Source organism: Parapontixanthobacter aurantiacus (genome assembly GCF_009827635.1).
In the GTDB taxonomy this organism is placed as follows: Bacteria; Pseudomonadota; Alphaproteobacteria; order Sphingomonadales; family Sphingomonadaceae; genus Parapontixanthobacter; species Parapontixanthobacter aurantiacus.
In genome coordinates this window covers 1-113,376 of the sequence record NZ_WTYW01000004.1, presented here as the reverse complement: position 1 = coordinate 113,376, position 113,376 = coordinate 1, and the positions used below count along the sequence as shown (strand labels likewise).

Sequence of the window (113,376 nt, the reverse complement as noted above, 5' to 3'; positions counted from 1 at the left end):
CCGAGGGGACGGCGCTGACCAAGAACGGCAACAAGGCCCTGGCCGAACTCGCCAAGCGTAACGTGACCGCAGTCCTGTCGGGCCATGTCCATGACGCGTTCGATCTGACGCAGGAAACGGTCCACGGCCCGGTGCGGATGATCGGGGCGGGGACGTTATCGAAGCGGACCCGTTCGACTCCGCCGAGCTTCAATGAACTGCATTTCGAGAATGGCGAACTCAAGGTCGAGGTACGCAACCTCGAAAGCGTGCCCAGCGAAGCGATGCGGATCGACGATGTGCCGGAGGATGCGACACCGCCGCGCAAGCCGGGCGAGCCGGTCGCCCCTGTCGGCGACGTTCCAAGGACCGATCCCCCGGTCCGCTAAGCTGATTGGAATGCGCAATGAAAAAGGGCGGCCCGCAAGGACCGCCCTTTTCGCATGGGATGACAGTTTTCGAAGTCGATCAGCGCTTCGAGAACTGGAAGCTGCGACGAGCCTTCGCCCGGCCGTACTTCTTACGCTCGACCACGCGGCTGTCGCGGGTGAGGAAGCCTGCGGCCTTGACCGTGGAGCGCAGTTCCGGCTCGAACTTGGACAATGCCTGGCTGATGCCGTGCTTCACTGCCCCGGCCTGTCCCGAGAGACCGCCGCCGCGAACGGTTGCGATGACGTCGTACTGGCCTTCGCGGCTGGTGATGCCGAAGGGCTGGTTGATGATAAGGCGCAGCGTCGGGCGTGCGAAATACTGTTCCTGGTCACGACCGTTGATGGTAATCTTGCCCTTGCCCGGCTTGATCCAGACGCGCGCGGTGGCGTCCTTGCGGCGGCCGGTGGCATAGGCGCGGCCCTGTGCGTCGAGCTCCTGCTCGCGCAGCGGGGCGGAAGGCGACTGCGCAATGGCAGCGGCGTCGGCATCGGGCGCATCGCCAGCAATGTCCTTGAGATCGCCGAGATCGGAAACGCTCTTCGTGTCCGTCTTCTCTTCGGCTTTCTCGTCGGCCTTGGCGTCCGCCTTCGTCGCGGTTTCGTCCTTGCCTTCGGTCGCTGCCGTATCGGCAGTCGCGGCGTTCGTTTCCTCCGCCTTGTTCTCGGCGGCGTTGTCGGTGTTCTTCTCGTCGGCCATTATGCGGAGACCTTGTTCTTGCGGTTCATCGAAGCGACATCGAGCGTTTCGGGGTTCTGCCCGCCATGCGGATGATCGGTTCCGTTATAGAGGTGAAGGGCGCGCATCTGGTCGCGACCCAGCGGCCCGCGCGGGATCATCCGCTGCACGGCCTTTTCGAGGACGCGCTCCGGGAAGCGGCCTTCCAAGACCTTCGCCGGAGTGGTTTCCTTGATGCCGCCGACATGGCCGGTATGCTTGTAATAGACCTTCGTCTGCGCCTTGTTGCCGGTGAACTTCACCTTGTCGGCATTGATGACGATCACGTGGTCGCCGCAATCGACATGCGGGGTGTAGCTCGGCTTGTGCTTGCCGCGCAGGATGTTGGCGATGATCGCGGCGAGGCGGCCGACGACCAGTCCCTCGGCATCGATGATGTGCCATTTCTTCTCGACTTCGGCCGGCTTGATCGACCGCGTCACCTTGCTGATAGCCTTCATGGGCTCGTATCTCTCTATCGACGTTCGGATGGGATCTGCCGTGATCCGGGCCGTACGGGAATCGATGATGATCCCGGACGGACGGCGGCAAAGCTGGCGCGCATTTGGGCGCAATCGGCTGCCAAGTCAAGCGTCGTGCGGCTCTCGGGAGAGGTAAAATAATACCGTATTGCCCCGCAGCGTCCCGCAGCTGGCACTCGGTAGCCCGGAGGTCAGGCGGCGGCGGGCGCCGGTATCCGGGCCGCTGTCGCTGCGCGGACCCGGCCAAGCACATGCGCGCCCCAGGCAAGGCTGGCGACCAGCAGCGCGCCGACCAGCTGATGCGCGACCGCCACCCACAATTCGACGCCGCTCAGCACGGTCCCGATGCCGAGCAGGATCATCGTGCCAAAGGCCACATGGATCGCGACCGACGCACCGCGCGCGAAGGGCTTCACCCGGCGGGCGAACAGGACGAGCGCGACGACCGCCACCCAAGCCCACCAGCGGTGAAGAAAGTGAAGGAGGAAGGGATCATGCGTCGCCGCCCACCAGAAACCGCGGCTCGTGTCGTATTCCGGCACAAGCTGTCCCTGCATCAGAGGCCAGCTGTCGCTCGCATGACCAGCATCCAATCCGGCGACCCATGCGCCGAGCAGCAACTGGACGAACACGATTGCACCCACGACTATGGTCGCACGGGTCAGGCGCGCCGGGCGAGCGCTCGGAACGGCGGCGAGGCGGCGCAGGTCGAGCGCCGTCCAGACCAGTCCCGTCAGCGTGAACAACGCGGTCAGCAAGTGGATCGACAGCCAGAAATGGCTCACGTCGGTCATCTCGCCCGACAATCCACTGCGCACCATGAACCAGCCGAACGCTCCTTGCAGACCGCCGAGTGCGAGCAGCGCCACGAGCCGAGGCTTGTAGCCGGCAGGGATCGCCCCGCGAATCCAGAACCACGCTAGCGGCAGGGCGAAGGCCAGGCCTATGACCCGGCCGAGGAACCTGTGCGCCCACTCCCAGAAATAGATGAACTTGAACGCGGCAAGATCCATCCCCGCCGGGCCGGTGACCTGCCGGTATTCGGGTATCTGCTTGTAGAGTTCGAACTCGGCGCGCCAGTCGGCTTCGCTGAGCGGCGGGATCGCCCCGGTAATCGGCTTCCACTCGGTAATCGACAGCCCGCTTTCGGTGAGGCGCGTGATGCCGCCGACGGTCACCATCACCACGACCAGCGCCGCGACGACGAACAGCCAGATCGCCAGCGCGCCCGGCCTCGTGCGTCCCATCGATCCGGGCACGGAAACGGTTGCAGACGATGAAGGAGAAAGGCTGGCCATGACGATCTTTCTAGTGGGGAAGCACGCCGCCGGACGCAAGACCGGACAGGTTGCAAATTAGGAAGCTACCATGCGGTTTTTCGCCACGCAGGGGGAACCTGTGCTTGTGAAATGTTATTGTATAACATATATGGCCCCAAGACCATGACTTCCCTGATTCCCTCCATTCGCCGCCGGCTGGACCGGGTCGGCATCGTCCTTTCCGGACTGTGCGCCGCGCATTGCCTTGCGACGATCGTGATTATTTCCTCGCTCGGCATCGGCGGCAACATCCTGCTCGACCCGTTCTGGCACCGGGCGGGCCTCGTCGTCGCGCTGATCGTCGCGGCGGTCGCGATCGGCTGGGGAGCGTTGCAGCACCGCCGTCCCGTACCCTTCGTCGTCGCGATGAGCGGCCTCAGCTTCATGGGCGGCGCCCTTGCCGTTCCGCACGGCATGCACGAGGCGGTGTTGACCATCATCGGCGTAGCGCTCGTATCGCTCGGTCACGTCCTCAATATCCGCCACACCCATTCCTCCGCTTGCACGGAGCGCTGCGGCGACTAAGTGCAGGTCGTCATGACCGCACCCATCAACGTTACCGTCAACGGCGACAGCCGCCGCACTTCCGCCTCCACCATTGCCGAGCTCGTCCGCGAACTCGAACTCGAACCGGCGAAGGTCGCGGTCGAGCACAATCGCGCGATCGCACCGCGCAGCGAGCTGGACACGATAACCCTTGCCGAGGGCGACAAGCTGGAGATCGTGCATTTCGTGGGCGGCGGAGAAGACCCGGCGTCCGGCGACGACAGCTGGACGGTCGCCGGCAGGACGTTCCGCAGCCGCCTGATCGTGGGAACCGGCAAGTACAAGGATTTCGAGCAGAACGCCGCCGCCCTCGAGGCAAGCGGCGCGGAAATCGTCACCGTGGCGGTCCGCCGCGTCAATGTCAGCGATCCGAAACAGCCGATGCTGACAGACTTCATAGATCCCAAGAAAGTGACCTATCTTCCCAATACCGCGGGCTGCTTCAATGCGGACGAGGCGATTCGCACGCTGCGCCTCGCACGCGAGGCTGGCGGCTGGGATCTCGTCAAACTCGAGGTGCTGGGAGAGGCGCGCACGCTCTATCCGGATATGCGCGAGACGCTGAAGGCGACCGAGATTCTGGCGAAGGAGGGCTTTCACCCGATGGTCTATTGCGCGGATGATCCCATCGCGGCGCAACAGCTAGAGCAGGCGGGCGCGGTCGCAATCATGCCGCTCGGCGCACCGATCGGCAGCGGGCTCGGCATCCAGAACCGGGTAACGATTCGCCTGATCGTCGAAGGGGCGAAAGTCCCCGTCCTCGTCGATGCGGGTGTCGGAACGGCGAGCGATGCGGCCATCGCCATGGAACTGGGCTGCGACGGCGCGCTGATGAACACCGCCATCGCCGAAGCGAAAGACCCGATTCGCATGGCCCGCGCAATGAAGCTGGCGGTCGAGGCCGGACGCGAAGCCTATCTGTCGGGGCGCATGGCGACCCGCAAATATGCCGACCCCTCGAGTCCGCTCGCCGGACTGATCTGAAAACCGGCTCCGGAAGCTTTCAGTAACAGAAAAATCGTCGCCCGATTACGGCGTGTTAACCATCTCGGGCGCAAACCTGTCTGCAAGGATTTGGACAGGGGTAATCACGATGACAACCGCTCGCACCGCTTCGGTCACGATCGCCGAAATGCGCGAATTCGCCAGCTTTACCGCAGCCGAACAGCGTTACATCCGGCGCAGTCTCGACATCGGTCTGGCGCGGAGCGACGCCTTCAAGCTGTGGGCCCGCGATTCGCAGGAGAACGCTTCGATCCGGCGGCAATACGTCATCTACCAGGACCTCAAGAACTTCCGGGTCGAACTGCCCGACGACGTCTCGACCGGCGCGCTCGAAGCGATGATGAGCAAGCTCATTCGCCTCGTCGCCTTCGACCTGTCGCAGGAGCGGATCGAGTCGTTCTCCGCCATCCGCTTCCTCTACGAACGCCTGCTCGGACCGGGCATCCGGCCGTGGCTGCCGAGCGCTTTCTGCGCCGCCGCCGCGCTGCCGCAGATCAGGCCCGAACGGCGCAAGAACCTGCTGCAATCCTTGAGCGAAGCAGCGGCCACGGCGCCCGGCTGGTCCGATCGCGCGCCGCGCTTCTATCCCGAGCACGTCGCGCTCGAAGTCGCTGCCTGATATCTCGCGCTTCGGGATGCTGGTCTGTCAGCGGCCCGCCATCGCCTTGACCTTCGGAAGATAGGTCCGCCCGATCCTTAGCGCCTCGCCGTCCTCCAGTTCCGCCGACCAGACGCCGAGCCCGTCGTGGCGCAGGCCGCGAATATGGTCCTTGCGCAGGATGGTCGAGCGATGGATGCGGATGAAATGCGTCGGATCGAGCCGTTCTTCCAGCCCGGCAATCGTCTGCAAGAGCAGATAGGATCGCTCGCCGACATGCAGGCGGACATAGTCACGCTCTGCATCGATGCGGCTGACATCGGACGTCTCGATCCGGATGAGTTCGCTGCGATGGGGAATCCATAATTCTTCCAGCCATTCGCTGTTGCGGCCCGTCCCCGTTCCGCGGCGGTCGAGCGCCCGGCGGATCGCGCGATCGAGCCGTTCCGCCTTCACCGGCTTCAAAACGTAATCGACCGCTTCGAGATCGAAGGCATCGACCGCATATTCGTCATGCGCGGTCACGAACACGACGGCGGGCCGTTCGGCTTTCTTCGACAGCTTGCGCGCGACCGACAACCCGTCGACCTCGGGCATCGTCATGTCGAGCAGGATGAGATCGGGCTTCAACGCATCGACGAGGCGCAGCGCCGCCGCGCCGTCGCTCGCCGTGCCGACCACGGCAAGCTGGTCGATCTTCGCGCAGATGACCTGCATCCGCTCGACCGCCAGCGGCTCGTCGTCGACGATGAGGGTCCGCAGCACGGGCGCGTCGGTTTCCTGTTCAGCCATGTGTCACCAGCGGCATCCTGATCTCCGTTTCGTATCCGTCGAGAGTTGGGCCAGAGGTCAGGCTCGCCCGGTCGCCGAAGCGCGCGGCGAGCCGGTCGCGGACATTGGCGAGCCCTATGCCGAACCCGTTCTTGGGCGACCTGTCCCCCGCTTCCGCTTCGGCACCACCGCCGACCTCCTTTACCTTGTGTCCGCCATCGTCAGAAACGCTGAGCACCAGCCGGTCGAATTCCTCGCGCGCGGCAATGGTTATGGTGGTCGGCGTCGAATTGGCGGCCACGGCATATTTGACGGAGTTCTCCACCAGTGGCTGGAGGATCATGCCGGGAACCTTGAGTTCGCCGAGTTCCTGGGGGTATTCGAACCGCGTCCGCAGGCGACTGGGGAAACGCACCGCCTCGACTTCGAGGTAATGGCGTTGCAGCGCGATCTCCTCGTCGAGCGGCACGTCCATCGTCGGCTCGTCGGTAAGCGAATGGCGATAGAAGCTCGACAGCGCCTGGATCATTTCCTCAGCAGCCTCGGTCTTGCCGGTCATGACAAGCGAGGACAGCGAGTTCAGCGTATTGAACAGGAAATGCGGATTGACCTGATATCGCAGGGAGCGCAGCTCAGCCGCCTTGGCCGCCCGGCGAAATTCGCCCTCGCGTCGCTCCGCCGCCTTGGCCTGTGCCCCGGCGAGCAGCGCGAAATAGATGGCGGACCACGCGATGAGCAGGAAATACTGGCTGAGTGCCAGTTCGATGAGGCGCGTCCACTGATCGCGCGACGTCTCTCCCGGCAGGACCACCCTGCCCTGCGACGCGGAAGTGCCCCCCGGAATCGCATCGTCGATACTGCCCTCGCCCCCGTTCGGTGTTTCGATGATGATATTGCCGTTCTCGTCCCGCCGCAGCGAAAAGCCGCGATCCTGCGCCATTTTCGATTCGAGCTCAGTTGCAAGATCGGCGAAGATGAACTGGTTCGCCTGCGCAATGAGCATAGCGGTCGGCATGGCGAGGATGATCGCGGCGGTCACCTGAATGGCGAGCGGGCGCGGGTCGAACAGCCGCAGAACCAGCCACAGGCCGAACGTCGCTCCGGCCCCGGCGAGCATGACCGCCCCGCGCCGCAGCATGAGCTCGCCTTGTACGTCGAGACCCACGACCCAGCCGCGCAGGGTGAAGATGATGAAATAGCTGACCCACAAACCGATGATTGAGGCCAGGACGATCTTCAGTGGCACACGTTCGGTCGGTTCGGCGGTGATGGACTCGCGCGACGTCTTGTTCATATGGCAGACAGCTTTACGCGACAGGCGCTTCGCTGGCCAGTACGGCGGTCGATGCCAGCCGACGCTTGGTCGAAACGCGTCGCCGACCCTTGACTGGTGCTCGACATCATTAAGGGGCGGTTAGGTGCGGTTGTAAAAGCGGCTCAGGAAACGGGCAGAAGTCCCTCGTTTCTGATGCGTTCGCGCCATTCCTGCGGTGCTACCTTGTGCACGTTGTTGCCCGCCGCATCGACGGCGACGGTGACGGGCATGTTCTCGACCGTGAACTCGTAGATCGCTTCCATGCCGAGATCCTCGAATGCGACGACTTCCGCACCCTTGATCGCCCGGCTGACGAGATAGGCCGCTCCGCCCGTTGCCATAAGGTAAGCGGTCTTGAAGCGGCTGATGACGTCCACCGCATCGGGTCCGCGCTCTGCCTTGCCGATCATCGCGAGAAGGCCGAGATCGAGCATCATTTCGGTGAACTTGTCCATCCGCGTTGCCGTGGTCGGTCCAGCGGGTCCGACGACCTCGTCCATCACCGGGTCGACGGGACCGACATAATAGATTGCCCTGCCCTTGAAATCGACGGGCAGCTCCTCGCCCCTTTCGAGCATGTCCTTGATGCGCTTGTGCGCCGCGTCGCGCCCGGTCAGCATCTTGCCGGAAAGAAGCAGCCGGTCGCCGATTTCCCAGCTCGACACTTCTTCCGGAGTGAGGTTGTCGAGATCGACGCGCTTCGCCTCTGCATCGGGCTGCCAGTTGACGTCGGGCCAGCGGTCGAGATCGGGCTGCTCGAGATAGGCCGGCCCCGATCCGTCGAGCGTTACATGCGCATGGCGGGTCGCCGCGCAGTTGGGAATCATGCCGACCGGCTTGCCCGCCGCGTGGCACGGCCATTCCAGAATCTTGACGTCGAGCACGGTGGACAGGCCGCCCAGCCCTTGCGCGCCGATTCCCATCGCATTGACCGCGTCATAAATGTCGATCCGCAATTGCTCGATGTCGGATTGCGGACCGCGCTCCTTCAACTGGGCCATGTCGATCGGGTCCATGAGCGACTGCTTCGCAAGCTTCATGCAATGTTCGGCCGTTCCGCCGATACCGATGCCGAGCATTCCCGGCGGACACCAGCCTGCGCCCATCGAGGGTATCTGTTCGACCACCCATTCGACGATGTTATCGGACGGGTTCATCATTTTGAACTTCGATTTGTTCTCGCTGCCCCCGCCCTTCGCGGCGACGTCGATCCCGACCGTATTGCCCGGAACCATCTCGACCGAGAGAACGCAGGGCGTGTTGTCGCGGGTATTGCGCCGGGTGAAAGCGGGGTCTGCGAGGATCGAGGCGCGCAGCTTGTTGTCGGGATGGGTGTAGGCGCGCCGGACGCCCTCATCGACAACCTCCTGCAAGGAGCGCGTCGATTGCAGACGGCAACTCTGCCCCCAGCGGATAAAGACGTTCACGATCCCGGTATCCTGACAGATCGGGCGATGACCTTCGGCGCACATCCGGCTGTTCGTCAGGATTTGCGCGATGGCATCCTTCGCCGCGGCGCCCTTCTCGGCTTCGTAGGCTTTGCCGAGCGCCTGGATGTAATCCATCGGATGATAGTAGCTGATGAACTGAAGCGCATCGGCGACCGTCTCGATAAGGTCGTCCTCACGAATGATGGTCTCGGTCGTGCTCGTCATGTCGTTCATCGATTTGTTCCCTTTGCCAGCCGATTGGCCATAGGCATTGTGCCGTATCCGCCCCACCGCCCTAGCTATATTTTCAACATGGCGTCAAAGACCTTGGACGCAATCGAACTTGCACATAAAGCAAACGGGATTGACGAACTGTCTTATATGTTTAACACACTAGAAATGCTGCAAGGGGCTTTGCGATGACCGCCGAAACCGCGGACCGGACCTCCAATACCGATCATATCGCTGCGCGCAGAGCGATGATCGACAGTCAGTTGCGCACCAGCGGCGTCAATGATGGGCCGGCGCTTCGCCGCATGGGCGAAGTTCCCCGCGAGGAATTCGTGCCCGACAGCTATCGCGCGCTCGCCTACATGGACCGCTCGATCCCGCTGGGCGACGGTCGCGCTCTCGCCAGCCCGCTGTTCCACGGAACGATGCTGCAGGAAGCGCGACCCCGCGAAGCCGATCGCACGCTGATCGTCGACGGCGGCAGTGGCTATCTTCCCGCTTTGGTCGAACCGATGGTCGGTTCCATGACGGTCGTCTCGCCCGAAGAGGCGGTGTCCGGCAAAGTTCCCGAAGGCGAATACGATCTCTTGCTGATCGACGGCGCCGCTGAGCAAGTGCCTCCTGCCCTCGTCGACCGGCTGACAGAAGATGGCCGCCTCGTGACCGGTCTCTTGTCCAAGGGCGTGACCCGCATCGCCGGCGGTCGCAAGACGAGGGGTCACGTCGCGCTCATGACCCTGCTCGACACGGGCATTCCCGTCCTGCACGCTTTCGACGTCAGGAAGGAATGGCGGTTCTGAACATGGCGGGGGGAAAGCGCAGACTTCTGGCCGGTGCGGCCCTCGCCTCGCTGTGGTCGACGCCCGCACATGCGGACACGCTGCGAGAGGCGCTGGCCGAGGCATATATTAATAATCCGACGCTGTTGTCGGCGCGGGCGCAACAGCGTGCCGTCGACGAGAACGTGCCGATCGAGAAGGCCGCCGGTCGGCCAAGCGTGACGGCTGACGCGCAATATATCGAGTTCGTTCAGGACAAGCCTGCGCGGGTCAACGGACCTGACCGGACGCTCGGTGCGGGCATCGATCTGGGCGTGCCCGTCTATTCCGGCGGCGCGGTCAAGAACTCCGTGCGCGCCGCAGAGGAGCGCGTGCAGGCCGGGCAAGCCGATTTGAGAGGCACGGAAAGCGCGATCTTCAGCCGGGTCGTCGCAGCTTACATGGACGTGCTGCGGTTCGAGGCGATCTACGAGTTGTCGGCCAATCAGGTCGATGTCCTGGGCGTCAATCTGCAGGCAACCAGCGACCGGTTCGAAATCGGGATTCTGACCCGGACCGATGTCGCGCAGTCGCAGGCGCGCCTCGCTCTTGCCCAGTCCGACCTGCGCGCAGCGGCGGCCAATCTCATCGCCGCGCGCGAAACCTACGTCCAGCTGGTCGGCGAAGCGCCGCAGGATCTGCAACCGCCGCCGCCGCTCCCCAATTTGCCCGACAGCGTCGGCGTCGCGGTCGCCACCGCGCTCGAGAATAATCCCGACCTCATTGCGGAGCGCGAACGTGCTCAGGCGGCAGGCTACGATATCGAAGTCGCCGGAGCCAGCAGGCTGCCGCGCGTCAGCGTCTTCACCGGCGGTTCCTACGCCAATTATCTGGGATCGCTGGACGGGTCGACCGGCGTCATCCTTGATCCAACCGATCCCGTTCCGTCTCCGGTCCAGCCGACTATCGGCCAGACCACGACTTCGGTCCAAGTCGGTGTGCAGCTTTCGCTTCCGCTGTTCCAAGGGGGCCGCCCCGCTGCCCTGCGGCGGCAGGCACAGCAGCGCGCCTTGTCGCAATACGAGTTCGTAACCGCGGTCGAGCGCGACGTCATCGCGCAGGTCCGCTCCGCCTGGGCCAACCTTGCAGCAGCAAACGCCATTATCGAGAGCAGCCAGGAAGCGATCGCCGCCGCCGAACTCAGTCTCGAAGGCGTGCGTGCCGAAAACTCGATCGGCAACCGCACAATCCTCGACGTTCTCAATGCCGAGCAGGAATTGCTGGTGGCGCGGGTCGATCTGGTTACTGCGCGACGCAACGCCTACGTTGCAGGGTTCACGCTGCTCGCCGCCATGGGTCTTGCCGAGGCCCGCGATCTGTCGCTCGACGTGACCGGTCCGCTGTACGATCCGACGATCAATTATGAGCGCGTTCGTGGCAAGTTCTTCGACTTCGACGACGACCCTGCACCCGTTCCGCAAGCGTCGCGGACGGTCGACGTTCCCCCTGCCGACATCCTCATCGGGCCCGTCGACGATGAGTTTTACGGGGCGAACGACGAATAAAACGGTTAATCCGGTTTATAGTTAGCGCGAAATCAAGCATAACGGCTGGTCAGAGAGCAAATACGTCATTCGAGGGGCCTCATGCACCAGCCGGGCGAACCATCCGTCGAGGAAATTCTCGACTCGATCAAGAAAGTGATTGCGCGCGACACGCGGGCAGCGACGATGGATCGCGAGGACGAGCGTATCGAACCGTCGGACGAGGACGAGGCTGACGAAGTTCTCGAACTTGCGGAGGACGAGATGATTTCTCCGCCCGAAGACTATTCCTTCGAAAACGAACATTCGCTGATCGAAGGAAGCGAGCAGCAGGAAGAATACGGACCGTGGTTCGAACCGCGTGCGGATGATGAAGGGCGCGATGATCGAGACAGCTATGCGCTCGACGACAGCACCGACGAAGGTCTGACAAGCGCAGAGGTTCGCAGTTCGCTGCAACAGAACTTCGCGACCCTGGCGATGTTGTCCGAGCCCGGCCAGACCGCCCACATCACGCGTTCCGGCGAGACTTCGCTCGAAGGCCTCACCCGCGAATTGCTGCGACCGATGCTGGCGCAATGGCTCGACGAGAACCTGCCGGGAATGGTTGAGAAGCTGGTCAAGGCCGAGATTGCCCGCATCGCTGGCAAAAGAGGATAACGGCGCCTCCGACGAAATGCTTGGCGCTGGCCCGGCAATTGGTTAATCGGGCCGAATGAAGAACACATTCGGGTCCGCTTCGCTTTCCCTCATTCTTGCCGCGCTTTCCGCCCCGGCCGCATCACAGGAAACCGCGCCGCCGATGACGGCGCAGGATCTCGTCACGATGCCCCGCGTCGGCGCGCCGATCGTCGCCGATGACGGCGATCAGATCGTCTATACGGTGACAAGGACGGATCCGCAGACTTACGAACGCTCGAGTACTGTTTACTGGCGCAGACTGGCCGATCTGGATGGCGAGGCTGTCGTGCTCGACCTCGGGGGCGAGGCGTCGAGCCTGTCCTTCGCGAATGACGGACATCTCTATTTCCTCGCGACGCGCGGCGAAAGCCCCACTCGTCAGCTATATCGCGTTGGGATCGACGATGGCGAGACGACGGGCGAACCGCAGCAGGTCACGTCTTTCGTTGCCCCGATCAGCGGCTATTCCGTATCCCCCGACGGCGCTCGCCTGGCCGTATGGGGCGAGATCGGGCGGAATTGCGACAGCTTCGGATGCGAAGGTGACGGTACGGCGCATCTTCCTGGCCCCGGCGATGGGCGGCTTTATGATGCAAAAGACGGCTTCTATCGCCACTGGGACGAATGGGAAACGCCGGGTACGTATAGCCGCGCATTCGTGTTCGACCTCGTCGATGGGATGGTGAGCGGCGAGCCCGTCGCCATCGATACGCCGCGCACCGGCGACCCGTTCACCGGCGATACGCCGACGAAGCCGTTCGGCGGCGGCGAGGAAATTGCCTGGAGCGCCGATGGCGAAACCGTGTTCTTTACCGCGCGCGCTGCCGACAAGGCAGAGCCGACTTCGACCAATACGGACATCTTTGCCGCGGACATCTCGGCTGGAACTTTGTCGAACCTGACGGACGAGAACGAAGCAGCCGATACGCTGCCCACGCCCTCGCCCGATGGTCGTTATCTCGCCTATCTCGCTATGGAGCGGCCCAATTACGAATCGGATCGGCTCGTCGTCCATCTGCGCAACTTGCGCAGCGGCGAAACGCGGGCATTGACCGAAGGGTTCGACCGCAGCTTCGGCTCGCTCGACTGGACGCCGGACGGACGGTATCTCATCGCTACGGCGCAGGACGTCCTCGATACGCCCGCCTTCCGCATCGACATCGCTAGCGGATCGGTTGAGCGGCTCGACCTGATGGCCGGAAACGAAGCGCATATCGCCAATATCGAGGCGCTTTCGGACAACCGCTTGCTCTTCACGCAGGATTCGATTGGCGCGCCAAGCGAAATCTATCTCTCGCGCGATTACGAACAGGCAGTTCCCGTTACGAGCATCGCCAACATGGCGGTTGGCCAGTTGGCATCGGTCGTCACCTCGCGCTTCAATTTTGCGGGCGCAAATGGCGATACGGTTTGGGGACAGATAACCAAACTGGAAAATTACGACGGGGCGATGCCCGCAATCCTCTACGTTCATGGGGGACCGCAAGGCTCGTTCAACGACGGCTGGTCGAGCCGCTGGAACCCCCGCGTTCTCGCAAGTCAGGGCTATGCTGTCATCTCCGTCGATTTCCACGGAAGCACCGGATACGGGCAGGACTTCACCGATTCCATCAATCAGGACTGGGGCGGGAAGCCATTGCAGGATCTGCAGCTCGGGCTCGAGGCTGCCCTAGCGAAGGATTCGCAGATCGACGGCTCGAAAGCGTGCGCCATGGGTGCATCCTATGGCGGTTACATGATGAACTGGATCGCCGGACGTTGGCCGGACCGCTTCGATTGTCTCGTCCAGCATGACGGTCTCTTCGATCTCAGAAGTTTCTACTACACGACCGAAGAGCTGTGGTTTCCCCGATGGGATTTCGGCGGCACTTACGCCGAACAGTCGCAGCTCTACGAGCAGTGGAACCCGGTGAACTATGTCGAGAACTGGCAGACACCGATGCTCGTCGTGACGGGCGAGCAAGATTTTCGCGTCCCCTACACGCAGGGACTGGCATCGTTCACCGCCCTTCAGGAGCGTGACATTCCCGCACAATTGCTGGTATTTCCGGGCGAGAACCACTGGGTGCTCGATCCGAAGAACTCGGTCCAGTGGCACGAGACGGTCTTTGCCTGGCTCGATCGCTGGCTGAAGCCGCAAGACGGAAGCGAATGAGCGACAAGGCGCTCGACAAGGCGCAACGTGCTTTCAGAAAAATCGGCGCTGGGCAGTTATCGCGTCACATTTTCCTTTGCGCCGTGTCGGACAAGCAGAAATGCTGCTCCCGCAAGGAGGGCGAGGAAAGCTGGAAGTTCCTGAAATCGAGGCTGAAGGACCTGGGACTGGCTTCCGGCGGCAGCGACGGGCCGGTCGTGGGTCGCACGAAAGCGGACTGTCTGCAAATCTGCGCGAAGGGTCCGATCGCCGTCGTCTGGCCCGACAATGTCTGGTATCACTCCTGCACGCCGAAGGTGCTGGAGCGGATTATCGATGAACACCTCGTCGGGGGCAGCATTGTCGAGGATTACAGGCTGCAATCGCCCGATTGACGCTTAATCCTTCCAGTGGTCGGTCTCGTCATTCGCGCGATCTTCCACCGCCTCGTCATGACCCGTTCCGTTTGACAGGAAGACGAGCCCCATCAGCGCGCCTGTCAGCAGCATGGTGAAGACGATGGCGAGCCCCACAGCGATGTAGAAATGGACGGAAACCGGCTCCCCGCCCTTGTAGATCAGGGCAAAGGCGATGAGCACGACGCCGACCGCCAGCATGAACATCAGGCGCATCAAACGCCGATAGCGGGCCCATGCGAAGGCCGCGTTTTCAGGATCGTCGAGCGGGGATTTCTTGACCATGCCAGCGTCCATGCACCCCCGCGCCTCGACTGGCAATGGCACGCGACTGGTCACTCCGGCCAATTCATGACATACTCGCGTGCAAGCAGAAGGAGGAATAGTCGATGCAGATTGCGCACCTTGTCGCGAGCCGCAATGTCGACGACATCGTTTCGTGCACCCCCGAAATGTCCGTCATCGATGCTGTCGCGAGACTTGCCGAACGACGTATTGGGGCGATGCCCGTAATCGATAACGGCACGGTCGTCGGCATATTTTCGGAGCGCGACGTAATCTACCGGCTCGCGCAGGAGGGCAAGGGCTGCATCGATACGACAGTCGGCGCAATCATGTCGACTCCGGCCATCACGGTCTCCCGCTCGACGAGCGTCGATGATGCTCTCGCCTTGATGACGCGCCGGCGCATTCGGCATCTTCCCGTGCTCAATGGCGATGCGATGTGCGGCTTCATCTCGATCGGCGATCTGGTGAAGGAACGCTATGCCGAGGTCGAACACGAAGCCCAGGCGATGCGGCAATATATCCAGACGTAAGGACGGCGAACCGCCTCACTCTCTCTTGGAACCTTCCGCGACCGATCCTACATTCGTGACATGAGCCAGACCCCGACCCTCAGCCCGGCAGCCGCAGAGCGTGTTCGCTGGATCGCACAGCGGCAGGACAAGCCTGCCATCCTGCGCCTTTCGGTCGAAGGGGGCGGATGTTCTGGTTTCCAGTACAAGTTCGATCTGGCTGACGCGCCGGACGGTGACGATACCGTCACGGAAACGGACGGCGCACGGCTCGTGATCGATCCCATCAGTCTCGACCTCGTCGCGGGCAGCACCGTCGACTTCGTCGAATCGCTGGGCGGCGCCGCTTTCCGGGTCGAGAACCCGCAAGCGGCGGCCGGTTGTGGCTGCGGTTCGAGTTTCGGGATCTAGCCCGCTCAAGGCAGTGGTCATTCCCGCGCGTCCGTCATAGAACAGCGCGGTCATGAAAATCGCTACTTTCAACATTAACGGGATAAAGGCTCGCCTGCCTCGCCTTCTCGAATGGCTCGAGGAAACGCGGCCGAGCGTCGCGTGCCTTCAGGAAATCAAGACGCAGGATGAGGGATTTCCCGCCGATGCGTTCGAGAAGATCGGCTATCACGCAATCTGGCACGGGCAGAAGAGCTTCAACGGCGTGGCGATCCTCGCCGACGGCGTTAAGCCTGTCGAAACGCAGCGCGGACTGCCGGGCGACGAGGATGACGACCAGGCCCGTTATCTCGAAGCGGATATTGCCGGGGTGCGAGTTGCATCGATCTATCTGCCCAACGGCAATCCGCAGCCGGGACCGAAGTTCGACTACAAGCTGTCGTGGATGGAACGCTTGCGCCGCCATGCGAAGAGCCTCTGGGACGCCGAAATTCCGACCGCTCTGGTGGGCGACTATAACGTTATACCCGAAGACAAGGATGTCTGGTCACCCAAGGCCATGGCAAGCGACGCGCTCATGCAACCCGCCTCGCGCGATGCCTATGGCAGGATGCTCGCCGATGGATGGGTCGACGCGATCGACACGCTCAATCCGCGCGGCGGCATCTGGACCTTCTGGGACTATCAGGCAGGCGCCTGGCAGCGCGATCACGGCTTTCGGATCGATCACCTGCTGCTGTCACCCGAACTGGCCGACCGAATGGTCGGGGCCGGCGTCGACAAGGAGTATCGGGGCAGGGAGAAATCGAGCGACCACACCCCGGTATGGGTGGAACTGCGCGACCGCAACTGAACGACAGCCCGTTATAGCTCCGGCTTACCGCCTATCAGCGATAGAAAACGTGGCTATTGATGACGGCCCGGCTCGTCTTGCGCTTCGCCCAGCGCGGGCTGACATGCTTTGCGTGGAAATAGAGGCTGTCTCCCGCCTCGCTCTCCCACAGGCCCTGATGCGCGATATGGGCGATCGCCTTGGCCTTGCGCCAGGCTGCGGACCCGGTCTTGATGCGCGGCATGGAACCGCCGCGAACGAAGGAGAACTGCGCGCGCTGATAAACCACGCCGCAATAATCGGACGGGAAGCGCCCGCTTTCGGTCCGGTTCACGATGACCTGACCCACGGCAAGCTGTCCGGCAAGGGGCTCGCCGCGCGATTCGAAATAGATCGCTCCGGCGAGGCAGTGCATATCCTCGGAAAGATCGTCGCCGATCTTCGTCGCTGCGACCAGTTCGTTGAGGCTGCCGGCAGACTCTGCGAAACCTTCAGGAGCTTCCTCGACAGGTTCGGGAATGTCCTGGACCACTTCTTTCTCCACGAATACCGGAACCAGTTCTTCCGCCTCTGCGGAGATGTCCGGTGTGGAGGCCTCGTTTGCGGTCTCGATGCCCTGATCCTGCGCGATGGCATCGGAACTTTCGGCAAAGGCAACCGTAAAGAGGCTGGCTCCGGCAATCGCCGCAGCCGTAAAGGAGTAAGTCTTTCGCTTCATCAAACCGTCAGTCTTGGCGGTGGACGGACCTGACGCAGGGGTTCGAATGTCTTGCGCCTCGTATTGAAGCGTTATCCCGTTCGAAGGTGACCTGCCGGCCGCCCCCCGTCTACGCGCTGATACCTTACGGCCCGAGGGTCGTGCGATATCGCCTGCGTCTATTGGAGGTGGGGGCCATGTAGATGGCGTCGGCTAATAGTCAACTCGGTTAACCCTGTTCGCCATGAAGCCTGCGGCGTCGTCGATTTCGACCTCAATCACCCAGAGATCGCTGTCCTGCGCACTTCGCCTTTCGATATATTCGAAAATATCTGAAGGTTTTTCAATATCTTGTTCGCGAATAATGGTGAAGAGGCGGGGGCCGTCGAGGCTCGGCATCCGCTCCCACAGCGCATACCCAGTGCCCCGCCGGGTCGTGAGCACAAGGATGGTTCCGGCGTCCTTTTCCCCCTTGGAAAGGATCGTGGCGAAACCTCCATCAGCCTGCGCCTGCCGCAGAATTGCGCCGATTTCGAGATGCGAAGGAAGACGGGCCTGTGTCATCGATGCCGCAGATTCTGCTAAAATAGTTTCATTTGCGATTAAATGAGCGTTCAATGCGACGAGCGGGGGATCGTGCTCGAAACGCTCATTCGCAATCAGACGTGATAACCATCGAGACTCGAAAGCGGAATGCGCGATCGCATGAAGGTTCCTGTTCCGCGTCCGATCTCCTCTCCTTCGCTATCGATCAGCCTGCTCTCCGCGACGAGAACCCTGCGCCGACCGCTCACCCATTTCCCTTCCGCCGTAACGGAGCCCGTGCGGACTGGCTTGGTGAAGTGCAGGTTGAACGAGGTGGTCAGGAGAAACCGGTCGGTCGCCAGCGTATTGGCGGCATAAAAGGCGGCATCGTCCAGCATCTTGAAATAGACCGTGCCATGCGCTGCGCCGGCTGCGTGATACAGGTCGTCGGTAATGCGAAACGTAATGTGCGCCCGTCCCTCCTCCGTGATCGTCAGTTCCGAGGCGAACAGCCGATTGATCGGCGCGGCACGATAAAGGTTTTCGAGCGAGCGATAATGCGACGCCGCGCCCGCGACACTGACGTCGTTTTGCTGGCTCTCAGGCTGCGTCACGATCCGACACGTTCGTGAGCAGCGCATAGACCGCGTCGGGACTTTGCGCGCTGCGCAATTGCCGCAGTCGATCGGTATCTCTCATGGTCCTCGATATGGCGGCGAGAGCGTGAAGGTGCGTCACTCCGCAATCGGACGGCGATAACAGCCCGAAGGCCATGTCGACCGGGCGGCCATCCGCGGCTTCGTACTCCACCGGGTGATCGAGCTTGACGAAGGCGGCCAGCGGCCTTTTCAAACCGTCGAAGCGCGCATGGGGAAGGGCGACGCGTCGTCCGAAACCGGTGCTGCCCAGCTGCTCGCGTTGCAGCAGCGCAGCTTCGATCGAAGGCGCATCAAGATCGTAGCTGTCCGCGAAGAGCCCGGCGATGAAGGACAACGCCTCGGCCTTTCCGGGCGCGTCGGTGAAGGCGACGGCCGAAGGGGTAAGATGAAAATTGGCGTCCATGGCGATCGAAAAACTGCTCGCTGTCAAATACCGTTCACATTCGCGACGTCCGGCAAGGATCGATGCCGGAAGCCGTGCGATGCCTAGAACCAATGTCCTGAGGCTTTCCTAATGGATTGCGATCGAATCCGGACCGCGACCGATAAGGATCAGCCCTGGCCCGAATTGTCCTGTCGCGGCTCGACCCATCCGACCGAGCCGTCGCGGCGGCGGTAAACCATATTATGCCGCCCCGTGCCAGCATTTTTGAAGAACAGCGCGCTCGTATCGCGGAGGTCGAGCATCATCACCGCATCCGCGACGCTCGCTTCGGGGATATCCGCAGTGGTCTCCGCAATGATCGGCGGAGCGTCCTCGCCGACTTCCTCGTCCTCGCTATCGGGTTCAGCCGCTGCGAAGATGCGATAGGCCGCTTCCTCTTCCTTCACCGCATGAGCCGCCTGGCTGTGCCGGTCGGTAAGGCGGCGCTTGTATCGGCGTAACTGCTTCTCGATCTTCGCGATCGCCTGATCCGCCGCCTGATGTGCATCATGCGCCTCGCTTTGCGCCTTGAGGACGAGGCCCTGCATCACATGCATCACCACATCGCAGGAAAAGGCATTGCCCGGCGCCTTGCCGAAGGTCACATTGGAAGAGATCGCGCGATTGAAGTATTTCTCGATCACTCCGTCCAAACGATCCTCGACATGCTCCTGCAGAGCGGAACCTGTTTCGACCTGGTGGCCGGATACGCGAATATCCATGTGAGCCCTTCCTTTCAGTTGGTTGTAGCCAGACAACGTACCGTATGCGCTAAAGTGCCGCTACCGCCACCCCAAAGCGTAGCGAACCGAACGAAGTTTCCAACGCTCCATCGCGTGGCGGCCTTGTGTCAGCGTCGATTCCAGAGCGGCTCGGTAATCGTTTCGAGGAAACTCGCATGAGCTGCAAGTTCCTCCGCCGTCGCGCTATGCGGACGGGGCGCGCGGCGCGGACGATCGGACTGGCGGCTCAGCCCGGTAAAAGAGCGGTCGCCTAGCGAGTCGCCCGCTGTTTCGGCAGCCAGTTCGAGGCCGATCTGCCGCCCGCCCGTCAGCTCGATATAGACCTGTGCCAGCAGTTCCGCATCCAGCAGCGCGCCGTGCTTCACGCGGTGGCTGCGGTCGATGCCATATCGCGTGCAAAGCGCGTCGAGCGACAGCTTCGCGCCCGGATGCTTTCGCCGGGCGATCGCGACGGTATCGATCATCCGTTCGAGCGAGATGATCGGCGAGCCGCACAATGTGAGTTCGTTGTTCAGAAATCCGAAGTCGAAGCCCGCATTATGCGCGACCAGCGGCGAATCCTCGAGAAAATCGAGCAATTCCTGAAAACTGTCGCGAAAACAGGGCTTGTCGGAAAGGAAAATGGCGGAGAGGCCATGCACCGCCTCCGCCCCGGCAGGCATGTCGCGTTCCGGATTGAAATAGGCGTGAAAGGTCTTTCCTGTCGGCACGCGGCCGATCATTTCGACGCAGCCAATCTCGACCATCCGGTCGCCCGTGTGTGGGTCGAGGCCAGTCGTTTCCGTATCGAAGATGATTTCCCTCATGCTTCGTTTATCGCGAGGCCGAACCGGCGACGCAAGCCTTCCGCAGCGCCGAATTCAGGAAAATCTTTTCTGCAGCACAGCGATGAGTTCGATCACCGCATCCTCCGTTTCGGAAAGCGGCAGGCCAGTATCGATGACGTAATCCGCCTTTTCCCTTTTTTCGGTATCGGGCGTCTGCAAGGAAAGGATATGTGCGAACTTGTCCGGCGTCATGCCGGGCCGGGCAAGGACGCGGCGGCGCTGAACCTCCGCAGGGGCGGACACGACAACGACCGCATCGACATTTTCCTGACCACCTTTCTCGAACAGCAACGGTATGTCGAACAGGACGAGCGGTGCATTGCCATGCTCGATGAGAAATTCCTGCCGCGCGCGGGCCACGGCAGGGTGAACGATCGCTTCCAACCGGGCGAGGGCCTCCTTGTCGCCGAAGACCATCTGCCCGAGCGCGTCTCGATCGACGCCGCCGGGACCGGTCGAACCCGGAAAGGCCGCTTCGATCGGTTCGATGAGATCGCCCCTCGGCTGCTGCAAACGTCGCACTTCGGCATCGGCATCGAACACCGGAATACCGGCGCCTTCGAACATGGCGGCGACCGTGGACTTGCCCATTCCGATGGAACCGGTGAGCGCGATGATGGCGGGCCTCTTCATCGGGTGAGCAAGTCGCGCAGTTCCGCGTCATGCTCACGCGGTGCGGGCTGCCCAAAGAACAGGGCGAAGGCAGCAGCTGCCTGACCGATGAGCATGGAAAGACCGTCTATAGTGCGGAAACCAGCATCCTTTGCCTCATTTAGAAAGTCGGTTTCGACCGGATCGGTGACGATGTCATAGGCGATCGAGCCGGGAGGAGCATGGCTCCAGTCGAAGGCCAGCGGCGGCTGACCGCGCATCCCCAATGGCGAGGCGTTGATTACGAGATCGCAGCAGCCTTCGCGATCGTCGAAGGCGAAATCGGTCGCCGCGGCAAAATGGGAGAGCGGCGGTGTATGGTGGTCTCCCTCCGGCGCGAGTTCGTCGAGCAGGGCTCGTGCCTTCGCCGGGTCACGTGCTGCAACGACCAGAGTGAAGTTCTCGGCCGCAAGCGCGTGGATGATTGCCTGCGCGGCGCCGCCAGCGCCCATTATGCGTGCCATCCGGAAAAGATGGGTCCCGCGAAGCAGCGGCAAGAGCGGTTCCAGAAAGCCGGCAGCATCGGTGTTCGTTCCGACGAGGCGTTTGTCCAACGCCCGATAGATCGTGTTGACCGCGCCAATTTCCTTTGCAGGCGTTTCAATATGTTCGAGATGTTCGCGCACCGCCAGCTTGTGCGGCATCGTCACGTTGCAGCCACGCCAATCAGGATCGTTTGTTCGCTTAGCAAGATAGTCGGCCAGTTCCGGCGGTTTGACGTGGGTGGCACGGTATTCGGCTTCGATTCCGAGCTTATTTAGCCAGAAGTTGTGGATCGCCGGGCTTTTCGACTGCGCGATGGGATCACCGATCACTTCGGCATAAGGCCTGCTCATCGTAGCAGCCCCCTGCCGCTCGCGCCGTGCTGTCGCAGTGCGACCAGTACCTCGAGCAATGGCATTCCGAGCACCGTGAACTGGTCCCCCTCGATGCTTTCAAACAGGTGGACGCCGCGCCCTTCGATCCGGAACACGCCTACGCAATGGCCGACCTCGGGCCATTCCGCGTCGAGATATGCCTCGATGAAAGCCTCGTCGAGCCTGCGCACTGCCAGTCGCGCGACCTTGCTGACCCGCCAGAGCACTTCGCCGCCCCGAACGAGGGCCGCGCCGCTGTGGAGTTCCATCGTCCTGCCGGAGAAGAACCGCAAATGTTCGACTGCCTCTTCGCGCGAGTCCGGCTTGTCGAAGCGCCGACCATCGACCACGACAAGGGAATCGCTGCCCAGCACCAGATCATCGGGATAGTCCCTCGCAACGGCCAGCGCCTTGGCGACGCTCAGGCCTTCGGCGACCTTAGCCGCGCTTTCATCGGCCAGTTTGCGCTCGATCGCCCGTTCGTCGAGGTCCGCTGGAACGGCCTCGAAGGCAATCCCGGCGGCAGTCAGCATCGCCTTGCGCGAGGCGCTTTTGGAAGCGAGGACGAGGGTCATGCCGCTCCGCCCGGACTGGTCGCCTGGACGAGGTCGCGCTCGTTATAAAGCTTGATGATGGCAGCGGCGGTTTCCTCGATCGACCGGCGCGTCACGTCGATGATCGGCCAACCCCGGTCGGCAAAGATGCGCCGGGCAAACACGACTTCCTCGCGAACCCGGTCCTGATCCGCATAGGCGGTCTCGTTCTTCTCATTGAGCGCGAGCAACCGATTCCGCCGGATTTGCACGAGCCTTTCCGGGGTGCTGGTCAGTCCGACGATGAGGGGATTCTTGAGCTGATAGAGCTTTTCGGGCGGGGGACTCTCGACCACCAGCGGAATGTTGGCAACCTTGTACCCGCGATTGGCGAGATAGATGCTGGTCGGTGTCTTGGACGAACGCGACACGCCGGCGAGAAGGATGTCGGCTTCCTCCCAGTCCTCGTGCGAAATGCCGTCGTCATGGGCGATCGTGAACTGGATTGCCTCGACCCGGTCGAAATAGGCCTTGTCCATAATGTGTTGCCGCCCTGGCTTGCTCTGCTGGGCTTCCAGCCCGAGCTTCGCCTCGAGTGCGGCGGTCACCTGATCGAGCACGGGGACCGCGGTCAGCCCGCTTTCCCGGCATCTTTCCTCGAGGCGGGCGCGTGTCTGCGGATTGATGAGTGTGAACAGAACGAGCCCGGCTTTCTCCTCGAGCGTCGGCATGATCCGGTCGAGATGCTGCCGCGAGCGGACCATCGGCCAGAAATGCCGCACGACATCGGCATCCTCGAACTGCGCGAGCGCGGCCTTGGCGAACATCTCCAGCGTTTCGCCGGTGGAATCCGATACGAGATGGAGGTGAAGTCGCGGCATGAAAAATGGCCTTCGGGCGGCTGTGGAAAGAAGCCGGCATAAACCACGGCACAAAGCTGGCGACAAGTTTCGAAGCCTTTTCCATCCTCGATACGAGTCCGTCCCACCGCTCTTTATCGCCAGCTACGGGCACTTATCGGCAGCCTGTGGGTAAGGCGAACAGCTTTCGTTTGACTCAAGCCGGTGGGCGAGTCGATTGGGCGGTGGCAACTGGCCTTGCCGGGAAAAATCGGGCAGGGCGTCGTTGTCCCCGTTCTCCACAGGGCCAACTACCTTCATCATCTTATATATAATAATTATATTGATTGGATACGCGCGCGATGCCCGGTTTGCTCCTCGACACGTTGAACGGCGCGATGCCGAGTGTACCGCCTCTCTGGCTGATGCGCCAAGCGGGCCGCTATCTCCCGGAATACCGCGAGCTTCGGGCGGAAAAGGGCGGCTTCCTCGAACTCGTTTACGATACCGATGCGGCTGCCGAGGTCACGGTTCAGCCGATCGAGCGCTTCGGTTTCGACGGCGCGATCCTGTTCTCCGATATCCTCATCGTGCCCCATGCGATGGGTCAGCATCTCGAATTTCTGGCGGGCGAGGGGCCCAAACTATCGCCGCGGCTTGTCGATAGTTCGCTCGAGGCGCTGGAGGCCGTCCCTGAGCGCCTGACACCGATCTACGAGACCGTTGCCAAGGTCCGCAGCCGCCTCGATGACGAAACGACGCTGCTGGGCTTTGCAGGAAGCCCCTGGACCGTCGCTACCTACATGATCGCGGGCGAGGGCAGCCGGGACCAGCACGAGGCTCGTGCGCTCGCCTATCGCGATCCTGCGGCGATGCAGGCGATCTGCGATGCGATCGGCGCTGTGACGGTGGACTACCTCTCCGGGCAGATCGAGGCGGGGGCGGAAGCTGTCCAGCTGTTCGACAGCTGGGCGGGTAGCCTCGCGCCCGACGAATTCGAGCGCTGGGTCATTGCCCCCAACGCGCGGATCGTCGCCGCGCTTGCCGCAAAACATCCCGATACGCCGGTCATTGGCTTTCCGAAGGGGGCAGGCGAGAAACTGCCGGCCTATGCCCGTGAAACCGGCGTGAAGGCACTGGGCGTCGATGAAACGCTCGATCCCGAATGGGTCGATCGCAAATTGCCGGAAGGCCTGCCGGTTCAGGGCAATCTCGACCCGCTTCTGCTGCTTGCCGGGACCGACCGGCTCGAGGACCGGGTACGTACCATTCGCGAGGCTTTCGCCGGACGGCCGCACGTCTTCAATCTGGGTCACGGGATCGACCGCCGCACGCCCATCGGCCATGTCGAGCGACTGATCGCGGCGGTACGGTCGGCGAATTTTTAACCGGGGCGAGGGGTGACGCCGGCCCCCGTCTTTCCTAGATAGCGGCCTATGCAGGAAGTGCTTTCGATGACCTATCTCTGGCTCAAGGCCGGCCATATCATCTTCATCATCTTCTGGATGGCGGGCCTGTTCATGCTCCCGCGCTTCTACGTCTATCATCAAGAGGCGACCGAGGGCTCTGCAGAAGCGGAGCAATGGGTCGAGCGCGAGAACAAGCTGCGCAAGATTATTCTGCTTCCCTCGATCATCATCGTCTGGGTTCTCGGCCTGCTGCTGGCCTCGACGATCGGCGCCTGGAGCCAGGGTTGGTTCCACGCAAAGCTGCTATTCGTCGTCCTCTTGTCGGCCTATCACATGTGGCTGATCGGCTATGGCAAGAAACTGGCGAGGGGCGAGCGGCCATTGAAGGGCAAGACGCTGCGCCTCCTCAACGAAGTGCCCGGCCTGACGGTCGCGATCATCGTCATTCTCGTCATCGTCAAACCGTTTTGACGGCGCGCCGCGTCGGCCAAATCCCCGATTGACGAACTGATCGGCCAGGCGTAACTGCTTCGCCAACCGGTACGAGGCGGCTCCCAAACCCGCCGTTCGATGGCCCAGCTGTCTCCCAGCCCAACGGCCCGCCGACCCTTATTCCAATCCAGCGACAGTGCATTGCGACCTGTCGTGCAATCGTGACGGACATTCCGAGATGCATCTCAAGGAACTCAAGACCAAAGCCCCTGCCGACCTCGTCAGTATGGCGGAAGAACTGGGCGTCGAAGGCGCCTCCACCATGCGGCGGCAGGACCTGATGTTCTGCATCCTGCGCGAACTTGCCGAAGACGAGGACTATAGCGAGGAAATCATGGGCATCGGCACCATCGAGGTGCTGCAGGACGGCTTCGGCTTCCTGCGCTCGCCCGAAGCGAACTACCTCGCCGGACCAGACGACATCTACGTCTCGCCCAACCAGGTGCGCAAATGGGGCCTCAGGACCGGCGACACGGTCGAAGGCGAAATCCGCGCGCCCCGCGAAGGAGAACGCTATTTCGCGCTGACGAAGCTGACTTCGGTCAATTTCGAGGATCCCGAACAAGTCCGGATGCGGACCAATTTCGACAATCTTACGCCGCTTTACCCTGAGGAAAAGCTGTCGCTCGACAATCTCGATCCGACGGTGAAGGACAAGTCGGCGCGCGTCATCGACATCATCTCGCCGCAGGGCAAGGGCCAGCGCGCCCTTATCGTTGCGCCGCCGCGCACCGGTAAGACCGTGCTGCTTCAGAACATCGCCAAGGCGATCACCGACAACCATCCCGAAGTATTCCTGCTGGTTCTGCTCGTCGATGAGCGGCCCGAGGAAGTCACCGACATGCAGCGCAGCGTCAATGGGGAGGTGATCTCCTCGACCTTCGACGAACCCGCGCAGCGGCACGTGCAGGTCGCCGAAATGGTGATCGAGAAGGCAAAACGCCTCGTCGAGCACAAGAAGGATGTCGTCATCCTGCTCGATTCGATCACGCGTCTCGGCCGCGCCTACAACACCGTCGTACCGTCCTCGGGCAAGGTGCTGACCGGCGGCGTCGACGCGAACGCCCTGCAACGGCCCAAGCGGTTCTTCGGTGCGGCCCGCAACATCGAGGAAGGCGGCTCGCTCTCGATCATCGCGACCGCCCTCATCGATACCGGCAGCCGCATGGACGAAGTCATCTTCGAAGAGTTCAAAGGCACGGGTAACAGCGAAATCGTCCTCGACCGGAAGGTTGCCGACAAGCGCATCTTCCCGGCTCTGGACGTCGGCAAGTCGGGGACCCGCAAGGAAGAGCTGCTGGTCGAGAAGGACAAGCTGTCGAAGATGTGGGTCTTGCGCCGCATTCTCATGCAGATGGGCACGGTCGACGCGATGGAATTCCTCCTCGACAAGATGAAGGATTCCAAGACGAACGAGGACTTCTTCGAAACGATGAACCAGTAGGGTGGCCCGTTCCGCGCCCCTTCGAGCCGCCGTTACCGGCGCTCCGGGGGCGGGGAAGTCGACGCTGCTCGACCATCTCGCGGGTCATGGTATCGCGACCGGACCGGAGGTTGCGCGGACAATCCTGCAGCAACCCGGCGGAATGGAGCTACGCGCATCCGATCCGCACGGCTTTGCATTCGCCATGCTCGAAGCGCAGCTTGCCAGTTGGCACGAACCGCGAAACGGCGCCGAAACGGTCGTATTCGACCGAGGCTTTCCGGATATCATCGGTTTTCTGCGGGTAGAAGGCTTGGCGGTTCCCGGCGAGATCGACCGGGTTTGCCGCGAGCTTCGCTACGACGGCCCGATCTTTCACGCGCCCGCCTGGGCGGACATCTATCGCCAGGACGCCGAACGCATTCAGAACTGGGACGAGGCTGTTGCCAGCGACAATGCGGTCGTCTCCGCCTGGCGCGACTACGGATATGCGCCGGTTTTGCTGCCTCTTGCCTCACCCGAAAAGCGAGCGGCTTTCGTCCGCGACCATCTGCCGGATTGAGCGCAGGTGTTTCCGGCCACGCTCTGCCGAGCGCCCCTTGTCGCTCGCAATCAGTCTCAGCTGACTAGGTCAGGTGATCCTTGAAGAATTGCGCCGTGCGCTGGTCGGCCAATTTCGCGCCTTCCTCGTCTCGCCGCTTGCCGAATTCGGTAGCGAAGCCGTGATCGAGGCCAGGGTAGTCGTAGAGAGTGACCTTCGGGTGGTCGTCGAGACCCTCGTGCATGGCCTTCTGCGCCTCCTTGTCGACGAACCCGTCTTCTTCCGGAACATGCAGCAATAGCGGATTGGCGATCGCCTTGGCCTCGTCGAGCATCTCGTTCACGCCGACCGCATAATAGCCGACGGTGGCGTCGACATCCGTGCGCGCCGCGGTCATGTAGGCCATCTTGCCGCCTAGGCAGTAGCCCACCGCGCCGACCTTGGAGACGCCCATTTCGCGCCGGATATGGTGGATGGTCGCCTCGATATCGCGCACGCCTTCGTCGGGATTGTATTTCCCCATGAGGTCGAGCGCCCGCTGGAACTCCGGCTCGATGTCGGGGTCCAGCTCCACCCCCGGTTCGAGCCGCCAGAACAGGTCGGGTGCGACCGCGAGATAGCCTTCTTCGGCGAATGTGTCGCACTTGCGCCTGATGCCGGCATTGATGCCGAAAATTTCCTGAATGACGAGGATTGCCGCCTTCGCTTCCCCCTCGGGCTCGGCCACATAGGCCTTGAAACTGCCATCGCCGTCGAGGGTGGAAATATCGACCGTTTTCGTCATCTGGTAAGGCTCCCTTGCATGTGACGGGCGTCATAAGGCTTGCAAGCGCCTCGCGACAGACCCAAATGGTGTGGGACACCAACGGAGAAACTGCCATGAAGGTCCATGTCGAGATAGATTGTACGCCTGAAGAGGCGCGGAGCTTCATGGGCCTGCCGGATGTCGGCAAGGCGAACGACATGTATGTGGACATGATGACGAAGGCGATGAAGGGCGTCTCCAACCCCGACCAGCTCAACGAATATGCGCGCAATCTCGCGCCTATGGGGCAGATGGGATTGAAATTGTTTCAGAATTTCGTCGAGGGATCGATGAAGGCGAACGGCACCAAGACGGGCCCTAAAGGCACCGACAACGACTGAACGGTCGTCGGGCGCGGCTTCGCGCGTACTTTTGAAGCAATGGACACGATTTTCGCCTTGTCGAGCGGTTCACCTCCCGCCGCGATCGGAGTGATCAGGGTCAGCGGCCCCGCTGCCCGGCAGGTCGGCATCCGCCTCGCAGGTTCGTTGCCCGCCCCCCGCGAAGCTGCGTTGAGGAGCCTGCGAGGCGACGACGGCCAACTTCTGGACAAGGCACTCGTCCTGTTCTTCGACGGACCCCGGACGGCGACGGGCGAGGACCTTCTCGAACTGCATTGCCACGGGGGCAGGGCGGTCATTGCCGCAGTCCAGCAAGCGCTCTCCCGGTTCGAGGGGGTGCGCGCCGCGGTGCCGGGCGAGTTCACCCGCCGTGCCTTCGCCAATGGCCGGATAGATCTCGCCGAAGCCGAGGGGTTGTCCGAACTCCTCTCCGCCGAGACCGAATTGCAGCGGCGCTCCGCCATAGCGCTCACCTCCGGCGCGTTGTCCCGCCAAGTCGAGCAGTGGCGTAGCGCAATCCTCAACCTGTCCGCATCGGTCGAAAGCGTCCTCGATTTTGGAGACGAGGACGATGTGGCCGAACTTCCCCCGGACTTCACCGATCGGGTCGCCGCGCTGGCAGCCGAGATGACCCGCTGGCTCGATCGTCCCCGCGCGGAAAAGCTGCGCGAGGGCTTCCGCATCGTCCTTGCCGGCCCGCCCAATAGCGGCAAGTCCACCTTGTTCAACGCGCTCCTGGAAGAGGCGGTCGCGATCACTTCGGCCGAAGCAGGCACGACGCGCGACGTCATCGAACGCCCGGTTTCGCTCGATGGCATGCCGCTTGTCCTTATCGACACGGCGGGCCTGCGGGACGAGGGCGCGGGCGAGATAGAAGTCATCGGCATCGGCAAGGCGCAGGAACAGATCGAGCGCGCGGATTGCGTCCTCTGGCTCGGACCCGAGGGAGAAGGGCCGGATGGCGCGATCGAGCTGGAGTCGCGTATCGACGACGCGTCCACCGTTAGAAAGACCAATCCCGCCTTTCGCGTATCCGCCGTGACGGGGGAGGGCGTCGACGCTCTGCGCAGCGGCCTTCTGAACATAGCGCGCGACACATTGCCCAAACCGGGCGACGTCGCGCTCAATGTAAGGCAGGCGGGCCTTATCCGCGAAGCAAGCGAAGCACTCGAACAGATCGAAAGAGTATGCGACCCCCTGCTCGTCGCCGAGCATCTGCGCCTTGCGCGAGCCGCGATGGATTCGCTTACCGGGCGCGCTTCGACCGAGGACATGCTCGACAATCTGTTCGGGCGCTTTTGCATCGGCAAGTGAAGTTCCACGTGGAACATCCGGTGGGAAAGCTGTGGACGAGGCGAGTGCAAACCCCTAAATCGGCCACATGTCACAATTCGATGTCCTTGTAGTCGGCGGCGGCCATGCCGGCGTGGAAGCGGCTGCGGCGGCCGCGCGAATGGGTGTGCGCGTCGGGCTGGTCACTTTCTCTCGCGACACCGTCGGCGCGATGAGCTGCAATCCGGCCATCGGAGGATTGGGCAAAGGCCATCTCGTGCGCGAAGTCGATGCGTTCGACGGGATCATCGGGCGTGCCGCGGATGCCGCCGCGATTCATTACCGGATGCTCAACCGCTCGAAAGGTTCGGCCGTTTGGGGGCCACGTATCCAGGCAGACAGGCGCCTGTTCAAGGCGGCCGTGCACCGCATGTTGGAAGTTCAAGGCGATCTTACCGTGATCGAAGGCGAAGCGACGGCGCTCGATTTGCAAGGGGAGCGGGTTGCGGGCCTCGTTCTCGCCGACGGCACGACCATCGCGGCGCAGGCCGTTATTCTATGCACCGGGACGTTTCTCGGAGGAACGTTGTTCCGCGGCGAGGAGCGGCTGACGGGCGGACGGATCGGCGAGAATTCCGCGCAGCGGCTGGCCGCTCAGATGCGGGAGGCAAGTCTGCCTCTCGCGCGGCTCAAGACCGGAACGCCGCCTCGGCTCGACGGCCGCACGATCGACTGGGCACGCCTCGCCGAGCAACCGAGCGATGCCGATCAATGGACGATGTCGCCATTGACGAAGCAACGCTGCAACCCGCAGGTCTTCTGCGCCGTGACCCGGACCAACGAAGCGGCGCATGATGTCATTCGTGCCAATCTCGATCGTTCGCCGCTCTTCAGCGGTGCGATCGGCGGGCAGGGTCCGCGCTATTGTCCTTCGATCGAGGACAAGATCCACCGCTTCGGGGATCGTGACGGTCACCAGGTCTTCCTCGAACCCGAAGGGCTCGATACCAATCTGGTTTATCCCAACGGCATCAGCACTTCGCTGCCCGTCGATGTTCAACTTGCCATGTTGCGCTGCATGGAGGGGCTTGAGAATGTCGAAATGGCCGTGCCCGGCTATGCCGTGGAATATGACCACATCGATCCGCGATCGCTGAACCGCGGATTGGAAATGGAAACCATATCGGGGCTGTATTGCGCCGGTCAGATAAACGGCACGACCGGCTATGAGGAAGCGGCGGCGCAAGGGCTGATCGCAGGATTGACCGCAGCTTCGAAAATTCAGGAGCGGCCCGCACCGGCGATCGATCGCAGCAATTCTTACATGGCCGTCATGATCGACGATCTGACGTTGCACGGCGTGAGCGAGCCTTACCGGATGCTGACCGCGCGAGCCGAATATCGATTGCGGCTGCGCGCAGGTAATGCTGCGACCCGCCTGTCCCCGCTTGCGCTGGAACTGGGCTGCGTTGGTGAGGAACGGCAGTCATGGTGGGAACGCCGGATCAAGCAACGTTCCACGTGGAACAAGGAACTTGAGAGACCAATTTCTGCGAGGAAACTCAGCGAACAGGGGTTCCACGTGAAACGCGATGCGGGAACGAAATCACTGGGAGAGTGGGCGTCCATCGGAAAAATTCCGGAAGATGCCATGTCGCACTTCGCTCAGATCGAGCCCGACGATAACCCAGAACTTCTGACGGAGATGATCGAGGATATCGCTTACGCGCCCTACCTTGCACGGCAAGAGAACGAGCTACGCGATTTGCAGGCGAGTGACGCTGTGCTGCTCGGAAGCGGTTTCCCGTATGACAAGGTTCCGGGCCTTTCAAATGAAATGATCGAACGATTGTCGAAGGCCAAGCCTGCCACCTTGGCTGATGCGCGGCGCGTCGCGGGGATAACGCCAGCAGCGCTCGCTGCCCTTTTGGTTCATGCCCGGCGCGAAAAGGTTGCCGCTTGATCCTTGCCAGCGAAGCGGAAGCGAAGGCTTACGTCGCGAGTCTGTGCGAAGATACGGCACTGGAGCGGCTTGAGCTATTGGCGCATTTGCTCAAGGAAGAGAATGAGCGGCAGAACCTCGTGTCGCGCGGAAGCCTGGCCGAAGTGTGGCTTCGCCATATTGCAGATTCTGCCCAATTGCTGAGTTTTGTTCCACGTGGAACACATTGGGTGGATCTGGGCAGCGGAGCGGGATTTCCCGGACTGGTTCTCGCCATAATGCGTCCTGACGACAAATTCTCGCTGGTCGAATCGCGGACAAAGCGCGTTGAATGGTTAGAGCGAGCGACTGAACAGCTAACTCTCGCGAATTGCAAGGTGTTTGGTCAGCGTCTTGAGATGGTCGAGACCTTCGCCGCAGGTGCAATTACCGCGCGCGCCTTTGCTCCATTGCCTCGATTGGTCGAACTTGCGAAACGCTTCTCCACAAAAGACACCGTGTGGGTCTTGCCGAAAGGCCGATCCGCGATAGAAGAAGTAAATGGCCTTCCCAGAAAGCTCCGTTCTGTGTTTCACGTGGAACAATCCCGAACAAGTAGCGAAGCCGGAATACTTGTCGGCACAGGCCTGTAACGCCCGGATTATCGAGGCTTTTCAATGATTACCATTGCAATTGCAAATCAGAAGGGCGGGGTCGGCAAGACCACGACAGCCATCAACATCGCCACCGCCATGGCGGCGACGGGTTGGCGCACCTTGTTGATCGACCTTGACCCGCAAGGCAATGCATCGACGGGTCTCGGCGTCGCCGCGGAGAGTCGCGAAATTTCCAGTTACGATTTGTTGGTCGATGGGGCGAAACTTGCGGATGCGGCCCATCCTTCGGAAATTCCGGGGCTCGACGTGGTGCCGGCAACGGTCGATTTGAGCGGAGCCGAAGTCGAACTCGTGACGGTGGAGGATCGCACGTCCCGGCTAAAGGATGCTTTGGGTTCGGCGGCGAACCTGCCTTACGACGTTTGTTTCATCGACTGCCCGCCATCGCTCGGCCTGCTGACGCTCAATGCGCTGGGTGCGGCCGATACGCTGCTCGTGCCGTTGCAATGCGAGTTTTTCGCGCTTGAGGGTCTCAGTCAGCTGTTGCAGACGGTGGAGCGGGTGCAGCAGCGGTTCAATCCCGATCTCGGCATCGTCGGAGTGGTCCTGACCATGTTCGACAAGCGCAACCGGCTGACCGACCAGGTCGCCGAGGACGTGCGCGATTGCCTCGGCAAGCTGGTATTCGAGGCGGTAATTCCGCGCAATGTGCGGCTGTCCGAAGCGCCGAGCCACGGCCTTCCCGCGCTGATCTACGATCACAATTGCACCGGCAGCCGTGCTTACATGGCGCTCGCGCGCGAACTGATCACCCGCTTGCCAATGAAGAGGAAAGCCGCATGAGCAATGCCCACGAACCGATCCGCCTTTCTGCGGTGAAGGGCGGGACGATCGACCGCAAGCGCAAGCTGGGCAAGGGCCTGGGTGCCTTGCTGGGCGAAACGCGGCGCGAAGAGCCGCTGGCGCAGCAGACGATTGGTGGCGAGGGCGGCGATGCGGGATCGCAACCTGCGGAAGGCGCGCTCATTCGCGTTCCCGTCGCGGATATTTCGCCCCTGCCGGGACAACCACGGACCCGCTTCGACGAGGATGCGCTGAACGAGCTGGCCTCTTCGATCGCGACGCGTGGCGTCATTCAGCCGATCCTCGTAACCCCGAAGACGAACGGGAAGTATCAGCTCGTCGCGGGGGAAAGGCGCTGGCGTGCGGCGCAACGGGCGAAATTGCACGAAATCCCGGCAGTCGTGCGATCGCTTGATACGCGTGAGGTCATGGCGCTGGCCCTGATCGAGAACCTCCAGCGCGAGGACCTCAACCCGATGGAAGAGGCGCGGGCCTATAACCGCCTTGCGGACGAAGACGGCCTCACGCAATCCGACATCGCCAAGCTGGTGGACAAGTCGCGCAGCCATGTCGCCAACATCCAACGACTGACCGCCCTGCCGCGCGACGTGCAGAAACTCGTCGCCGATGGCGCGCTCTCGATGGGCCATGCACGGGCCTTGATCGGTCATGACGAGGCGAGTTCGCTAGCCCGGCTCGCGGTCGAGGAAAACCTGTCCGTGCGCGATATTGAGAAGCGGGTGCGCCAAGAACGCGACGGCGGCGAGAACGATGCTCCGCGCCGGAAGAAAGCGTCGGCGCGCGGCGAAATGCCCGAGAATGCGGATATTGCCGCCGTGCAGTCGCATCTCGAGGAGTTTCTCGGCCTCAATGTGAGGATCAAGACGGACGAGGACCCGAGCAAGGGTTCGGTCTCCATTTCCTACCGCACGCTCGACCAGCTCGATCTCATTTGTCAGCGCCTGACCGGCGGAAACCTCTGATACGCGGCAGTTAACGGCAAATTAGGCATATTACGGCACACCCCGACCGTTCGCGGCGATCTTCGCCCGAAAGCAATGGTCCGGTTTGGGGAAATGCCGCACAGTGCCGATACGTCCGCCAGCATTATTGCCAGCAGGCTCGGAGCAGGCGCGCGCGCTGACGCTGGCGGTCGTCGTCGCGGCGGCAATTGCGGGGCTTTTGACGCTCGCGAGCGCAACCATGCCGTTTCGCGTGCTGGACGGATTGTGGTTCGACGCCGCGGCAACCCGAACTGCGGCGCGGCCACCGAAAGTCATCCTGATCGAGCAGGACGATGCCTTTCGCGCGCTGGGACCGAAGCGTTACGCGGCCCTTATCGCGGAAGCGGAGAATGCAGGCCTCGCCGCGATCGGCTTCCCCCAGAGACCGGACGATCTTTCCGATGACCTGACGCCGGGCAGCCTGCCAATCGTCACGGGCGCCTCGCTCACCCGCGATGCGACCGGCGGGGGCTGGCATTGGTTGGACGAAGACGCTCCGGGCAATTCGGCTGAGCCATTTGACATGGCCGCGAGCATGATCGCGCCAGCGGAATACGGCCTTTATCGTGCGCAGCACGCCGCACTTCCTACGGCTGAGGGACGGATCGCATCCTTCGAGCACGCGCTTTCCCGAAAGCCGCTCACTCCCCGCCTCTTCTATCCGCGGATGGCGCGGGATCAGAACATTCCCGAGGCGAGGGCATCGCAACTGCTCGCCGGTCACTTTTCCGCCGCGCGACTGGACGGAATGATCGCCATCGTCCGGCCCGATGCGAGCCAGCGCGAGAGACGGTTCGCCACTGCCTTGCAGCCAGCGGACGGGGGGATGCTCGCAAGCGATCTTAGTGCCAGAATGGTTCAAAGTTTGCTCGACAATCGCGCGGCTTACAGGATGCAGCCCTGGTGGGTTTTCGCCACCCTGCTCGCTATCGCACTAGCCGTTCCGCTGGTTCTTGCGAAGTCGGACGCGAAGCGCGCTGCGCTCCCAACGATCGTCGTAGGAACCTTGCTGATCGTCCTGATCGCATGGTCAATACTCGCAGTGTTTTCGCTGATCGCTCCGCTGAGCGCCATGCTGGTAACGCTTTTCCTGGCGGTGGTAACCTTTATCCTGTTCCAGGAATTCCGGGCCGATCGCGCACTTCAGAGGATTCTCGATCGTGCCGTCGACTATACGCATCAGCGCAGCATCCTGAACGAAAAGGCAAACCTGCCCCAATATCTGACCGCGGCAGCAAAAAGTCTCGGTTTGCCCGTGAGTGCGGTTCTCGAACCGGGGGAGAACGGCAAGGCGGCCTATCGCGACGGGTTCGGGTTCACCGCCGAGGATGTTTCCTTCGAACCTGCAATGCGCGAGACACTTCCTTCGTCAGATATAACCGGAACGGTTCACCCAATCGTCACGGCTCAGCAGGGCGACGCGACCAGTCATCGCTATCTGGCTCGTATCGGTACGGCGGATCGACCGGGCTGGTGGTTGTTCGACCTGACGCCGCAACAGGCGAAGGAGCGGGCGGGCGAGCTGCTCGATCAGGTGGGGCGGATCGCCGCCGTCTATGCGCGGCTCGACCTCTGGCGCTCCGACCTCGCAACGAACGAGGAGGATGGCCGCGTTCGCCCGTTGGAGCAGCGTATCGGTAGTGCCGCATCGCTCATCGAGACCCAGTCGGAGCAGCTTCGCAGCGGCATCGACCAGCTGGATACCGCCGTCGCCATCTATCACTTCGGCGGGTTTCCGGTGCACGCAAATAGCGCGATGGAGCGGCTTTACGGCGAAGCGGAGCTGAACCTCTCACGCGCGACGCTGGAACAGGCGCTGGTCGGTCTCACCGCCCTTGAGGAGGAAGCGGCTGGACAATTGATTGGCGAACTCGTCCGCCAACGCCGCCCGATCACGGTTCCTGCGCGCGAGTTTGCCGCACGCCAGCGAATCCTGCGGATTGCTGCGCTTCGGGAAGAAGCCAATGCGGGCAATAACGACCTTATCGTGGTCGAGGCGCTGGATATCTCCGAGCTGAACCGTCTCGCCAATTTGCGGCACGCGGTCGGCAATTTCATCGACAAGCAGCTGCGCAACGATCTGGAGGCGCTGGAATTCGGAACCGACGTCGCCATGGCGCAGGCAGGCGCGCAGCCGGCGCTCGTCAGGACGCTCGAACGCTTGCGCGACGTCTCGCGCCGCGCAGTCGGGCGGCTCGAACACGTGGCCGATCTGATCGACGATACGAAGGGCGCGATCATCGATGTCTGCTATCCGATCGATGCCCGCCGCGTCGTCGAGGACGCCTATCGCCGGGTGAAGCCGAAGGCCGACGATTTCGAGGTCGCCGTCGAACTCGACCTGCCCGGTATTGGCGGGTTCACCATGGCCGAGCCGCTGGCGCTGTTGGAAACGGTCGAGGCGATGATGGCCGTGGCGATTGCCGATACGCCGCATGGCGGGACGATCCGCGTGTCGCTGCGCGAGGAACGCGACACTTCGCGGCTGGAGATCAGCGGCGGCTTCGGCATTCCCTTCGAGCGGCTGGTCGCCGCCTTCGACGAGGAACGCGGCGACGTGCCGCAGGAATTTGCGACGATTGCACGCGGTATCGCCCGCGCCGTGAGCTGGAAGGGGCAGGTCAGTTACTGGAGCTCCGTCGGCAAGGGTTATCGCTTCGTCGTCAAGCTGAAACGGGTCGGGTGAGGGACATGCGAATACTGATCGTCGATGACGACGAATTGCTGTGCGAGATGCTGCAATCCCTGCTGGAGATGCACGGCTACGAAGTGCTGCTGGCGGCGCATGGCGAGGCCGGGCTCGCCGTGCTGCGCGACGAGCGGGTCGACCTCGTCATTCTCGACCTCGTCATGCCGCGCATGGACGGCATCCGTTTCCTCAACCTGTTGCCGCAGACCATTGCCGAGCCGCCGCCCGTCATCATGGCCTCGGCCTCCGCGACGCCCGAGTTCATGGCGCTGCACGGGAAGAACGGGGTGGCCGGCATCATTCGCAAGCCGGTCAAGCCGCAACTGCTGCTCGAAACGATCGCGACCGCACTCGCCGGCGGCGGGCGGTAGCGGTCAGGGTACGGGCGGCGCGACGGCCATGACGATACCCCTCTTCCCGGAAGGCGGCCTTGCCAGTTCGGTCATCACGACCGTCTGGGTCGGGGTGTTCGTGCTGTGCTTTTTCAACCTGCGCTTCGGCTGGGTCCTGTCGGGCCTCGTCGTGCCGGGCTATCTGGTGCCGCTGATCATCGTCAAGCCGATCGCCGCAGGTGTGATCGTTATCGAGGCCGTTCTCACCTATTGCATTGTCTGGTTCTTCTCGGAAAAGGCGGGGCCGGGGCGCTGGCCGGCCCTGTTCGGACGCGACCGGTTCATGGGCCTCATCCTCGTCAGCATCGCAGTGCGCCTGACGCTGGACGGTTACGTGCTGCCCGCCCTGTCGCAGCAGCTCGCCGCCAACGGCATGGCCCGGTTCGACTGGCAAAGCGACCTGCAGAGCTTCGGCCTCGTCATCATCTCGCTTCTTGCGAACCAGTTCTGGAAGCCGGGGCTGGCGCGCGGATTGTTCGCGATGGTCGTCACGGTCGGCCTCACCTGGGCGATCGTCCGCTTCGGCCTCATGGAACTCACAAATTTCCGGATCAGCGGCGTCTCCTACCTTTATGAGGGGCTGGCCAGCTCGATCCTCGCCAGTCCCAAGGCCTACATGATTCTCGTGCTGACGGCGCTTTACGCCAGTCACATGAACGTCAAATACGGGTGGGACTTTTCCGGCATCCTGATCCCTGCGCTGATCGCGTTGCAATGGTATCAGCCGACCAAAATCCTCACTTCCTTCGTCGAGGCGGGGATCATCTACCTTATCGCGATCGCCGTCCTGAAATTGCCGATGCTGGCGAATACGACGATCGAAGGGGGGCGCAAGCTGCTGCTCTTCTTCAATATCAGCTTCGCCTACAAGCTGGTGCTCGGCCATTTGCTCGTGCTGTTCTCGGTCGAGGTGAAGACCACGGACGTCTATGGGTTCGGCTATCTCCTCGCCACGCTCATCGCGATCAAGGCGCATGACAAGCAAATCTTTCCACGCCTGATGCGGACGACCTTGCAGGTGTCGCTGGTGGGCGCGGTCGCCGGCAACCTCGTCGGGTTCGTCCTTTCGACCGCCTTGCCGCTGGCCGGGGGAGTGGCCGCTTCGGCAGCCATGACCAACTCTTCGGTCGCGGCGAGCGTCGAACGGCGGCTCGCGGTCTCGGCCATCGGAAACGCCTATCTTCAGGAATGGCGGGGCGGGGCGCAGGCGCTCGACCGGCAGGCTGCGGAAACGTTGAGCGACCTCATCCGCCTGCTGGAAGCGGGGCTGCCGCCGCTCGAAGCGGATATGCGCGCAAGTGCCGGAGGATGGCGCGTAGAGACGCTGCCCGGCGGGGCGGTGGCGCTGCTGCGCGCGGACAGGAAGGGTGGCGACCTGCTGCTCCATTATCCCGAAGCGAGCCGGGGGATCAGCGTCGTCGTGCCGCACCCAACCGACGAGCATGGAGCGGCGCTGGCAGGCCTCGCATTGCGCGAGACGCAGGATGCCCGTTGGCTCGTCATCGCCGCCCCGTTGCAAGTCGAAGCGATCGGTCAGGCCAGCGTCTTGCAGGTCTTTCGTGCGGCAAGCGCCCTGCCGGAACTGGCGGTGCAAGGCGTCGGGGATGGAGGCGAGGAGTCGGTCGCCTATCTCGCCGGGCGCGCAGCGACGGACATCGATCTCGATGCAATGACGCGCGCGGTTCCGGGGCTCGCAATGCGCTTCGCCGCCAGCGACAATGGCGGAAGCGGCGTTGACGGGGCGCGAATCGAACTGACGCGATCGGGTATCGACCGGATTGCGGCGCGCCTGATCAACGAACCTGCCGAAGCGCGCCGCTGCACCGTCGAACCCGCGATGCCCGGGGCAACCCCGGTCACCGACATGGCGGAACTCGCTTTCCTTCGTGGGGCCATCATCGAGCCGGTGCTCGAGGCAATGCCGCGCGGCTCGCTGCCGCTCGACGTTCGACTTGCCGCCGAATGGCTCGGCCTCACGCTTGCGCCGTGCATCGACGCGGATGGGGGCGAGATATGGCATCTTGCATCTGGCCGACGGATAGCCGGACAAGCCATGTTCGACCCGACGCGCGAGCCCGCGCGGGTCGTGCACGGCTTTGCGAGCGTGGCGAACGGGGAGGGGGTAGCGGCAGACGGCGGTGCGCGGCAGGCGATCGCCGATGCGATGACGATGCGCAGGGCGTGGGGGGCGGGCATCCTGCTGATCGCGCCCGACGAAGAGGCTTACGGGGGAGCGCAACTGAGCCCGTTCGGCGTCGCGAACCAGACGGTCGTCAGGCATCTGGGCAACCGGCCCGGCTATGTCGCGCAGATCAGGCCGAAACCTGCCGAACTGGGTGTATCTGCGCAGCGCACTGCGTTCGTCGTGCCGGACCGGATCAGCTTCGGCGGCCTCGGGAACGGCGATGCGCTGGCGGGGCTGATCGAAGCCGTCGGTGAGGCCGGATACGATCCGGTCGTCGCCAGCCGCGATGCGGGCACCGCCACGATCGAAGGTCGTCCGGAAAATTCGCTGCGATATTTCGACCAGTCGCAGAACAAGCGTTACGCGATCGTCATGATCGACGCAGGGGGCGCGCGATGACCCTGTCCAGCCTGTTGCGAGCCATCTGCCTTTCGCTCGTCGCCACTGCGGCGGCGCTGGCAGCGTGGTCTTTGTCGCCGCAGACGACGGGCACTGCCGGTGCGGGCGCCGTCGGGCCTGAGGGAATGCATCTGCGTAGCAGGGCGCTGGTCTATCGCCTCGATGAACGGCGAGCGACGCGCTTCGTCTTCTCGCAGCCGGTCACGCTGGCGCGCGTTCTTTCGACGCCTTTGATCGAGCCGAGCGAATGGGAAGCGGGTGCGGCGTGGTCCTATGGCTACCGGGTCACGCTGTTCGACGACGGCGGCGTGGTCGTGGGGTCGCGTGACATCTATTCGACGGGGGCGAACCCTGCAAAGCTGGAGCGTCCGATCGATCTTGTCCGCTATATCCGCGGCTTCGGCAACAGCATCGCGACGCAGGATCAGGCAGTCTTCGAAAGTGCAATACCCTTTACCGCGATGGACATCGTCGGCCTCTCGCCAGCTGAGGGTGTCGCGGCGATTGATGTGCGCGCCTATGAGTTGCGCCCCGTGCTGAACGATGCCGCGGCCATTGCCACCTATCGCCGCCGCAGCGATGCAGAGCGCCGCGATCTCGTGCGCGCCAATGCATTTCCCGAAGAATACATAACCGATATGGAACGCCGGAACGTCGTAATAAACCAATGGCGGCCTATCGGACCATCCGGCATCCTCGGCCAGGATTACGATATGAGCGTCCTTTATACAGGCGTCATGCACCCTGCGGCGAACGATCCGGGCGCAGATGCAGGCGAGCAGTGAGCAGGCGCACGAAGATAGCCGTCATTGCGGGGTTCGTGCTATTGGCGGTGCTCGTGATGACATCCCTCTTTCCGCCGCTGCGCATGGCCTCGGGTTTCGACCGGCTGTCGACCAGCGAAATGCGTCGGGCAGAGCGTATGTTCGAGGAAGCAGTCGCCAGTCCTTCGGAAGCGTCCTGGCAGCAGCCCGCCCGATCGAGCGGCTTCCAGATCGACCGCCACAGTGATTTCACCGCATTGACGGAGACGGAGGGCGATTGCCGGGGGCGCGGCATCTACCTCCTGCGGAATCAGGGCGCCTCCTCGCCCGTCGCCGTGACCGCACCGCATCGCGGTTCCGATCGGCATACCGGAACGCTTGCGGAAATGCTGTTTCGCGAGGGCGGGCTGGCAGCAGCGGGCTGGAACTCCGCCCCCCGCCGCAAATCCGCGGAATGTTCCGCTCATGGCGATCTTGCAAAGGCACGCCGGCACTTCTTCACAGCCTTCACTACTGGTTTTGCACAAGTCTATCCCCAGGGACGCGTCGTGCAGCTGCACGGCTTCGACCGCCAGCGCCGATCCAGCGGAGCCGGACGCGCCGCGGACTTCATCGTCAGCGACGGCACCGACCGGCCCGGCGACCGTCTGCTTGCCCTGTCCGAATGTCTGACCTTCGCGCTGCCCGAGTGGAACGTGCGGGTCTATCCCCTCGACGCCGCAGAACTCGGCGGGCTCAGCAACGTACAGGGCGAAGCCTTGCGCGAGATCGGCTTCGCTGGTTTCGTACATGTGGAAATAAGCCTCGCGGCACGCCGCGCATTGCTCGAAAAGGAGGACATGCGCCGGCATTTCGTGCAATGCCTGATGGCATGACGCCACCGGACATGCTGCTTGCCACGCCGTGCGGCATCGTCGCTGCTCTCGAGCAGGGTTTGCCGCCGCGCCTGTGCGGGACCTATTCCGATATCCACACCGCGATCGAGCAGTTCGCGACGACGTCCGAGGAATTCGCCGCAGAGGGCAATTTCGTCGATCACGTGAAGGCGGTCTTCGCCTTCGTCCGGGCGCGGATGCAGTATCTGACCGATCTCCACGATGCCGCTGCGCTGTTCAATGCACGCTATGCCAGCGCCCTCGACGAAGCGGCGCAACATTCTGCGATCCTCGATTTCGCGGAGCGGCTTGGGGCCGACGAGCAGCAGCTCGCGAGCGACCGCAAGGCGCTTGCCGATTATTTCGACAATGACGCGGTCATGGAACGCTATCGCCGCCGCGCCGGCGAAGCGGAGCGCGCGATCGCCCACGCCTTCGAACGGCTGGGCCAGCTTGCCGGCGAGGCCCTGCGTCGCGGAGAAATGGACAGCGATGACGAATTGCTGTCGGTGAAGCTGGCCGGATTGCTGGTCGATGGTCGCGGCTGGCGCGGTGATCCCCGGGTTCGCCGGGCGAGTTTCGCAGCGTTGAAGCAGATCGGCGCCAGCGCCCGGATCTTGCCGAGCGGCTTCTGGGTGGACATCGCCGTACGCGATGCGCGGCGCATGGCGCTCGATGCGAGCGAGGATTGCTGGACGCAGTGCGAGGCCTTCGCCGTGCTGAAAGTCATGTCGCCGGGTTCGCTCGCGCCGGTCCTCGAAAAGCGGCTGGCCCCTGCCGCGGACAGCGATACGCCAGTGCGACAGGATAACGCCATGTTCGTCCGCCGCCACCTCGCCGGGTTCCTGGCCGAGGCGGTCGGCGCGTATCCGAAACTCGCGAAATATCTGAAAGACCTGTCCAACGATCGCAGCGGTGCCGTGCGGCAGGCGCTCGCGCGACATTTGCCGAAGATACCGCGCGAGGAAGCGCAACCCCTGTTCTCGCGGTTAAGGATCGATCAGGACCCGCAGGTGCGCGCCATGCTGTTCGCGGACCCGGAAGCGATGGCGGAAGCGATCGGCAGCGAGCTGTTCCGTTCGCACATCGTGCGCATCCTGCAACGCGATACGAACAAGCACGTCCTGCGCATGGGCATGGAGGCTGCGGCGCGTCTCGTCGCGCTCGAAGGACGCACCGACCCGCGCGAACAGGCGCGCAGCGCCGAGCATTTCGAAAACGTCCTGAACGACCTGAGAAAGCGCGCGCCGACGCCGAACTTGCGCCGCTGGGCCGGTGAAGCGATCGAACGCATCTGGCTGCACTGCGATGCCGATGCGCTGGACATTGCCGAGCATATCCGTTTCCAAATGGGCCTTATTCCCGAGGGCAAGCGTCGCAAGCTGCCCGATCTTGCGAATATCGCCGCCCACGATCCGGCCTATGTCGGGCGCATCATGGCAGTGTTGGCGCAGGACGGTTTCGGGCTGGAACTGATCGAGGGGCGCATCCCGCACATGCAGAAGGGGGAACTGTTCTCCCGGCGGCTCTGGCGCATCCTGTTCGAGGGGAAGATTTCCGCGACGGACAAACGGCAGGCGTTCCTCCACACGGTCGGCCGGTCGCTGCCGGGCACGATCTCCGCACCGCCTGCCCACATGGCGGAACTGGCCCCGACCAAGGTGCCGGGCGAACCGTTGCATTTTGCGGATGAGGGCGGCTGGCGCAATTATCTGCCGCTGCTCGATCATGTGCTCGCCGCAATCGACCGGGGCAAGCCGACGCGGATCTTCACGAGCGAGGGCATCACGACCGTCACTCCGCCCAAAGGGATCGGGCGGCGCGTCGGCACCTATTGGCGCATCAGTCGCGATTTCGCGAAGCTTGCGAGCCTGCGCAACAAGGGCGGCAGCGCGGACTATGTCGAGGCGCTGCGCAGCTACGGTCTCGGCATCGATTTCACGCAATATGATGCAACGCCGACCGAAGCGGCAATGCTGGAGGAACAAGTCGCGATCGTTTCGCCGAAAGAGGCGCGGCGCGTGGCCGATCCCGAAGTGCTGCAGCTCTTCGAACTGGGCGGCGTTCTGATCGCGGTACCCGTGCTCATCAAGAGCGCGGCGGCGTATTTCGCGACGGTCTTCGCCAACACACTGGCGCAGCTGGCGCTGTTCGTCGTGCTGGCCGGCGCCTGGTTCTTCGGCCGCCATCTCTACCTCGCGCGCAAGGCGCGGCAATATCGCGCGGCCATCCCGCTGTCGCTCGGCGGCTGGGGCACCCGTGGCAAGTCCGGAACGGAGCGGCTGAAAGCGGGCCTCATCAACGCGCTGGGGCATCCGCTCGTATCCAAGACCACGGGCTGCGAGGCGATGTTCCTGCGCGGCGAACCGTTCGGTGATCTTACCGAGATGTTCCTTTTCCGCCCCTACGACAAGGCGACGATCTGGGAGCAGTTCAACCTGATCCGCATTTCGGTCGGGCTCAAGGCGCGGGTCTTCCTGTGGGAGTGCATGGGACTAAACCCTGCGTACGTCCGCGTGCTTCAGCAGGACTGGATGCGCGACGACATTGGAACGATCACCAATACCTATCCCGATCACGAGGACGTGCAGGGACCGGCCGGGCGCAACATTCCCGATGTCATGTGCGAGTTCATCCCGCATGATTCGGTCCTGCTGACGACCGAGGAGGAAATGCTGCCGATCCTCGAGGAAGGGGCGCGCAAGGCGCGGACGCGCATCCGGACGGTCGACTGGCGCGAAGCGGGCCTCGTTCACGAGGCGTTGCTGGCGCGCTTTCCCTATGCCGAGCACCCTTACAACATCGCACTGGTGGCGGCGATGGGCGACGAATTGGGGCTGGGCGAGGACTATTGCATCAAGGAAATGTCCGACCGGGTCGTCGCGGATCTCGGCGTGCTCAAGATCTACCCGCATTCCAAAGTCGAGGGCCGGACGCTCGAATTCGTCATGGGCATGAGCGCCAACGAACGGTTCGGCGCGCTCGGCAACTGGGACCGGATGGGATTTGCCGAGCACGACCTTGCCCGCGACCCGGAAATCTTCGTCAGCACGGTCGTCAACAACCGTGCCGACCGGGTGCCGCGCTCGCGCGTCTTTGCGCGCATGCTGGTGAACGACGTATCGGCGGACCGTCATTTCCTTATCGGTTCGAATATCGACGGCCTGATCGGCTTCATCGAAGACGAATGGGCGGCCTATGCCGACAAGCTGACGCTCGACAGCGAGAAAGGCCTGTCGCAAGCCGAAGTGTTCGAGGGACTAGCGCGGAAAATGCGTATCCCCACGACGCGCGAACAACTGGAAAACCGGCTGGCGGCGATGCTCGCTTCCTTCGTCGAACCGGATGCCGCATCGCAGCTGGTCGTCGAGGCGCGCAATGGCAGGCTGGACGCTGCGTTGACGGCGGCGAACGTGAACCATGGCGAAGCGATCGCTGCTAATTTCACCGAAATGGCGAAAGACCTGGAACAATATCAAGCCATTTCCAACAATCTACATGGCGGTCGCGGCGAAGACGTCGCGGCAATCCGCAGCTTCCTGCGCAGCGTGTTCATGCGCAAGCTCGTCCCAGTCCGCGATTTCTACATGTCGGGCGAAAACATCATCCGCCTGATTGCGCGCAACTCCCCGCCCGGCCTCGTCAATCGCATCATGGGAATGCAGAACATCAAGGGGACGGGCCTGGACTTCGTCTATCGCTGGCAGGCCTGGGAGGCGGTGTACCGGGCCTGTGTGCAGGCGCGCGACGCCGATCCGGTGACTGCCGAAAAGGGCCTTGTCACCCTCGCCGGATTTCAGGAATACGGCGTGCTGAGCGAAAAGGAAGTGCAGCATACGATCACCGCATTGAAAGCTGCCGACAGCTTGCCGCCATCCTTCACCCCGGCGCAGCTCGATGCGATCCTCGCGCGGCTCGATGCGCAGCTGAAGGAACTCGGCGAGGAAGAGCCGAGCGCCGGAAAGGGAGAGGATAGCGGAAGCTGGCGATCGAAACTCGGCGCCTGGCTGCTCGAAATCACCGAATCCTTCCTCGATGCCGGCGATGCCGTGAGGCGCCGGAGACAGGCGGATCGCATCTATACCGCGATGATTGCCGAGCAGATTAGCAGCCAGCGCGCTGCGCTCGAACTCAAGAAACTGACCAAGCGCCAAAAGGGCGGCTGGCTGGCCGAAACGATCGCGAGCGGCCAGGGCCGACTGCTCACCATGTTCGGCAGGACCGGCTAGAACCGATAACCGACATCCAGCGTGAAGCGCGGCGCATTCTCGCCGAAGCGTTCGTCGTTCGACTTGCGAAATTCGTATTCGGCCGTGCCATTGAGGAAAAAGCCGCGCGTCTTCCCATAGGCGATGCCAATTTCCGGATTGATCAGGCTGTCGCGGCGCAACTCGTCATTCATGTCGCCGCGAGCGATGCGGCTGTCATAGCGCCACTGCCTGTATTCGAGCGCCGGTCGCAATCGCAGGCGTTTGGCGACAGGCAGGCTATACTCGGCCCGGACCCGTTCCCGTTCGTAGCTGCGTCGTTCGTTGTCGCTCTCGATCGCATCGTGGCGAGCCGAAAGGCGCAGCCAGTGATACGGGCCGAGCCGCCGGTTGTATTGCACCTCGACAAGCGGGCCTTCGCCTTCGCTTTGTTCCGCATCGTCATAGTCGCGCATCCGATATTCGCCGCGCAATCTGAGGCGGTCGTTGCCTTTTTCCCATTCGACCTCGCCGCGCAGCGAACGCTGGTCGGCGCTGCGCGATTCGAGCGTGACAATGTTCGAGACGCGGCGCGACCGCACCGACAATTTGAGGGTCTCGCCGATCCTCTGGCTCAGTTCGATGCCAATGCCGAGGCTCTTGCGGGTTCCGCGTGTTTCGTCGCTGAATTCGAAGACCGTCGGATCGACGCTGATTTCAAGGCGGGTTTCGCCTTCAACGAAAGTCACGGAACTGTCCGCGCTGATGCCGACACCCGAACTTTCCACATCGTCGCCCTGGAACACGCCCCGTTCGGATTGAACCGCGCTGAGCGTGGTGCGCAGGTCGAACTCGATGTCGTCGAGCGCGGCGGCAGGGCTCGCGAGAAGCATGGCGCTTAATACGCCGAGCAGACGCGGGAAAATCTTGCCCATCTGATTTAAGGTCATGCCGCGGCTTGTCGAAACGCGCCGAGCACCGCAGGAAGTTCTGCAGGGGCGCTGTGCGACAGGCGGGTTTCGCATTCCGCCGCAAGCGTGCTGAGCCGCTCTTCGCCGAACGAACCAGCAATCCCCGCCAGCTTGTGCAGCATGTCGCGTAGCTCGCGTATGGTCTCGCGGGTTATCGGTGCGCCTTCGCCGATCGCGTCGATCCGATCGAACAATTCGCGTTTGCGCGTCTCGTACCGCTCGGTCAGCGATCGAGCCGGTTCGTCACGCTCGACGTCGTTCGCGTCGAGCAAATCCGGGGCCCATGCGCGGATGGCGGCTGCGAGGCTGGCGCTGGAAACGGGCTTGGGGAGGTAAGCCTGCATCCCGGCAGCGAGATAGGCCTTGACCTCGTCCGTTGCCGAGGCAGCCGTAACCGCGACCACGGGCAGCGTTTCGTCATCGAATCCAGCACGGCGCAGGCGTTTGACGACCTCGATGCCGTGCAGCACCGGCATCATCGCATCGACGAGCAAGAGGGAATAGGGGCGACCGGCGAGAGCGGCCGTGCGCACCATCTCGATCGCTTCAGCGCCGTCGCTTGCCAGTGCGATGGGCAGGCCGAGGCGGTGACCCATCATAGCGATCAATTCCGCAGCGATGATGTTGTCTTCGGCGAGGAGGATCCGGGCGTTCTCGCTCGCTCTTTCGAACGGGCGCACAACAACGGGCTCGGCGACGCCGATGCGCAATCCGGTCATGTTCGCCACGTCCATGACGACCTGTATCGCAGGATATGGTTAAAACTGTGCTAAACGGCAGCGGGAGGCGTCGTCACCTGCGCAAAGTCGCGCGGCGCAACTTTGCGGCGACCCGGTCAGATACGCGCTGCGATGGCTGCGGCCAGTCTTTCGAAACCGGCCCGATCATCTTCGTCGAAGCGATTCTTGGTCGGGCTGTCGCAATCGATGACCGCAACGACCTTGCCCTCGCGCAGGACCGGCACGACCAGTTCCGAGGCGCTGGCTGCATCGCAGGCAATATGCCCGGGAAAAGCGTGAACGTCCGGGACGAGCTGCGAGCGAGCTTCTTCCGCTGCCGTTCCGCATACGCCCTGGCCCAGCGGAATGCGGATGCAGGCTGGCTTGCCGATGAACGGGCCGAGTACGAGCTCGTTTTCCACCAGCCGGTAGAAGCCAGCCCAGTTGAGATCGGGAACGAAGCTCCAGATGAGCGCGGCGAGGTTGGCCATGTTGGCGACCGCATCGCTCTCGCTGTCGGTCAGGGCGAGCGCGGCGTCGCATAGCTGGCGATAGCGTTCGGGTTTGGGCAGGTCGTCGTCGGGCGTAAATTCGAACATGACGCGCCCCTATCGCCGAATGCGCCATTGCCGCAACCGCCGCCGCGCACTATTTCTTGAAGAATATGAGCAAATCGAAAAAGATCGCCCTGTGGGTGGTGGCCATTCTCGCCGTCCTGTTTCTCATCGGCTGGTTCCTGACACGCGGCGACACCGCCGAATTGAGCGTCGAGGAAGTCGCCGGAACCGACCCGACCCTTCAGGCGCCCGACGCCGAATTCATTCCGACGGTTAACATCGCAGAGCCGATCGGCTGGGCCGATGGCGAGCGTCCCGTTGCCGCAGAAGGGCTGTCGGTCAATGCCTTTGCCACCGGTCTCGATCACCCGCGCGTCATCTATGCGCTGCCCAATGGCGATGTTCTCGTCACCCTGACCCGTGCGCCGGAGAGCGAGGAGGATGGCGGCATCGTCGGCTGGATCACCAACCTGCTGATGAGCCGGGCCGGGGCGGCGGGCACTTCGGCCGATACGCTGATGCTGCTGCGCGATACCGATGAGGACGGGGTTGCGGATCGGCGGATCGTGCTGACTGACGATCTCGCTTCGCCTTCGGGCATCGCCTGGGCGGACGGCACGCTCTACGTCGCCAATCACGACGCGCTTTTGAGCTTCCCTTATACGCTGGGTTCGGAACGGCTCGGCGGCTCTGCGACGAAGCTGATGGACTTGCCCGCAGGCGGCGGCCACTGGATGCGCAACATCCTGCTCAGCCCCGACAATTCGAAGATCTACGTGGCGGTCGGCTCGGTCTCGAACATCGGCGAAGAAGGCATGGCCGCCGAGGAAGGCCGGGCGATGATCTGGGAATACGATCTCGAGGCAGGGCGCCAGCGCCCCTTCGCCGCCGGGCTCCGAAACCCCAATGGCCTAGCCTGGAGCCCCTGGTCGGGAGAATTGTGGACGACGGTCAATGAGCGCGACATGCTCGGCTCCGACCTCGTACCGGACTATCTGACGAATGTCCCGGTTGGTGCGCAATATGGCTGGCCCTGGGTTTACTGGAAGGACAATTTCGACGATCGCGTCGAGACCGCCGCACCCCAGTTCCTGACCGAATATACGCGCAGGCCCGAATATGCGCTCGGCCCGCACGTCGCGGCGCTCGGGTTGCAATTCACCGAAGAAGGCGCGCGTTTGGGCGAGCGTTTCGGGTCGGGCGCAGTCATTGCGCGCCATGGTTCGTGGAACCGCAAGCCAGCCTCGGGCTACGACGTCGTTTATGTCGACTTCGATGATAACGGGAACCCGGTCGGCAAGCCCGTGCCGATCCTGACCGGCTTCCTTGCCGGGGACGAGACGACGCGGGGCCGTCCCACCTGGGTCGAATGGGCGGGCGATGGAGCCCTGCTCGTCAGCGACGATACCGCCGGGATTATCTGGCGCGTCGTCGACAGAAATGCCGCGCCCGCGTCTGCGATAGAGCCGCTATCCGGGGGAGGGCTTCCCCCGCAACGTCAATTGTCGGGCGAGGCCTCGGCCAGCTTCGAAGACGACTTCATGCGGCGATAGAACGCGCTCGTCGATCTACGACGCGAGCATTTCCGCTTCGATCACGTAAAGCGGGTCGGCCCCGGCCATTGCGGATGCCTTGAGACCGCTCGCTTCCGGAACGATCCGATCGAGGAAAAAGCGAACCGTAACCGGTTTGGTGTCTTTCAGCGACGGAGCTGCGCCGTTCTCTACCGCTTCGGCCTGTTTCGTCAGCTGCCAACCCGCTACGGCGACGGCGAACATCGTACAGAAGGGGACCGAGCCCGCCAGCTTGTCGTCGAGGCTCGCTTCGTCGCGCATCCATTTCGCAACGCTGGCGCAATCGTTCGCCAGCTGGAACAGGGCCGACTCCTGCGCGCTGTCCTGCGCAATGTCGGCTAGCAGGTCTACGACTGCCTCGCCGCCTGCAAGGGCCAGCTTGCGCGTGACGAGGTCGGCTGCCTGAATGCCGTTTGTCCCTTCGTAGATCGGCGCAATCCGCGCATCGCGCCAGTGCTGCGCCGCGCCGGTTTCCTCGACGAAGCCCATACCGCCATGCACCTGGATGCCGAGCGAGGCGACCTCGATGCCGATATCGGTCGCCCAGGCCTTCAGCAGCGGGACGAGGACCTCGCTGCGCATCTTTGCCTGCTCGTCGCCCAGCGTGCCGCGATCGGTCTGGCCGCCGGTGTAGTAGAGAAGCGCGCGGCTGCCTTCGGTCAAAGCCTTCATGCGCAGGAGCATCCGCCGCACATCGGGGTGGTCGATGATCGAAACCGCGGATTTGTCAGGCGATCCCGCCCGCGCGGACTGGACGCGCTCCCTTGCATAGGCGAGTGCCTGCTGCGTCGCGCGCTCGGCGATCTGCGTGCCCTGATTGCCGACATTGATCCGCGCATTGTTCATCATGGTGAACATGGCCGCGAGACCGCGATGCTCCGCGCCGACCAGTTCGCCGATGCACTCGTCATTGTCGCCATAGGACATGACGCAGGTGGGCGAAGCGTTGATGCCGACCTTGTGCTCGATGCTGACGCAGCGCAGGTCATTGCGCTTGCCGAGCGAACCGTCCGCCTCGACATGGTATTTCGGCACGACGAACAGCGAAATGCCCCGGCTGCCCGCCGGCGCATCCGGGGTGCGCGCGAGGACGAGGTGAACGATGTTCTCGGCCAGTTCGTGCTCGCCCCAAGTGATGTAGATCTTCTGACCCTTGATGAGATACTTGCCAGCATGTTCGCCGCTTTCGATCGGCACGGCTGTCGTGCGCAGAGCGCCAACATCGCTGCCCGCCTGCGGCTCCGTCAGGTTCATCGTTCCCGACCATGCGCCGCTGACCAGGTTCGGAAGATAGGTTGCCTGCTGCGCGGGGGTTCCGTGATGGGCCAGCGCCTCGATCGCGCCGACCGACAGGATCGGCAGCAGGGTGAAGGCCATGTTCGCCGTGCCGAGATTTTCGATGACGGCGCAGGACAGCGTAAAGGGCAAGCCCTGACCGCCGTGCTCGACCGGACCCGAGATCGCGTTCCAGCCTTGTTCGACATAGTGGGAATAGGCTTCGGCGTATCCGTCAGGCAGCCGCACGACGCCGTTCTCCAGCCGCGCCCCTTCGGTATCGCCAACGCGGTTGAGCGGTGCGAATTCCCCGGCTGCGAACGCGCCCACTCCCTCGACGATGGCTTCGACCATATCCTCTTCCGCCGCGGCGAAGCGTTCGCTCTGCGCAAGTTCGGCAATCCCGGCATTCACCCGGATGGCGAGCAACTGGTCCTGGGTGGCGGGGGAGTAGGGTATCACGGGCGAGTTTCCTTGGGATTTGGGTGTCTCTTATCTATAGGCGCACGCCATGGTGGGCAAGAACGCTACGGAAATACTGGCGGCGGACGCGGCAGGGATTGCCGAGGCCGCGCGCCGTCTCGCGCTTGGCGGGCTCGTCGCCCTGCCGACCGAAACCGTCTACGGTCTGGCTGCCCGCGCCGATGCCATGGCGGCGGTTGCGCGTATTTACGAAGCCAAGGGGCGGCCGAGCTTCAACCCCCTCATCGTTCACGTCGCTTCGCTGGAGCAAGCCGAAACGCTGGCGCTGTTCGACGAAGCGGCGCGCATTTTGGCGAGCAGGTTCTGGCCCGGACCGCTGACAATGGTGCTGCCGCTTCGGGACGCCGCCGGACTGGCACCGGCCGTGACGGCGGGACTCGAAACGGTTGCCATTCGCGTTCCCGCTCATCCCGTCATGCGCGCCGTTCTTTCCGAGGTCGACTTTCCGATCGCGGCGCCTTCCGCCAATCGCAGCGGCTTCATCAGCCCGACTTCGCCCGAACACGTGCTGGCCTCCCTCAACGGGAGGATCGACGCGATCCTCGGCGGTGGCGAATGCCGGCAAGGTCTGGAATCGACGATCGTCGCGCGGGTGGCCGATGGCTGGCGCGTCCTGCGTCCCGGCCCGATCGATATCGGCGAAAAGTTGCGCCAGACGACTTTTCAGGACGGCGAGGCCATTACTGCTCCTGGACAACTGGCGCAGCATTATGCGCCCGGCAAGCCCGTTCGACTGAATGCCGAGGCACCGCATGCGGACGAATTCATGATCGGGTTCGGCTCGGTCGCAGGTGATTGCACGCTATCGCAGAAAGGCGATCTTACCGAGGCCGCTGCAGGGCTCTATGCTTGCCTGCATCTCGCCACGAAGTCGGCGAAACCGCGGATCGCCGTGGCCGAGGTTCCGGAAGAGGGGATCGGAGAGGCGATCAACGACAGGTTGCGCCGGGCCGCTGCTTAGGCTGGCCGCTATCGATCGTAATCGGGTAAAGGCGCAGGAATCGTCGGACGCAGGAGCGCGATTTCTTCGTAAGCCTCGCGTGCATCGTCGCAGGCACCGTCATTGCCGTCCTCGCAATCTTCCATGCGCTCGAAATAGCGTCGCTCGAGCTTGCCCAGCCGTTCCTCGCGCTTGCGCAACTCGCGTCCGCGCTTCTCGTCCGATTCGGACTGGCTGGTGGTTGCCAGATCGACCGCCTTGCTCGCGACCCGCACCGGTGCCGTCGCGACGTCGAACGCCGTTCGCGCGAGACATCCGCCGAGCAGGGGCGCGGTTGAGATAAGCAGGATCAGGCCGACTTTACGCGACGCGATTGGCATGGGTGATTCGTCCTCTTCACCGCCCAATCTGCCTGCAAATGTTTAGCCGGTCATGAATTTTCGTCGGGCTCGGCCTTTTTCGCTGCCGACGTTCGCTCGGCGCAAGTCAGCGTGCCGGAGCCTGCCGCGCTGACCGTGCAACGCGCGCGGCCATACACCCTGACATCGCCCGAGCCGGCGATGCTGGCTTTTACCGTACCGTCCGAAGAGAAGCTGCCGTTGCCGGAGCCCATGATATTGATGTCGGCATCGTCCACTTCGAGGCGATCGAGGCGGGCATCGCCCGAACCGGCGATGTTCAGTTTGAGGCTGCGCGCAGTTCCATCGGCCATGACTTCGCCCGAACCGGCGATACTTACGCCAAGCTGCTCTGCTCGGAGGTTTCGCGCGGCAACGCTACCCGAACCGGCGATCGACAGCTCGGCCTCGCTCGCCAGCTCATCCGTCTCGACTGCGCCCGAACCAGCGACAGCGATGCTAACAGGGGAGGCCATGGTGACGCGGATTGTCGCCCTGCCCTTGGTCGAGGTCATGCTACGCTCGCGCGAAATCTCGAGCTTATCGCCCCGCCGATCGAAGCGCAGCAATTCGCGGACGTCAGGGTCGCCCTCGACCTCGATCGCCAGCCTTTCTCCGCGTTGCAGGATGACGCGATCCGACCCTGCGAGCGAGAGGCGAGTGGGCGCGTCACCGCTCATGTCGAGCTCGCTCAAGGGAACGCCCGAACTGGAACTCATGCCGTAGCCACCCGCATTGCTGCAACCGGCGATGGCCATTCCCAGGGCCGTGGCGGCAAGCGGTGCGAAACTGCGAAAGAACGGTTTGAACGACATGGACGGTCTCCTCGAATGTGCGTATTACCGTTATAATACAGCGCGAGGGCGACGCCAATCCCCCAAACGAAAAGGGCCGCCCGTTCGGGCGACCCTCGTCGTTCCTCATCGAGTGTTCGTCGATCAGTCTTCGTCGTTATTGTCGTAATATTGCGGAGCATGTTCCCGCAGGACGTCGAGGATCTTTTCGAGCGCCGTCGGCTCGTCGGTCTTTTCCATCGCGGCAAGTTCGCGCGCCAGTCGGCTCGAGGCGGCTTCGAAAATCTGTCGTTCGGAATAGCTCTGTTCGGGCTGATCGTCGGGACGGAACAGATCGCGCGTGACCTCGGCGATCGACACGAGATCGCCGGAATTGATCTTCGCTTCGTATTCCTGCGCACGGCGGGACCACATGGTCCGCTTGACCTTCGGCTTGCCCTTCAGCGTTTCCATCGCTTCCTTGAGCGTCTTGTCGCTGGACAGTTTGCGCATGCCGATCGATTCGATCTTGTTGGTCGGAACGCGCAGAGTCATCCGTTCCTTCTCGAAGCGCAGCACATAGAGTTCGAGTTGCATCCCGGCGATTTCTTCGTTCTGCAATTCGATGACGCGCCCGACGCCATGCTTGGGGTACACTACGTAATCGCCAACATCGAAGGCCGTTGCTTCGCCTGCCATACCAATTTCCTTATCCAATCGAGACTTTTCGCCTGAATTTATCGATTTTCCGGTCATTGGGGGGCCGCCGCGCTCTCGCATGGGAGCGCGCACGGAACGACCGGAAAGGCGGATAACGGCTTTATAAGCCTTTCGAAATAAACGCACGCTGACCGAAAAGCCGGTCAGACGAACAGTTGTTTACCACAACTGAAACAAAATTGCCAGTCGTCAACATATCAGGTTAGCTGAGAAGACCGACCGGTCGGCGCTAGTTCCGCTGAACGAATGCGTTAGTCGCCTTCGCCTGGGGCGTCGGTGAAGTACTTCTCGAACTTGTTCTCTTCGCCCTTGTGCTCGTCGGCGTCGGCCGGCGGCTCTTTCTGCTGCGTGATGTTCGGCCATTCCGCAGACAGCTTCGTGTTGAGTTCGAGCCACTTCTCGAGCCCGTCCTCGGTATCGGGCAGGATGGCTTCCGCCGGGCATTCGGGTTCGCAAACGCCGCAATCGATACATTCGCTCGGATTGATGACGAGCATCGTTTCGCCCTCGTAGAAACAATCGACCGGGCATACCTCGACGCAGTCGGTGTATTTGCATTTGATGCAGGCATCGGTGACGACGTAAGTCATTGCGGCTAAGTCCTTTGGCTCGTGCGAACGCTCGAAAATCCGGCTGCTATGGCGGAAACATGTGCCCGGTCAAGAGTGCGCGTCGATCGCGCGGTAATGGCGATGCGCCTCGACGGCGGAGCCTCTGCGCTCCGGCAGGGCGATAACCTCTATGGTGCGTACTTCGTTCCCGATCGGCAGGGTAAGGATGTCTCCCGCCCTGACGCATGCGCTCGACCGCGTGATGCGCTGCCGGTTACAGCGGATATGGCCCTGTTCGACGAGCGTTTGCGCTATGCTACGGGTGCGGCAAAAGCGCAGGTAACAAAGCAGCCTGTCGATCCGCAGGCTTTCCGGACCGCAGTCGCCGATCAACGAACGAGATCGGCCAACGCGCCGAACGGATTGCCTTCGCCGACGGTCTTCGGTTTGCCTTTGCCTCGCGCGGGCTTTCTCCCCTGCGGTTTGCGGCGGGACGGGCGCCATCCCCAGCGATCCGGGGCGGGCGGACCGAAGGCTGCTTCGGGGAGGGCTCGGCCTTGCGAGATACGGAACCCGCCGGCCTGCATCAGGCGACGGAAACTGCTCTCTTCGAGGCCGATGGAGATAGCGAGAGCCGAGTCGAAGGCAAATTTCTGCGACTGCGTCTTGCCGCGCGCATCATGCGCAGCGCGGAGAATCTTTTCGGCGAGGTCGATGCGGATCGCCTGATCGCCTGCCGGACGGTAACCGCTCGGCAGCTTGCGGATCGTCTTCAGCACCGGAAGCATATCGGCCTGGAGCGGTCTGCGGTCGATGCCGAGGTCGTGCAACAGGCGGCGCGGTGCAGGCTTCAGCAGGGAAACCACAAAGATGTCGAGCGCGCCAAAAGTGACACCAAGACGTCGCAGAAAGGGGCGGAGCTCTTTCGGCAGGTGGTCGAGCCCGGCATTTTCTCGCGAAACGAAACCGTGGCCTGCCACGAGCTTGTGCAAGAGCGCCCGTGCCTGCGATCCCGCTTGCGGATCGCGGGTCGCTTCCTGCAGTTTCTCGAGGGGGGCAAGCGGCTCGAGTTTCTTCGAGAGCCACGCTTCCAGTGCTTCGGTCAGCCGCGTCCTGCTCGCATCGGGCAGCAGGGACAGATCGCGGCCAAGAACGACATCGGGCCGCACCTGTCCGTCGCGCAATTCGAGAAGCGCAAGCTTGCGCCCCTGCCAGATAATCGCGCCCTGTTCGATCGAGGCGCCAGCGAACTCGCTGTCGATCAGCTTCGTCGCCCGTTCGGCGAGGATGCGGGGAAGTGCCTTTTCCGCGGCGGCAACAAGCATCCGGTGATCCTCATGCCCGGCCGCGGGATCGACGACGAAGCGAAAGCCCTCGATTCGCCCGATCTCCTCGTCCTCGACGAGGACTACGCCGTCATCGTTCAGCGAGATCGGCAACAGTCCCGCATCCTGTCCGACTGTCTTCATGAGGATTGCTGTCCTTCGATTAACGAATCGCTCGGTAAGGCGCGCATGCAAGGCATCCGACAATTTCGCCTCGGCCGCGCGGGCTCGCGCCGCCATCTCGTCGCGCGCCATGACCCAGTCGGGGCGCTGACAGATATACGCCCAGCTCCTGATCGCGGCAATGCGTCCCTGCAGGGTGTCGATGTCGCCCTGCACATTGTCGAGTTCGGAAATGCGCGCCGCGACGTAGTCGGCTCCGAGATAGCCTTCGCGCAAATCCTGCCACAAGCGCCCGACGAAACGAGCGTGCATGTCGGTGCCCTGGCTGCGAAAGTCCGGCAGGGAGCAGGCTTCCCAGAAACGCCTTATCGAAGCCGAACCTCTAACCGAAGAGGTTAAGCCATCCTCGTGCAACCGCTTGAGAACGGCTAAGTCCAGCGCTTCGGGCGCGGCGGCGAGTGCCGGGTTCTCGGGCGACGCTTCCAGGTCGGCGATCAGCATTTCCACTGTGTCGAAGCGCGGCTCGGCCTCGCGCCAGAACAGGCGCGTCAGCGGCGCGAAACGATGCTCCTCGATCGCGAAAATCTCATCTTCGGTGAATTCGGGTGGCGAGGCGGCGGACCGGCCCTTGCCGGACGCTCCCGTCAGAACGCCGAACGTGCCGTCGCGCTGATGCCGCCCGGCCCGTCCGGCAATCTGCGCCATTTCTGCAGGGAGCAGGCGGCGCTGCCGGATACCGTCGAATTTCGTGAGGCCGGCAAAGGCGACATGGTTGAGGTCGAGATTGAGGCCCATGCCGATCGCATCGGTCGCGACGATGTAATCAACTTCGCCCGACTGGAACAGCTCGACCTGGCGATTTCGGGTTTCCGGGCTGAGCGCGCCCATTACCACCGCCGAACCGCCCCGAAAGCGGCGCAGCATCTCGGCTACGCCATAGACCTGCTCCGCGGAGAAGGCGACGATCGCGCTGCGCGGCGGCAGGCGTGAAAGTTTGCGTGCGCCAATATGTTTGAGCGTCGAAAAGCGCGGTCGCTCGATCATTTCCGCCTGGGGCTCGAGCTGCTTCACGAGAGGCTCCAGCGTTGCCGAGCCGAGCAGCATGGTTTCCTCGCGCCCGCGGAAATGCAGCAGGCGGTCGGTAAAGATATGACCGCGTTCGCGATCGGCGGCGAGTTGCGCTTCGTCCAAAGCCACGAAGGCGAAATCGCCCTCCGGCCCGCCGCCGCCACCCGGCCGGCGATAGGGCATCGCCTCGACCGTACACAGGAAGTAGCGGGCAGTGGGCGGTTCGATCCGCTGTTCGCCGGTGATGAGGGCAACTTGCGCCTCACCCTTGATGGCGACCACCCGATCATAGACTTCGCGTGCAAGCAACCGCAGGGGAAAGCCGATCGCTCCGCTCGAATGGGCGCACATCCGCTCGATCGCGAGGTGGGTCTTGCCGGTATTGGTCGGCCCGAGCACCGCTTTCAGATTGTTGCCTTCCACGCAGATGAAGATGGCATCGCACAAGTCGAGCCGCAACCACCGCGCCAACCGTTCCAACAGTTTGCCTCGTTCCTCGCGCCTTTCGTCGACGAGTTAATGCGAATTTAACTTTGATTTTGGATACGATTTGGGCATTTGCCGCTGGGAGCGGGGTTATCGAAGGGGCGGAATTGGATCAGCCGCGAGCATTTTCGAACGCCATCGAAGACGAGGTAGAAACGGCCGAGACCGTCGAACACGGTCCCGTCAGTCGCGCCGTCGTCGAGCGTGACGGTGCGAGTGGTCGCGCGCGGCGCAGGAAAGGCGCTCGCGGCGCTGGTTTCCTGCGGCGGCTGAAGCTCTCGCGCACGAAGGTCGAGCGAAAGCTGGCGGATATCGAATTTGCACCGGACCTCGCGGAAGGCATCGGCAGCCGCAAGTGGTTCCGCGGTGCCGGTACGATGGTTGCGCTGATCGCGGTATCGGTTGCCCTGTGGCCTGAATTCGCGCCTCTCGAAGCGGCGACCATCGCGGAACTCGATGAAGAAACACATGACGAGTTTCGCAGCCAGATGATCATGCCGCTGGCGCTCGGCGGCGATACGGGGCGGCGCATGGCGGCGACCGATGCGGTCCGGCTGCTGCGCGCGGCCCCGGAACGCCCGCAATTGCAATTGCTTGCGACCTACGGCCAGGGCGACAGCCTGACGTCGATGCTTCGCCGGTCCGGGCTCGAACCGTTTCAGGCGGCGGAAGTCGAAGCGATGATCGGGCGAGCCTTCCCGCTGGAGGACATCGAGCCCGGCACGCAGTTCGCCATCACCCTGGGGCGCCGGCCGGCTGCGGATGAGCCTCGCCCGCTCGACAATCTCAGCTTCCGGGCGCGCTTCGATCTCGAAATGGCGCTCAATCGCACGGACGGACAACTTGCCGTCGAAAAGCAGGTCATCCGCGTCGATGACACGCCCCTACGGATTCGCGGTGAAGTGGGTGGCAGCCTTTATCGAAGCGCGCGTGCCGCGGGCGCGCCCGCCAGCGCCATCCAGGCCTATCTGAAAGCGATGGGCGATCACATGGATCTCGGCTCGATCGGGTCATCCGACACGTTCGACATGATCCTGTCCTACAGGCGCGCGGAAACCGGCGAGCGTCAGGCCGGCAAGCTGTTATTCGCCGGGATCGAGCGCGGCGGGCAGGCGAAAGCGCAGCTGATGCGCTTCGGCGACAAGGATGAATTTTTCGATGCTTCGGGTACGGGAGAGCAGCGCAGCGGATTGATCGCGCCGGTTCCCGGCTCGATGTCGTCGCGTTACGGCATGCGCCGCCACCCGATCCTGGGCTACAAGCGGATGCATGCGGGCCTCGATTTCCGCGGTCGCCATGGAACACCGATCGTCGCAGTCACCGACGGCACGGTAAGCGGTGCCGGTCGCATGGGCGGTTGCGGCATTGCTGTGCGCTTGAATCATGCAGGCGGTCTGTCGACCCGCTATTGCCACATGAGCCGGATGGCGGTCAGTCGCGGCCAACGCGTCCGGCGCGGTCAGGTCATCGGCTATATCGGCTCCACCGGCCTTTCGACCGGTCCGCACCTTCACTACGAGATGTATCGCGGCAACCGGCACGTCGATCCGGCCTCGGTGAAATATGTGACGCGGCAGCAACTCACCCGCGCACAGCTCGCGCAGTTCCGGGAGAACCTTGCCCGGCTGAAGCGCGTGGCTCCGGGAGAAGCGCTGGCCGAACTTGCCCCGCAGACCGACGAAGCGCCGAAGCCCATGCGCGAAATTGACCGGCTGAACCAGAACCAGGTTCAGCGCGTCGACTAGACCTCTTGCGCAGCGCCATGCGAAGGGCCATCACGCCTTCGCATGATACCCAGCTATCCAGCATTGCGGATGCGCCGCACCCGGTCCAGTTCGTGGAGCCGGGCGATGCATCGCGAAACGACGCTTTTGCCGAGCGACCTGATCTGGCCGCTCTTCGTGACGGACGGGAACGAAGTCGAGCAGCCGATCGAAAGCCTGCCGGGCGTCTCGCGCTGGTCGGTGGACCGGATCGTGGAGCGGGCGCGGGAAGCGGCTTCGCTCGGTATTCCGTGCCTTGCACTGTTTCCCAATACACAGGGGGACAAGCGTAGCGACGACGGGGCGGAAGCGCACAATCCCGACAATCTGATGTGCCGTGCGATCCGGGCGATAAAGGATGCCTGCGGCGAGGATATCGGGGTTCTGACCGACGTCGCGCTCGACCCCTATACCAGTCACGGACAGGACGGACTGATCGACGATCGCGGATACGTGGTGAACGACGCGACGGTCGAGGCGCTCGTCGCGCAGGCGCTCAATCAGGCCGCAGCGGGGGCGGACGTCATCGCACCCTCGGACATGATGGACGGGCGCATCGGCGCAATTCGCACAGCGCTGGAGGCGGAAGGCCACGTCAATATCCAGATCATGTCCTATGCCGCGAAATACGCTTCGGCCTTTTACGGTCCGTTCCGCGACGCAGTGGGTTCGGGCGGGCTTCTGAAAGGCGATAAAAAAAGCTATCAGATGGATCCGGCCAATGCGGAAGAGGCACTGCGCGAAGTGGCTCTCGATCTGGCTGAGGGCGCGGACAGCGTGATGGTGAAGCCGGGACTCGCCTATCTCGACATTGTCTATCGGGTAAAGCAGCGCTTCGAAGTCCCGGTCTTCGCCTATCAGGTGAGCGGGGAATATGCTCTCATCGAGTTCGGTGCGAAGGCTGGCGTCGGCGATCGCGATGCGCTGATGATGGAGAAGTTGCTGGCGTTCAAGCGGGCGGGATGCAGCGGCGTCCTGAGCTATCATGCGGCGGACGCCGCCCGCCTCCTCAATGGATGATAGCGCCCGTCCTTTCCGCCATGAAACCGAGCGGCTCATCCTGCGCGACTGGCGCGAGGAGGACTGGCACGAGTTCTGGCGCGTCACCAATACCCCCGCGGTCATGCGTTATCTCGGCGACGAACTGGACGAGGCGGGCATGGCGGCGGCCTGGCAGCGACTTCAGGGCTATGCACGCGATTATGGCCACACCTTCTGGCTGCTCGAGCGCAAGCCGGACGGAGGACACTTGTCCGGCGAGGTTCTCGGCTTCTGCGGATTGAAACGGTCGAATGTCGAGGGCGAAACGGTCTTCGGCATGATGGAAGTCGGCTGGCGCCTGCGCGAAGATGCGTGGGGCCGGGGTTATGCCAGGGAAGCGGCGATCGCTTCGCTCAATCTCGGCTTCGATCGCTTCGGGGGTGAAGAAATCGTCGCGCTGACCGTACCCGACAACAAGGCAAGCTGGGGGCTGATGGAGCGGCTCGGCATGAAACGAAGGCCCGATCTCGACTTCGTCGACCAGCGTTACGGCCCCGAACTCAATCCGCACATCGTCTATGCGATCGAACGCGCAGACTGGCAGGAGCAACGACAATGACCAAACACCGACCGGGCGTGAACATCGTCCCGATCCACGGCAAGACCCCGCAAATCCACGACAGTGCCTTCATCGCGCCGGGCTGTACGATCATCGGGGACGTGACCATCGGCGCGGCTTCGTCCGTCTGGTACAATTGCGTGCTGCGCGCCGATGTCAGCCGTATCGTCATCGGCGAGCGGACCAACATCCAAGACGGCAGCATCGTCCATTGCGACCCCGAACGGCCCGGAGATCCCGAAGGCTCGCCCTGCCTGATCGGTGACGACGTGCTGATCGGGCATCTTGCGATGGTCCATGGTTGCATCATCGCGGATCGCGGCTTCATGGGGCTCGGCGCGATCGCGATGAATAAGGCCTTCATCGCGAGCGATGCGATGCTGGCGGCGGGAGCCATGCTGACCGAAGGAAAGCGCATGGGCGAGCGCGAATTGTGGGGCGGGCGGCCGGCGCGCAAGATGCGGGATCTGGACGATGCCGCGATCGCCGGGATGCGCATGGGTGTTGCGCATTACGCCGAGAATGCGAAGGCGCATGCCAAAGCGGTCGCGGAGGCCGATCTCAGCTGAGCGAAGTTGCGCCGCGCAACTTTACAGGTGCGGTCAGTCGCGGACCATCGCCAGCAAGGTCTCAATCCGGTCGGCTTCGTGGGCGGGCTTGTCCCACCTGATCCGGTGAATGCGGGGGAAGCGCATCGCCAGCCCGGACTTGTGTCGCTTGCTCGCATGAATGCTGTCGAACGCGACTTCGAAGACAAGTTCCTTTTCCGTCTCGCGCACGGGCCCGAACCGGTTGATCGTGTTTTGCCGCACATGCCGGTCGATCTTCTTCAGTTCCTCGTCGGTGAAGCCCGAATAGGCCTTGCCGACCGGCAGGAGATCGGCACCCTTGTCGGGATCGCCGTCCCAGCACCCGAAGGTGTAGTCAGAGAAGAAGCTGGAGCGTTTGCCCGAACCGCGCTGCGCATACATTAGGACGCAATCGACAAGCAGCGGGTCGCGCTTCCACTTGTACCACAGGCCCGTCTTGCGTCCGGCGATATAGGGGCTGTCCCGCCGCTTCAGCATCAGCCCCTCGATGGCATCGCCACGGCTCGATTCGCGGATCGCGGCAAGTTCTTCGAAGGTTTTCGCCTCGACCACCCGGCTGAGATCGAAATGCGTCTCGGGTAATTCGCCGATCAATTTCTCGAGCCGCGCGCGCCGCTTCGACCAGGGAAGGGCGCGCAAATCTTCCCCGCGCCATTGCAGCACGTCGTAGAGCCGGACGAAAGCGGGGGCCTCGCGCAGCATCTTCTTCGAAACGGTCTTGCGGCCCAGGCGCTGCTGCAACGCATTGAAGCTCGCAGCGCCACCTTCCTCGCCGCCCTGATGCGTTCCGCGTACCAGCAATTCGCCGTCGAGGACCGCCTGTATGTCGAGCGCGTCGACCATCTCCGGGAAGGTCGCGGAAATATCGTCACCGCTGCGCGAATAGACCCTCGTTTCCGCATCCTCGCCGACACCGGCATGGACGAGTTGGACCCGAATGCCGTCCCATTTCCACTCCGCCGCATAGTCGTCCATCGAGACGACCGTTTCCTCAAGAGGATGCGCGAGCATGAAGGGGCGGAACAGGGGAAGGTTCTCTGTATCGGGGGGATCTCCGCCCTTGGCTGCCCAGTCGAACAGTTCGGGATAGGGCGGGGCGAGGCCGTGCCAATACTCCTCTACTTCGTCGACCGAAACGTCGAAGGCCTGCGCGAAAGCGGTCTTTGCGAGGCGCGCCGAAACGCCGATGCGCATCGCGCCGGTTGCCATTTTGAGAAGGGCATAGCGGCCTGACGGATCGAGTCGGTCGAGTAGACGCCCAAGTTCACCAATCGCCGTCTTGCGCGTCATGGCGGACAGCGCCTCGACCGCTTCGGCGACGCTTGGCGGGTGGCGGGTCTCGTCCTCGGGAGCAGGCCATAGCAGGCTGGCACATTCCGCCGTGTCCCCGACGAAATCCCGCGAGAGGGTCCAGAGGATAGGGTCGACCCTTTCCTTGAGGAGGTTGCGGATCGTCGAACTCTTCACGGCCGGAAAGTCGAGCCCATCGGACAGGGCAGCGAGAGCCCAGCCGCGATCGGGATCGGGCGTTTCGCGCAGATATTCGGCAATCAGCGCGAGCTTCGTATTCCGGCTGCGCGTATAGACGAGCGTATCGATGAGAGCCGCGAACCGCTCCACTCAATCGTCCTCGTCGTCATAGCCGACCAGCGCGAGTGCGCGTGCGCGTCGCTGCGTCAGCTGATGCCAGCGAAGCAGGGCTTCCTCTCGGCCATGCGTGATCCAGCTTTCATAAGGGTTCACCTCTTCGACCGTGCGAATGAGCTCGTCCCAATCCGCATGGTCCGAGATGATGAGCGGCAGTTCGACATTGCGCTGCCGGGCGCGCTGGCGGACGCGCATCCAGCCGCTCGCCATCGCCGTGATCGGCTCGGGCAGGCGGCGCGACCAGCGGTCGTTCAGCGCCGATGGCGGGCAGACAACGATATGTCCGCGCATATCGTCTTTCTTGTAGTCCGAGACCAGGCGCAATTCGCCGAGATCGACGCCGTGCTCTTCATAGAGGCGACACATCTTCTCCATCGCTCCATGCAGATAGATCGGCGCAACATGGCCCGCGCGGCGCAGTTCGGCGATGACTCGCTGCGCCTTTCCCAACGCATAGGCACCGACGAGCACGCAGCGGTCGGGTTCGTCGGCCAGCCGCTTCAGCAGCTTGGCGATTTCGTCCTCAATTGGGGGATGGGTGAAGATCGGCAGGCCGAACGTCGCCTCCGTCACGAGGATGTCGCACGGGGTGACCTGGAACGGGGGGCAGGTCGGATCGGGTCGCCGCTTGTAATCGCCGGTCACGATGACCTTCTCGCCCGCATGTTCGAGTAAGATTTGCGCACTGCCCAGCACGTGACCTGCCGGGATATATGTCGCATCGACGCCGCCCTTCAGGCGGATGGTTTCGCCATAGGCGACCGGTACGGCCTTGTGCGAAATTTCCCCTAAGTCGTCCTCTGCACCGGTGCGATAGCGCAGTTCCATGATTGCCAGCGTTTCGGGGGTGGCGACCGTCTCGCCATGCCCGCCGCGTGCATGATCGGCATGGCCATGCGTAACGAGTGCATGGGGGACCGCGCGCGAAGGATCGACCCAGCTATCGGCGGGAAGGATATGGATGCCGTGCGGCTCGGGCTTTATCCAGGAGAAGGGCTGCGCCATCCCTTGCAAAACCGAAACGGGGTGCGAACCGTTCCCGCCGATCCGCACCCCGCTTTCATGTCTTGCGCCGAAGAAGCGCCACGTCAGCTTTTGCTGTCGCCGCCTTCCGCATTATCGCTCGCATCGGCTTCGGGCTTCGCGTTGCCGGCATCCTTCTTCGAGGTCGACTTCTTCCGCGAGGCCTTCTGCTTGGTCGCCTTGGGAGCGGCAGGCGTAATCTCGAAGGACGGCTTGTCGTCCTTGATCGAAACCTGCACTTCGCCGCCCTCGGCCAGCTTGCCGAACAGCAGTTCCTCGGCGAGGGGTTGCTTGATCCGCTCCTGGATCAGGCGGCCCATCGGGCGCGCACCGTACAGACGGTCATAGCCGCGATCGCCCATCCACTTGCGCGCATCGGCATCGAACTGGATGTCGACATTCTGCTCCGCCAGTTGCAGCTCGAGCTGCAGGATGAACTTGTCGACGACCCGTGCGACCGTATCCTTGCCGAGATAGCCGAACGGTACGATCGCATCGAGGCGGTTGCGGAATTCGGGGGTGAACATCTTCTTCACCGCTTCCTCGCTCGCGTCTTCCTTCGACACGTCACCGAAGCCGATGCCCTGTCGCGCCATGTCGGCAGCGCCGGCGTTGGTCGTCATGATGAGCACGACGTTGCGGAAATCCACCGTCTTGCCGTGATGATCGGTCAGGCGTCCGTTATCCATCACCTGCAACAGGATGTTGAAGAGGTCGGGATGTGCTTTCTCGATCTCGTCGAGCAGCAGGACGCAATGCGGGTTCTGGTCGATCGCATCGGTGAGGAGACCGCCCTGATCGTAGCCAACATAGCCCGGAGGCGCGCCGATGAGCCGCGAGACGGAGTGCCGCTCCATGTATTCGGACATGTCGAAGCGCTTCAGTTCGATGCCCATGATGCTGGCAAGCTGACGCGCGACTTCGGTCTTGCCGACGCCGGTCGGGCCGGAGAAAAGGAAGCTGCCGATCGGCTTGTCCGGATCGCGCAGACCGGCCCGCGACAGCTTCATCGCGGTCGAAAGCTTCTGCACTGCGGGGTCCTGCCCGAAAACGACGTGCTTCAGGTCGCGTTCGAGGTTCTCGAGCGCCTTCTTGTCGTCCTTCGAGACCGATTTCGGCGGGATGCGTGCCATCGTCGCGATGACGGCTTCGATCTCGCGCGCGGTGATCTTCTTCTTGCGGCGGCTGGGCGCGACTAGCATCTGCATCGCGCCGACCTCGTCGATCACGTCGATCGCCTTGTCGGGCAGCTTGCGGTCGTTGATATAGCGCGCCGAGAGTTCGACGGCGGTCTTGATCGCGTCGGGAGTGTACTTGACCTTGTGGTGTTCCTCGAAGGCTGAGCGCAGACCCTTCAGGATCTTCACCGTATCCTCGATCGTCGGCTCGTTCACGTCGATCTTCTGGAACCGCCGCAGGAGGGCGCGATCCTTTTCGAAGTGATTGCGGAATTCCTTGTAGGTCGTCGAGCCGATGCAGCGAATGGTCCCGCCCGACAATGCGGGCTTCAACAGGTTCGAGGCATCCATCGCCCCGCCGCTGGTCGCGCCGGCACCGATAACGGTGTGGATTTCATCGATGAAGAGGATCGCGTGTGGCAGCTTTTCGAGTTCCGTGACCACCTGCTTCAGGCGTTCCTCGAAATCGCCGCGATACCGCGTTCCGGCGAGCAGCGCGCCCATGTCGAGCGAATAGATGACCGCTTCCGACAGGACTTCTGGGACGTCGCCTTCCACGATTTTGCGCGCGAGGCCTTCGGCGATAGCGGTCTTGCCCACGCCGGGATCGCCGACATAGAGGGGGTTGTTCTTCGAGCGGCGACACAGGATCTGCACGGTCCGGTCGACTTCGGGACCGCGTCCGATCAGCGGGTCGACGCGCCCGTCTTCGGCCTTCTTGTTGAGGTCGACCGTGAACTGGTCGAGCGCCGATTCCTTCTTGTTCGGTTCGGCGGATTTCTCGGTCGCGGCGGCAGCGCCTTCTTCGCCCTCGGCTGCCTTGGATTCGATCTGCTTGCCGCCCTTGCCGATGCCGTGGCTGATGAAGCTGACGGCATCGAGCCGACTCATGTCCTGCTGCTGCAGGAAGTAGACGGCATAGCTGTCGCGTTCGGAGAACAGCGCGACGAGGACGTTTGCCCCGGTGACGGTGTCCTTGCCCGACGACTGGACGTGCAGGATCGCGCGCTGGATCACGCGCTGGAAACCGGCGGTCGGCTGGGGATCGTCTTCGCCCTGACTTTTCAGCGACTGGTATTCCTGATCGAGATATTGCTTCACCGCCTCTCCGAGTTCGGTGAGATCGACCCCGCAGGAAACCATGACCTGCGCCGCGTCCTCATCGTCGATCAGGGCGAGCAGCAGATGTTCCAGCGTCGCATATTCGTGACGTCGCTGTCCGGCATCGTTCAGTGCCGAATGGAGGGTCTTTTCGAGATTTTGGGCAAAGCTTGGCATTCAGACGTCTCTTCGTAGGGAAGGAAGGGGAACAGTCGAGCTACAGGTTAGCGCAAGAACCTTAGCCAATACTGTATATGGAGCGGATATAGGCACGCCCGGCGCGATTTTGAGTCCGCAAGGCGCGAGGGCGTTCAAGAAGAACCGCCGCTCACGTTCGTCGGCCGAACAGGGCGTCTGCCGCCTGCCTGTGGGAAGCGGCCTTGTCGCGATGCTGTTCGACCCGTGCGATTTCGGCTTTGAGCAGATCAATCCGCTCGGCAAGTTCGGCCTGCGAAAGCGGCCCGAGGTCTTCGCCTGCGAGCCGCGCGGCCGCATCGTCTTTCGGGCGGGGAAGATCGTCGTCCATGCCGCTTGCCTCGTTCCTGAAGCGCAACATCGCTTGCGCCCGTGCTTGCTGTCAATAAGTCACTTGGCTAGGAAGATCGCAAATCGAACAGTGTGCCGCTCTTGCAACAAGCGGCAAGGTTACGGGGCAGTAGGGTATGGCTGGCAAGTCCGATGACAGGAGGCAGGCTGGCGTGCCCGCGACGATGACGGCAGTCGGTTTCGACGAACCCGGCGGCGCGGACGTTCTGAAACCCGAAACCATCGACGTGCCGGAACCGTCCGAAGACGAAGTTCTGGTCCGTGTCGCCTATGCGGGGGTAAATCGCCCGGACGTCATCCAGCGCCAAGGTCTTTATCCGCCGCCGCGCGGTGCTTCGCCGATCCCCGGACTCGAAATTTCGGGCGAGGTCGTCGCGCTTGGCAGCAATGTTCCACGTGAAATGCTCGGACAACAGGTCTGCGCGCTCGTGACCGGCGGAGGTTACGCCGAGTATTGCACTGCCCATGCGCGGCACTGCCTGACGCTGCCGCGGAAGATGGCGCTGGAAGAAGCGGCCGCTCTCCCCGAAACGCTGTTTACCGTCTGGCACAATGTTTTCGAGCGGGGTTGGGCGAAAGCAGGCGAGACGCTGCTCGTTCACGGCGGAACGAGCGGCATCGGAACCATGGCGATCATGCTCGGCAAGGCGTTTGATCTGACCGTCGTAACGACAGCGGGCAGCGACGAGAAATGCGAGGCCGCCCGGCGGGTCGGGGCCGATCTCGCCATCAATTACAAGGAGCTGGACTTCGTCGAGGAGATCAAGTCCTTCACCCACGGCAAAGGCGTCGACGTTGTGCTCGACATGGTATCGGGCGATTATGTTGCGCGCAATATCGCCTGTCTGAAAACGGAAGGGCGGCACGTGACGATTGCCGTGCTCGGCGGGCCGAAGGCGGAAATCAACATGGCGCAGGTCATGACGAAGCGGCTGACCCTGACCGGTTCGACGCTGCGCGCCCGGTCCGACAACTTCAAAGCCCTGCTGGCGGACGAGATTGCGGAGAATGCCTGGCCCTTGTTCGAAAACGGTCGCATCCGGCCGGTGATGGACGAAATCTTTCCGCTCGAACGCGCGGCGGACGCCCACGCCCGGATGGAGGCAGGCGAGCATATCGGGAAGATCGTGCTGCGCGTCGCCTCGCGCTGAACATGCTTGCCGTTTGCGGCGTTCGGGCCTAAACAGACGCCCGCAATGGCCGTCTCGAGAGGGGCGGCCCTTCTGTTTCGGAATACCGAACCCACGACAAGATGCCCTTCCCGATGTGTCGAGGGGCAAGAAGAGAACCGACATGGCCGATCAAGCGAAACCCCTCATGCCCCACGCGACCGCTACCTGGCTGGTCGACCACACCGGCCTCAGCTTTCAGCAGATTGCGGCGTTTTGCGGGCTGCACATTCTGGAAGTGCAGGCGATGGCCGATGACCTCGCGGGCAGCAAATATACCGGGCGCGATCCTCTTCATGCAGGCGAACTGACGCAGGACGAGATCGCCAAGGGCGAGGCGGATTCCTCCTATGCGCTGAAGATGCAACGCGCTCCGGTCGCGGTCAATCGCACCAAGGGACCGCGCTATACGCCGGTGTCGAAGCGGCAGGACAAGCCCGACGGGATCGCTTGGCTCCTGCGCAATCATCCCGAGATGAGCGACGCGCAGATTTCCAAGCTGATCGGCACGACGCGCAACACGATCAACGCGATCCGCGACCGTTCGCACTGGAACATGCAGAACATCCAGCCGAAGGATCCCGTGACGCTCGGCCTGTGTTCGCAGCGCGAACTCGACGCGGTCGTCTCGAAGGCGGCGAAGAAGGCGGGCATCGATCAGGAAGCGGCGGCAGCTGCATCCTCGGACAATGTAAGCGATCGCGAGCGGCTGATCGAGGAACTTCGGGCGGAGCGCGAGGCTGCGGTGAAGGAAGCGGCGGAAGCTGCCCAGGAAGCCGAAGCCGCCGCATGGCTCGAGAACAAGCGGGCATCCGAAGACAGCGAGTAGCCGCTTTCGCTTCCCGCGGTGGTGTTCGCACCGTGGGACAGGGCGGGCAAAACTGCTTGCTCTTTCGGGGGTGAGGCGGCATCTCAGCTGACATGGATGTCAATAGAGAAGCCGTCGCCTTCCCCGCAACCGAGCAGGCGGCGCGTGCGCCCTATCATCATCCCCGGCCCTGGGATGTGCCGCTCGAAAAGATGGCGCTGATCGAGGCGTTTGCGAAGGCCTCGGCCACGCACCCCGACCGGACGCTCGCCGCGTTCCTCGGTGCGAACTATTCCTATCGCGACCTGTATGAAGAGGCCGCCCGGTTCGCCGCCGGGCTGAAGGCGCACGGTATTGCGCCCGGCGACCGGGTCGGCCTGTTCCTGCCGAACGTGCCGATCTATGTCGCCGCCTACTACGGAGCGATGATGGCCGGCGCGGTGGTCGTCAATTTCTCGCCGCTCTATACCGTGGACGAACTGTCCCATCAGGTCGAGGATTCCGGGACGCGCCTCCTCGTCACGCTGGACGTGGCAAGCCTTTTGCCGACCGCCCTTAAGGTGTTGGGCGGCTCGGCGCTGGAAACGCTGGTGGTCGGCAAGCTCGGTGCCATGCTGCCGCTATCGAAGCGTGTTGCGCTCAAGATATTGGGACGCGGCAAGATTGCGAAGAGCCCGCGCCGGTCGGATGTCGTCGACTGGTCCGATTTTCTGAAGGACGAGATCAGCCCGCCTGTTGCCGCCCATGCGGACGATCTCGCGCTCCTTCAATATACCGGCGGTACGACCGGAAGGCCGAAGGGGGCGATGCTCACGCATGGCAATCTCGCCTTCAACGCGCAGCAGGTGAACGCCATCGATCCGTTCGACCGGAGCGAGCCCGATCGCGTGCTCGGAGCTTTGCCGCTGTTCCACGTATTCGCCAATACCTGCGTTCTCAATCGCACGATTCTGCGCGGCGGAACGATCGTCATGCTGCCGCGCTTCGAGCCGGATCAGGTGTTGGCCACCATCGCCAAGGCCAAGCCGACGGCGTTTCCCGGCGTTCCGACCATGTATCAAGCGCTGCTCGATCACCAGGATTTCGCCAAAACCGACTGTTCCTCGATGAAGATCTGCATCTCCGGCGGGGCGCCAATGCCGGCCCCCGTTCAGAAGGCGTTCGAGGAGAAAACGGGCGTTCGCATCGTCGAGGGCTACGGCCTCACGGAAAGCAGCGGCGTCGTCTCCGTCAATCCCTACACGGCGGCTCGCAAGCCGGGGACGATCGGACAGCTCGTACCGGGCACGCAGGCCATCCTTCTCGACAAGGAAGACCCGACGCGCCTCGTCGGAACGGACGAACCGGGCGAACTCGCGCTGGCAGGGCCGCAGATAATGAAGGGCTACTGGAACCGGCCGGATACGCAGGCCGCCACCTTCGCCCAGCATTTCGGCAAGGCATGGCTAAGGACCGGCGATGTCGCAACCGTCGATGCCGACGGGTTCATCGAGATCGTCGATCGGATCAAGGACATGATTGCGGTCGGCGGGTTCAAGGTCTTTCCGAGCCAGGTAGAGGACGTCCTGCTCGATAACCCCGCCATCAAGGAGGCGCTCGTCATCGGTGCGCCCGACGATTATCGCGGCGAATGCGTTCACGCCTATGTGACGTTGAACGACCGTTCGGCCGATGCCGAGACACTGAAGGATTGGGCGAACGCCCGGCTCGGCAAGCACGAGCGGCTCGAGAAACTCGTGATTCGCGACGAACTGCCGAAAACGATGATCGGCAAGCTGGACCGCAAGGCGTTGCGTGCCGAGGTGCTGTACTGACTTGTCGTTCCTGACCCGTCGTTACCGGGCGACGGCGAGCTTGGGTTCGTCGTTCGCGCCGACCTGCTGCGCCTGCTTGGCTGCCGGCTTGTCCATCTTGGGTGCGAACCGGCCCTCGACCTGAGCTCCTTGCTCGATGGTCAGCGCGTCATACTGGACGTCACCGGTTATGCGCGCGGTCTGGAGAACGACGAGCTCTTTGGCGGCGATCGATCCGTTGACCGTGCCGGACAGGCGTGCACGGTCCGCCTTGACATTACCGTGGATGACGCTGGTTTCGCCCTGCACGAGCGAGGAGCAGGCAATGTCGCCTTCGACCTTCCCATCGATATGCAGATCGGCAGATGCCGCGATGTCGCCGGTGATGACGATGTCGGAGCCGATGACGCTGAAGGTCGAGCGGCCGTTGCCGGAATTGTTCTTAGCCATCGGTACGCTCGCCGGTGCCGGGGAAGGATCGGATTTCTTCGAGAACATTGGGAGCGGTCTCCAGGAATGGGCGGGGATTGACGGCCCGGTTGTTGATCCGGACCTCGAAATGAAGATGCGGCCCGGTGGAGCGGCCGGTATTGCCGATCGCGCCAATCACGTCGCCGGCAGCGACACGCTGCCCGACCTTGGCCGAAAAGCGGGACATATGGGCATAGCGCGTCATCAGACCGTTGCCGTGCGTGACCTCGACGACTTTTCCGTAACCGCCCTTGCGACCGACGAAAGTCACCTTGCCGGCAGCGGCGGAGTGGATCGGCGTGCCGATGCGGCCGCGGAAATCGAGGCCCTTGTGCATGGCGCCCGTTCCCTTGAAGGGGTCGCGGCGGAAACCGAAGCCCGACGTGATCGAATCGATACTGGCGGGAAGAACCTGCGGAACGCCGTCCAGAACTCGCTCTAGCGCAGTCATGCGCGCCAGGCTGAGACCCATCCGTTCGAAGCGGGGATCGAGCGATCCGTCATCGCTGGTCGCGAGTTGCTCCAAAGGACCACCCATGGCCTCCCGCTCGGCCTTGCGAAGGACAGAGGAAGGATCGAGCCCGAGCTTGATGAGCGCTTCTTCCGCGCGGCTGGCGCGATAATCGGCGTAGCGGGTGAGCTTCTCGACGAAGACCAGTTGCCGTGCTTCGATCCGCGCAAGAGCAGCTGCTTCCGGCAGGACGGCGCTCACCTTGGAGACGGTCTTTTCCGCTTCGCTAGCCGAATCGGTAAGCTGAGATTCGGTGACGATGTCCGAGGGCAGGGTGGGGACCATTTCCTCGATGAATTTCTGCCGCTGTTCGAGATCGGAGGCGACCTTGCCGATGTCGTCGCGATAGGCCTCCACCCGTTCCTGCGCCGTGGCGACGCGAGCCTCGCGGGCATTCAGCAAGGCAAGGTCGGACTGCGCGCGGTACTGCGTCCAAGTCATCACTGCCATCGTCAGCGCCCAGCCGATAAGTGCCAGTGCGACAAGCGCCGCGGCGATCATCTGCATTCGCGAGGTTACGGTGATAAACCGCACCTGCCCTTGCGAGCGCATGAAGAATTCCCGGTCAGGAAAATATCCTTTGATCCGGTTCGACAAACCCGTAGCATTGCTTTTGTTAGCCAAAGCGACCCCGCCTGGTTGTTTCCGACCCGGGCCATTTGGTAGGGGCGAAAGTTAACAGAATCGATGCCGAGGCGGTTTCAAAGGGATGAACGGAACCATCGGCGGGATGAACTGATGAATTATTGCCAAGATATGCAATTTTCTCGGGAACCATTTTGCGATCGGACAAATCGAAGGTTCGAAAATACGCCTTTCGCGACATCGTTCGAGGGCTGGCCAACAGGAAAGATCGAAGAATGACCGGCGAGACCACACGATCGACATCCGACTGCATCGCTCAGATGGCTCGCGACGCTCGCGAGGCGCAGCGCGAAGTCGCTTTGCTCGACGACGCGGCGAAGTCCGCTGCTCTGCGTGAAATTGCCAACGTGTTGCGAGCGTCCGGCGAAGCGATCCTGTCCGCCAATGCAAAAGATTTGGCAAGCGGGCGGGATGGCGGTCTTGCCGAGGCAATGCTCGACAGACTGGCACTCGACGAAGGGCGTTTGGAGGGTATCGCCGGAGCGCTCGAGAACGTTGCGCAGCTTCCCGATCCCGTCGGCGAAGTGATTTCCCGCGACGACCGCCCCAACGGGCTCGAACTCAGCCGCGTCCGCATTCCGATCGGCGTCATCGGCATCATCTACGAGAGCCGCCCCAACGTCACGATCGACGCGGCGGCGCTGTGCTTCAAGTCGGGCAATGCTGCCATCCTACGCGGAGGCAGCGAGGCCGTCCATTCCAACCGCGCCTTGATGCAAGCCTTCGGCGAGGGGCTCGAGAAAGCAGGAATTCCGCGACAAATCGTCCAGCTCGTCCCGACGCAGGACCGGGCCGCCGTCGGGGCGATGTTGCAGGCCAGTGGGCTGATCGACATGATCGTACCGCGCGGGGGCAAGAGCCTTGTCGAGCGAGTACAGCGCGATGCCCGCGTCCCCGTGCTCGCCCATCTCGATGGTATTTGTCACACCTATGTCGATCGCTCCGCCGATCCGGAGACCGCGAAGCAGGTGGCCGTCAATGCGAAGATGCGCAGACCGGGCATTTGCGGAGCCATGGAAACGCTCCTTATCGATTCCGCATATCCCGCAGCGGCTGAATTGTGCACGGCTTTGGCCGACAGCGGTTGCGAACTTGTTGGGGACGGGCGGGCAAGGGCTCTCGACCCGCGTATCGAAGAGGCGAATGAAGAAGACTGGGACACCGAATATCTCGCGCCCAAGCTCTCGATCGCGATCGTCGATGGTCTTGATGCGGCGTTGGGGCACATCGCACGTCACAGTTCCGGGCACACCGATGCGGTTATCGCTACGGATGAAAACGTGACGGAGAGGTTTCTTTCCGAAGTCGATTCGGCAATCGTTATGGCGAATGCGTCGAGCCAGTTCGCCGATGGCGGCGAGTTCGGCCTTGGGGCTGAGATCGGCATCGCGACGGGGAGGCTCCATGCGCGTGGCCCAGTCGCGTTGGAGGGGCTCACGACCTACAAATGGCAGGTTCGCGGCAGCGGCCAGACGCGTTCTTGAAGCGATCGCGCACGAACCGGATCGGATTGCTCGGGGGCAGCTTCAATCCTGCGCATGGCGGGCATCGCCGCATATCCCTGTTTGCGATGAAGGCACTGATGCTGGGCGAGGTGTGGTGGCTCGTCTCGCCCGGCAACCCGCTGAAACCGCGGGAAGGCATGGCGGACCTCGCCTCTCGGCTCACTTCGGCGAAAGCCCAGGCGCGGCGTGCCCCGATCAGGCCGACAGCGATCGAACGTGATCTGGGAACACGCTATACGGTCGATACGCTACGCGCGCTTAAGCGACGTTATCCGAAGCGCAACTTCGTCTGGTTGATGGGGTCGGACAATCTTGCACAGTTCCATCGCTGGCGGCAGTGGCGTGTGATCGCTCGCACGATGCCGATCGCCGTGATCGCGCGACCCGGCTACAATCTCGCGGCGATGCGCAGTCCGGCGATGCTGTGGCTCCGCCGCTTTCGCGTTTCGCGAGATGCCGACCTCGCTTCGCTTGCCCCGCCGGCGCTCCTCATCCTGCGCTTCGATCCCGACGAGCGGTCGGCCACGAAACTGCGCGCTGCCAATCCCGACTGGGAGAATGATTTTGCGAATCGCCCGGTGCGCGATACACTGACGCACAAGCTGGTTGCGCCCGATAAGCTCTCGTAAAACGCGATCCGCGCCATTACATGTTCGTAAGCGAACCTAACGAGGAGTAGAATTTCCGCCCATGACAGAGGCGCATACCGATCCGGCCAAGGCCGGTCAGAACGGAACGAACCCGGCGACGCAGCGCGACGATGCCTTGCACGAGCTGGTCATGTCGCAACTGGACGAAAACCAGGCGCAGGAAGTCGTTTCGATCCCGCTCGAGGGCAAATCCTCCATTGCCGACCACATGGTGATCGCGTCGGGTCGATCGACCCGGCAGGTCGCCGCAATCGCACAGAAGCTGAGCGAGACGATCAAGCAGGCGGGCCTCGGCCCGGTGCGGATCGAAGGCTTGCCGGCAGCCGACTGGGTGCTCGTCGATGCAGGCGATGTGGTCGTGCACCTGTTCCGGCCCGAAGTGCGCAGCTTCTACAACCTAGAGCGGATGTGGGCCTTTGGCGACGCTCCTCCGGTAGCTGCCGGCTCGGCCTGACGCGCCTGCGTTCGGGAGGCGGCAATCCTCTTTCACATCATTGCGCGCGGCAAAATCGGCCGCTCGCCGGAACGTGAACTTGTCGAGCGCTACGAAAAACGCCTCGGCGATGCGCTGCGTGTGACCGAACTGCCGGAAACGGGCGGGCGCATTCCTGAAGCGCTGACGCCGTGTCGAACTATACTGCTCGACGAGAGGGGTAAGAACCTCTCGTCCGAAGAGCTGGCGGATTTGTTGGGGCGCTGGCGAGAGGACGGCATTCGCGAGACGCGCTTCATGATCGGAGCGGCCGACGGCCATTCGGCTGAGGACCGTTCCGACGCCTATATGCTCATTTCGTTCGGCAAGGCGACCTGGCCGCATCTGATGGTGCGCGCGATGCTCGCCGAGCAGATCTACCGCGCGACGACGATCCTTGCCGGCCATCCCTACCATCGCAGCGGATAATGGGGCATAGGAGCGCCATGTCCCGCCCGTCGCCCACCATGTCCGTGATACTTGCCACAACGGTCTGCGCCGCGTTGCTCGTTTTCGCTCGCAACCCGCTGGGTGCGCAGGACGATCGGTCAGATAGCGGCTTGTCCACGACCCAAAGCTTGCGCGAGGCACGACAGCAATACGCCGCCGCGCAGGATCGCGCGCGGGTTGCAAGGGAAAGAGAACAGGAGCTTCTCCGGCAAGCGGAAGATGCAGAGTTTGCAGCGGAGAAAGCGCAGAGCGAAGTGGCCCTGCTGGCAGCGCAGATCCAGACGGTCGAGGCGAGCCTTGCATCGGCGCGCTCCCGGCTGAACCTTATCCGCAAGGAGCGCCGCACGCTGGAGCGGCAACTGGGCGACAAGCGCGAGCCTGTCGTGCAGCTGACCGCCGCCTTGCAGCGACTGACGGCCCGGCCGCTCGCGCTGTCCGCGCTTCAACCAGGCTCGTTGCGCGAGACGGTTTATCTGCGTGCTGTGCTCGACCAGACAATTCCCGCCATTCGCGAAAAGACGACAAGCCTGCGCGACCAGCGCGAGCGTGTACGCCAATTGTCTCGCGAATCGGTGCAGACTTTGGCCGCACTCGCAAAGAACGAGACCGTGCTGGCACGGCGGCGTGCACAACTCATTGCGTCCACCCGGCGGCAGCGCCTGGCCTCAGAACGTGCGTTTGGCGATGCGCAACTGGAAGCGGAGAAGGCGGCGCGTTTTGCCGAACAAGCAAGCAGTCTCGACGGTCTTATCGCCCGGCTCGACCGGGCCGGGGAGGAGGAAGCCGAACTGGCGCGGCTCTCTGGTCCGATCATGCGACCCGCTGACCCCACGACGCAGCGCATTGCCGCGTCGATGAAGGGGAGCGGCGCATCGCGAATCGAGGCGGCTGCGACCGCAGGTCCGCGCGCCTATCGCTTGCCGGTCGTGGGAAGGGTTACTGGCGAATTCGGCGAACGCGGGCGGGGCGGCTTGCGCCGGTCGGGCATCGTCCTCGAACCCGCTGCAGAAGCACAGGTCGTCGCCCCGGCGGCAGGCAGGGTCGTCTTTGCCGGACCATACCGCGGCTATGGCCGGATCGCGATCATCGAGCATGGCGCAGGCTGGACCAGTCTCGTTACCGGTCTCGAAAGCCTCGACGTTGCCATCGGCGATCTGCTCGCCAGCGGAGGCCCCATCGGCCGCGCTTCTGCCGCCGAACCGGAAGTGCTGCTCGAGTTGCGCCGCGCCGGCAAACCCGTCGACCCGCTGGATTATGTCGCGGATTAAGTCTGCGCCGCCGCTTGTCCTTGAATGGGGCGCGGGGCGTTGTCATCTGGTATTAAGGGGTAATGAGCGATAGTGTGACGAAGTTACTCCAGGAGTATATCGCGTTATGAAATCTGCAGCAGTTCGCCCGGCATTGACGGCGGCGGCTCTCGCCACGGCCCTTACCCTTATCCCCGCCACGACTTCGGTGATGGCGCAGGTTGACGGGCGAGCGGGTGCGGAGTTCGCGAAACTGTTTGCCACCTATGAGCGGATCAAGGCCAGTTATGTCGAGGATGTCGACGACGAAAAGCTGATCCGCGGCGCGATCGACGGAATGCTCGCATCGCTCGATCCTCACTCTGCCTATCTCGACGGATCGGATCTCGAACGGATCAATACGCTTATTGACGGCAATTACTCCGGTCTCGGTCTGTCGGTCGTCCAGGAAGACGGCGCCGTGAAGATCATTTCGCCCTTCCGCGGCAGCCCCGCGGACGAAGCCGGATTGAAGGCAGGCGATTACATCACTCATCTGGACGGCGAACTGATCTATGGCCGGGACTTGGATGAAGCGGTCAACATGATGCGTGGACAGGCGGGGACCTCGATCGAACTGACGGTCTTCCGCCCCGGACGCGACGAGCCGTTCGAAGTCAATGTGACGCGCGGTGTCATCGAACTGGAGCCGGTGACTTATTCGCTCGAAAGCGGCAATATCGGCGTCATCACCATCAATGAATTCTCGCGCGATGTCGGCAGCGATGTCTACGCCGCCTGGAAAAGCATCCAGGCCGAGGCAGCCGGGCGAGTCGGTGGCCTGATCCTCGACCTGCGTTCCAATCCCGGCGGATCGCTCGACGAAGCCGTCGCCCTGTCCGATCTGTTCCTCGACAAGGGACGCATCGTGTCGCAGCGCGGACGCGCACGCGGCGAGACGATCCTCTACGACGCGGAAACCGTGTTTCGCGGCGACATTGCCGGCGACGTTCCGATGATCGTGCTGATCGATGCCGGTTCCGCTTCCGCTTCGGAAATCGTGGCAGGCGCGTTGCAGGATCACCGCCGGGCGGTCGTCATGGGTCAGCGCAGCTTCGGCAAGGGCAGCGTGCAGTCGCTGCTTCCGCTGAGCCGCGACTCCGCTCTCAAGCTGACGACCGCGCGCTACTACACGCCATCGGGTCATTCGGTGCAGGAAGGCGGCATCAAACCGGATATCGCGGTTCCGCAACTCAGCGATCCGGACTTCGCCCTGCGCGCCAAATATTCGATGCGCGAATCGGACCTGCGCGGCCATCTCATCAACGAGCTCGGCATCAAGGACGAGGAACTCGAAGTGGATACGCTCGACGATCCGCGCTTCCAGCTTACCTCGGAAGAGCTGAAAGAGCAGGGAATCGAGGATTTCCAGCTCGATTACGCGTTGAAGACGCTCCGCCGTACGAACACGAACGCCGTGGCGCATCGCAAGTAACAGGTCTGCAGTAGTTCCGAAGCTTTATGGCCAAGATTGGCGTCCCTGGTGATGTAACTCCGCAAGTGCGTCTGGCGCGGCAGATCGCGCTGGGCGTCCCTGCGCTGCTGATCGCGGGCGCCTACATTTCGCAATACGGCTTCGGCCTTTATCCTTGCGAGATGTGCTGGTGGCAGCGTTATCCGCATTTCGCAGCCATTCTCTTCGCACTGCTCAGCTACGTTCTCGCGCCCAAACGCCTGTGGATCTCGCTCGCGGCAGGGGGCATTCTCACCTCGGGGCTGATCGGCGGCTTTCATGCCGGGGTCGAGTATGGCTGGTGGGAGGGGATTACCGGTTGTTCGGGGGCCTTGGTTCGCGAACCCGGTACGAGCGCCATGGACGCCATCACCAGCGCTCCGCTCATTCGCTGCGACCGGGCACCTTGGCATTTCCTGGGCGTTTCTCTTGCGGGATGGAATTTCATCGTCTCCGGGATCGCAGGACTGGCCGTATTCGTCCTGCTGGCGAAAGGCAGAACACGATGAGGAAAACGCGAACGGACCGGATGATCAGGGTCGATCAGGCTGGCGAGTTCGGCGCGACCCGCATCTATGAAGGGCAACTGGCTGTGATGGGCGACCGGGCGCCAGACAGCGCGGAAATTCGTCACATGGCAGCGCAGGAGGCTGTCCATCGCGCGGAGTTCGATGCGCTTATCGCGCGTCGCGGCGTAAGACCGACTGCCTTGCAGCCGTTCTGGAACGTCGCAGGTTACGCTTTGGGCGCGGCGACCGCTCTGATGGGACCGAAGGCGGCCATGGCCTGTACTGCCGCGGTCGAAACCGAGATCGACAAGCACTATTCCGATCAGCTCGAAGCCTTGGAGAAAGACGGCGACGACCCCGAACTCGCCGCCATGATCGAGCGTTTCCGCGAGGAAGAACGCGAACATCATGACACCGCTATCGCCAGCGGTGCGGAACAGGCGACGGCCTATCCCGTCCTCTCGGGTTTGATCCGCCTCGGCTGCAAGGCCGCGATCAAGATATCCGAGCGCATCTGATCCGATCCATCGGGAACCGGAAGGCCCGCCGAACCGCTTCATTGGCAGTTCAGCGCATCGCGGTGTATGAACGACACATCCGCCCTGCGCGCCCGAAAACTGCCGACTGGAACGCAATATGAAACGTCTCATCGCCCCGACCGCCATTCTCGCCGCCTGCCTTGCAGCGCCGGTTGCAGCGCAGGACGAGGATTACGCTGTCAATCAGGTCTATATTACGGAGGGCGAGGAATGCCCTGCTTCGACCGAAGATGTGATTACCGTTTGCGGCGTTCTCGAAGAACCCTACCGCATTCCCAAAGCTCTGCGTCATAGCGACGATCCTGCCAATATGAGCTGGGCAGAGCGTGTGGAGCGGCTGGAAACGGTCGGCGATTTCGGGATCATGTCCTGCTCTCCGGCTGGGGCCGGCGGTTTGACCGGCTGCACCCAGCAACTGATCCGCGCCGCTTACGAGGATCGGGCGAATGCGCCGGGCGTACGAATGGGACAGCTCATTCAGGAAGCGCGCGAGGAACGCCTTTCGACGATCGACGAGGATGCTGCCGCCGAGCAGGAACGCGTCGAGCAGATCGAGCGCGAATATATGGAGCGCCTCGAGCGGGAACGCGAACAGCCCGTCGAGGGCGAGGTGGATGAGACGCCGCCCCCGATCGGACCGCAGGTCGATCCGGGCAATTGAAGCTTCTGAAATAGCGAGAGACTTTCCGGCGAACCTGTTTTACGCCGCGACTGAATGGGCCGGGTTCGCAAGATATTGACGATTTTCGGCACGCGACCCGAAGCGATCAAGCTGTTCCCGATCCTCCACGCACTGGAAGGCGATGCGCGCTTTACCTCGTGCATATGCGTCACCGGGCAGCATCGTGGATTGCTCGATCAAGTGCTCGAATTTGCGAAGATTAGACCGCATCACGACTGTGACGTGATGACGGACGACCAGTCGCTGGACGAACTTACTGCGACGCTGCTGACCTGTGTCGGTCATGTTCTCGACGAAGAAAAGCCCGACCTTGTCGTCGTTCAGGGCGATACGACGACAGCGATGGTATCCGCGCTCGCCGCGCATTATCGAAAGATCGCAATCGTCCATGTCGAGGCTGGGCTCAGAAGCGGGAGTCTGGCCCACCCGTGGCCCGAAGAAGCGAACCGTTCGATCATCACACGGCTTGCTACCATACATTGCTGCCCTACCCGGCGCGCGGCGGACGCCCTGCGATCGGAAAATGTCCCGCACCAGACCATTCACCTGACCGGCAACACCGTCATCGACGCACTCTATTGGACGCAAGACCGATTGGCTGGCCGGGGCGGTTCGTCCGATGCGTTCCGCGAGGCGCTACAACGCTTCGCCGGTCGCCGCCACATCGGCGTGACCTGCCATCGGCGCGAAAGTTTCGCAGAGGGCATAGTTCGGGTCGTCGAGGCCGTCGGGCAACTCGCCCATCGCCCGGATGTCGGCATTCTCTTTCCTGTCCACCCGAACCCCAATGTGCGCGGCATCGTGAGGGAGCGGCTTTCTCCATGCGAGAACGTCGCCTTGCTGGAGCCGCTGGATTACCCAGACTTCTGCCGATTGCTCGACGCATGCGACCTGATGCTATCGGACAGCGGAGGGGTGCAGGAGGAAGCGCCCGCCCTCGGTACGCCCGTTCTCGTATTGCGTGAAACCACCGAACGGCCCGAAGCGATCGAGGCAGGGGGCGCAATCCTCGTAGGAACCGATACGCAACGGATCGTGGCGGAAACGAACCGCTTGCTGGATGACCGTTCGGCCTATGCTGCGATGGCGCGAGCCGTCAGTCCGTTCGGCGACGGCCGGGCCGCCCAAAGGATCGTCGAACTCCTCGCCACAGCGTGACGACTATACGTCGTAATAATCCCGATACCACGCGACGAAGCGGGCGATGCCGTCGCGGTAATCGGTTTTCGGGCGAAAGCCGGTAAGATCGTTCAGCAAGCTCGTATCCGCCCAGGTTGCCGGGACGTCGCCCGTCTGCATCGGCATCAGGTTCCGGATCGCCTTCTTCCCGACCGCTTCCTCGATGGCGTCGATATAGTCGGTGAGCTTGACCCTGTCGCTGTTGCCGATATTGACCACGCGATAAGGTGCGGCAGGGGAAAGGCTGTCATTTGCGGCAATCTCGTCGCGGCTGGCAGGCCGCTCGGGCGGGACGTCGATGAGCAGCCGAATGGCGCGAACCAGATCCTCGACATAGGTGAAGTCGCGAAACATCTCGCCATTGTTGTAGATGTCGATCGGATGGCCTTCGAGGATACCCTTCGTGAATTTGAAAAGCGCCATGTCCGGCCGCCCCCACGGACCATAGACGGTGAAGAACCGGAACATCGTCGTCGGCAGGTCCCACAAATGCGCATAGCTATGCGCCATCGCTTCGTTCGCCCGCTTCGTGGCGGCATAGATCGTAAGCGGCGTATCGACCTTCTCGCGCTCGTTGAACGGCATGTCCTCGTTCGCGCCATAGACCGAGCTGGTCGAAGCCATGAGCAGATGATCGACTTGAAGCTCGCGCGCGGATTCCATTACGTTGAACGTGCCGACGATATTGGCGTCGATATAGGCGCGCGGGTTTTCGAGGCTGTACCGCACCCCCGCCTGCGCCGCCAAGTGAACGATGACGTCCGGTTCCTCGGCAAGCGCCAGTTCGCGCAAGGTTTCGAAATCTTCCAGCATCGCAGTGCGGGCCGAGAAATGCTGGTTTTGGAGCAGCATGCGGTGCCGCCGCTCCTTCAGTCGTACGTCGTAATAGTCAGTCAGGCCGTCGTAACCGACGACGGCGAAGCCCTCTGCCAGAAGCAATCTGGCAAGATGAAATCCGACGAAGCCGGCCGTGCCGGTGACGAGAACCTTTCGCACAACCGCTCTCGCGCTATCCGGCGACGACTTTGCGGAAATAGGCGATCGTCCGGTCGAGCCCTTCGTCGAGTTCCACCGTCGGCTGCCAGTTGAGCAGTTCGCGCGCTTTCGAAATATCTGGCTTGCGCTGCATCGGATCGTCCTGAGGCAGCGGTTTCTCGATCAGTTTCGACGATCCACCAACCTTCTCGATGACCTTTTCGGCCAGCTGGCGAATCGTGAACTCGTTCGGATTGCCGATGTTGATCGGCCCGTGGACGTCGTCGCCCGCGTCCATGAACCGCAGGAACCCGTCGACCAGGTCGTCGACGTAACAGAAGCTGCGCGTCTGCGAACCGTCGCCGTAGATCGTGATATCCTCGCCCTGCAAAGCCTGCACGATGAAGTTCGATACGACCCGTCCGTCGGCCGCATTCATGCGCGGGCCATAGGTATTGAAGATGCGCGCGACCTTTACATCGAGGCCGTGCTGCCGGTGATAATCGAAAAACAGGGTTTCCGCGCAGCGCTTGCCTTCGTCGTAGCAGGAACGGATGCCGATGGGATTGACGTTGCCCCAGTAGCTTTCCGGCTGCGGATGGACGCTGGGATCGCCATAGACTTCGCTCGTGGAGGCCTGAAAGATCGGCACGCGCAGCCGTTTGGCGAGGCCCAGCATGTTGATCGCGCCATGCACGCTCGTCTTGGTCGTCTGGACCGGATCGTGCTGATAATGGATCGGCGAAGCGGGGCAGGCAAGATTGTAGATCGCATCCACCTCGACAAACAGCGGCAGGCAGACGTCGTGCCGCATGAATTCGAAGCGGGGATTGCCTGCAAGGTGATCGATGTTGCTCTTGTCGCCGGTGAACAGATTGTCGACGCAGAGCACTTCGCTGCCGCGGTCGAGCAGCCGGTCGATCAGATGCGATCCCAGGAAGCCCGCGCCTCCGGTGACGAGTACGCGATTTCGGCGGTAATTGCTTTGGGGCAATGCACTTCCTTGTTGTCAGCTATCGAGAATTCGAATGAGCCATCTTACAGGATGAAGGCTTTAGAAACCCGTTATCAAAGTGTCCATGCGGCAGGTTCGGACAACGCATTTTTCAGATCGGCGAGAACGCCCCCCGGTTTCAAAAGCGCGTCGAAGGTTTCGACCCCCATGTCGATATACTCTTCATGCGGGACGGCCAGCAGGACCATGTCGTAGGAGCTGCCGAAAGCGTCCGGGTCCAGCGTGATGCCATATTCATCCCTTGCTTCCTCACTGTTTGCAAGGGGGTCATGGACGGTTACAGAATGTCCGAATTTCTTCAATTCCGCTACAAGGTCGGCCACCTTGCTATTGCGGAGATCGGGTACGTTCTCTTTGAAAGTCAGACCGAGCACGAGGATCGAACTTGTTTCGCCATTAAGTTTGTCATTAAGCCGCCGGGCAATTGACATGGCCATTGCATCATTCACGTTGCGGCCGGCCAGAATGACCTTCGGATCCATGCCCAGTTCGCTGGCGCGATGAGCTAGGTAATACGGATCGACGCCGATACAGTGGCCTCCGACCAGTCCCGGGGCAAACGGCAGGAAGTTCCATTTCGTACGAGCCGCTTCCAGAACATCCCAAACAGACAAGTCGAGTTCCCCGAAAATAAGGGCAATCTCGTTCATGAAGGCGATGTTGATATCGCGCTGCGCGTTCTCGATTACCTTGGCGGCTTCGGCCGTCTTGATCGACGCTGCCCGAAACACCCCGCCGGATGTAACGGCATCGTAGAGCGCTGCGACCTTCTCGAGCGTTTCGGGAGTATCCCCGGACACGACCTTGGTAATCTTGTCGACGGTATGCTCTCGATCGCCGGGATTGATTCGCTCAGGACTGTAAGCGACGAAGAAGTCCGATTTCCATTTCAGGCCCGACATTTCTTCGAGCAACGGTACGCAAATTTCTTCCGTAACCCCGGGATAGACAGTGCTTTCGTAGATCACGATGGGCTTCTTGCCCTGCTCGGCGGATCGCGCGATAGCGCTTCCGACAGTCCGGCTTGCCGCCTCTACGATCGAAAGGTCCGGCTTCCGTTCGGCATCGATTGGTGTCGGCACGGTGACTATGAAGAAGTCCGAAGCGGGCAGATCACCGGGGTCGCTCGACAATGCGAGCGTGCACGCTTCCAGCCTTTTGCTATCGATTTCCCCGGTACGATCGTGGTTCCGTCTCAGTTCGTCGATCCGCGACTGGTCGAGGTCGAACCCGAGGCACGAGTAATAGCGCGCGAGGGCAACCGCGAGAGGAAGGCCAACGTAACCAAGGCCAATCAGACTAATCTGCGCATGCGACATTATTGATATGATCCGAAATCGAGAAGGAGTTGGAAGCGGGGAAGACTGAACCCAATTGACGCTAAATGAAGAACCTCACTGCCTGTCGATCTGCAGTTCGCGACCTTCATTGTATTTGACTGCCGCGCATCTGGTAATCGCTGCTTGCACATTAGCCGGCAGGCGGTCCCATAGATCGGATTTCACGGGCAGTTGGTCATCGGAAATACTGCCGAGTAGGCCAAGTTGATCGACAATGCCGAGGATTCGATCGCATTCCTCGACCAGAGCCTCGTCCTGAGTGAGGCTTTCTTGACCAATCTCGTCAAGTTGTTCGAGGCTCCCGTCAAATCGGAACAGCTCAGAATTCCAGCCGAAGATGCCGACCAGACCAAGAGCGAGGGTCAACATGATCGGCCGCAGCAAATCCGGACGCCAGATCAAGGCACCGAAGGTTACGCCGGTCAGGACCAGTTGCAGGATTATCAAAAGCACCATATTGCGTTTACATCGTCGCGCTTGTCGGGACCAGGAGAGCCCCTAGCAGATTGCTGCTGCGATGATAGGCGCAATCGGGTCTTCCGGGCAATCGCCGAGAACGTAAGGAATTTGAGCGCCAATATCGCTCCCCATTCGTGATGCCACAGAAAACAGGCTCGAAATCGACTGGTCAACCACGTCTGGCTTTGATCGTGACCGACGTATATGCTTTCAACGTACTTGGCCGTGGACAGCTCGAGTTCTTCAGGAATCAAGGGGTCATGCTTGACCTTTATTGTGGGGGTTCGAAAGAAGGTCTTGCGGAACTGAAGCGGCGGAACTTGGGCCGTGTTTTTGCCATCGCCCTTCGTCGCGAACCGCGGCCATTCTGGGATTTATTAGCACTCGTTCAGCTTGTCTTCTTTCTGACGGTCAATCGCTACGACAGTGTGGTCTGTTCGACGCCCAAGGCCATGCTCCTCGGTTCTATTGCGGGTGCGATGGGCCGCCAGAAATATCGCGTCGCGCTTATTCGCGGGCGAGCTTACGAAAATTACGTCGGTTTCAAACGCTGGATCTTCGTCACGCTGGATCGGCTGGCACTCGCCTCGGCTCATCGCACGATTTTCATAAGTCACTCGCAACACGAGGCCTTCATGAAGGACGGACTTTCGAAAAAAATTCTGCCTGAAGACGCTGTGCCAGGCCATGGCTCGTCCAATGGCGTCGATACGAGCCGGTTCAAACCCCGTGAACCTTCCGAGAAAGCGGCCCTTAGGCAGCAGGCCGGTCTGTCCGAAGATAGTTTCGTTATCGTCGTAGTCGGTCGCATCGCGCCCGACAAAGGAACGAGACTGGCTTTGAAGCTTATGAGGGCGCTTCGCGATTTGCCCAACGTCGTCTGCGTTTTTGTTGGTAATTTTGAAGACGATGCATTGCGCGCCGAGTTGGAGGATGCAGATGATGCTAGGGTCAGGCATCAACCGGCTTGCAGCAATGTAGAGGACTGGTTCGCGCTCGCCGACCTGAATCTCATGCCAAGTTCGCGCGAGGGGTTCGGCAACGTCGCGATCGAAGCGGCAGCGAGCGGCGTCCTGACGGTGGCCTTCGACGTCGTGGGGCTGCGCGATAGCGTCAGCGACGGCATCTCAGGTCACTTGTTCACATACGGAGACATCAAAGCGGTAGAACGGCAGGTACGCAGTATGATTTTGCGACGCCAAGATTTACATGCGGAAGGCGAGACGGCGCGTCGATGGGCGGTCGAGCATTTCGACCAGCAAACGGTCTGGTCAAATTATTTAAGTCTTTTCCTACCGCGACACTTTGGCTAGTTCACCGCATCCGCGTTCGGTAGGCGCGATGACCCTTAGGTACCGCGAACCAAGGAAAACGTTTCGAGCAATCGCACGGTTGGGAGCCAGGTTGCCGAGCACCACGAATGTCTTTGAGGATGGAACGCAGAGCGATGCAAGGTTCCCGTGATTTCGGCGGCATACGTATTGCCTTGGCAATCTATGTCCTGCTTACGGGGGACCTTCTCAAACTTCTGAAAGCGGCTCTGTTCGGGGCGGACAGTTCGGTCGGACTTGCGTTTGCTTTTACGGCATTCGCGTCAATTTGTCTCGATCTTCTGCGTCTCAGCCCCCTGTTCTTCCTGAACAATAGAAAAGAAGGCATTCTGCACCCCTTGATCATTACGGTCGTTCTCTGGCCGGTTCTCCTTCAACTGCCTTATCTCGTCGAAACGCTGTTCAGCAATTTAGGCGGGTTAACTGGCGGCCCCGTCCGGACCCCTATTTTTGCCGCGCTTCCGGCGGCAAGCCGGGCGGATGTGTGGTGGGGCGAAGGTATATTTATCGTCTTGCAGATTCTCTCTCTACTGGCTTTGTTTGTCGGTTGGCGCCTGGCTTCGAATAAGCAGGGTGAGACCTTCGAAGCTCGATACATTTGGAATGAGCAAACCTTACGCACGATAGCGGTGTCCTTCATTTTGCTCATTATCGGTGGGTTGATCGTGTTCCTCGTGCTTCGTGGCGGATTGCAGGCACACATTGCCGACCTTTCTCGTGGACGCGCCCGCGCTCTCGAAGGACTGGGACCGGTAGTCGCATTGTTCGATGCCAGTACATTATGCCTCATGCTGTGGGTTGCGATCCGGCCGAAAGACGTCCGCTCGCCGTTCTTTATTGCTCTCCTCATCAGCGTTGTAGCGGTGCAGTTCATCAGCGACGGATCCCGCTCGTCGGCCATTCTTGTGATGGCCAAGGTGGGATTGGTGTGGGCGTTGAGAAGCGGCAGGTTGCCCTTACGGCTGGCTGTGTTCCTTCTGCCCATCGGATTGTCGCTCTTTGGCGCTCTCGCCATCATCAGGAGTTCCGGACAAACTGGAGACACCGCGGTGCAGGCCTTGATGTCGGCTCGGGCCGATCAGGTTTTCGAAGCAGTGCAAACGGAGCTGGAAGGGCGCCGCTATCTGAGCGGTTCTTCTGCGATCGTTCTGGAAGGCCATGAAGTTCTCGACGGACCGCTTCTGGGAAGGACTTATCTGGCCGCGATCTTCGTCTTCGTGCCGAGACCGCTATGGGAAGACAAGCCGCGCGGAGCAGGCTCCCTGTTCGCCCAAACGTTCCTCGGCACCACACGTGACGGATTTGCCGTTCCGATCGGGGCCGTTGCGGAAGCGTACTGGAATTTTAACGTGCCCGGTGTGATCGTCCTGTTCGCCCTCTATGGTCTTTTGCTTCGACGCGTCCACGGCCTCTATCTGAGAAGGTATTCGGATCCTTTCGTGACCACTTTCTATGTGCTTTTCCTCAGCGACTTTCAGCCAGGCACCGACAGCATCGTTCCGTTCATGCAGCAGGCGACAGCACTGATACTCATTTATTTGGCTGCCCTTGCCGTCGGCGCCCGGAAGCCTGTGACCACGAAACAAAATTCGCCAAGCGCGGTCGCCGCTTCGCGGAGCCGTCACCGCCGACCTTTACCGCAATGATCGATCTTTCCGAAAATCAAAGTTCTCGCCGCAAACGCGTGACTTTCGTGACGTTTCAGCTTGGTGGTGGTGGCGCAGAAATGCAGTTGTTGCGACTGGCAAACACCCTCGACCGCAAAACGTTCGAAGTATCCGTCATCGTCTTTCGCTCTGGCGGAAGCTACGAGCCTTTGCTGCGCGATGACGTGACACTGGTTAGTCTGAACAATCCCTCCAAGGTGTCCCTCATTCACAAGATGGCACAAGCTTTAAGAAGGCTTGATGCGGATCTAGTGTGCGCCTTCCTCGACATTCCAATGGCGACCGTTTTTCTTGCGAGACCATTGCTATCTCGCCGTCCCGTACTCGTCGGATGCGTTCAGGCCCCTCCGACGATCGTCTACGGTTCCGATCAGCCCCGAAAGTTGCAGATGTTCCTGCGATTTTACGGCCGCATATTGCCAAAGATTGATCACGTGATCGCCATATCTGAAGGGGTTAAGGACGATATTCGATCCTTCGCTCCTTCTGCGCTGCCCCAAACGGAAGTGATCTATAATATCGGCGTGGATGATCGATTGCGAAAAGCGGCGGAAGAACCCGTGACCGAAGTCATGCCTTCACGCCCGTTGATCGTCGCTTGCGGTCGCTTGAACTACCAAAAGGCTTTCGACGTTCTCATTCGTTCATTCGCTTTAGTGCGAAAAGAAATCGATGCCGAGCTGTGGATAATCGGCGAAGGAGAAAAGCGCGGGGAACTGGAAGCTCTGATCGACAAACTGAACTTGTCAGCATCAGTACGTCTTATCGGTTTTAGGCAAAATCCTTATCAAATCTTTGCCAGCGCGGACCTATTCGTTCTGTCGTCGATTTTTGAAGGGTTCGGCAATGTTCTTGTCGAGGCAATGGCCTGCGGAACACCCGTCCTTTCGACGATCTGCCCCCATGGCCCGTCAGAGATAATTACCGATCAAGAGAGCGGCATTCTCGTACCTGTCGGCGATGTGCCTGCGATAGCGGAAGGGATAATCAAGATATTGACCGACCGAAAACTGTCGGCGCGATTGGCGGCGGCAGGCAAACAGCGCGCGGAAGATTTCAGTCCCGCTGTTATTACGGCACAATATAGCCAGACATTTGAGCAGCTTATCGAAGGCGATGCACGATGACGGGCACGCTGTTCGGAATTGTGTCCGTCAGCTATGACGAACTTCCGTTCGACATGCCGCGATCGGGGTCATGACACTCAAGCGAATGCTGCGGAAAACCGGCCTGTTCCTGCGGCGCCCATCCCTTGCAGGCGTCATTAAGAATATCAGCTGGCTGATGGTCGAACGTGTCATTTTGCTTTTGACCAATCTCGCCGTTTCCATCGTAGTGGCCCGCTATCTCGGACCGGCCGAGTTCGGTATCTTCCAATACGCCTTGGCCTTCGTCGCACTGTTTGGTTTTCTGCCCTATCTCGGCTTGGACAGCCTGGTGACACGACATCTGGTCGAGGAGCCCGAAGCTCAGGCGGAGCTTGTCGGAACGACGCTTGCACTGCGCGTCGCAGGAGGTGCCGCCGCGGCAGCACTGGCAATCGGTGCGTCCTTCCTGTTCGTCGAGGATGCCCTCGACAGAATTATGATTGCAATCATCGCCTGTGGCATGATCTTCGACGCGACGTTGGCGTTCGATTTGTTTTTTCAATCCAGACTGCAGTCGCGTCACGCTGCCGTTGCGCGCACGATCGGTGTCGGCACCGGCGCGATACTGAAAATTGCCTGCGTTCTGATTGCAGCACCCTTGGAGGCGTTTGCCGGAGCGACACTGGTGCAACAGATCATACAAGCCGGCGCGCTTGTTAGTATATTCGGAAAACATGGCCTCTCGCCGCGGTCGTTGACCTACAGTCGGGAGAGGGCCCGAAGCTTGTTGTCGGCTTCTTGGCCGCTCATGATATCATCCCTAGGAGGGGTGGTCTTTCTGAAGATCGATCAGGTCATGCTGAAGGAAATTTCCGGGAATGCGGAAAACGGCATCTACGCAGTCGCCGCTCGGCTTTCCGAAGTCTGGTGGTTCCTGCCAACCGCGATAGGTCTTTCCTTGTATCCGATGCTTGTCCGTGCGCGGGGAGAATCCTCGGATCGGTATGCCGCTGTCCAACAAGGTGGCTATGATCTGATGTTCTGGATAGGTACGGCAATCGCGGTAGCGGTTTCACTGGTAGCGGGGCCTGCCATCGCACTACTCTATGGAAACGACTATGTCCGCGCAGCAGATGTCCTCATAATTCATATTTGGATTTCTCCGATCATGTTCATGGGCGCCATTACTAGCCGCTGGCTGGTACTCGAAGGACTTCAGATGGTCGCTCTTTCGCGCAGCATAGTGGGTGCTGTCGTGAATGTCGGTTTGAACTTGTGGCTGATCCCCCTTTACGGGGCGGTAGGGGCGGCAATCGCGACCGTCGCATCTTACAGTCTGCTGACGTACGGCGCCTGCCTGCTGAACCGTGCCACATGGCCCGTATTCGTCAAAATGTCGCGTGCTCCGCTTGCCCCCTTCCGCCTTATTTCGGGATTGCGACGGTGAAAGAAGGGCGTCCCTTGAAAATAATGATCGCTACGGGAATATTCTGGCCCTCGGTTGGCGGACCTGCGCAGCAGACAGAACTTTATCGCCGGGCTTTCGAACGGGAAGGGCACGTCGTTCGCATTGTCACTTATGCGATTGCCGGGTCCGATCGCGAGGATGGCTCGGTTTCCTATCTCGACGGATCGCGGTCGACCAACCCGTTGTCCAAGCTCGTTCGACAATTCGCGCTGCTATGGAGGCTATGGCAGATCTTCTCTCGGTTTCGCCCGGATGTCATTCATTCGCAAACGGCAAGCGGACCGCTTCCTTTTCTGGTGGGGCTGGTCGCTCGGATCAGAGGCGTTCCGTCCTGGGTCAAGATCGCCAATGATCCGGAGTTTGACCATAGCGGTCGCGCCGGTCTTTCCTCCAACGACATCGTGGCGACCCGCCGTCCGCGCCGAACGGCCGCTCAGATCGCCAATGCCGCGCTTACCCGGACAATGCTGAAGCTGTATCGCTTCGTATGGGTGACCACACCGACCCTGGCAGATCGTATGAACGAGCGATGGAATGTTTCGCGGTCCCGTATTCACGTCGAAAGCAATCGCTTTGACTTTCATAAATTGAGCGATGTAGCGGAAGCACGTAAGCTACGTTGCGTCGCCCGCCCGGCCTCGTTGCTGATTGTTTCCCGATTAGAGCCGATCAAGGGGATCGATATCGCGTTGGAGGCCATTGCGTTGGTCGAGGAAAGCGTGACGCTGCGTGTACTCGGGGACGGTTCGCCAGAAAATCGGGCGTTTCTCGAAGATTTTTCCCGCGAATTGGGACTTGAAAATCGCGTTCACTGGCTGGGTGCGGTCGAACCCGACTACGTGGCCGATCATTTTCGTGATGCCGACATACTGATCGTGCCCAGTCGGTTCGAAGCTTTCGGAAACGTCATCGTTGAGGCGATGGCCGCCGGCACGCCCGTCATTGCGTCGGATGTAGGAGGCATTCCCTTCGTCACGCAGGGCGATACTTGCGCAACCTTGGTTCCGCCTGATAATCCCGCCAAGTTGGCCGATGCAATCGAATGGCTTTTACGTCACGACGAAATCAGGCAGCAGCGCATCGAGGCGGGGCGACGTCGCGTCAGAGACTTTTCGATTGAAGCCGGGGTTGACCGATGGGCCGACTTATTCGAAGCGAACCTGAAAGCAAGAACCTGTCCATAATTCGCATGCCGAGACCCTCCACGGCTTCGAAAGAATAGAAAGATCGACGTGAGACATTCGTCAGCACGAAGAAGATCGCGCAAATCGAAATCGACCGCTAGCTGGCAAAAGTTCGTAGATTCGACTGGCCAACTCTGGTCACGTTCCGGTTACGCGAGCGACAAGACGTGGCTTTTTACTATCATTCTGCTCGTTCTTGTCGCGCTCATGGGCGGCAGTTCGCGAATGGACGTGTCTTCCCTTATCGTTTTGCGTCCGGTCACGTTCATCGCTTTGCTGATCGCCTGCGTCGCCAGCACCCGGATGTCGGTCAGCCAAGCGCGTATCCCGATCGCACTCGGTCTGACTGGTCTAGTGCTTGCAGCCACGCAACTCGTGCCAATTCCGTATGACATATGGGCGGGACTGCCCGGCCGTTCGGCCTATGCGCAAGCAGCAAGCATCGCGGGCATCGACGATGGCTGGCGCTTCGTCACGATGTCCCCGGCTCGTACTGTGAATGCCCTAGCGGCGCTCGCGCTTCCCGTCGCGGTTCTATTGCTGATCGCACGTGCCCTGCCCGAGCGCAGCGATGGCACGGTCCGGATCATCTGCCTCATCGCCTTTGCTTCAGCAATACTGGCGCTTCTGCAGTTATCCGGCGATCCTCGGGGTCCCCTCTACACCTATCGCCTCACCACCGTGGGCGCGCCGGTCGGATTGTTTGCAAACCGCAACCATCAGGCCGTATTCCTCGCCGCGATATTACCGTTCGTCGCCCAGCTTGTCGTTGCCAGATACAAGAAGAAGAAAGCGCTGGACAGCATTGCACTGTCAATGATCGGTGCGGCCGCTCTCTTTGCTTTCGTTTGCGTAATAACCGGTTCTCGCGCCGGTTTCCTCGCTCTCGTCATCAGCGCCGGGTTCAGTGCCTGGATCGTTCAAGCAAATCGTGCGCCTGTGCCGGCCAAAGGAAAGGCCTCGAAAAGATATGCCGGCTTAATTGGGGCTGCGGCCCTCGGCGGGATAGCAGTCGTAGCCTGGCTTGTGACTTCAACGGATACACTCTTATGGCGACGGTTCCAGTCAAGTTCGCTCGCCGACGAAGAGCGAGCAACTCTGTTGCCGACTACCTGGCAGATGGTTCAGGACTTCTTCCCTGTCGGATCCGGTTTTGGTTCCTTCGAGCAAACATATTACCGTTACGAAGGGCTCGACAATCTATCCCGCTATTATGTGAACCAAGCGCATATGGATTGGCTTCAGTTCGCTCTCGAAGGAGGAGTGGTTGCCATTGCAATGATGCTCATCTTCAGTTTCTGGGTCGTCGCACGCGGCGTAGCGTTGCTCCGTGCCGAGACGAAAGGCAATCAGTGGTCAAGGCAAGTTGCCGCCCTGTCCTTCATCCTCGTGTTCGGTATGGGCAGCCTCTTCGACTATCCCCTGCGTGTACCTTTGGCCGCGGCCATTTTTGCAGTTTGCTGTGCGCTACTGGCTCAGCCGAAGCGCACGTGACCCCACTCGAGTGTCTTTCCCTTTCTTCAGCGTAGTGATTCCGCTTTATAATAAAGGCACAACAATCGCGGAAACCCTTGCAAGTTTACTCCAACAGATCGATGCGTCTTTCGAAATAATAGTCGTAGACGATGGCTCGAGTGATGGCGGCGATACAGTCGCGAGGAACATCGACGACAACAGGATTAGATTGTTGAGGCAGGACAATGCCGGACCGGGAGCTGCGCGCAACCGTGGTATTCGCGCCGCCCGGGGAAAGTGGATCGCCTTTCTCGACGCTGATGATCTCGTTGCGGCGAACCACCTCGCCGAACTCGAAGCCATCGCGAGCGCGCATCCGGACGCTGGATTGATCGGCACCGCCTTCGAGGAAGTACGAAGCGCCGAAGTCGATCTCAGCCCGCGAAAACCGGGCTGCATTCGTACCATCGATTTCTTCGCAGCTGTGGCAAATGGCAGCAATCCTCTTTGTTCCAGTTCTGCTGCGATCAGGTCGGACGTACCGGACACCATCGGTTACTTCGGATCGGCGAGGCTCGGCGAGGATCGCGAATACTGGGCGCGGGTTGCGCTCTCTTACCCGGTTGCCGTGTCAGACCGCGTAACGAGCTATTATCGCAGAGATGTCGAGGGGGTCACCAATGCATCGCGGCACAGATGGCGGGGGAAGCATTTTCGAACGGCGGGCGATATCGCCCCTGCGGCCGCCATTGCAGAGGCAGCGCTCGCTGATGAAACTCACGGGGATAAATCAGAAAGTCTCGAGCGATTTATCGATGCATACGTTGGATATTGCCTCCACTCCGCGGTGGTGAATGGCGATGTTACGACGATACGACGACTGGCGAGCCTTTATCGTCGCGGCCCGCCAGCGCGGGATGCGATTTGGTTTCACGCTTCACGATTTCCCCGCCCGCTTGCGCGTATTGCGCTCGCCTGTTTCCGCTTGGTTCGGTCCGCTTTATATCGACCCTCGCGGTTTCTGCTTCGCAGATAAAAACGGTTTTAGTGCGCTCCCGCATCGATAGCCCGGAGCATCGGTCTGAAATAATTATGAGAACAGGTTCAAATTCAATGCGCAAGAACTGGCGGGAATACAAACGGCGGCGAGATGCGCAGACGGCTTTTCGCTATCTGCATGAACAACGCGAGGAATTTCTCGCAAAATATCCTCAGATGTGTTGCTTAAGTTTCGACCACATCTCGATCGTTCTGAACGTCCTTGGCCGAATGGACGAAGGACAGCTCGAGTGGTTCGACAGCTGCTTCGGCTCCTATCTCGCAGACAAGGTCGTGTGCGATGTCGGGGCAAATCTCGGGAACCACAGCCTGTTCTTCGCCGGTATCAGCGACAAGGTTCTGTCCTTCGAGCCGAACACGATCATTTATGAATTACTCGCGATTAATGCGCGCGCGATGCCCAATATTTCGGTAAACAATGTGGGCATTTCGAACGAGGCGCGAACGGTTCAAGCGGCAATGAAGCGCTCGGCCTATGGCAGCGCTAGAATTACCGATTCTCCTGAGGACGACGAATTACCTTTCAGTTTCGAGACGCGGCCGCTCGACTCGTTCGAAGCGGTTCAATCGAGCGATGTCGGACTGATAAAGATCGATGTAGAAGGACATGAAGCGCAGGCAATCGAAGGTGCCGAAAACACCATTCGCCGCACGATGCCGCTCATTCTTTTCGAACAGAATTCGGACGCAATAGAGGAGGGAACTTCAGTTTCGCTCGAAATGCTGAGGAGTTTCGGCTACAAGAAGTTCGTCGAACCCGTAACCGCTCCCTCAGGCCGTTTGTCCGACAAGCTCAGTGGCAGGGTGGCACGTCTGTCGCGGGGTGTAGAGGCACTAATGCAAGGTCCGCCCGAGAAGATTTGGGAAGCGCGCGAGATCGCGTCCTTGTCTGCGAGGCATTATCCTTGGATCGTGGCCATTCCCCCGGCGCTCGAATTGCTCGAGGCGTAGAATATATTTGTCAGAACGGGCCTTATCCGCCATATGCCAGCGCGCGTTAATAACGCCTTCCCCATGATAGTTGAAAGCCGCAACCCCTAGAGTACGTATGATGTTGTCGTCATTTTCTTCGATTGCCCTGAACGCAGTGCGGGTAATGCTCGGTGCGATTCTTGCCGTGTCGTTGGCGGCTTGCTCTAGCGGACCGGTAGGGCAGGATCCGTCGATCAACTCGGTCACCTACGAGAGCCTCCCACCGCCCGAGCGTGTGGATTTGACTGCAGCGGAACGTCCTTACTATTTGGGCCCGTTCGACAAACTGGCGATCGAGGTCTTCGGCCTGTCCGACATGCGACGGGTGGTTCAGGTCGATGCTAGCGGCCGGATATCCTATCCGCTGGCTGGCACGATCGAGGTTGCCGGCCGGACCCCGACGGAACTTTCACGTCTGTTGGAGGAGCGCCTGCGCGCCGCTTATGTTCGCGATCCGGAAGTTACCGTGAACCTCGAGGACGCGCTCAGTCAAACTGTAACCGTCGGTGGTCAGGTGGCCGCACCAGGAGCGTTTCCGGTGATTGGCACGATGACCTTGAGCCGGGCCATAGCGCGTGCGGGCGGGCTGACCGAATTGGCCAAGAAAAGCGACGTGGTCGTCTTTCGCACGGTGGGGGGTGACCGATATGCCGGCCTCTACAATTTGCAGGCCATCCATCGAGGAAATTATCAAGATCCCGAAATTTTTGCCAACGACGTCATAATCGTCGGTGAATCGGCATCACGGCGCCTGTTCCGTGACGCGTTGGGCGCGACTGGTCTTTTGTCGCCGGTCATCTTGCTGACCGGGCGTGGGGGCTGACCGGGCATGACGTATAACGATGCATCCCTGGTCGACAGAAGTGAACTCTTTTCGTCGCAGGAGACAGTGGCTCAAGGTTCGAAGACGCCTCTCCTTCTGAATTACTGGCGTGCCTTTCAGCGGCACAAGCTCGTAATTGCGGTGATCATGATCGCGTGTCTGATTCTCGGGTTTCTGGCAACTTCGCTGGCGGAACGGCAGTTCACTGCGACGGCGACGATCGAGATTAGTCGCCAACAGCAAAATGTCGCGAATGTCGAAGCGGTCCAGCCGGAGGACGCGGGCGAAACGGCAGAGTTCTATCAGACGCAATATGGACTGCTGCGGTCACGCTCGCTTGCCGACCGGGTAACGCGGCGCCTGAATCTCACATCCGACCCCGTCTTCCTGTCCGCTTTCGATCTGAACGTAGCCGACGAAAACGGAAACGAGGTCGATAATGCGGAATTGCGACGCCGGACAGCAAACCTTCTCTTGAGCCAGCTTCAAGTCGAACCGCTCCGGGGTTCGGGTCTCGTCGATATCGAGTTCGAAAGCCCTGATCCGGAATTGTCCTATCGCATCGCCAATTCTTGGGCCGACGAGTTCATTGCATCGAACCAGGACCGCCGGTTCGCCTCCACCTCGGGCGCGCGCGAATTTCTCGAGCAGCGGCTTGCCGATCTGCGTTCGCGACTGGAAGATTCCGAACGTCAACTCGTGACCTATGCCCGCCAGCGCGAAATCATCAATGTTTCGAGCGAGCGCGATGGCGAAGGTAATGCGACGTCAGAGCGTTCGTTGATTTCGGCCGAACTCGAAGCCTTGAACAACGAACTTGGCAGGGCGACCGCTGCGCGGATCGCTGCGCGTAGTGAAATGAGTGCGGGTCCCAGCCGCGCCGTAGTCGAGAACTCTGCCCTGAACTCGCTACGTCAGCGGCGCGCGGAACTGGCAGCGGAATATGCCAACTTATTGACGCGTTTCGAACCCGAATATCCCGATGCGAGGGCTTTGAAGTCGCAGATCGACGAACTGGACAGTGCCATTGCAAGTGGCGAACGTCGGGTGACGCAGGTGTCCGCGACGAACTACGAACAAGCCTTGCAGCGCGAGCGGGCTTTGCAGGCACAACTTCAGGACGTGAAGGAGCAACTTCTCCAGCAACAGTCCGATCGTATCCAGTACAACATCTTTCAGCGCGATGCGGACACCAATCGGCAGCTCTACGACGCACTGTTGCAGCGATATAAAGAAATCGGCGTCGCCGGTGTCGGCGTAAGTTCGATCGCGATCGTCGATCGTGCCGAAATACCGCGCGGACCATCGTCGCCGAACCTGTTGCTCAATATGCTGCTGGCTACCCTGGTGGGATCTGTCCTGTCCGGGCTGACCGTCCTGGCGTTGGAGCAAATCGATCAGACGTTGAAGACGCCAGAGGATGCTCGGGATGCATTGAACCTTCCAATACTCGGGGCGATCCCGGAACTGGACGGCGATCCAATCGAAGCGCTGGAGGACGTGAAATCCGTTCAATCCGAAGCCTACCTCAATGCGCGAACGAATCTTTCTCTGGCGACGGAACACGGAATACCGAAAGCGTTCACGGTGACGAGTACGCGCCAGAGCGAGGGTAAGAGCACCTCGGCAATGGCCCTTTGCCATAGTATTGCGAAGCTCGGCCGGAGGGCGGTCCTCATTGATGCCGACATGCGCAACCCTTCTATTCACCGAATGTTCGGCGGCGAAAACGTTCACGGACTTTCATCATATCTGGCGGGCGACAATGAAGTGGACGCCCATATCAAGCCCTCCCCCATAGGCGACTGGGATATGTTCTATGCCGGCCCGATCCCGCCGAACCCATCCGACCTGTTGAGTGGCGAGCGGCTTTCCATGCTCGTGTCCTATCTTTCCAAAAGATATGACCATGTAATCATCGACGGCCCGCCGCTGCTTGGTTTCGCCGACGGTCTGCTCATCGCGCAGGTAGTCGAGGGAGTGGTTTATATTCTGGAAGCAGGCGGCGCGAAATCGGGAGCTATCCAGTCGTCACTGGACAGATTGTATCAAGCGCGTGCCACGGTTTTCGGGGCGATCATGACCAAACTGAACATGGATTCGAGCGACTATTCCTATCAGTATACGTACGGTTCGGATGCAGAACGCGACTGAAATCCGTAGTCTTTCGGTTACGAACGAAGTGCCGTGATGCTCAGACGCATATTCCTCTTTGTTGGCATAGCACTTACCGTGTCTGCGGTACTTGTTTCGGTACCGTTCTATTCGACCACGATTGCACGGCAGAATGTCAGTCCGACCGCAAACCATGCACCGGCATTATTCGCGGGGGTTCCAGAGCTTCTGCAAAGCGTATCGCGAGGCAATCTGCGCCCCGACTTTTCCAATTTGACGCCAGCAGATCGTTCAAGGGTAGTCGACTTGGCCCATCTCGCTTTGCGCCTCGATCCCACCTCCCCTTCCGCCTTGAGGGTGCTTGGCCAAGTCAGTGCAACCGATGGAAATGAAGAAAAAGCGCGGCAACTGATTTTGGCGGGCAACTCGCTAAATCGCCGCGACCGCCAATCCACGCTATGGTTGATCGACGACAGCGTGCAAAGCGGCGATATCGACCGCGGCATGTCGTATTTCGATCAGCTGCTCAGAACCCTCGGGGACGACCGCGGGTCGGTTATCGCGCTGCTGACGGAACTCTTGTCAGATCCGCGTGCAATCGCGCCGATGGAGCGTATTCTCAGGCGGCGGCCGAACTGGTCCGAACAATTCTGGCTGTTCGTCCCCGGTAACGCGCAGGCATTGGAGAACGCAGCGACGTTACGCGTGCGGCTCGACAAATCGATGACGCCCGAAGACAAGAAGTCGGATAGCGCCTTGATCGCTTCCTTAGCTGACGCGGGCTACTACGCGGCAGGCTTCCGCGTGGCTCGGGCGGTTCACCCGGAATTGAACGAAGTCGGAATCAACAATCCGGAATTTTCTTCGTCCGCCGATGTCGCGCCGTATAATTGGCAAGCCACCGGCTCGAACGCCTTCGCAGTAAATATAAGCGAGCGCACCGATACTTTGGAGATCAGTTCTTCACCTGGTTCTTCGGGCGATATCATCAGGCAATTGGTACGGCTGAACCCTGGCACTTATCGGCCAGTAATCATGTTATCGGGAGATTATCAGGATCAGTCGCTTCCGGAACTTACTCTTTCGCTGCAATGTGCAGGTTCCGACGAGCGGCAAAATGCAAGGCTCAATTTGCCGAGACAAAGGAGCGAAGAGCGCCAGACGCTCACTGCGTCGGCGAATTGCGAGCGATATTGGCTCACCCTGTCGACCGGATACTCGATGAGCGCTTACGATATCTCGATCGATCGTATCGACCTCGTCCGGTAGGCCCGTCGCCCGGTCCACTGACAAACTATTCGCTCATGAACCTGCTTTTCGCTCACGATCACCGGTTTCTTGTCGATGCTGCCGGCCGACATTTCACGACAGGTTCTTTTCCTGCCTATGTCTGGCAGCGTTATCTGAAAGTCTTCGATACGATAACCGTGCTGGCGCGGATTGGCGACGCCCCGGAAGGGCATAATCACGCAATTTCTTCGCATCCTGGTGTCGATTTTGAGAAGTGTGCAGACCTCAACAATCTCTCCAGCTTACTGAAATTGGCCCAACGCGACAGGCGGGCGATCGAAGATCAGGTTGCCAAAGCAGATGCCGTCATTGCGCGGTTACCCAGCGAAATAGGCAATGCAGTGGCAAAAGCTTGCCAGCGTCAAGGCAAGCCTTACCTTATTGAAGTCGTGGGTTGCGCGTGGGACGCTTACGTCAACCATGGCCGCCTTGCCGGAAGAATGTTTGCCCCTCTGGCAGTACGCCGCATGCGGCAGACGATCGACGAAGCACCGCTTGCCATCTACGTTACCAAGGATTGGTTACAGTCGCGCTATCCGACGCGTGGGGTCAGCGACCACGTATCGAACGTCGAGATACCAGTTCCCGACGAAGATGTCCTTGCGTTGCGAATGCATCGTATCGCATCGCTTCGTGACGGGCGACCCGCCGTTGCAGGTACGATCGCATCGCTAAAAGTCCGCTACAAGGGGCTTCAGACTGCCATTCCGGCAATCGCGAAGCTTCGCTTGGAGGGGCAGGACATTCGCTTTCGGATCCTTGGATCAGGCGATCAACAACCGTGGCGTCGATTGGCCGAGGAACATGGCGTGTCCGATCTCGTCACCTTCGACGGAAGCCGTCCAGCCGGAGCCGCCGTTTTCGAATGGCTGGATGAAATCGATATCTATCTGCAGCCTAGTTTTCAGGAGGGTCTGCCAAGATCCACGATCGAAGCAATGAGCAGAGGATGTGCGTGCGTCGGTTCGACCGCTGGTGGAATACCCGAACTGTTGCCTGCCGAAAGAACCCATGCTCCCGGTGACACCGGTTCGCTCGCCCGAGTGATCGAGGGGTTGGCTCGCTCACCATCAAAGATCGAACAGGCCGCCCGGCGAGACATTGCCGTGTCGCAGCAATATACCGGAGACCTTCTGCAAGAGCGGCGCGAGCGAATGCTGCGTCGCTTGCGAGATGCCGCCGCGTCGAACGGCTCTTCCTGATGTGCGGGTTTGCCGGTTTCTTCGATCCGAGCGTCGGCGGATCGTCCGAGGAACAAGCTCAACAAATATCGGCGATGGTCGAACCACTGATCCATCGCGGACCCGATGGATCAGGCATCTGGGTCGATAGCTGTTCTGGTATCGCGCTCGGCCATCGGCGTCTTTCCATTCTCGAACTGAGTCCTGCCGGGGCGCAACCGTTCCAATCCTCGAATGGCCGCTACGTCATCACGTTCAACGGTGAAATCTACAACCACCTCGATCTGCGTCGCAGGTTGACCCAATTCGGACGGCAGGTTCTGTGGCGGGGCCATTCCGATACCGAAACGCTCGTAGAAACGATTGCTTACTTCGGCATCGAAAGTACCTTGCGGGAGGCTCAGGGCATGTTCGGTTTTGCGCTGTGGGACAAGCGCGAACGGAGTTTGACGCTCGCCCGCGACCGGATGGGCGAGAAGCCATTGTATTTCGGTTGGCAAGGCTGCGAAGGGTCGCAACGTGTCCTGCTGTTCGGATCGGAATTGAAGGCATTGAAAGCTCATCGGGCTTTCCGAAACGAGATCGACCGGAAGGTGGTGCGGCAATATCTCCAGCACGGCTACGTGCCTGCACCGGCGAGCATCTATAAAGGCGTACGAAAACTAGCACCCGGAACTTACGCTACCTTTCGATCTGACGGCGAGGCCGAGTACACGCGATATTGGTCGCAGCCCGTTCCAGCGGGCGAAAGCGAATGTCCCCGACCACTGGAAGAGTGGGTCGGCGAAGTCGACTCCGTGCTTGGCGCCGCTGTTAAGAAACAGATGTTGAGCGACGTACCCTTGGGCGCCTTTCTTTCCGGCGGTATCGATTCTTCGACGATCGTGGCCTTGATGCAAAAGCACACATCGCATCCGGTGAAAACGTTCACGATCGGTAGCGAGAATGCTTCGCTCGACGAGGCACATGATGCACTCGCCGTTGCGAAAGCCCTCGGCACCGAGCATGCTTCCCTAATTGCGACCGATGCGGACGCAAGGAAGATCATCCCGCTCTTGCCACAAGTTTATGACGAACCGTTCGCCGACTCGTCTCAGATACCCACCATTCTCGTATCCCAACTCGCAAGCCGCTCTGTGAAGGTGGTGCTATCGGGGGATGGAGGCGATGAACTGTTCGCAGGGTATGAGCGCTATCACTTGGCACAGAAGACATTTGGCCTGATCGCTGCCTTACCGTTACCGGCGCGCAAAACGATAGCGAAGCTCTTGCGAGCCGATCGCACGGGACGTGTTGCGGCGAGGCTCGCGAACATGGGGCGTTTTCGGGATGGCCGGAAGAATCTGCACGATTTGATAATCCGGGCCGCACAATTGATGGATGCGCCATCTGCGGTAGCCGTCAATCAACGCCTCGGTTTCAGATGGCAACCCTATGAAAATCCGGCCTTGCCGGCGGAAGACTGCACAACCTCCGAAGTCGTCCGTGCACGTATCACAGATAGCTTGGCGGAAATGACATTCGATGATCTAACCGGTTACCTCATCGATGATATCCTCGTGAAAGTCGATCGCGCGGCGATGTCCCAGTCGATCGAAACGCGCGTTCCAATGCTCGATCCCGATGTCGTCGCCCTGGCGGCTAGGATACCGATGCAGCATAAAGTCACACCGGACGGGAATAAGCGTGTTCTGCGCGAGGTTCTGTACAGATATGTCCCAAAAGCACTCGTGGACCGGCCAAAGCGCGGCTTTGCCGTACCGTTGCATGACTGGTTGCGAGGTCCGCTGCGCGAATGGGCGGATGATCTTCTCTCGCCCGATCGGTTGGCGCGTGAAGGATATTTCGATCCCGTTGCAATCGACCAGGTGTGGCGCGAGCATCGCTCCGGCTCGGCGAACCATCAGTGGAAGTTGTGGCCTGTGTTGATGTTTCAGGCCTGGCTCGACGATCAGGACGTCATGCCGAGCGCCGTTTAGGTGACGGCTATGCCCGCCTTTCGGTAACGAAATCCTCCTGCGGATTGAGCGTGGGAACGACAGTTCGCAACAATCGGCGGCATTGGTCGTGACTGTTATCGTTTATCGTCCGCTCGAGCTCATCGAGGATCGGCGTGAGTTCATCCAGCCGGATAAAGTCTTCGTCTGCTCTGAAAATGCGCGGATGTTCTGTCGCGGATGATGCTTCTCCGATGAGAAGTTCTTCGTGCAATTTCTCTCCGGAGCGCAGACCCACTTCCCGAATCTCGATATGATCACCATGCGGACCATCGCCATGAAGATCGAAGCCGGCCAACTGGATCATCGTTCGGGCGAGGTCCCAGATCTTTATCGGAGCGCCCATATCGAGAAGATATACTTCGCCTCCTTCAGCCATTCCCGCAGATTGAATGACAAGTTGTGCGGCCTCCGGAATGGTCATGAAAAAGCGCGTGACGTCGCGGTGCGTTACCGTGACCGGACCTCCTGCCTCGATTTGCTCGCGAAAGGTCGGAACGACCGATCCGCTTGACCCTAGAACATTGCCGAAGCGAACCATCGAGAAGATCGTCCCCTTCGCCCGCCGCTCCTGCGCCAGGGACTGAAGGTAAAGTTCGCACAAGCGTTTGCTGGCACCCATTACGTTGGGAGGGCGAACCGCCTTGTCGGTACTGATAAGGATCATCCGCTCGACGCCGGATGCCAAGGCTTGGTCGGCGACGTTCTTCGTGCCGAACACGTTGTTGTACACGCCCGAGAGGGAGTTCTCTTCGAGCAGCGGCACGTGTTTATAGGCGGCGGCGTGATAAACGGTATCGATCTTGTTTGCGCCGAAGAGATGTCTGACTTGGTTGGCGTCGGCGACATTGATCAGATCATAGCTTATGGCTGGAAGCTCGCGCGTCTTCTCGAAGAAGACGTCTTTCCGGTACTGCTGCTCGAACATCTGTCGAAGGTGAAACAGACCAAATTCGTTCATGTCGGCAACGAGGATCCGTTTCGGCTCCAGCAGAGCGATCTGCCTGCATATTTCGCTTCCGATGGAGCCTCCACCCCCTGTCACCAGCACGGTTTTGCCCGTTACCGAAGCCCGCAACAATTTCTCATTCGGTTCGACCGGAGCTCGTCCGAGCAAGTCTTCCACCTGGATTGGCCGGATCGCGCTTGCATTTACGCGGCCCTCGATCACTGCGCGAACGGCGGGCAAAATCTGGACGTTGACGGGAAGATCCTTGAGCTCTTCGAGTATCTCCCTGCGACGTTGCTGTTTGGCGGTCCGCATAGCCAGGACGATGTCGGTGGAGCCGGTTTGTTCGATAGTCGCAGCAATATCTTCCGGATGATAGATACGCGTCTGGTTGACGTATTTGCCATGCTTCGTTCGATCGTCGTCGATGAAGCCCATGACCTGCATACCGCGCTCGGATGTAAGGGAATTGGCCAGTTGCAACCCGGTCGCGCCCGCCCCGTAGATCAGCACTCGCCGGTGGTCAGCCTCGCCGCTGCTGCGATTGAGCAGATCTACCAGAATATATCGCCCGATAATCCGGGCGGTTGCCATCAGAATAAGGAACAAGATGGGCGCAAGGATCGCAATGGTGCGCGGCACGCCGGGATAAGTGTACACCATGTAGTACGTGATGAGGGGGATGGTCGTCAGAAATACGGTGACGAACAGGGATACGACCGAACCACGCCCGGTATACCGGAAGATAGTGTTGTAGTTCTGACGGATCAGAGCGAGCAGGTACCAGATCAGGATCAGACTTCCGGCGAACCGGATGACCGGCCAGTCGAACAAACGCCATTCTCCGAGCCTGAGCGAGAAAGCTATCCAGGTCGCGACGACCGCCAGCACTCCATCGAGGATCGCGACGAACAACTGCTTGATCCAGCGAGGCCAATCCGTGACACGGCTCGCTATCCCGAGGATCTTGAGCAATCCTCGATTAAGCATTCGCTCCGGTAGCCTTGCGAGTCTGGCGATCATCGTCGGTGTCGTATGTAAGAATTGAATGTCATGCGAAACGTCAGTGCGAGACACCTTTTCGGGTCAGAACTTTAGCGACGGTCATCCAGATGATTTGCAAGTCCAACGCTAGGCTGCTCCTTGATAGATATTCCTTCTCGAACGCAACCTTGCGCGCAAGGCTGAGTTCGTCCCGACCGTTCACCTGCGCCCAGCCCGTTATCCCGGGACGCAGCACGTCGACACCAGCTTCGCGGCGCATGCCCATCAGGTCGTGCTGGTTAAACAGCGCGGGTCGGGGGCCCACCAGAGACATGTCGCCTTTCAGAACAGACCAGAGCTGCGGCAGTTCATCGAGACTGCTGCGCCGAAGAAATCCGCCGATACGCGTGAGATGAATGCGCCCATCTCCGAGCAAGTGCGTTGGCAATTGAGGCGTATCGACCTTCATCGTGCGAAATTTGGGCATCAAGAAAATTACGCCATCCTTGCCGAAACGCTCCGATCTGAAGATGACCGGACCTTTGGATTCCAGCCTCACCGCTATCGCGACCAAGGCGCAAATGGGCAGAAGGATAGTGAGCGCAACGGCGCTGGCCAGAACATCGAAAGCGCGCTTCAGCATCGCGAACCCGCAATAGTTCCCTCAAGAGAACGCTCGAAAGCGACCGGCGGCGACCAGTCGAACTGGTGGGCGAACCGTGTGCCGTCAAAGGCAGCATTGCCGAGCAGGCTCTCGCTTCGTCTGCCAAGAGCTGCTGCTGCGGCCAGACGAACTGGCGCGGCGGGCCAGTTCCAGACACGATCGCGAAAGCCAAAGCCCTTCAACAACCGACGGTATAGTTCGCCTGTGCTGACAGGCTGGCTGTCCGTTACGATAAAGGCGCCAGATGTTTCCGCGGTTGCGGCCGTTAGCGCCGCATCAGCGAGGTTTTCGACCGCAATGAAGTTTCGCCGATTGTCGATCGAGCCGAGCGGCAGAGGCAAGCCCCTGGCAGCCGCCTTCAAGAGCAACGCGAACCAGGCTCCGACACCCGGACCGATCACCGCCGGTGGGCGCAGGCAGGTAACCACGAACTCGTTCGTAGCGAGGGCGAGAAGGGCTTCGTCGGCCGCCAGCTTGGATTTTCCATAAGGGGTCGCCGGACGAGGCTGCGTATGGTCGCCGTAAACCATTCCGACCGGAGTCGAGGAGGCGAGAGCTGCGACCGAACTGATCTGGACGAAGTTTCGTACCCCATGTGCGCGTGCGGCTTTCGCAAGGCGGACGGGTAGATCGACATTCATGCTTTTATACGAAGACACACCGGCCGCCCGATCTTCTCGCCGCGTTCGGTGAACGCGCGCGGCGCAGTGAATGACGGCTTCGCAACCATGGACCAGCGGGACAGGATCTGCAGTCAACAGATCTCCGCACGCCACATATTCATCAGCGTGACCTGCCGGATGAGTGTCACGGACGATCGCACGAACTTTCAGTCCGCTTGTGACTGCCTGCTCGACTATCGCTCCGCCCACAAACCCGGCCGCTCCGGTTACGGCAATGCGCATGGGTAATGCTCAATCCAGCGCGATGTCGGGCGCGTCTTCCTGCTTCATGCCGACGACGTGATAGCCGGCGTCAACGTGGTGCGTCTCGCCGGTAACGCCGGAGGAAAGGTCCGACAAGAGGTAAAGGCCCGCGCCGCCGACGTCCTCGATCGTCACGTTGCGGCGTAACGGCGAATTCAGCTCGTTCCATTTCAGGATGTAGCGAAAGTCGCCGATGCCGCTTGCCGCGAGCGTCTTGATGGGCCCCGCGCTGATCGCATTGACCCGGATGTTCGCCGGGCCGAGATCGTTGGCGAGGTACTGGACGCTCGTCTCCAGCGCGGCCTTGGCGACGCCCATGACGTTGTAGTGCGGGATGACCTTTTCCGCTCCGTAATAGGTGAGCGTGAGAATGCTTCCGCCGCCCGTGCCGTCACCCTTGAGCGGCGGCATCATGGCTGAGGCGCGGTTTGCGACCGCCACGAGCGAATAGGCGGAAATGTTCATCGTCATCAGAAAGTTGTCGAGGCTCGTATCGACATATTTCCCGCGAAGCTCGTTCTTGTCGGAAAAGCCGATCGCGTGAACGACGAAATCGATCGTTTCCCACCGGGCCTTAAGCGTCGCGAACGCCTCGTCGAGCGCATCCATGTCCGACACGTCGCAGGGGAAGGTGAAGTCGGAGCCCAGCTGCTCTGCAAGCGGCTTCACTCGCTTCGCCAGCGCCTCTCCCTGATAGGTGAAGGCCAGCTCCGCGCCGTGCGCACTCAACTGCTTCGCAATTCCCCAAGCTAGCGACTTGTCGTTCGCGAGGCCCATGATCAGCCCGCGTTTCCCCGCCATCAACCCGCTCATACAGATCCTTCCGCTGCTTTGTTCTGCGCCAACTCGGCCGCCTGCTCCTCTTCGGGCGTTTCGGCCAGGGCGGCGTTCAGTTCGGCACCGACGACCATCCCTAGTCCAACGAGGTAGAAAAAGAAAAGGGTAACCATGATGCCGGCAAGGCTGCCGTAGGTCAGGTCGTAGCTGAAGAAGCTGGAAAGGACCTGCGGCATCAGGACGGTGACACCGATCCACCACAGCGTCACGACCAGCGCGCCGGGCCATTTGGGATAGCGCTTCTGCCGGTAGAAGTGCGGCGTCAGCGTGTAGAAGATCATGTAGAGCGAACCGAACAGCCCGAGCCCGGGAACGATGCGCGACAGCGCCAGCCCGGAAATGACGTCGTTCAATGTCGGCAGGTAGGCCTCGATCACCTGCTGCGCGGCGGTAATCATCAGCTGCGCGATGAGGGACAGCAGGAGAAGGACGACCGCGACGATAATGATCCCGGTGGAGAACAGCCGGTATTTCCAGAAGGAATAGGTCGCCTCGGTGCCGTAGGCGCGGCGCAGCATTTCGCGGATCGTCTCGATCAGGCTGCCCACGGTCCACAGGGCGACCGCCGCGCCCGCCCATAACAGCCACCCGCTACGCGCCTGGACCACGTCGCGGGCGACCGGACCGATGGTTTCGCGAACCGTAGGCGGAAGGGCGATCAGGATGGTATTGATGGTGGCGGCGCGCTCGCTTTCCTCGCCGATCGCGGAGAAGACGGCTGCCCCGAGGATGAAGAACGGGAAGATCGCGAGCATCGACATGTATGCGAGATTGCCCGCATGGATGAACCCCTCGTTATAGGTGCCGACGAATACGCGCTTCGTGATTTCGAAGAAGCGGGTGCCCGGACCCATGCGGCTCGCCACGCGGTCGCGAAAATGAAAGGCCGCCTTGCGCCGTTCTTCGGGAGAAAGCGAGCGGACCTGGCGCTTGTCGGGATCGGACAGCTCGGTTTCCGCCACGTCTCTGTCTCTCCCGCCTAGCGCCTGTTGTATCGCCCCTTCTGCCGGAGGCGGTTCTGCTTCAGCTCATGCCCTTACGCGGATCGCTGTCGTCTTTCCACCCGTCGAGTCGTCGCTGCAATTCGGCAAGATCGTCGGGCAGCTGTATCTCGAGCGTCACGAGCTGGTCCCCGCGATTGCCGTCCTTCTTCGAAAAGCCCTTTCCCTTGAGACGCAGCACGGTTCCGCCATCGGTGCCGGGCTTAATGGTCATCATGACCGCTCCGTCGACCGTGGGAACGCGGACCTTCGCGCCGTTCACCGCTTCATCGAGCGTGATCGGCAGGTCGAAGCGAACGTCGTCGCCATCCCGCTTGAAGAAGGCGTGGCCCTCGATCTGGATTTTGACGATGCCGTCGCCTGCGCCGCCCGGACCCTGTTCGCCCTTGCCCTTGAGCCGCATCTGCGTGCCGTCCTCGACGCCGGCGGGCAGTTTCAAGTCGATCGTCTTGCCGTCGGACAGGGTTATGCGCTGGTCGGCGCGCGTCGCCGCGTCCGTGAAGGGAACGCGCAGGCGATAGAGAATGTCAGAGCCCTTCTGTGGCGGGGGCGGAGGGCGTCTGCCACCGCCGAAGCCGGCAGCGCCTCCGCGTCGCGCGCCGCCGCCGAACAGCCCTTCGAAGATGTCGCCGATATCGGCCTGGTTGCCGAACCCCTCGAAATCGCTCGCGGAATAGCCGCCCTGGCCGCCGCCACGGCCGGGACCGCCACCGCCGTAGGAGCCGCCAAAGCCTCCGCCCCGACCGCCGCCCATGCCTGCGAACGGGTTGGTCGGATTGCCCTCTGCGTCGATCTCCCCGCGATCGAAACGCGCTCGCTTGTCCTTGTCGCTGAGCAGATCATAGGCCTGCGTGGCCTGACTGAAGCGCTCCGCCGCTTGCGGGTTGTCCTTGTTCCGGTCGGGATGGAGTTCCTTCGCCAATTTGCGATAGGCGCTCTTGATGTCTTTCTCGGACGCGCTGCGCGAGATACCGAGGGTGGAATAGGGGTCGGCCATGCGCATTTAGTTAGGTGCGGCGCCGCGCGCTGGCAAGCGGGGCGTGGGTAGCCTTGAAAGCGCCATCATACCCGGCAATGTCCGGAGGGTGCGCTACGGGAAGACTGCACTTCCCTACGCGGGGGTGCAGGGCTAGAACGCCGGCGATGAGCTGGACTATCGCCCTCCGCACGATGCCTCGTGGTTTACCCTTGGGCGGCGGCTCGCGCACGGCGTCGTTTCTATCGCCAGAACCGTGTTCCATGTGTTCCATCTGTTCAGGTAAGTGCGATGAAAGCTGAAGAAAGCGTGATCCCGACGGGCGATCCCTTTGGCCTGTTCGATGCATGGCTCGACGAAGCGAAGGTAAGCGAACCCAACGATCCCAACGCGATGGCGCTGGCGACGGCGACGTCGGGCGGATTACCGTCCGTGCGGATGGTTCTGCTGAAGGGGCACGGCCCCAATGAGGGACCAAAAGGCGGCTTTGTCTTTTATACGAACGAAGAGAGCCGCAAGGGCGAAGAGGTGCTAGCCAATCCTCATGCCGCGTTGCTGTTCCACTGGAAGAGCCTGCGCCGGCAGATCAGGATAGAAGGACCGCTCGAAAAGGTCTCGGACGAACAGGCGGACGCCTATTTCGCCAGCCGTTCGCGGCAATCGCAGCTGGGCGCAGTCGCATCGGCGCAATCGCGGCCCATGGCTTCTCGCAGCGAGTTCGTCGAACGCTATGACGCAGCCGAACGGCGCTTTGCAGGCGGCGAAGTCGAGCGGCCGTCCTACTGGAACGGGTTCCGCGTGACGCCGCTCGCGATGGAGTTCTGGATCGACCGGCCGGGACGCCTTCACGACCGTCGCCGTTTCACTCGCACGGACGGCAGCGCGTCGTGGCAGTCGAGCCTTCTCTTCCCGTGACGAAGGTGGCCGTCTCGACCCAGGCGGAACGGGATCGTGCGCGCCTGACGCGCAGCGCGGCGATCGCCTCGATCGCGACGGCGGCCTTCCTCCTAGTGCTGAAAGTCTGGGCGAGCTGGCGGACGGGTTCGACCGCGATGCTGGGCAGCCTCGCCGATACGGCACTCGACCTTGTCGCCAGTCTGGCAACGCTCGTAAGCGTTTGGATTGCCGCGCAGCCCGCGGATCACAACCATCGCTTCGGTCATGGCAAGGCAGAGGCTCTCTCGGCGGTCTTTCAGGTTCTGCTCATTGGATTGTCGGCGGTGGGCATCGCCTGGCGGGCAATCTCGGCGCTCGTGTCCGGTGACCGAACAGCGGCGGCGGCGGAAGGCATCGCGGTAAGCATCGTCGCGATCCTCGTCACGCTCGCACTGCTCGGCTGGCAACGCTACGTCATTTCGCGCACCCGCTCCGTGGCTATTTCCGCCGACCATGTGCATTATCAATCCGACCTCCTGCTCAATCTCGCGGTCATCGCCGCGCTCGCCCTCGACCAGTATCTCGGCTTCGGTATGGCCGATCCCGTATTCGGCATAGCAATCGCCCTTTGGTTGGCCTGGGGCGCATGGTCGGCCGGCAACGAGGCGGTCCACCAGCTGATGGATCACGAATGGCCCGAAGAGAAGCGCCAGCAATTCGTCGAGGTTGCCGCCCGCCATCCCGAACTCAGCAATCTGCACGATCTGCGCACGCGGACGAGTGGCCACAAGGATTTCGCTCAATTCCACGTCGATCTGCCCGGCGACATGTCGGTCGCCCGCGCGCACGACATCATCGAATCGGTCGAGCGGGATCTGTGTGCGCAGTTCCCCCATCTGGAACTGCTCATCCATATCGACCCGGAAGGGCATGTGGACGAACCCGAGAACCCGCTCGTCGAGGAAGACGAGTTCGCCAAGCTGGAGAACAACACACCGTCATGAAAGCCTTGCCCTATTTCCATGTCGATGCCTTTGCCGATGCGCCGTTCAAGGGGAACCAGGCAGCGGTGATGCCGCTCGACGAATGGCTTTCGGATGAAGCGATGCAGGCGATCGGGGCGGAGAACAACTTCGCGGAGACGGCCTTCTATGTGCCCGATGAAACAGGGGCGGCGGATTACGAACTTCGCTGGTACACGCCGACGCACGAAGTCGCCCTGTGCGGCCATGCGACATTGGCAAGCGGTCATGTCGCATTGTCGCATAGCGGTTCGGAGCACATGACCTTTCGCACGCGCAAGGCCGGCATCCTCGAAGTGCGGCGAAGCGAAAGCGGCTATGAACTCGCCCTTCCGGTAGCTCATGTCGAAGAGCGCGCAATGCCGGAACTGATGGCTGCGCTCGGTGCTTCGGGCACCTGTTACGATGCTGTCGCCGGGGTCGAGGAAACCACCATCGTCCTGCTCGATGACGAAGCGGCGGTTCGCGCGCTGGAGCCCGATATGCGGGCGCTCGAAAAGATCGACCGCATGGCAATCTGCACGGCACGCGGTAGCGAGACCGACATTGTGAGCCGCGTCTTCGTGCCGGCCTGGGGCGTTCCTGAAGACAGCGTGACCGGCTCTGCGCATGCCGTGCTCGCGCCGTTCTGGGCGGAAAAGCTTGGAAAGACGCAATTCACGGCGCATCAGGCAAGCGAGCGTGGCGGCCTCCTCGATTGCCGGATGGATGGCGAGCGTGTCTGGCTTGGCGGACCGTGCGTGACGGTCGTGCAGGGCGTGTTCCGCCTACCTGACCAGGCCTAACGTTCGGGGTAAAGCTCCAGGACATCCGCCATTTGCGGCATGAGCGCGGCGCGTTCGGCCTCGTCAGAATGGCCGAGCCTCACCATCGTCACGCGCTGCTCTGGCGAAACCATGACGTATTGTCCCATATGGCCGATGAGAGAAAAGAGCGTAGCCGGGGCGCGGTCCGGAAACAGCGGGTGGCGCCGTTCCTCGCCCGGTTCGCGGAACTCGCGATTGAGCCAAGTCTGAAAGCCGTATTGGGGCGATGCGGGGCTCGACGTCGTCATTGCCCTGACCCAGGCGCGCGGAAGGATCTGCGCACCATCGACCCGTCCCTCATTGCGCAGGAACTCTCCGAATTTCGCCCAGTTGCGGGCGGTCCCGTGAATGAGGCTGCCCCCGATGAGCGTCCCGCTCGCGTCGAATTCCGGCACCATCGATTCCATGCCGAGAGGACCGAACAGGCGTCGCTGCAAGTAGTTTGCGACGGCCGCGCGACGGGTCTCCGGATCGCTGCTGTCGGTCAGTGCACGGGCAGCGATGTCGGCCAGGATAACACTCGTATTGCTCGAATATTCGAACTGTTCGCCCGGTTCGGCTTCGAGCGGCTGTTCTTCCGCCCAGCGGGCCATGTCGTCGCGGCCGTCCAGAAACAGCATCCGGACTTCGGATGATTCATACGGTATCTCTCCCGCTTCCGTATGATCGAGGCCGCTGCGCATTTGCAACAGGTGCCGAAGCGTGATGTCGCTCCTGGCATCTCCCGGCCGCTGCCATTTGGGGATCGGGGCAGGTGCGTCGACATGAAGCAGTCCATCGGCCACGAGAAGACCGATCATTGCGGCGGTCACGGTCTTCGCCATGGACCAGCTTACAAAGCGGGTGTCCGCATCGTAGCCCGGCGCATAACGTTCGGCGGCGATCTCGCCGTCGTAAAGAAGGACGAGTGCGCGCGTTTCGCCGACGTCTTCACTCGTGAACAATTCGTCGACCTGCCGCGCAACCTGCTCCGTCGGAGCGCCGGGCGCGTCCGAGACGGCGGCGAGGGCGGTCTCCGAAAGCGGCGCAGGTTCGCTTTCTTCCGAGCCGCATGCACCAAGGGTTGGCAAGAGAGCGACAGCGGCAATATGGGTTATCGAACGGCGCAACATCGCGCTCTCACTCGCGCAAGGAAAACGATTCTTCAATGGCTAAAGGTAAGGCGGGCAAGCAGTCGAACAGGCTGAAGGGGAAGGTCTTCATCATAGGCGCCGTCCTGATCGCGATCGTCCTTGCCGTGATATGGTTCTATCGCGCCCCCATCGAAGGCTATGCGGCGGCCGGAACCGCTTACAGCGCCCGGGTTGCATGTTCGTGCCGGTTCGTTGCCGGACGAGCCCTCGAAGATTGCGAAAAGGATAAGCTGGCCGGAATGGGACTGGTCCGCTTGTCGGAAAACGTCGAGGAGCGAAGTGTCACGGCGTCTTTCCCGCTCATATATTCCGATACCGCCGAATACCGGGAAGGGTATGGCTGCGTCCTGCGGAGTTGGCGCGGCTAGGCTGAGACGAACTGCGCCATTCGGGAAAAAGGGGCCCCCGAATAGCGCGGGGACCCCTCTTCAAATCGTAAAGACGCGTTATCAGAAGCCGAAGGCGACCCCGACGCGACCGCCGGTCGTGTCCGAGGCAGTCGATCCGGCAATACCGCCCGAAACGTAGATACGCGGAGCGACGCGTGCCGAAACCGTACCGGCAAAGCCCTGCTCCCCGCCGTAGGTCGAGGCATTGAGGCTGACGCTGATCGAGCTGTCGGGAACGATCATCGTGCCGCCGAATGCCATCGCTGCAGCAATGCCGCCGCTGGTCGACTCGTCCAGTTCATCGAGACGAAAATCGAGGCCGGTCACGCGGTCGCTCAGAGCATTGAACTGCGCATCGGAGATTTCCGCGATTGCGTCCATCGCGACGCGTACGTTCTGGACGGAGGCGGCGGTGGCGATGGCGGTGGTGCCGAGCGTGCCGTTGCCATCGACGGTGACGGCTTCGACCGGCCCTTCCTGGGCGGCGGTAGAAGCGGCAATGTCGCCGATGCGGACCGAGGAACCGGTCCCGCCGAGCGTCACCTGGTTCGCAGCCGTGGCGGTGGCGTTCGT

Annotated in this window: 110 protein-coding genes (1 of these 110 only partly in view); 64 read left to right on the top strand and 46 right to left on the bottom strand. The window is 61.6% G+C overall.

Annotated features, from left to right (window positions below; translation table 11 throughout):
* Nucleotides 1-368, top strand: the 3' portion of a protein-coding gene (locus GRI38_RS12620) for a metallophosphoesterase family protein (protein ID WP_160684704.1). It extends 493 nt beyond the left edge of the window; only the last 368 of its 861 coding nucleotides appear in the window; the start codon falls outside the window, past its left edge; it ends in the stop codon at nt 366-368.
* Between the two features lie 79 nt (nt 369-447).
* On the opposite strand, the gene rpsI is transcribed toward GRI38_RS12620, so the two are convergent.
* The 3 genes from rpsI to GRI38_RS12605 form a co-directional block, all read right to left on the bottom strand.
* Entirely contained in the window at nt 448-918 is a 471-nt protein-coding gene (gene rpsI, locus GRI38_RS14170) for a 30S ribosomal protein S9 (protein ID WP_160684899.1), read from the bottom strand.
* A gap of 188 nt (nt 919-1,106) precedes the next feature.
* Entirely contained in the window at nt 1,107-1,586 is a 480-nt protein-coding gene (gene rplM / locus GRI38_RS12610) for a 50S ribosomal protein L13 (protein WP_160684701.1), read from the bottom strand.
* A gap of 212 nt (nt 1,587-1,798) precedes the next feature.
* On the bottom strand, nt 1,799-2,905 hold the full coding sequence (locus GRI38_RS12605) for a COX15/CtaA family protein (RefSeq protein ID WP_160684698.1): 1,107 nt from the start codon (nt 2,903-2,905) through the stop codon (nt 1,799-1,801).
* A gap of 144 nt (nt 2,906-3,049) precedes the next feature.
* On the opposite strand from GRI38_RS12605, the gene GRI38_RS12600 reads away from it, so the two are divergent.
* From GRI38_RS12600 to GRI38_RS12590, 3 genes are all read left to right on the top strand, one after another.
* Entirely contained in the window at nt 3,050-3,451 is a 402-nt protein-coding gene (locus GRI38_RS12600; protein WP_160684695.1) for a MerC domain-containing protein, read from the top strand.
* A 12-nt stretch (nt 3,452-3,463) separates the two neighbouring features.
* Nucleotides 3,464-4,456: a sulfur carrier protein ThiS gene (gene thiS / locus GRI38_RS12595; RefSeq protein WP_160684692.1), complete on the top strand. Its 993-nt coding sequence runs from the start codon at nt 3,464-3,466 to the stop codon at nt 4,454-4,456.
* Nucleotides 4,457-4,565: 109 nt separating this feature from the next.
* On the top strand, nt 4,566-5,096 hold the full coding sequence (locus tag GRI38_RS12590; RefSeq protein ID WP_160684689.1) for a hypothetical protein: 531 nt from the start codon (nt 4,566-4,568) through the stop codon (nt 5,094-5,096).
* A gap of 27 nt (nt 5,097-5,123) precedes the next feature.
* On the opposite strand, the gene GRI38_RS12585 is transcribed toward GRI38_RS12590, so the two are convergent.
* The 3 genes from GRI38_RS12585 to GRI38_RS12575 form a co-directional block, all read right to left on the bottom strand.
* Nucleotides 5,124-5,867: a LytR/AlgR family response regulator transcription factor gene (locus GRI38_RS12585; RefSeq protein ID WP_160684686.1), complete on the bottom strand. Its 744-nt coding sequence runs from the start codon at nt 5,865-5,867 to the stop codon at nt 5,124-5,126.
* On the bottom strand, nt 5,860-7,140 hold the full coding sequence (locus tag GRI38_RS12580; protein WP_160684683.1) for a sensor histidine kinase: 1,281 nt from the start codon (nt 7,138-7,140) through the stop codon (nt 5,860-5,862). Before GRI38_RS12580 ends, GRI38_RS12585 begins: the two co-directional genes overlap by 8 nt.
* Nucleotides 7,141-7,283: 143 nt before the next feature.
* Nucleotides 7,284-8,825 carry a fumarate hydratase gene (locus GRI38_RS12575; RefSeq protein WP_160684680.1) on the bottom strand — a complete coding sequence of 514 codons (1,542 nt, stop codon included), beginning with the start codon at nt 8,823-8,825 and terminating at the stop codon, nt 7,284-7,286.
* Nucleotides 8,826-9,010: 185 nt separating this feature from the next.
* Here GRI38_RS12575 and GRI38_RS12570 point away from each other — a divergent pair, with 185 nt between their 5' ends.
* From GRI38_RS12570 to GRI38_RS12550, 5 genes are all read left to right on the top strand, one after another.
* On the top strand, nt 9,011-9,622 hold the full coding sequence (locus tag GRI38_RS12570) for a protein-L-isoaspartate O-methyltransferase family protein (protein WP_160684677.1): 612 nt from the start codon (nt 9,011-9,013) through the stop codon (nt 9,620-9,622).
* The gene (locus tag GRI38_RS12565) at nt 9,610-11,145 is read left to right on the top strand and encodes a TolC family outer membrane protein (RefSeq protein ID WP_237487541.1); all 1,536 of its coding nucleotides are present in this window, start codon (nt 9,610-9,612) and stop codon (nt 11,143-11,145) included. Before GRI38_RS12570 ends, GRI38_RS12565 begins: the two co-directional genes overlap by 13 nt.
* Before the next feature lie 81 nt (nt 11,146-11,226).
* Nucleotides 11,227-11,784: a DUF2497 domain-containing protein gene (locus GRI38_RS12560; protein ID WP_160684674.1), complete on the top strand. Its 558-nt coding sequence runs from the start codon at nt 11,227-11,229 to the stop codon at nt 11,782-11,784.
* Between the two features lie 55 nt (nt 11,785-11,839).
* On the top strand, nt 11,840-13,960 hold the full coding sequence (locus GRI38_RS12555) for a S9 family peptidase (protein ID WP_160684671.1): 2,121 nt from the start codon (nt 11,840-11,842) through the stop codon (nt 13,958-13,960).
* Entirely contained in the window at nt 13,957-14,334 is a 378-nt protein-coding gene (locus GRI38_RS12550; RefSeq protein ID WP_160684668.1) for a (2Fe-2S) ferredoxin domain-containing protein, read from the top strand. Before GRI38_RS12555 ends, GRI38_RS12550 begins: the two co-directional genes overlap by 4 nt.
* Nucleotides 14,335-14,337: 3 nt before the next feature.
* Here GRI38_RS12550 and GRI38_RS12545 read toward each other — a convergent pair whose 3' ends face one another.
* Nucleotides 14,338-14,640: a hypothetical protein gene (locus tag GRI38_RS12545; RefSeq protein WP_160684665.1), complete on the bottom strand. Its 303-nt coding sequence runs from the start codon at nt 14,638-14,640 to the stop codon at nt 14,338-14,340.
* A gap of 104 nt (nt 14,641-14,744) precedes the next feature.
* On the opposite strand from GRI38_RS12545, the gene GRI38_RS12540 reads away from it, so the two are divergent.
* The 3 genes from GRI38_RS12540 to xth are packed head-to-tail and all read left to right on the top strand — an operon-like array spanning nt 14,745 to nt 16,395.
* Nucleotides 14,745-15,173 carry a CBS domain-containing protein gene (locus tag GRI38_RS12540; protein ID WP_160684662.1) on the top strand — a complete coding sequence of 143 codons (429 nt, stop codon included), beginning with the start codon at nt 14,745-14,747 and terminating at the stop codon, nt 15,171-15,173.
* A gap of 60 nt (nt 15,174-15,233) precedes the next feature.
* Nucleotides 15,234-15,563 carry a HesB/IscA family protein gene (locus GRI38_RS12535; RefSeq protein ID WP_160684659.1) on the top strand — a complete coding sequence of 110 codons (330 nt, stop codon included), beginning with the start codon at nt 15,234-15,236 and terminating at the stop codon, nt 15,561-15,563.
* 52 nt (nt 15,564-15,615) lie between these two features.
* On the top strand, nt 15,616-16,395 hold the full coding sequence (gene xth / locus GRI38_RS12530) for an exodeoxyribonuclease III (RefSeq protein WP_160684656.1): 780 nt from the start codon (nt 15,616-15,618) through the stop codon (nt 16,393-16,395).
* A gap of 34 nt (nt 16,396-16,429) precedes the next feature.
* Here xth and GRI38_RS12525 read toward each other — a convergent pair whose 3' ends face one another.
* From GRI38_RS12525 to GRI38_RS12480, 10 genes are all read right to left on the bottom strand, one after another.
* Complete coding sequence (locus GRI38_RS12525; RefSeq protein WP_160684653.1) at nt 16,430-17,092, bottom strand: cell wall hydrolase; 663 nt, start codon at nt 17,090-17,092, stop codon at nt 16,430-16,432.
* Between the two features lie 192 nt (nt 17,093-17,284).
* A complete protein-coding gene (locus GRI38_RS12520; RefSeq protein WP_160684650.1) occupies nt 17,285-17,635 on the bottom strand; it encodes a DUF1491 family protein in 351 nt (116 codons plus the stop codon).
* Between the two features lie 95 nt (nt 17,636-17,730).
* The gene (locus GRI38_RS12515) at nt 17,731-18,237 is read right to left on the bottom strand and encodes a PaaI family thioesterase (RefSeq protein ID WP_160684647.1); all 507 of its coding nucleotides are present in this window, start codon (nt 18,235-18,237) and stop codon (nt 17,731-17,733) included.
* On the bottom strand, nt 18,197-18,658 hold the full coding sequence (locus GRI38_RS12510; RefSeq protein ID WP_160684644.1) for a PTS sugar transporter subunit IIA: 462 nt from the start codon (nt 18,656-18,658) through the stop codon (nt 18,197-18,199). The genes GRI38_RS12515 and GRI38_RS12510 overlap by 41 nt, the downstream gene beginning before the upstream one ends.
* Before the next feature lie 149 nt (nt 18,659-18,807).
* Entirely contained in the window at nt 18,808-19,401 is a 594-nt protein-coding gene (gene hpf, locus GRI38_RS12505; protein ID WP_160684641.1) for a ribosome hibernation-promoting factor, HPF/YfiA family, read from the bottom strand.
* A 128-nt stretch (nt 19,402-19,529) separates the two neighbouring features.
* Nucleotides 19,530-20,228: a DNA polymerase III subunit epsilon gene (gene dnaQ / locus GRI38_RS12500; protein ID WP_160684638.1), complete on the bottom strand. Its 699-nt coding sequence runs from the start codon at nt 20,226-20,228 to the stop codon at nt 19,530-19,532.
* 54 nt (nt 20,229-20,282) lie between these two features.
* Nucleotides 20,283-20,882, bottom strand: a complete 600-nt coding sequence (gene coaE / locus GRI38_RS12495) for a dephospho-CoA kinase (RefSeq protein ID WP_160684635.1) — start codon at nt 20,880-20,882, stop codon at nt 20,283-20,285.
* Nucleotides 20,879-21,736, bottom strand: coding sequence for a shikimate dehydrogenase family protein (locus GRI38_RS12490; RefSeq protein WP_160684632.1), 858 nt, complete (start codon nt 21,734-21,736; stop codon nt 20,879-20,881). The genes coaE and GRI38_RS12490 overlap by 4 nt, the downstream gene beginning before the upstream one ends.
* A complete protein-coding gene (locus tag GRI38_RS12485) occupies nt 21,733-22,332 on the bottom strand; it encodes a Maf family protein (RefSeq protein WP_160684629.1) in 600 nt (199 codons plus the stop codon). The genes GRI38_RS12490 and GRI38_RS12485 overlap by 4 nt, the downstream gene beginning before the upstream one ends.
* Nucleotides 22,329-23,171 carry a pyruvate, water dikinase regulatory protein gene (locus GRI38_RS12480; RefSeq protein ID WP_160684626.1) on the bottom strand — a complete coding sequence of 281 codons (843 nt, stop codon included), beginning with the start codon at nt 23,169-23,171 and terminating at the stop codon, nt 22,329-22,331. The genes GRI38_RS12485 and GRI38_RS12480 overlap by 4 nt, the downstream gene beginning before the upstream one ends.
* 320 nt (nt 23,172-23,491) lie before the next feature.
* Between GRI38_RS12480 and hemE the strand changes: the two genes are divergently transcribed.
* The 4 genes from hemE to GRI38_RS12460 all read left to right on the top strand — a co-directional run bounded on the left by hemE (nt 23,492) and on the right by GRI38_RS12460 (nt 27,015).
* Nucleotides 23,492-24,517, top strand: a complete 1,026-nt coding sequence (hemE, locus tag GRI38_RS12475; RefSeq protein WP_160684623.1) for a uroporphyrinogen decarboxylase — start codon at nt 23,492-23,494, stop codon at nt 24,515-24,517.
* 66 nt (nt 24,518-24,583) lie between these two features.
* Nucleotides 24,584-25,009, top strand: a complete 426-nt coding sequence (locus tag GRI38_RS12470) for a CopD family protein (protein WP_419880273.1) — start codon at nt 24,584-24,586, stop codon at nt 25,007-25,009.
* Between the two features lie 199 nt (nt 25,010-25,208).
* Nucleotides 25,209-26,474 carry a transcription termination factor Rho gene (gene rho / locus GRI38_RS12465; RefSeq protein ID WP_160684617.1) on the top strand — a complete coding sequence of 422 codons (1,266 nt, stop codon included), beginning with the start codon at nt 25,209-25,211 and terminating at the stop codon, nt 26,472-26,474.
* A 1-nt stretch (nt 26,475) separates the two neighbouring features.
* Complete coding sequence (locus GRI38_RS12460; RefSeq protein WP_160684614.1) at nt 26,476-27,015, top strand: AAA family ATPase; 540 nt, start codon at nt 26,476-26,478, stop codon at nt 27,013-27,015.
* A gap of 64 nt (nt 27,016-27,079) precedes the next feature.
* On the opposite strand, the gene GRI38_RS12455 is transcribed toward GRI38_RS12460, so the two are convergent.
* Nucleotides 27,080-27,778 carry a dienelactone hydrolase family protein gene (locus GRI38_RS12455; RefSeq protein WP_160684610.1) on the bottom strand — a complete coding sequence of 233 codons (699 nt, stop codon included), beginning with the start codon at nt 27,776-27,778 and terminating at the stop codon, nt 27,080-27,082.
* Nucleotides 27,779-27,873: 95 nt separating this feature from the next.
* Here GRI38_RS12455 and GRI38_RS12450 point away from each other — a divergent pair, with 95 nt between their 5' ends.
* The 12 genes from GRI38_RS12450 (at nt 27,874) to GRI38_RS12395 (ending at nt 45,330) form a co-directional block, all read left to right on the top strand.
* Nucleotides 27,874-28,140, top strand: a complete 267-nt coding sequence (locus tag GRI38_RS12450; RefSeq protein ID WP_160684607.1) for a DUF6489 family protein — start codon at nt 27,874-27,876, stop codon at nt 28,138-28,140.
* A 39-nt stretch (nt 28,141-28,179) separates the two neighbouring features.
* Nucleotides 28,180-29,454 (top strand): tRNA uridine-5-carboxymethylaminomethyl(34) synthesis GTPase MnmE, encoded by a 1,275-nt coding sequence (gene mnmE / locus GRI38_RS12445; RefSeq protein ID WP_160684604.1) that lies wholly within the window; start codon nt 28,180-28,182, stop codon nt 29,452-29,454.
* A gap of 67 nt (nt 29,455-29,521) precedes the next feature.
* Nucleotides 29,522-31,375 carry a tRNA uridine-5-carboxymethylaminomethyl(34) synthesis enzyme MnmG gene (gene mnmG / locus GRI38_RS12440; protein ID WP_160684601.1) on the top strand — a complete coding sequence of 618 codons (1,854 nt, stop codon included), beginning with the start codon at nt 29,522-29,524 and terminating at the stop codon, nt 31,373-31,375.
* Nucleotides 31,372-31,986 (top strand): 16S rRNA (guanine(527)-N(7))-methyltransferase RsmG, encoded by a 615-nt coding sequence (gene rsmG, locus GRI38_RS12435; RefSeq protein ID WP_237487540.1) that lies wholly within the window; start codon nt 31,372-31,374, stop codon nt 31,984-31,986. Before mnmG ends, rsmG begins: the two co-directional genes overlap by 4 nt.
* A 24-nt stretch (nt 31,987-32,010) precedes the next feature.
* A complete protein-coding gene (locus tag GRI38_RS12430; protein WP_160684598.1) occupies nt 32,011-32,793 on the top strand; it encodes a ParA family protein in 783 nt (260 codons plus the stop codon).
* Entirely contained in the window at nt 32,790-33,776 is a 987-nt protein-coding gene (locus GRI38_RS12425) for a ParB/RepB/Spo0J family partition protein (RefSeq protein WP_160684595.1), read from the top strand. Before GRI38_RS12430 ends, GRI38_RS12425 begins: the two co-directional genes overlap by 4 nt.
* A 103-nt stretch (nt 33,777-33,879) precedes the next feature.
* The gene (locus GRI38_RS12420; RefSeq protein ID WP_160684570.1) at nt 33,880-36,483 is read left to right on the top strand and encodes a histidine kinase; all 2,604 of its coding nucleotides are present in this window, start codon (nt 33,880-33,882) and stop codon (nt 36,481-36,483) included.
* Nucleotides 36,484-36,488: 5 nt separating this feature from the next.
* Nucleotides 36,489-36,857, top strand: a complete 369-nt coding sequence (locus GRI38_RS12415) for a response regulator (protein WP_160684567.1) — start codon at nt 36,489-36,491, stop codon at nt 36,855-36,857.
* A 28-nt stretch (nt 36,858-36,885) separates the two neighbouring features.
* Nucleotides 36,886-39,462: a poly-gamma-glutamate biosynthesis protein PgsC/CapC gene (locus GRI38_RS12410; protein WP_160684564.1), complete on the top strand. Its 2,577-nt coding sequence runs from the start codon at nt 36,886-36,888 to the stop codon at nt 39,460-39,462.
* On the top strand, nt 39,459-40,247 hold the full coding sequence (locus GRI38_RS12405; RefSeq protein WP_160684561.1) for a hypothetical protein: 789 nt from the start codon (nt 39,459-39,461) through the stop codon (nt 40,245-40,247). Before GRI38_RS12410 ends, GRI38_RS12405 begins: the two co-directional genes overlap by 4 nt.
* On the top strand, nt 40,244-41,101 hold the full coding sequence (locus GRI38_RS12400; protein WP_160684558.1) for a hypothetical protein: 858 nt from the start codon (nt 40,244-40,246) through the stop codon (nt 41,099-41,101). Before GRI38_RS12405 ends, GRI38_RS12400 begins: the two co-directional genes overlap by 4 nt.
* Complete coding sequence (locus tag GRI38_RS12395; protein WP_160684555.1) at nt 41,098-45,330, top strand: hypothetical protein; 4,233 nt, start codon at nt 41,098-41,100, stop codon at nt 45,328-45,330. Before GRI38_RS12400 ends, GRI38_RS12395 begins: the two co-directional genes overlap by 4 nt.
* Here GRI38_RS12395 and GRI38_RS12390 read toward each other — a convergent pair.
* From GRI38_RS12390 to GRI38_RS12380, 3 genes are all read right to left on the bottom strand, one after another.
* Nucleotides 45,327-46,238: a hypothetical protein gene (locus GRI38_RS12390; protein WP_160684552.1), complete on the bottom strand. Its 912-nt coding sequence runs from the start codon at nt 46,236-46,238 to the stop codon at nt 45,327-45,329. The two genes, GRI38_RS12395 and GRI38_RS12390, sit on opposite strands and share 4 nt — an antisense overlap.
* Nucleotides 46,235-46,993: an Hpt domain-containing response regulator gene (locus tag GRI38_RS12385; protein ID WP_160684549.1), complete on the bottom strand. Its 759-nt coding sequence runs from the start codon at nt 46,991-46,993 to the stop codon at nt 46,235-46,237. Before GRI38_RS12385 ends, GRI38_RS12390 begins: the two co-directional genes overlap by 4 nt.
* A gap of 101 nt (nt 46,994-47,094) precedes the next feature.
* Complete coding sequence (locus GRI38_RS12380) at nt 47,095-47,577, bottom strand: GAF domain-containing protein (protein WP_160684546.1); 483 nt, start codon at nt 47,575-47,577, stop codon at nt 47,095-47,097.
* A gap of 65 nt (nt 47,578-47,642) precedes the next feature.
* Between GRI38_RS12380 and GRI38_RS12375 the strand changes: the two genes are divergently transcribed.
* A complete protein-coding gene (locus GRI38_RS12375; protein ID WP_160684543.1) occupies nt 47,643-49,088 on the top strand; it encodes a PQQ-dependent sugar dehydrogenase in 1,446 nt (481 codons plus the stop codon).
* A 15-nt stretch (nt 49,089-49,103) separates the two neighbouring features.
* On the opposite strand, the gene GRI38_RS12370 is transcribed toward GRI38_RS12375, so the two are convergent.
* The gene (locus GRI38_RS12370) at nt 49,104-50,843 is read right to left on the bottom strand and encodes an acyl-CoA dehydrogenase family protein (protein WP_160684890.1); all 1,740 of its coding nucleotides are present in this window, start codon (nt 50,841-50,843) and stop codon (nt 49,104-49,106) included.
* A gap of 52 nt (nt 50,844-50,895) precedes the next feature.
* On the opposite strand from GRI38_RS12370, the gene GRI38_RS12365 reads away from it, so the two are divergent.
* A complete protein-coding gene (locus tag GRI38_RS12365) occupies nt 50,896-51,828 on the top strand; it encodes an L-threonylcarbamoyladenylate synthase (protein ID WP_160684540.1) in 933 nt (310 codons plus the stop codon).
* Between the two features lie 8 nt (nt 51,829-51,836).
* Here the strand turns inward: GRI38_RS12365 and GRI38_RS12360 are convergent, their stop codons facing one another.
* From GRI38_RS12360 to GRI38_RS12335, 6 genes are all read right to left on the bottom strand, one after another.
* Complete coding sequence (locus GRI38_RS12360; RefSeq protein ID WP_202389985.1) at nt 51,837-52,187, bottom strand: hypothetical protein; 351 nt, start codon at nt 52,185-52,187, stop codon at nt 51,837-51,839.
* A gap of 50 nt (nt 52,188-52,237) precedes the next feature.
* A complete protein-coding gene (locus GRI38_RS12355; RefSeq protein ID WP_237487539.1) occupies nt 52,238-53,020 on the bottom strand; it encodes a head GIN domain-containing protein in 783 nt (260 codons plus the stop codon).
* Nucleotides 53,021-53,143: 123 nt separating this feature from the next.
* Nucleotides 53,144-53,677 carry a CarD family transcriptional regulator gene (locus GRI38_RS12350; RefSeq protein WP_160684537.1) on the bottom strand — a complete coding sequence of 178 codons (534 nt, stop codon included), beginning with the start codon at nt 53,675-53,677 and terminating at the stop codon, nt 53,144-53,146.
* A gap of 272 nt (nt 53,678-53,949) precedes the next feature.
* Nucleotides 53,950-54,288 (bottom strand): ferredoxin FdxA, encoded by a 339-nt coding sequence (gene fdxA, locus GRI38_RS12345; protein ID WP_160684534.1) that lies wholly within the window; start codon nt 54,286-54,288, stop codon nt 53,950-53,952.
* A gap of 69 nt (nt 54,289-54,357) precedes the next feature.
* Nucleotides 54,358-54,642: an RNA-binding S4 domain-containing protein gene (locus GRI38_RS12340; RefSeq protein ID WP_337191292.1), complete on the bottom strand. Its 285-nt coding sequence runs from the start codon at nt 54,640-54,642 to the stop codon at nt 54,358-54,360.
* Nucleotides 54,639-57,188 (bottom strand): helicase-related protein, encoded by a 2,550-nt coding sequence (locus GRI38_RS12335; RefSeq protein WP_419880274.1) that lies wholly within the window; start codon nt 57,186-57,188, stop codon nt 54,639-54,641. Before GRI38_RS12335 ends, GRI38_RS12340 begins: the two co-directional genes overlap by 4 nt.
* A gap of 170 nt (nt 57,189-57,358) precedes the next feature.
* Between GRI38_RS12335 and GRI38_RS12330 the strand changes: the two genes are divergently transcribed.
* Genes GRI38_RS12330 through GRI38_RS12315 form a run of 4 tightly spaced genes read left to right on the top strand, consistent with a single transcriptional unit; the run spans nt 57,359 to nt 61,183 of the window.
* Nucleotides 57,359-58,996, top strand: coding sequence for a M23 family metallopeptidase (locus GRI38_RS12330; RefSeq protein WP_237487538.1), 1,638 nt, complete (start codon nt 57,359-57,361; stop codon nt 58,994-58,996).
* Between the two features lie 42 nt (nt 58,997-59,038).
* Nucleotides 59,039-60,034, top strand: a complete 996-nt coding sequence (gene hemB, locus GRI38_RS12325) for a porphobilinogen synthase (protein ID WP_160684528.1) — start codon at nt 59,039-59,041, stop codon at nt 60,032-60,034.
* Nucleotides 60,027-60,614 (top strand): GNAT family N-acetyltransferase, encoded by a 588-nt coding sequence (locus GRI38_RS12320; RefSeq protein ID WP_160684525.1) that lies wholly within the window; start codon nt 60,027-60,029, stop codon nt 60,612-60,614. The genes hemB and GRI38_RS12320 overlap by 8 nt, the downstream gene beginning before the upstream one ends.
* Entirely contained in the window at nt 60,611-61,183 is a 573-nt protein-coding gene (locus GRI38_RS12315; RefSeq protein ID WP_160684522.1) for a gamma carbonic anhydrase family protein, read from the top strand. Before GRI38_RS12320 ends, GRI38_RS12315 begins: the two co-directional genes overlap by 4 nt.
* 33 nt (nt 61,184-61,216) lie before the next feature.
* On the opposite strand, the gene GRI38_RS12310 is transcribed toward GRI38_RS12315, so the two are convergent.
* The 4 genes from GRI38_RS12310 to GRI38_RS12295 form a co-directional block, all read right to left on the bottom strand.
* Nucleotides 61,217-62,824, bottom strand: a complete 1,608-nt coding sequence (locus GRI38_RS12310; protein WP_160684519.1) for a cisplatin damage response ATP-dependent DNA ligase — start codon at nt 62,822-62,824, stop codon at nt 61,217-61,219.
* Nucleotides 62,825-63,856, bottom strand: a complete 1,032-nt coding sequence (locus GRI38_RS12305) for a ligase-associated DNA damage response exonuclease (RefSeq protein ID WP_160684516.1) — start codon at nt 63,854-63,856, stop codon at nt 62,825-62,827.
* A gap of 83 nt (nt 63,857-63,939) precedes the next feature.
* The gene (gene clpA, locus GRI38_RS12300; protein WP_160684513.1) at nt 63,940-66,330 is read right to left on the bottom strand and encodes an ATP-dependent Clp protease ATP-binding subunit ClpA; all 2,391 of its coding nucleotides are present in this window, start codon (nt 66,328-66,330) and stop codon (nt 63,940-63,942) included.
* 151 nt (nt 66,331-66,481) lie between these two features.
* Entirely contained in the window at nt 66,482-66,679 is a 198-nt protein-coding gene (locus GRI38_RS12295; RefSeq protein ID WP_160684510.1) for a DUF1192 domain-containing protein, read from the bottom strand.
* Between the two features lie 136 nt (nt 66,680-66,815).
* Between GRI38_RS12295 and GRI38_RS12290 the strand changes: the two genes are divergently transcribed.
* From GRI38_RS12290 to GRI38_RS12280, 3 genes are all read left to right on the top strand, one after another.
* Complete coding sequence (locus GRI38_RS12290; RefSeq protein WP_237487537.1) at nt 66,816-67,850, top strand: NAD(P)H-quinone oxidoreductase; 1,035 nt, start codon at nt 66,816-66,818, stop codon at nt 67,848-67,850.
* A 142-nt stretch (nt 67,851-67,992) separates the two neighbouring features.
* Nucleotides 67,993-68,697 (top strand): DUF1013 domain-containing protein, encoded by a 705-nt coding sequence (locus GRI38_RS12285; RefSeq protein WP_160684507.1) that lies wholly within the window; start codon nt 67,993-67,995, stop codon nt 68,695-68,697.
* 92 nt (nt 68,698-68,789) lie between these two features.
* Complete coding sequence (locus GRI38_RS12280; protein WP_160684504.1) at nt 68,790-70,490, top strand: long-chain-fatty-acid--CoA ligase; 1,701 nt, start codon at nt 68,790-68,792, stop codon at nt 70,488-70,490.
* Nucleotides 70,491-70,511: 21 nt separating this feature from the next.
* Here the strand turns inward: GRI38_RS12280 and GRI38_RS12275 are convergent, their stop codons facing one another.
* Both GRI38_RS12275 and GRI38_RS12270 read right to left on the bottom strand, forming a co-directional pair.
* Complete coding sequence (locus GRI38_RS12275; protein WP_160684501.1) at nt 70,512-70,919, bottom strand: bactofilin family protein; 408 nt, start codon at nt 70,917-70,919, stop codon at nt 70,512-70,514.
* Nucleotides 70,912-72,003: a M23 family metallopeptidase gene (locus GRI38_RS12270; RefSeq protein WP_160684872.1), complete on the bottom strand. Its 1,092-nt coding sequence runs from the start codon at nt 72,001-72,003 to the stop codon at nt 70,912-70,914. The genes GRI38_RS12275 and GRI38_RS12270 overlap by 8 nt, the downstream gene beginning before the upstream one ends.
* 284 nt (nt 72,004-72,287) lie before the next feature.
* Here GRI38_RS12270 and GRI38_RS12265 point away from each other — a divergent pair, with 284 nt between their 5' ends.
* The 10 genes from GRI38_RS12265 to wecB all read left to right on the top strand — a co-directional run bounded on the left by GRI38_RS12265 (nt 72,288) and on the right by wecB (nt 80,800).
* The gene (locus GRI38_RS12265) at nt 72,288-73,580 is read left to right on the top strand and encodes a glutamate-5-semialdehyde dehydrogenase (RefSeq protein WP_272916450.1); all 1,293 of its coding nucleotides are present in this window, start codon (nt 72,288-72,290) and stop codon (nt 73,578-73,580) included.
* Complete coding sequence (locus GRI38_RS12260; RefSeq protein ID WP_160684495.1) at nt 73,544-74,230, top strand: nicotinate-nucleotide adenylyltransferase; 687 nt, start codon at nt 73,544-73,546, stop codon at nt 74,228-74,230. The genes GRI38_RS12265 and GRI38_RS12260 overlap by 37 nt, the downstream gene beginning before the upstream one ends.
* 61 nt (nt 74,231-74,291) lie before the next feature.
* Nucleotides 74,292-74,705, top strand: coding sequence for a ribosome silencing factor (rsfS, locus tag GRI38_RS12255; protein ID WP_160684492.1), 414 nt, complete (start codon nt 74,292-74,294; stop codon nt 74,703-74,705).
* A gap of 24 nt (nt 74,706-74,729) precedes the next feature.
* Nucleotides 74,730-75,152, top strand: coding sequence for a 23S rRNA (pseudouridine(1915)-N(3))-methyltransferase RlmH (locus GRI38_RS12250; protein WP_160684869.1), 423 nt, complete (start codon nt 74,730-74,732; stop codon nt 75,150-75,152).
* A 17-nt stretch (nt 75,153-75,169) separates the two neighbouring features.
* On the top strand, nt 75,170-76,441 hold the full coding sequence (locus tag GRI38_RS12245; RefSeq protein ID WP_160684488.1) for a murein hydrolase activator EnvC family protein: 1,272 nt from the start codon (nt 75,170-75,172) through the stop codon (nt 76,439-76,441).
* 106 nt (nt 76,442-76,547) lie between these two features.
* Nucleotides 76,548-77,894 (top strand): S41 family peptidase, encoded by a 1,347-nt coding sequence (locus GRI38_RS12240; protein WP_160684485.1) that lies wholly within the window; start codon nt 76,548-76,550, stop codon nt 77,892-77,894.
* Between the two features lie 26 nt (nt 77,895-77,920).
* The gene (locus GRI38_RS12235; RefSeq protein ID WP_160684482.1) at nt 77,921-78,421 is read left to right on the top strand and encodes a disulfide bond formation protein B; all 501 of its coding nucleotides are present in this window, start codon (nt 77,921-77,923) and stop codon (nt 78,419-78,421) included.
* On the top strand, nt 78,418-78,939 hold the full coding sequence (locus tag GRI38_RS12230) for a demethoxyubiquinone hydroxylase family protein (RefSeq protein ID WP_160684479.1): 522 nt from the start codon (nt 78,418-78,420) through the stop codon (nt 78,937-78,939). Before GRI38_RS12235 ends, GRI38_RS12230 begins: the two co-directional genes overlap by 4 nt.
* 118 nt (nt 78,940-79,057) lie before the next feature.
* The gene (locus tag GRI38_RS12225; RefSeq protein WP_160684476.1) at nt 79,058-79,621 is read left to right on the top strand and encodes a hypothetical protein; all 564 of its coding nucleotides are present in this window, start codon (nt 79,058-79,060) and stop codon (nt 79,619-79,621) included.
* A 54-nt stretch (nt 79,622-79,675) separates the two neighbouring features.
* The gene (gene wecB / locus GRI38_RS12220; RefSeq protein WP_160684473.1) at nt 79,676-80,800 is read left to right on the top strand and encodes a non-hydrolyzing UDP-N-acetylglucosamine 2-epimerase; all 1,125 of its coding nucleotides are present in this window, start codon (nt 79,676-79,678) and stop codon (nt 80,798-80,800) included.
* Nucleotides 80,801-80,803: 3 nt separating this feature from the next.
* On the opposite strand, the gene GRI38_RS12215 is transcribed toward wecB, so the two are convergent.
* The 4 genes from GRI38_RS12215 to GRI38_RS12200 all read right to left on the bottom strand — a co-directional run bounded on the left by GRI38_RS12215 (nt 80,804) and on the right by GRI38_RS12200 (nt 84,607).
* Entirely contained in the window at nt 80,804-81,817 is a 1,014-nt protein-coding gene (locus GRI38_RS12215; RefSeq protein ID WP_160684470.1) for an NAD-dependent epimerase/dehydratase family protein, read from the bottom strand.
* Nucleotides 81,818-81,830: 13 nt separating this feature from the next.
* Nucleotides 81,831-82,790 (bottom strand): UDP-glucuronic acid decarboxylase family protein, encoded by a 960-nt coding sequence (locus tag GRI38_RS12210; protein WP_160684467.1) that lies wholly within the window; start codon nt 82,788-82,790, stop codon nt 81,831-81,833.
* A gap of 74 nt (nt 82,791-82,864) precedes the next feature.
* Nucleotides 82,865-84,130 (bottom strand): nucleotide sugar dehydrogenase, encoded by a 1,266-nt coding sequence (locus tag GRI38_RS12205; protein ID WP_160684464.1) that lies wholly within the window; start codon nt 84,128-84,130, stop codon nt 82,865-82,867.
* Nucleotides 84,131-84,205: 75 nt separating this feature from the next.
* Nucleotides 84,206-84,607, bottom strand: a complete 402-nt coding sequence (locus GRI38_RS12200) for a hypothetical protein (protein ID WP_160684461.1) — start codon at nt 84,605-84,607, stop codon at nt 84,206-84,208.
* Nucleotides 84,608-84,747: 140 nt separating this feature from the next.
* Here GRI38_RS12200 and GRI38_RS12195 point away from each other — a divergent pair, with 140 nt between their 5' ends.
* The 13 genes from GRI38_RS12195 (at nt 84,748) to asnB (ending at nt 102,222) form a co-directional block, all read left to right on the top strand.
* Complete coding sequence (locus GRI38_RS12195; RefSeq protein ID WP_237487536.1) at nt 84,748-85,923, top strand: glycosyltransferase; 1,176 nt, start codon at nt 84,748-84,750, stop codon at nt 85,921-85,923.
* Between the two features lie 134 nt (nt 85,924-86,057).
* Nucleotides 86,058-87,587 (top strand): O-antigen polymerase, encoded by a 1,530-nt coding sequence (locus GRI38_RS12190; protein ID WP_160684455.1) that lies wholly within the window; start codon nt 86,058-86,060, stop codon nt 87,585-87,587.
* The gene (locus GRI38_RS12185; RefSeq protein ID WP_160684452.1) at nt 87,584-88,735 is read left to right on the top strand and encodes a glycosyltransferase; all 1,152 of its coding nucleotides are present in this window, start codon (nt 87,584-87,586) and stop codon (nt 88,733-88,735) included. The genes GRI38_RS12190 and GRI38_RS12185 overlap by 4 nt, the downstream gene beginning before the upstream one ends.
* A 70-nt stretch (nt 88,736-88,805) precedes the next feature.
* Nucleotides 88,806-90,143, top strand: coding sequence for a flippase (locus GRI38_RS12180; RefSeq protein WP_160684448.1), 1,338 nt, complete (start codon nt 88,806-88,808; stop codon nt 90,141-90,143).
* Nucleotides 90,071-91,348 carry a glycosyltransferase family 4 protein gene (locus tag GRI38_RS12175; protein WP_337191290.1) on the top strand — a complete coding sequence of 426 codons (1,278 nt, stop codon included), beginning with the start codon at nt 90,071-90,073 and terminating at the stop codon, nt 91,346-91,348. Before GRI38_RS12180 ends, GRI38_RS12175 begins: the two co-directional genes overlap by 73 nt.
* 225 nt (nt 91,349-91,573) lie before the next feature.
* On the top strand, nt 91,574-92,842 hold the full coding sequence (locus GRI38_RS12170; protein ID WP_160684442.1) for an O-antigen ligase family protein: 1,269 nt from the start codon (nt 91,574-91,576) through the stop codon (nt 92,840-92,842).
* Nucleotides 92,799-93,839: a glycosyltransferase family 2 protein gene (locus tag GRI38_RS12165; protein ID WP_160684439.1), complete on the top strand. Its 1,041-nt coding sequence runs from the start codon at nt 92,799-92,801 to the stop codon at nt 93,837-93,839. The genes GRI38_RS12170 and GRI38_RS12165 overlap by 44 nt, the downstream gene beginning before the upstream one ends.
* Before the next feature lie 77 nt (nt 93,840-93,916).
* Nucleotides 93,917-94,813 (top strand): FkbM family methyltransferase, encoded by an 897-nt coding sequence (locus tag GRI38_RS12160; protein ID WP_160684436.1) that lies wholly within the window; start codon nt 93,917-93,919, stop codon nt 94,811-94,813.
* Nucleotides 94,814-94,958: 145 nt separating this feature from the next.
* Nucleotides 94,959-95,657, top strand: a complete 699-nt coding sequence (locus GRI38_RS12155; protein ID WP_237487535.1) for a polysaccharide biosynthesis/export family protein — start codon at nt 94,959-94,961, stop codon at nt 95,655-95,657.
* A gap of 6 nt (nt 95,658-95,663) precedes the next feature.
* Entirely contained in the window at nt 95,664-97,811 is a 2,148-nt protein-coding gene (locus tag GRI38_RS12150) for a GumC family protein (RefSeq protein WP_160684433.1), read from the top strand.
* A gap of 267 nt (nt 97,812-98,078) precedes the next feature.
* A complete protein-coding gene (locus tag GRI38_RS12145; protein WP_160684430.1) occupies nt 98,079-99,041 on the top strand; it encodes a tetratricopeptide repeat protein in 963 nt (320 codons plus the stop codon).
* 35 nt (nt 99,042-99,076) lie between these two features.
* A complete protein-coding gene (locus GRI38_RS12140; protein ID WP_160684427.1) occupies nt 99,077-100,264 on the top strand; it encodes a glycosyltransferase family 4 protein in 1,188 nt (395 codons plus the stop codon).
* Entirely contained in the window at nt 100,264-102,222 is a 1,959-nt protein-coding gene (gene asnB, locus GRI38_RS12135) for an asparagine synthase (glutamine-hydrolyzing) (RefSeq protein ID WP_160684424.1), read from the top strand. The genes GRI38_RS12140 and asnB overlap by 1 nt, the downstream gene beginning before the upstream one ends.
* Nucleotides 102,223-102,229: 7 nt before the next feature.
* Here the strand turns inward: asnB and GRI38_RS12130 are convergent, their stop codons facing one another.
* The 6 genes from GRI38_RS12130 to GRI38_RS12105 form a co-directional block, all read right to left on the bottom strand.
* Nucleotides 102,230-104,179 carry a polysaccharide biosynthesis protein gene (locus tag GRI38_RS12130; protein WP_160684421.1) on the bottom strand — a complete coding sequence of 650 codons (1,950 nt, stop codon included), beginning with the start codon at nt 104,177-104,179 and terminating at the stop codon, nt 102,230-102,232.
* A 73-nt stretch (nt 104,180-104,252) separates the two neighbouring features.
* Nucleotides 104,253-104,816 carry a sugar transferase gene (locus GRI38_RS12125; protein ID WP_160684418.1) on the bottom strand — a complete coding sequence of 188 codons (564 nt, stop codon included), beginning with the start codon at nt 104,814-104,816 and terminating at the stop codon, nt 104,253-104,255.
* A complete protein-coding gene (locus GRI38_RS12120) occupies nt 104,810-105,742 on the bottom strand; it encodes an NAD-dependent epimerase/dehydratase family protein (RefSeq protein WP_160684415.1) in 933 nt (310 codons plus the stop codon). Before GRI38_RS12120 ends, GRI38_RS12125 begins: the two co-directional genes overlap by 7 nt.
* A gap of 9 nt (nt 105,743-105,751) precedes the next feature.
* Nucleotides 105,752-106,576, bottom strand: a complete 825-nt coding sequence (gene fabI / locus GRI38_RS12115; protein ID WP_160684412.1) for an enoyl-ACP reductase FabI — start codon at nt 106,574-106,576, stop codon at nt 105,752-105,754.
* The gene (locus tag GRI38_RS12110) at nt 106,573-107,562 is read right to left on the bottom strand and encodes a YhjD/YihY/BrkB family envelope integrity protein (RefSeq protein ID WP_160684409.1); all 990 of its coding nucleotides are present in this window, start codon (nt 107,560-107,562) and stop codon (nt 106,573-106,575) included. The genes fabI and GRI38_RS12110 overlap by 4 nt, the downstream gene beginning before the upstream one ends.
* 61 nt (nt 107,563-107,623) lie before the next feature.
* Nucleotides 107,624-108,598, bottom strand: coding sequence for a DnaJ C-terminal domain-containing protein (locus GRI38_RS12105; RefSeq protein ID WP_160684406.1), 975 nt, complete (start codon nt 108,596-108,598; stop codon nt 107,624-107,626).
* Nucleotides 108,599-108,868: 270 nt separating this feature from the next.
* Here GRI38_RS12105 and pdxH point away from each other — a divergent pair, with 270 nt between their 5' ends.
* Genes pdxH through GRI38_RS12090 form a run of 3 tightly spaced genes read left to right on the top strand, consistent with a single transcriptional unit; the run spans nt 108,869 to nt 111,260 of the window.
* Nucleotides 108,869-109,492, top strand: a complete 624-nt coding sequence (gene pdxH, locus GRI38_RS12100) for a pyridoxamine 5'-phosphate oxidase (RefSeq protein ID WP_160684403.1) — start codon at nt 108,869-108,871, stop codon at nt 109,490-109,492.
* A complete protein-coding gene (locus GRI38_RS12095) occupies nt 109,465-110,457 on the top strand; it encodes a cation diffusion facilitator family transporter (protein ID WP_337191289.1) in 993 nt (330 codons plus the stop codon). The genes pdxH and GRI38_RS12095 overlap by 28 nt, the downstream gene beginning before the upstream one ends.
* A complete protein-coding gene (locus GRI38_RS12090) occupies nt 110,454-111,260 on the top strand; it encodes a PhzF family phenazine biosynthesis protein (protein ID WP_160684400.1) in 807 nt (268 codons plus the stop codon). The genes GRI38_RS12095 and GRI38_RS12090 overlap by 4 nt, the downstream gene beginning before the upstream one ends.
* On the opposite strand, the gene GRI38_RS12085 is transcribed toward GRI38_RS12090, so the two are convergent.
* Nucleotides 111,257-112,393, bottom strand: coding sequence for a serine hydrolase domain-containing protein (locus tag GRI38_RS12085; RefSeq protein ID WP_160684397.1), 1,137 nt, complete (start codon nt 112,391-112,393; stop codon nt 111,257-111,259). The two genes, GRI38_RS12090 and GRI38_RS12085, sit on opposite strands and share 4 nt — an antisense overlap.
* A gap of 35 nt (nt 112,394-112,428) precedes the next feature.
* On the opposite strand from GRI38_RS12085, the gene GRI38_RS12080 reads away from it, so the two are divergent.
* Nucleotides 112,429-112,782, top strand: coding sequence for a hypothetical protein (locus GRI38_RS12080; RefSeq protein WP_160684394.1), 354 nt, complete (start codon nt 112,429-112,431; stop codon nt 112,780-112,782).
* Between the two features lie 81 nt (nt 112,783-112,863).
* Here GRI38_RS12080 and GRI38_RS12075 read toward each other — a convergent pair.
* The coding region (locus tag GRI38_RS12075; RefSeq protein WP_202389984.1) for a YadA-like family protein at nt 112,864-113,376 on the bottom strand (513 nt) is incomplete at its 5' end.

Excerpts from the sequence above, each read along its gene's own strand:
- GRI38_RS12425 (WP_160684595.1), top strand. The coding sequence starts at position 32,790 with ATGAGCAATGCCCACGAACCGATCCGCCTTTCTGCGGTGAAGGGCGGG.
- GRI38_RS12240 (WP_160684485.1), top strand. The coding sequence starts at position 76,548 with ATGAAATCTGCAGCAGTTCGCCCGGCATTGACGGCGGCGGCTCTCGCC.
- GRI38_RS12175 (WP_337191290.1), top strand. The coding sequence starts at position 90,071 with ATGGCCCGTATTCGTCAAAATGTCGCGTGCTCCGCTTGCCCCCTTCCG.
- GRI38_RS12410 (WP_160684564.1), top strand. The coding sequence starts at position 36,886 with ATGACGATACCCCTCTTCCCGGAAGGCGGCCTTGCCAGTTCGGTCATC.
- GRI38_RS12450 (WP_160684607.1), top strand. The coding sequence starts at position 27,874 with ATGAAGGTCCATGTCGAGATAGATTGTACGCCTGAAGAGGCGCGGAGC.
- GRI38_RS12380 (WP_160684546.1), bottom strand. The coding sequence starts at position 47,577 with ATGTTCGAATTTACGCCCGACGACGACCTGCCCAAACCCGAACGCTAT.
- GRI38_RS12585 (WP_160684686.1), bottom strand. The coding sequence starts at position 5,867 with ATGGCTGAACAGGAAACCGACGCGCCCGTGCTGCGGACCCTCATCGTC.
- GRI38_RS12205 (WP_160684464.1), bottom strand. The coding sequence starts at position 84,130 with ATGTCGCATGCGCAGATTAGTCTGATTGGCCTTGGTTACGTTGGCCTT.
- GRI38_RS12470 (WP_419880273.1), top strand. The coding sequence starts at position 24,584 with ATGACCTATCTCTGGCTCAAGGCCGGCCATATCATCTTCATCATCTTC.
- GRI38_RS12605 (WP_160684698.1), bottom strand. The coding sequence starts at position 2,905 with ATGGCCAGCCTTTCTCCTTCATCGTCTGCAACCGTTTCCGTGCCCGGA.
- GRI38_RS12190 (WP_160684455.1), top strand. The coding sequence starts at position 86,058 with ATGCAAGGTTCCCGTGATTTCGGCGGCATACGTATTGCCTTGGCAATC.
- GRI38_RS12185 (WP_160684452.1), top strand. The coding sequence starts at position 87,584 with ATGATCGATCTTTCCGAAAATCAAAGTTCTCGCCGCAAACGCGTGACT.
- GRI38_RS12555 (WP_160684671.1), top strand. The coding sequence starts at position 11,840 with ATGAAGAACACATTCGGGTCCGCTTCGCTTTCCCTCATTCTTGCCGCG.
- rplM (WP_160684701.1), bottom strand. The coding sequence starts at position 1,586 with ATGAAGGCTATCAGCAAGGTGACGCGGTCGATCAAGCCGGCCGAAGTC.
- GRI38_RS12480 (WP_160684626.1), bottom strand. The coding sequence starts at position 23,171 with ATGCCGCGACTTCACCTCCATCTCGTATCGGATTCCACCGGCGAAACG.
- GRI38_RS12200 (WP_160684461.1), bottom strand. The coding sequence starts at position 84,607 with ATGGTGCTTTTGATAATCCTGCAACTGGTCCTGACCGGCGTAACCTTC.
- GRI38_RS12155 (WP_237487535.1), top strand. The coding sequence starts at position 94,959 with ATGCTCGGTGCGATTCTTGCCGTGTCGTTGGCGGCTTGCTCTAGCGGA.
- GRI38_RS12375 (WP_160684543.1), top strand. The coding sequence starts at position 47,643 with ATGAGCAAATCGAAAAAGATCGCCCTGTGGGTGGTGGCCATTCTCGCC.
- mnmE (WP_160684604.1), top strand. The coding sequence starts at position 28,180 with ATGGACACGATTTTCGCCTTGTCGAGCGGTTCACCTCCCGCCGCGATC.
- rsfS (WP_160684492.1), top strand. The coding sequence starts at position 74,292 with ATGACAGAGGCGCATACCGATCCGGCCAAGGCCGGTCAGAACGGAACG.
- thiS (WP_160684692.1), top strand. The coding sequence starts at position 3,464 with ATGACCGCACCCATCAACGTTACCGTCAACGGCGACAGCCGCCGCACT.
- GRI38_RS12195 (WP_237487536.1), top strand. The coding sequence starts at position 84,748 with ATGCCACAGAAAACAGGCTCGAAATCGACTGGTCAACCACGTCTGGCT.
- GRI38_RS12545 (WP_160684665.1), bottom strand. The coding sequence starts at position 14,640 with ATGGTCAAGAAATCCCCGCTCGACGATCCTGAAAACGCGGCCTTCGCA.
- GRI38_RS12125 (WP_160684418.1), bottom strand. The coding sequence starts at position 104,816 with ATGCTGAAGCGCGCTTTCGATGTTCTGGCCAGCGCCGTTGCGCTCACT.
- GRI38_RS12395 (WP_160684555.1), top strand. The coding sequence starts at position 41,098 with ATGACGCCACCGGACATGCTGCTTGCCACGCCGTGCGGCATCGTCGCT.
- GRI38_RS12515 (WP_160684647.1), bottom strand. The coding sequence starts at position 18,237 with ATGCGCTGCTCACGAACGTGTCGGATCGTGACGCAGCCTGAGAGCCAG.
- GRI38_RS12105 (WP_160684406.1), bottom strand. The coding sequence starts at position 108,598 with ATGGCCGACCCCTATTCCACCCTCGGTATCTCGCGCAGCGCGTCCGAG.
- GRI38_RS12535 (WP_160684659.1), top strand. The coding sequence starts at position 15,234 with ATGAGCCAGACCCCGACCCTCAGCCCGGCAGCCGCAGAGCGTGTTCGC.
- GRI38_RS12485 (WP_160684629.1), bottom strand. The coding sequence starts at position 22,332 with ATGACCCTCGTCCTCGCTTCCAAAAGCGCCTCGCGCAAGGCGATGCTG.
- GRI38_RS12085 (WP_160684397.1), bottom strand. The coding sequence starts at position 112,393 with ATGTTGCGCCGTTCGATAACCCATATTGCCGCTGTCGCTCTCTTGCCA.
- hemB (WP_160684528.1), top strand. The coding sequence starts at position 59,039 with ATGATACCCAGCTATCCAGCATTGCGGATGCGCCGCACCCGGTCCAGT.
- asnB (WP_160684424.1), top strand. The coding sequence starts at position 100,264 with ATGTGCGGGTTTGCCGGTTTCTTCGATCCGAGCGTCGGCGGATCGTCC.
- rho (WP_160684617.1), top strand. The coding sequence starts at position 25,209 with ATGCATCTCAAGGAACTCAAGACCAAAGCCCCTGCCGACCTCGTCAGT.
- GRI38_RS12235 (WP_160684482.1), top strand. The coding sequence starts at position 77,921 with ATGGCCAAGATTGGCGTCCCTGGTGATGTAACTCCGCAAGTGCGTCTG.
- GRI38_RS12280 (WP_160684504.1), top strand. The coding sequence starts at position 68,790 with ATGGATGTCAATAGAGAAGCCGTCGCCTTCCCCGCAACCGAGCAGGCG.
- hpf (WP_160684641.1), bottom strand. The coding sequence starts at position 19,401 with ATGGATATTCGCGTATCCGGCCACCAGGTCGAAACAGGTTCCGCTCTG.
- GRI38_RS12360 (WP_202389985.1), bottom strand. The coding sequence starts at position 52,187 with ATGCCAATCGCGTCGCGTAAAGTCGGCCTGATCCTGCTTATCTCAACC.
- GRI38_RS12350 (WP_160684537.1), bottom strand. The coding sequence starts at position 53,677 with ATGGCAGGCGAAGCAACGGCCTTCGATGTTGGCGATTACGTAGTGTAC.
- GRI38_RS12260 (WP_160684495.1), top strand. The coding sequence starts at position 73,544 with ATGGCAGGTTCGCGGCAGCGGCCAGACGCGTTCTTGAAGCGATCGCGC.
- GRI38_RS12390 (WP_160684552.1), bottom strand. The coding sequence starts at position 46,238 with ATGACCTTAAATCAGATGGGCAAGATTTTCCCGCGTCTGCTCGGCGTA.
- GRI38_RS12230 (WP_160684479.1), top strand. The coding sequence starts at position 78,418 with ATGAGGAAAACGCGAACGGACCGGATGATCAGGGTCGATCAGGCTGGC.
- clpA (WP_160684513.1), bottom strand. The coding sequence starts at position 66,330 with ATGCCAAGCTTTGCCCAAAATCTCGAAAAGACCCTCCATTCGGCACTG.
- GRI38_RS12520 (WP_160684650.1), bottom strand. The coding sequence starts at position 17,635 with ATGACACAGGCCCGTCTTCCTTCGCATCTCGAAATCGGCGCAATTCTG.
- dnaQ (WP_160684638.1), bottom strand. The coding sequence starts at position 20,228 with ATGAGGGAAATCATCTTCGATACGGAAACGACTGGCCTCGACCCACAC.
- GRI38_RS12550 (WP_160684668.1), top strand. The coding sequence starts at position 13,957 with ATGAGCGACAAGGCGCTCGACAAGGCGCAACGTGCTTTCAGAAAAATC.
- GRI38_RS12270 (WP_160684872.1), bottom strand. The coding sequence starts at position 72,003 with ATGCGCTCGCAAGGGCAGGTGCGGTTTATCACCGTAACCTCGCGAATG.
- GRI38_RS12385 (WP_160684549.1), bottom strand. The coding sequence starts at position 46,993 with ATGGACGTGGCGAACATGACCGGATTGCGCATCGGCGTCGCCGAGCCC.
- GRI38_RS12140 (WP_160684427.1), top strand. The coding sequence starts at position 99,077 with ATGAACCTGCTTTTCGCTCACGATCACCGGTTTCTTGTCGATGCTGCC.
- coaE (WP_160684635.1), bottom strand. The coding sequence starts at position 20,882 with ATGAAGAGGCCCGCCATCATCGCGCTCACCGGTTCCATCGGAATGGGC.
- GRI38_RS12275 (WP_160684501.1), bottom strand. The coding sequence starts at position 70,919 with ATGGCTAAGAACAATTCCGGCAACGGCCGCTCGACCTTCAGCGTCATC.
- GRI38_RS12170 (WP_160684442.1), top strand. The coding sequence starts at position 91,574 with ATGGACGTGTCTTCCCTTATCGTTTTGCGTCCGGTCACGTTCATCGCT.
- xth (WP_160684656.1), top strand. The coding sequence starts at position 15,616 with ATGAAAATCGCTACTTTCAACATTAACGGGATAAAGGCTCGCCTGCCT.
- GRI38_RS12180 (WP_160684448.1), top strand. The coding sequence starts at position 88,806 with ATGACACTCAAGCGAATGCTGCGGAAAACCGGCCTGTTCCTGCGGCGC.
- mnmG (WP_160684601.1), top strand. The coding sequence starts at position 29,522 with ATGTCACAATTCGATGTCCTTGTAGTCGGCGGCGGCCATGCCGGCGTG.
- GRI38_RS12405 (WP_160684561.1), top strand. The coding sequence starts at position 39,459 with ATGACCCTGTCCAGCCTGTTGCGAGCCATCTGCCTTTCGCTCGTCGCC.
- GRI38_RS12540 (WP_160684662.1), top strand. The coding sequence starts at position 14,745 with ATGCAGATTGCGCACCTTGTCGCGAGCCGCAATGTCGACGACATCGTT.
- GRI38_RS12160 (WP_160684436.1), top strand. The coding sequence starts at position 93,917 with ATGCGCAAGAACTGGCGGGAATACAAACGGCGGCGAGATGCGCAGACG.
- GRI38_RS12305 (WP_160684516.1), bottom strand. The coding sequence starts at position 63,856 with ATGGCGCAGCCCTTCTCCTGGATAAAGCCCGAGCCGCACGGCATCCAT.
- pdxH (WP_160684403.1), top strand. The coding sequence starts at position 108,869 with ATGAAAGCTGAAGAAAGCGTGATCCCGACGGGCGATCCCTTTGGCCTG.
- GRI38_RS12315 (WP_160684522.1), top strand. The coding sequence starts at position 60,611 with ATGACCAAACACCGACCGGGCGTGAACATCGTCCCGATCCACGGCAAG.
- GRI38_RS12080 (WP_160684394.1), top strand. The coding sequence starts at position 112,429 with ATGGCTAAAGGTAAGGCGGGCAAGCAGTCGAACAGGCTGAAGGGGAAG.
- GRI38_RS12565 (WP_237487541.1), top strand. The coding sequence starts at position 9,610 with ATGGCGGTTCTGAACATGGCGGGGGGAAAGCGCAGACTTCTGGCCGGT.
- GRI38_RS12355 (WP_237487539.1), bottom strand. The coding sequence starts at position 53,020 with ATGTCGTTCAAACCGTTCTTTCGCAGTTTCGCACCGCTTGCCGCCACG.
- GRI38_RS12295 (WP_160684510.1), bottom strand. The coding sequence starts at position 66,679 with ATGGACGACGATCTTCCCCGCCCGAAAGACGATGCGGCCGCGCGGCTC.
- fdxA (WP_160684534.1), bottom strand. The coding sequence starts at position 54,288 with ATGACTTACGTCGTCACCGATGCCTGCATCAAATGCAAATACACCGAC.
- hemE (WP_160684623.1), top strand. The coding sequence starts at position 23,492 with ATGCCCGGTTTGCTCCTCGACACGTTGAACGGCGCGATGCCGAGTGTA.
- GRI38_RS12285 (WP_160684507.1), top strand. The coding sequence starts at position 67,993 with ATGGCCGATCAAGCGAAACCCCTCATGCCCCACGCGACCGCTACCTGG.
- fabI (WP_160684412.1), bottom strand. The coding sequence starts at position 106,576 with ATGAGCGGGTTGATGGCGGGGAAACGCGGGCTGATCATGGGCCTCGCG.
- GRI38_RS12525 (WP_160684653.1), bottom strand. The coding sequence starts at position 17,092 with ATGAAGCGAAAGACTTACTCCTTTACGGCTGCGGCGATTGCCGGAGCC.
- GRI38_RS12600 (WP_160684695.1), top strand. The coding sequence starts at position 3,050 with ATGACTTCCCTGATTCCCTCCATTCGCCGCCGGCTGGACCGGGTCGGC.
- GRI38_RS12120 (WP_160684415.1), bottom strand. The coding sequence starts at position 105,742 with ATGCGCATTGCCGTAACCGGAGCGGCCGGGTTTGTGGGCGGAGCGATA.
- GRI38_RS12245 (WP_160684488.1), top strand. The coding sequence starts at position 75,170 with ATGTCCCGCCCGTCGCCCACCATGTCCGTGATACTTGCCACAACGGTC.
- GRI38_RS12415 (WP_160684567.1), top strand. The coding sequence starts at position 36,489 with ATGCGAATACTGATCGTCGATGACGACGAATTGCTGTGCGAGATGCTG.
- GRI38_RS12490 (WP_160684632.1), bottom strand. The coding sequence starts at position 21,736 with ATGAGCAGGCCTTATGCCGAAGTGATCGGTGATCCCATCGCGCAGTCG.
- GRI38_RS12290 (WP_237487537.1), top strand. The coding sequence starts at position 66,816 with ATGGCTGGCAAGTCCGATGACAGGAGGCAGGCTGGCGTGCCCGCGACG.
- GRI38_RS12430 (WP_160684598.1), top strand. The coding sequence starts at position 32,011 with ATGATTACCATTGCAATTGCAAATCAGAAGGGCGGGGTCGGCAAGACC.
- GRI38_RS12130 (WP_160684421.1), bottom strand. The coding sequence starts at position 104,179 with ATGCTTAATCGAGGATTGCTCAAGATCCTCGGGATAGCGAGCCGTGTC.
- GRI38_RS12510 (WP_160684644.1), bottom strand. The coding sequence starts at position 18,658 with ATGGACGCCAATTTTCATCTTACCCCTTCGGCCGTCGCCTTCACCGAC.
- GRI38_RS12580 (WP_160684683.1), bottom strand. The coding sequence starts at position 7,140 with ATGAACAAGACGTCGCGCGAGTCCATCACCGCCGAACCGACCGAACGT.
- GRI38_RS12225 (WP_160684476.1), top strand. The coding sequence starts at position 79,058 with ATGAAACGTCTCATCGCCCCGACCGCCATTCTCGCCGCCTGCCTTGCA.
- GRI38_RS12365 (WP_160684540.1), top strand. The coding sequence starts at position 50,896 with ATGGTGGGCAAGAACGCTACGGAAATACTGGCGGCGGACGCGGCAGGG.
- GRI38_RS12575 (WP_160684680.1), bottom strand. The coding sequence starts at position 8,825 with ATGAACGACATGACGAGCACGACCGAGACCATCATTCGTGAGGACGAC.
- GRI38_RS12570 (WP_160684677.1), top strand. The coding sequence starts at position 9,011 with ATGACCGCCGAAACCGCGGACCGGACCTCCAATACCGATCATATCGCT.
- GRI38_RS12090 (WP_160684400.1), top strand. The coding sequence starts at position 110,454 with ATGAAAGCCTTGCCCTATTTCCATGTCGATGCCTTTGCCGATGCGCCG.
- GRI38_RS12590 (WP_160684689.1), top strand. The coding sequence starts at position 4,566 with ATGACAACCGCTCGCACCGCTTCGGTCACGATCGCCGAAATGCGCGAA.
- wecB (WP_160684473.1), top strand. The coding sequence starts at position 79,676 with ATGGGCCGGGTTCGCAAGATATTGACGATTTTCGGCACGCGACCCGAA.
- GRI38_RS12560 (WP_160684674.1), top strand. The coding sequence starts at position 11,227 with ATGCACCAGCCGGGCGAACCATCCGTCGAGGAAATTCTCGACTCGATC.
- GRI38_RS12320 (WP_160684525.1), top strand. The coding sequence starts at position 60,027 with ATGGATGATAGCGCCCGTCCTTTCCGCCATGAAACCGAGCGGCTCATC.
- GRI38_RS12455 (WP_160684610.1), bottom strand. The coding sequence starts at position 27,778 with ATGACGAAAACGGTCGATATTTCCACCCTCGACGGCGATGGCAGTTTC.
- GRI38_RS12150 (WP_160684433.1), top strand. The coding sequence starts at position 95,664 with ATGACGTATAACGATGCATCCCTGGTCGACAGAAGTGAACTCTTTTCG.